We start from the raw sequence: 115,343 nt of genomic DNA, 5'->3' as shown, positions 1-115,343 counted from the left end.
CTCAAATAAAATACTTAAGGCTTGATTGTGGAAAAAATTTTTCGTTTTTCCGGAAGATAATGCCTGAATCAGCTCATCAGAAGTGATATCCAACTTATTATCTAGCTCGTTATTTACGATAGCTGCCAATAAAACCAAATTGGATACGACATTCCGACACGCGGCTTTATTTACTTCTAAATGGTGCCCCGAGCTCGTTAAAACATTAAACAGGTCCATGGGATTGATTAGGCCTTTTTGCATTAATATTAAAGAATTTTTATCAGCGAAAATTATTTTAAAATCCGGGTTTTTTAATAATCCTTCCATAATATGTGCATGATAAAAGGCCAATTCAAAAAGAGGGTGCGCATTATTTAGACCTGAATCCGTTTCAAAAGGATGCTTTTTTTCTATTTGTAAGGCGCTAAGCAGCATTTCGTGAACTAGCGGATAGCGCTCTTTGTAACATATATTAATAAGCTCTTCGGCATTAAAAATCGCCCCCGATTCGAGTGCTGTAACAGTTATTCCGGCATGATGCGCAGCAAGATATCTTATTGCTTTATTACGGATTTTACCCAGATTGGCACCTGGCTGTGATACAGGGTACAAGGTTTCTTGTAAACGCTGAGAAAATTGGGAGCTGGCAAGCACAGAGCTATCCAGTTCTAGGCCCGTTCCTTCTTTTTGCTTCACATCGCGAACATAATTAAATAGTGTATTAACACTTTGTGAATAGACCATATACATGGGAGATAATTCAGACCAGTCAAGATAGGTTACCGGATCCTTTGAGAGCTTCGCTGTTCCTTCCAATAATGAAAGAAGCTCATCATCTTTTGCGGTAAGTAATAAATGTTGTAACGAAAATACGGGACAGTGGACGCTATCTGCCTGGTAAGTAGCGCCTCCGACTACAAAAAATTGCACGCCAAGTGTTTTTGCAATAGTTGCAAATTCAGCATAGTAGCCACGATGACCACGGTAATGATCGGCAACGAAAGCTAATGGCCTCTCGTCAGCACGGATAAAAAAATCCACTGCACAATAGTGAATAGTCTCAGGACTGTGTCGTGTTAATTTACTCCGCTCCCCCACTTCCACAATAAATTGATAATGACCTGGAGTTTTCAATAAGGCACTGTCATGAAGAAACTTAGGGAGTTGTTCCTTATGTATTAATTGTATATCAAGTTCCATCTTCTTGTTATACAAAGCCTTCATGACCTGTATCGCTTCTTCGCTAGCGATATAGTCGGACTCGTGATTGGCCAGTTCAGCCAAATCATCACTTATTAATTCAGATAAAGAACGTCGCATATTGATTCTCGATTTAACCTTTTGAGAATTTAATGCTAACAAAAACTTATTAAGGGAATATTAATAACCAAATAATAAATTCTTTGCTCAGAGCAAATGGTGTTAGAGCAGAAAACAGGGTATCTAGTTTTAGTGTTAGAGCGGTCTGTTATTAGTTTAATAGGTTCTAATTTAAATTTTTTAATTAAGAATGCCAGAGGGAGAATCCAAAAGTCGATTAACTTAAAACCTTTTCATCTGGCACGAAAAAGAGCATAATAGCCATCATTTTTTTGATGGAAAATAAGTCGCATGAAACAAACTGTAGAGCATCTTTTAAGACAGGCTTTAGCCGCTTTGCAACAATCAGGAGAAGTCCCTGCTGATTTGGACGTAGATATTAAAGTGGATCGTTCTAAAGATTCAGCTCATGGTGATTTTGCTAGTAATTTAGCCTTGATATTAGCTAAGCCTTGCCGCCAGGCTCCTCGTAAAATTGCTGAGCTTTTAGCTCAAGCGTTACCTGAAGATGCTTCTATAGAGAAGGTGGAAATTGCTGGCGCCGGCTTCATTAACTTCTTTATCCGCAATGATGCGCGCTCACAAATTATTACCGAAGTTTTAACGAAAGCGGGTGAGTTTGGGCGTAGTGCTATTGGCCAAAACCAAAAGGTTCTAGTCGAGTTTGTTTCCGCAAATCCTACGGGCCCTTTACATGTAGGCCATGGACGTAGTGCTGCTTTCGGTGCAACTTTATGCAATGTGTTAAGTGCAGCAGGTTATGATGTTAATGCGGAATATTACGTTAATGATGCAGGGCGGCAAATGAATATTTTGGCGGCTAGCGTCTGGTTGAGATACTTGGAATTAGCTGCTGAACCTGTTGTTTTCCCTGCCAATGCTTACAAAGGTGAGTATGTTATTGAAATCGCTGAAATCCTCTGGTCAAAGCACGGTAAGCAATTTGTGCGCCCATGGGCTGAAGTGCTTGACGGTATGCCTGCAGATGAACCACAAGGTGGTGATAAAGAAATTTATATTGACGCAATGATCGAACGAGCAGCATCTTTAATCGGAAAAGAAGCATTTACCTTGTTTCATCAGCACGCATTGAATACGGTTTTAGATGATATTAAAGATGATTTGACTGAATTTGGCGTTCATTATACCCATTGGTTTTCCGAACAGTCTTTATTTGAAGATGGTTCTATTGAAAAAGGAATCCAGGCGCTAAAAGATGCTGGGCATACCTTTGAACAGGAAGGAGCTTTGTGGTTTAAGGCGACTGACTTTGGTGATGAAAAAGACCGTGTACTTGTACGTGCTAATGGGCAAAAAACTTATTTTGCTTCGGATGTTGCTTATCATTGGAATAAATATGATCGTGGTTATGACCGAGTAATTAATATCTTTGGCGCTGATCACCATGGTTATGTCACTCGTTTACGTTCTGCAGTGAAAGCCTTGGGGCATGACGAAAACGCTTTGACGGTATTATTAGTTCAGTTTGCGATTCTTTATCGAGGCGGGGATCGGGTACAAATGTCTACTCGTAGCGGTTCCTTTGTTACCCTAAGAGAGCTGCGTGACGAAGTGGGCAATGATGCAGCACGTTTCTTTTATGTCGCGCGAAAATCAGAACAACATATGGATTTTGATTTGGATTTAGCGAAGTCAGAGTCTAGTGATAATCCGGTTTACTATATTCAGTACGCCCATGCACGTATTTGCTCGGTACTAAGACAATTGAATGAGCGTGGTTTATCTTGGGATAAAGCAATTGGACTGGAACATATTAATTTATTAGACCAACCTCACGAAGCCGCATTAATTGCGTTAATTGCTCGTTATACTGAAATTGTTGAACAATCGGCTATTCAATGTGAACCCCACCAAATTGCTTATTACTTACGTGAATTGGCTAATGGATTACATAGCTATTATAATGCGGTACAACTTTTATGCGAACATGAGCAATTACGTTATGCACGTTTATGTTTGTTAGAGGCTGTACGTCAGGTATTAAATAATGGCTTGAATTTATTGGGCGTATCTGCTCCTGAGAGTATGTGATGGGAAGAGAATATAACACTAAGCGGTCTGGACGTGCGCACACGAGTGCGCCGCAACAGATTTTAGTAATGGCAGTGTGTTTTTTGCTAGGTTACTTTACTGCGACTGTTTTTGATGTTGATGCAATTAGTCACTGGGTTAATTCTCAGGTGTTGGCTCATCATGAGGCACGGAAAGAAGCACCAAAGCCTCAGGCTGAACGCCAGGCAGCCATTCCTCCCAAGCCAAAGTTTGAGTTTTATACTCTATTGACGAATGAAAAAACACCGAACTCACAACCAGCAGCAAACAATGCCTCTCGTCCTGTGACTACTACGGCAGCAGCTTCCACCGCTACGGTAGCGGCCCCTAATATTACTACGGCCACAGCACAAACTGCTGTAGCTGCTACGACCGTCACTGCATCAGCAGCAAAGCCTGCTCCAGCGATAGCCAAAATGCAGGTGCCTGCACCAGTACGCGTTGGGGAAGTACGGTCTGTAGCCCCGATGGTCAGCCGAGGTGCTTTTTCCGTGCAGGTTGCCGCCTTCAAGGCGCGCCGTGATGCAGAGCAAATGAAAGGCAGCCTAACGCTTAAAGGGTTTAATGTGAGCATAATTCCAATTAATCATGCGACCAAAGGCATTTGGTATCGGGTTGTGGTTGGGCCTTATGCGAATCGCACTTTAGCACAACGAGCGCAAGGGGATTTAGCGCGCAACTCCCGTTTACATGGAATGGTTACTGCTGGTTAATGGCCTGTAAACCTGATGTAGCCCGTTTTAGCGTAGTGTAGAGACGGAGCAGTACACCACAATCAGGCCTCGATCCGTATTCCGCTGCGCTAATAAGACTACACTTAATTTATAGTTCCAGTCATTTTCAAACCGATAATTGTTCCAACTTCTCTAATAATTCTGTCGCTGTTTTGCGTTTCTCGGGCTTGGGTGTAATACATGATTTAATGAGTGGGCCAAAAAATCCACATTGAGAGTACGTTGGCTTAGTTGTTTGGCTAACCGAACCAAAGAACGATTTTTTAGGCTGGGGGGGGCGATTTTGTTGTAGTTCCTTTGCAAACTCATCAAATCGACCTTCAATGATTTCTTCTACTGTTCTTTGAGGCTTACGTCCAGTGGCGAGCTCCCATAAGATAATACCTATACTAAAAATATCACACTTGGGACCAGCACTTCCTTTGCCTTTCATTAAGGCTTTTGCTGTTTCGGGAGCCGCATAGATCATGGTTCCTCCTTCCACACCTCTTACGACACCTGAAGCAATGGTGCCTATTATTGGTAGACTAATAGCATAAACCTCTTTTGCAATACCAAAATCAGCAATTTTAGCTTTAATTTTAGGTGTGTCTTCAAAGCGGTCCACAAGTATGTTATCTGGTTTTAAATCTTGATGAACTATCATTTCTTTTTGAAATACCCCGTTGGATACAGTATGCAAATGCATCACTCCTTTGACAATTTGAATGGCGATGGATAATTTGGTTTTCCAGGATAGATTGGGAAGATTATCCAATAAACCGCGCAGAGATCCGTGCATGAATTCGGTAACGATCCACGTTGTGTAATTTACTTGGGCTTCACCGAGCAAATTGAGAATTTGAGGATGAGGATTTGCTTTTTTTAATAAGGCAAGTTCATGTTGTTGTAGTTTATCGTATTGACGCTCTTTGGGCATTTTAACGGCTACGGGTTTATTCTCAAGCTGATATTGGTGTACGGCGCCAAATGCCCCTTCGCCGAGGATTTTGTCAGGGCCCTCCATGACTCGCCCATCGGTAAGTGAAATTTTTTGTCTGGGAGGTAATTGATTGGCAAAAATAGCATGGGCAATCAGGGCTACGATGGCCAGAGAGATTCCTGCAAGGGCTAAGCCTAATAATATTTTGCCTAAAACGATAATACCGCTAACAATAAGTGAAAACACTATGATTCTCTGTAAGCAAATAAGGGGGCGATGGTATCATTATTAGGCATTAATGTGTATTTTTTTACTTTATGAGCGCGATTTAATGCGCTTAACGGCGCACAATGACTTGAATATTATCCGCATTTTTTATGGCATGAGGTTTACTAACACCGACAGTAAGCTGAGTTACCTTAAAATTTTCTTGGATGAACAGAGCTACTTCATTCGCTACTGTTTCAATAAGTTGAAATGCCTTCGATTCCACATAGTGGGTCACTGTTTCGCAAAGAGCCGCATAATCAATGGTTCTATGGATGTCTTCTTGGCATGCGCTTAAATCAGTATCAATGCTAATGTCGATAAGTAATTGTTGGTTAATGTGCTGTTCCCAGGTATACACGCCAATGCGGGTACTCGCCTTTAAGCCTTTAATATGTAAGGTATCCACTATTTTTCCTACTCATTTGGTTTGAGCCTATTTTACCTAAATTTTCTTTCTTAATTAAGTCCGATTTGTATGGCTTATGGTAAGATAGGCGCATTTTTTAATAATGCTGGGGTTGCCCTATGTATGATCTAAACCAATCTTTATTTCTTCGTGCGTTAAGACGCCAACCTGTTGAACGAACCCCCTTATGGATGATGCGCCAAGCAGGCCGTTATTTACCCGAATACCGACAGACACGAGCACAGGCTGGGGATTTTTTAAGCCTTTGCAAGAACCCCGAACTGGCTTGCGAAGTAACTCTACAACCATTGCGACGCTATGCGATGGACGCCGCGATTTTATTCTCTGATATTTTAACTATTCCGGATGCCATGGGGTTGGGGTTGTATTTTGCTGAAGGAGAGGGGCCTTGTTTTCAGCATCCACTACGTGATCTGGAGGCGATTAAAAAGTTGCACGTTCCTGAGACCACCGATTCTTTGGCTTATGTGATGAATGCGGTGCGTTTAATCCGCAAGGAAATGCCTCAAGAGCTTCCTCTGATTGGTTTTGCGGGTAGCCCTTGGACTTTAGCCTGTTATATGGTTGAAGGACAGAGCACGAGAGATTTTAAGCGTATTTTAAAGCTGATTTACACTGAAAGTGAAGCCGCCCATCTTTTATTACAGAAACTGACGTTATCTGTAGCGGATTATCTGGGCGAGCAAATCAAGGCAGGTGTGAATGCGGTGATGCTTTTTGACACTTGGGGTGGAATACTCACGCCAGAAAATTACCAATCATTTTCCTTAGCTTACATGCAGCAAATCATTCAACAGTTGAAAGCGAATCATCCTGACATCCCCGTGATTTTATTTACGAAAGGTGGTGGGCAATGGTTAGAGTACATGACGGCTACAGGTTGTGATGCTCTGGGAGTGGATTGGACCTGTGATTTGGGGCAGGCACGTCGTAGAGTGGGCGATAAAGTAGCGTTGCAAGGGAATTTAGATCCTTCGGTACTGTTAAGCTCTGAGAAATGTATTCGTGAACAGGTGCAAAAAGTATTGGCCTCTTATGGACATGGTACGGGGCATGTATTTAATTTAGGGCATGGTATTACCCCTGATGTGCCTCCAGAGCACGTCGCGGCGATGGTTGAGGCGGTGCATGAGTTTAGTCCATTTTATCATCGCTGAGTGTGGCAAGGTCATCCTGAAAGAACTTCTCAGGATGACGTTGTTTAAACGTTGCTAAAGGGCATTAAACTCTAAACTGACGACTTAATTGCAATGCCATTTCAATCGATTGCTCATAGTTTAAGCGAGGATCCACCAAACTATGATAAGCGGTCTTTAGATCATCAGCCGCTAAACCGCGAGCGCCACCAATACACTCAGTGACGTTATCTCCAGTGAGCTCAAAATGAACCCCACCCAGATAACTACCCATTTCCCGGTGAATTTCCAGAGCCTTTTGTAACTCTAAAAGGATGTTATCAAAATGACGTGTTTTAATGCCATCTGCAGTACTTTCGGTATTACCATGCATCGGATCACAAGACCAGGTCACCGGAATGTTCATTTTTTTCACCGCTTCAATCAGGGGCGGTAATAGACGATCGATCTCCTGCGCACCTAAACGTGTGTATAATAATAGACGTCCTTCTTCACGATTTGGGTTCGCAATTTCAAGCACTTCTTGCAACCATTCAGGCGTGGCACTAGGGCCAATTTTTATACCTAAAGGATTTTGTACACCGCGTAAGAACTCTAAGTGAGCGCTATCCGCTTGGGCGGTTCTCATGCCAATCCAAGGAAGATGCGTGGATAAGTTATACCACAAACCATCTTCTAATTGTCGAGTCAGGGCTTGCTCATAATGCAGATGCAGGGCTTCATGAGAGGTATAAAAATCAACCTTCGATAGGTTGCTGGATTGAATGCCATCAATAGTTTCCAGAAAATCTAAAGCATCGCTAATTGAATTAACTAATGTCTTATATTCTTCTTTTTGCTGAGAATGTTCTACAAAACCTAAATCCCAACGCTGAGGGTGATTCAAATCTGCGAAACCACTATCCAATAAAGCACGAATAAAATTCAGGGTAATACCTGAGTAACTGTATGCTTGAAGCAATAAATTAGGATTCGGTTCTCTAGCTTCTGCAGTAAATTCGGGTGAGTTAACCAAGTCACCACGATAACTGGGTAAAGTAATCCCATCAATAGTTTCAAAATCAGAAGAACGTGGTTTGGCGTATTGTCCGGCAATGCGGCCAACGCGAATAATGGGTTTGCGTAGGCCATGTAATAAGATCAAACTCATTTGCAGCATGATTTTCAGTTTATTGCTGATAATCTCTGAGCGACAATCATTAAATGATTCGGCACAATCACCACCTTGAAGAATAAAGGCTTCACCGCGTCCTGCGCGGGCAATTTCTCTTTTTAAATGTTTTACTTCACTACTGGTAACCAGTGGTGGCAGCAGGCTCAATTGATTCACAGCTTTTTTTAGCTGTGTTTCATCAGCATAGTTTGCAGCTTGCAAATAGGAGCGCTGGAGCCAGGAAGTTGGCGACCATTTTTGCATAATAAATCCAAGTGACTTTTTCGGTGTCTAAGTATGGAATAAATGGACACATACTGCAACAGGACCTATTTACATTTCTACTCTCTTGGCCCCAATGCTCCTCGACTTAAACGAAGAAACTTATTTTAAAAACAACCCTTGAAATTTATTGCTACTGTCCCCATGTGCATAGTTCAGGTTAGTCAGGAGTTATTTGGATGAGCAAACACGATAAAAAAGATTGGAATAAATTTAAAGAAGAACACGAAGCTCACGAGGAGCAACCTACTGAAGAACATAATGATGTTGACGAGCCGGTTCATCATGAGGAAGGCTTGGAGCATGTGAATTATAAAGAATTAAGCGAGCAATTAACTCTTGCTGAGCAAAAAGCCCATGAAAACTGGGAAAAGTCTGTACGTGCTATGGCTGAGTTGGATAACGTGCGCCGCCGTGCTGAACGTGAAATTGCTAATGCGCATCGATATGGTACTGAAAAACTGATCAGCGCTTTATTACCGATTATGGATAGCTTAGAACAAGCTTTACAATTGGCTGCTAAAGCAGAGGATACGGCAATGCGTGAAGGCCTCGAATTAACGATGAAATTATTTGTCGATGTATTGCAGAAATTTGATGTACAGCAACTGGATCCGATGGGGTTGCCTTTTGATCCTCAAGAACATGAAGCAATGACGATGCAAGATGCACCTGATGTTGCACCGAATACCGTTATTGCCGTATTCCAGAAAGGGTACAAGCTCAATGATCGCGTCATAAGACCAGCACGCGTTATTGTAGCAAAAAAATAATTCAGGAAATGGGTTGAAATCAGGGGGATATCCCCCATATGAATTTCATCACATAGTGAAAAATATTAATTTGGAGTAAGAAAAGAATGGCAAAGATTATTGGAATAGACTTAGGTACAACTAACTCATGTGTCGCGGTAATGGAAGGTGATAAGCCTCGGGTTATTGATAACGGTGAAGGTCATCGTACAACGCCTTCAATTGTTGCATACACTGATGACGGTGAAATCCTAGTGGGTCAATCTGCAAAACGCCAATCAGTAACAAACCCTGAAAAAACCTTATTCGCGATTAAGCGTTTAATTGGTCGTCGTTTTGAAGATGGCGTAGTACAAAAAGACATTAAGATGGTTCCATACAAAATCATCAAAGCAGACAATGGTGATGCTTGGGTTAAAGTACAAGGTCAGGATAAAGCGCCACCACAAATTTCTGCTGAAGTGTTACGTAAAATGAAAAAGACTGCAGAAGATTATTTAGGTGAAGAGGTAAAAGAGGCAGTTATTACCGTACCTGCATACTTCAACGATTCACAACGTCAAGCAACTAAAGATGCCGGACGTATTGCTGGTCTTGAAGTAAAACGTATTATTAACGAGCCTACTGCAGCTGCTCTTGCATACGGTATGGACAAAAAACGTGGCGATTCCATCATTGCTGTATACGACCTTGGTGGTGGTACGTTTGATATTTCCATCATTGAAATTGCTGAGGTTGATGGCGAACACCAATTCGAAGTATTAGCTACAAATGGCGATACCTTCCTCGGTGGTGAAGATTTTGACTTGGCATTGATTGAATATTTAGCTGCAGAATTCAAAAAAGATTCTGGCATTGATTTACATAATGATCCATTAGCATTACAACGTTTGAAAGAAGCAGCTGAAAAGGCAAAAATTGAATTGTCTTCTGCACAACAAACAGACGTTAACTTGCCTTACATCACTGCAGATGCAACTGGACCAAAACACTTAAATATTAAGTTAACTCGTGCAAAATTAGAGTCTTTAGTTGAGAAATTGGTTGAGCGTACTATTGAACCTTGTAAAACAGCATTGAAAGATGCGGGCTTATCTGTATCACAAATCAATGAAGTTATTTTGGTTGGTGGTCAGACTCGCATGCCTTTAGTTCAAAAAACTGTGGAAGAGTTCTTCGGTAAAGAACCACGTAAAGACGTGAACCCGGATGAAGCAGTAGCTGTAGGGGCTGCAATTCAAGCAGCAGTATTGTCTGGTGAAGTGAAAGATATTCTCTTGCTTGACGTAACTCCATTGTCATTAGGTATTGAAACAATGGGCGGTATTATGACCAAGCTCATCGAGAAAAACACGACAATTCCAACTAAGGCAAACCAAGTGTTCTCGACTGCGGATGACAACCAAACTGCAGTAACGGTACACGTATTACAAGGTGAGCGTGAGCAAGCATCTGCAAACAAATCTTTAGGTCGATTTGATTTAGGTGATATTCCTCCTGCACCACGTGGCGTACCCCAAATTGAAGTAACTTTTGATATTGACGCGAATGGTATACTGAACGTTTCTGCTAAAGATAAAGCAACCGGCAAGGCACAATCTATTGTCATTAAAGCCTCTAGTGGTTTAAGCGATGAAGAAGTGGATGCAATGGTTAAAGATGCGCAATCTCATGTTGAAGAAGATAAGAAGTTCAAAGAGTTAGCTGAGCTTCGTAATCAGGCAGATAGTTTGATTCACAGCTGTGAAAAATCAGTGAAAGATTTAGCTGAAGAACTTTCTGAAGATGAGAAAAAAGGCATTGAAACTGCAGTGGCTGAATTAAAAGAAGCAGTTCAAGGTACTGATAAAGCAGAAATTGAAGCGAAATTAAAAACGTTAACCGATGCTTCTGCGAAAATGGCAGAGCGCGTTTACGCGAAAAAATCAGCAGAAGGCCAAGCTCAACCAGGTGGCGCGCAGGAAGAACCCGCTCATGAGTCTGCAAAAGCAGATGACGGTGTTGTGGATGCTGAATTCGAAGAAGTTAAGGACGATAAGAAGTAATCGTTTATTCAAAGGGTTTAGTAAAACCTTGATTGGGCCGAAAGGCCCAGCAATAATCCCTATTCATGGCTATAATGCAATGAATAGGGATTATTGTTGGTGCCGTCGGCCCAAACTGCGTTTTTACGAGACGGTATTTAAACTAATTTTATCTATATATGTGAGTAGTTATGGAACAGCGGGATTATTATGAGCTTTTAGAAGTAAGTCGAACGGCGAGTGATGCAGAAATTAAAAAAGCATACCGCAAGCTGGCGATGAAGTACCATCCAGATCGCAATCCCGGTGATTCCTCCGCAGAAGAAAAATTCAAAGAAATTCAAAATGCGTACAGCATCCTTTCTGATCAACAAAAACGTGCGGCTTATGATCAATATGGTCATGCAGGCGTTGATCCATCACGCGGTGGCTTCGGCGGGGGTGGTTTTGGTGGCTTTGGCGATGTCTTTGAAGATATTTTTGAAAACATATTTTCTGGGGGCCGTGGTGCCGGACGTCAATCACGTGGCCAACGTGGCGCGGACTTACAATTTAACATCACTCTGACGCTCGAAGAGGCGGCTACAGGCAAAGACGTTGAGATCACTGTGCCAAGACAAGGCGCGTGTAACACCTGTGATGGTTCGGGAGCTAAACCCGGTACGCAGCCAAAAACTTGCGAAACTTGTAATGGCATGGGACAAGTACGCATTCAGCAAGGTTTCTTTTCAATTCAACAAACCTGTCCAAGTTGCCATGGAGAGGGTAGGGTAGTTACTGACCCATGCACCAGCTGTCATGGGCAAGGTCGTATCCGTGAAAGTAAGAAACTAACGGTTAAAATTCCTGCCGGTGTTGATAATGGCGATCGCGTTCGCTTGAGCGGTGAAGGCGAGGCTGGGATATACGGTGGTGGACCTGGCGACCTGTACGTACAAATCAATGTTAAAAAACACACAATCTTCGAGCGTCAAGATAATGACTTACATTGTGAAGTACCCATTAGCTTTATCACGGCTGCATTAGGGGGAGCTATTGAGGTTCCTACTCTTGAAGGCCGAGTTACCTTAAAGATTCCTGAAGAAACGCAAACAGGTAAAGTGTTCCGCTTAAGAAGCAAAGGCATGAAGTCGGTACGTGGGCATGGTCAAGGCGATTTATTATGTAAAGTTGTTGTTGAAACTCCGGTTAATCTTTCTCGCGAGCAGAAGGACTTATTGAACCAATTACAAGAATCTTTGGAAAATGCTAAGGCAAATCATTCACCACGTACCAGCTCATGGTTTGCGGGAGTGAAAAAGTTTTTTGAAGACATGAAATTTTGAGCTAATTAAGTTACAATGACGCATTATTTTTATGTGTAATTTCTGCACATTTTTGTGCATGCCAGCATAGGTTGATTCAGGATTTCAAACCATGCTGGCAGATTACACACAACAAAGAGTGTGCTCATGATGAATCAACCAGCAATTTTAGTGTTAGCCGAGGGATCGGTGTATGAAGGCATTTCTGTAGGCGCTAGTGGTGACTGTGTTGGTGAATTGGTTTTTAATACCTCCTTAACTGGCTATCAGGAAATGCTTAGTGATCCCTCCTATGCTCGCCAGATTATTACCCTGACTTCGGCTCATGTGGGCAACACTGGTTGCACTTATGAGGACATGGAATCGAATTCGGTTTGGGCTGCCGGTTTAGTGATGAGGAATTATTCGGCCACCTACAGTAATTATCGTGCAGAACAATCGCTTGCTGAATGGCTTAAGAAGCACGGAGTAGTTGCTATCGCAGAAATCGATACCCGCGATTTGACGTTAAGGCTGCGTGAACATGGAGCCATCGGGGCTTGTATTAGTACTGATGTCAGTAACCCCGAGCACGCTCTGGCTAAGGCAAAATCATTCGCCGGCTTACAAGGTATGGATTTGGCCTTGGAGGTTTCTCGAAAAACGACTGAGCGTTGGCATGAAGGACGGGGAGAATGGGGACCTGCTTCTCGCCCACAGCAGTATCACGTGGTCGCCTATGATTTTGGGGTAAAGCACAATATTTTACGTATTTTATATGATAAAGGATGCCATCTCACCATCGTTCCTGCCCAAACCTCTGCTGAAGAAGTATTGGCAATGGAGCCAGATGGTATATTGTTATCAAATGGTCCTGGGGACCCAGAAGCTTGTGACTACGCAATTAAAGCGACGCAAGCGTTTTTAAAGCAGGGTATTCCTGTGTTTGGTATTTGCCTTGGCTTTCAGATTTTAGCGTTAGCCTGTGGTGGTGAGACCAAAAAAATGAAATTTGGTCATCATGGAGCAAATCACCCAGTTATTGAAACTGAGGGTAGCCAACGCGTATTTATTACCAGTCAAAATCATGGATTTACCGTGGATGAAAACAGTTTGCCAGAGTGTTTGGCTGTGACGCATCGTTCTTTGTTTGATGGGACCTTACAAGGTATTCGCCATAAAGAAAAACCAGCACTCGGTTTCCAAGGACATCCTGAGGCAAGCCCTGGACCGCATGATATAGAAGTAATATTTAATGAGTTTATTAAGTTAATGGGATAACCCCCTTTAAAGAGGATTTACAATGAATGAGAGCTTTGTCTTCACTTCCGAATCGGTTTCTGAAGGACATCCAGATAAGATAGCAGATCAGATTTCTGATGCAATCTTAGATGCTATTCTTGAACAAGACCCTAAAGCTCGTGTGGCTTGTGAGGTTTATGTTAAAACAGGGATGGTTTTAGTTGGTGGAGAAATTACTACTAAAGCTTGGGTTGATGTTGAGGCTGTAACGCGAAATGTAGTTAAGGACATTGGATATAACAGTTCCCAAATGGGTTTTGACTGGGAGTCTTGCGCGGTATTGTCGGCTATTGGTAAGCAATCACCAGATATTGCCCAAGGCGTGGATAATACAACAACTAAACTTCAAGGTGCTGGTGACCAAGGTATTATGTTTGGTTATGCAAGTCGTGAAACCGATGTTTATATGCCTGCACCCATTGCTTATGCCCATCGTTTGATGGAAAAACAAGCGCAATTACGCAAATCAGGTGATTTATCTTGGTTACGTCCCGATGCAAAAAGCCAAGTAACCTTACGCTATGAGCATGGCATGCCTGTTGAAGTGGATACTGTAGTCGTTTCCACACAGCATTCTGAAGAAGTTAGCCACCAAGATTTAGTGGAAGCGGTACGTGAAGAAATTATTAAAACAACCCTGCCTGCAGAATGGTTAACTAACAAGACTCGTTATTTTATTAACCCTACTGGCCGTTTTGTTATTGGTGGTCCACTAGGAGATTGTGGTTTAACTGGCCGTAAAATCATTGTGGATACCTATGGTGGTACTGCCAGACACGGGGGCGGATGCTTCTCGGGTAAGGATCCATCAAAAGTAGATCGTTCAGCGGCTTATGCGGCGCGGCACGTTGCTAAAAATATTGTGGCTGCTGGTTTAGCTGATAAGTGTGAACTCCAGGTGTCTTACGCGATTGGGGTTGCGGAACCTACTTCTATTTTTGTGGAAACTTTTGGTACTGGTCGTTTAGCTAATCATGAAATTATTGAGTTAATTCAGGAGCATTTTGACTTAACTCCGCAAGGTATTATTGAACATCATAATTTACTGCGCCCAATTTATAGAGAAACAGCAACGTACGGGCATTACGGACGTGAGCAATTTCCTTGGGAACGTTTAGATAAGGTCGCTTTATTACAGAAAGCACTATAAGGAAATCACCATGGATTTAGTAAATAAGGGAACTATGAATCAAGATTATAAAATAGCTGATCTGTCCTTAGCGTCTTGGGGACGTAAAGAAATTGCCATTGCAGAAACGGAAATGCCAGGTTTGATGGCTTTACGTGAAGAGTTTGGCGCAACGAAGCCGTTAAAAGGCGCGCGTATTGCGGGTTGCTTGCATATGACTATTCAAACTGCAGTGTTGATTGAAACTTTAGTCGCCTTAGGTGCTGAAGTTCGTTGGTCTTCATGTAATATTTTTTCTACTCAAGATCATGCGGCTGCCGCAATTGCTGCGGAAGAAATTCCGGTTTTTGCCTGGAAAGGGGAAACTGAGGAGGAGTATTGGTGGTGTGTAGAACAAACCTTAAGAGGTCCAGATAACTGGACCCCTAATTTACTTTTAGATGATGGCGGCGATTTAACGCAAGTCATCCATGAAAAGCATCCAGAGCTTTTGGACGCAATCAAAGGGGTTTCGGAAGAAACAACTACTGGGGTTGCTCGCCTTTATGACATGGCCAAAAAGGGCGATTTAAAAATGCCTGCGATCAATGTGAACGATGCAGTTACCAAATCTAAATTTGATAACCTTTATGGCTGTCGTGAATCCTTATTGGATGGATTAAAGCGTGCAACGGATGTAATGATTGCGGGTAAAGTAGCAGTGATTTTAGGTTATGGTGATGTGGGTAAAGGGTGTGCTCAAGCGCTACGTGGACAAGGTGCTACGGTCTTTATCGCTGAAATCGATCCTATTTGTGCATTACAAGCAGCGATGGAAGGGTATCGAGTGGTTACCTTAGATGATGTAGCTGAGCAAGTTGACATCGTGGTAACGGCAACCGGTAACTATCATGTAGTGACTCATGAGCATATGAGGCGTATGCGTAACCAAGCCATCTTATGCAATATTGGCCATTTTGATTCTGAAATTGATGTGCACAGTTTAAAACAGTACCCATGGGAAAACATTAAACCTCAGGTTGATCATGTTATTTTCCCTGACGGTAAACGTATTATTCTCTTGGCTGAAGGGCGTTTAGTTAATTTAGGGTGCGCAACCGGACACCCAAGTTTTGTGATGTCAGCATCCTTTACTAACCAGGTTCTTGCGCAAATGGAATTATTCCAACATGCCGCGAATTACGAACGACAGGTTTATGTTTTACCTAAAGTTTTAGATGAAAAAGTAGCGCATTTGCATTTGGAGCGTATCGGTGCAAAATTAACGCAATTAACTCAAGAGCAAGCGCGGTATTTGGGTGTTGACGTTAAAGGACCATACAAGCCTGAACATTATCGTTATTAATCTCCTCTCCTAAATTCCAAATCATGCTGGGCTGCTATAAAGCCCAGCAAATACTATGTTATGTACTCCCATGCTAGGCTTAGCGCTCGGCCTGCTCCATTTCAATTAGAATTGAATCCCAGGTTGTAAAATACAACATAGAGACTAAACTTAAACCAGGATAACAAAATATGAGCTTACGCCTATGTCTCTAAAAAAGGATCATATTTTAAATGATAAAGTTAATCCCTCGAAATATACTTCGGTACGGGAGGGGTTGGATTATCTGCAAAAACTTAAAGATCTCGATGATTTAAGCCGGGCCAAAGAACATTGCCAAGAATATATTGATGAATTTGTCGTTCTTAATTTTTCATATAACAACCAATCGGTTAATAAGTTAGTCCAAGAAACCTATGAACAAATTAGTGCCGCCCGTAACGAATCTGAACTTGATGAAATTCAGGTAAGCCTGGAGTCTGTTTTAAATAAGATCGTGAGTAATCATGTAATTGATCAAGCTAAAAAAGTATGCGAAACCTTCTTGCATGACATTGAGAAATGCGCAAAAAATGATGTGAGCATGGGCCAATTTCTCATTGAGAAACGGCAAGTTATTGCACAAACTCACAATGAAGTTGAAATAACCACCATTACTAAAGATTTGTACCAAGTATTAGAACGCATGCAAGTCACGACGTTGTCTAATAATCAACGTTTTAAGGCTGAATTCCACAGCATAAAGTCCTCACAAGAGGGGTTAGGGCATGAGCTTGATGGCGCTTCGTTTGAACCCTAACCCTACAAATTAAAGCCCCTATTCTTGTTTTGATATTTATCTTATACTGGATTGCGCTTTATCCATTTTATAAGGAGATTGGGGTATGCACACTAAAGCAGGGATTATCGGTTTAGGGCTTTTGTCCATGGCTCAAGGAGCGTTTGCTCTTCCTAATCAAGACAGCATTCACATCATTATTAAATACAAACAACAAATAAAAAATACAATTTCATTAAAATCGCAAATTACCCAATTTTCACAATTACCCGTTCAAGAATTAAAGCCCATGGCGAATGGGGCCTACTCACTGATCATGGATGTTCCGGCTAATTTCGCGCAAGAAAAAACAGATCCTACGACTATGATTCTCGAGCGTCTGCGTAAAAATCCTGAGGTATTATATGCGGTAAAAGACCGAATCGGTCATTTTACCCCAGTACCCGATCCCAAAATGTATAACCTGGTTGATTTACTCACCCATGAAAGCCAATGGGATGAGTTTGAGCGTCCTGCCGGGGTGATGTTGGAGTCGAAGCCTGGTTCGCGTGATGGCGCATGGGCTTATACGACCGGGTTAGCAAAAAAGCCAATTGTGGTCGCGGTATTGGATACCGGAATTTCCTTACATGAGAGTTTAATCAATAATCTGGTCAAAGACAGTGAGGGCAAGGTTTGGGGATGGAATTTTGCGGCAAATAATAATAATTTGAATGATGAAACTAAGTCATTTCATGGAACTCATGTTGCGGGAACGATTGCCGGATATGGTAATGTGATGAATGGAATGGGCGAAGATTTAAAAATCTTACCCCTAAAAATTCCAGCAGCTTCCGGCATGTTTTATGAAAGTGCGGTAGTGAATGCAATTTATTGGGCTGTTGGTGGTGAGGTGCCTGGCATTCCCAATAATATGCACCCGGCAAAAGTACTTAATATGAGTTTTGGGGTTGATAGAGGACCTAAGGATGAAATCGATTTTTGTGATCAAGCCCTACAAGAAGCGGTCTTTTTTGCGCGTAATCAAGGGGCGGTACTGATTGCTGCCGCAGGAAATGATAATCGTTGGGAACATTATAATGCGCCTGCAGTGTGCAACGGGGTAGTTAAAGTGGCTTCTACGGGTCCTGAAGGACTACGTTCTTATTTCTCAAACTATGGCCCAGGCATTACTTTGGCGGCACCTGGCGGGGATAAGCGTTATGGGCTATGGGGTGGCATCTTATCTACAGTAAAACCCGGTGGTGGCTATAATGGCTCAGGATTTGATTATTATCAGGGTACCAGTATGGCTACACCGCATGTGGCAGGGGTTGCTGGTTTAATCTTCTCCGCAAGCGATAAAGTTTTAAGTCCAGAGCAAATAGAACAAATTCTATTTACTACCACTCATGGTTTTGGTGTCAGTGCCGATCCGAATAAATCTTGTGTAGGTAAAAAACCTTGTGGACATGGAATTTTAGACGCTGAAAATGCAGTAAAAACTGCAATAGCAGCTTATGATGTACTCTTTTCTTCCCCCAAGATAAAGCAGTTAGCCACCCAAGGCTGTGCTACAAAAGGTTTATCAGCAAATGCCAAACGTATTCAAACTGGGGATGCAGTTTGGGTACAGGTTCAGGCTGGATGTGAACCAATATTAACTTATCAAAAACCACAACTTGTACAGCATAAAGACGGGAATATAATCGCATCATATGGTTCTGTTAGTTACCGACTAGAACAAAGCAATTACAAATCCTGTCAAATCATTGGTTATGATGGCATAGGCTGTTATTTGTAAAAAAACTGGTTTACGAATCCTTCTTTACCCCTCTTTCTGCTTCTAGGAGAGGGGATTTTCCTTGTAATTAATGGGGAATGTCTTAAAATTCACTCTATGTTAAATACACTTTATATATAGAGAGTTTCATGTCTGATTTTTATCAGGAGTTCAATACCCGACGCACTTTTGCGATCATTTCTCACCCTGATGCCGGTAAAACCACCGTGACTGAAAAGTTATTACTCTTCGGAGGCGCCATTCAGATGGCGGGGACGGTTAAAGGCCGTAAAGCAGATCGACACGCCACATCCGACTGGATGGAAATGGAAAAAGAGCGGGGGATTTCGATTACTACCTCCGTGATGCAGTTTGTGCATAACCAGCACGTGATGAACTTGTTGGATACTCCAGGACACGAAGATTTCTCCGAAGATACTTATCGTACCTTAACCGCGGTGGATTCAGCGCTGATGGTTATCGACGTAGCAAAAGGGGTGGAGGATAGAACGGTTAAATTAATGGAAGTTTGTCGTTTACGCGATACGCCTATTATGACGTTCATTAACAAATTAGACCGCGAGGGCCGTGAGCCGATTGATTTGTTGGATGAAGTGGAATCGGTTCTAGGTATTAAATGCGCCCCAGTAACTTGGCCCGTGGGTATGGGGAAGCGTTTTAAAGGTATTTATCACCGTTATCAAGATATTGTTTATCTTTATGAACCGGGTAAAAATGCACAAAAGCAAGAGGCCTTACAAATCAAAGGCTTGAATAACCCACAATTGGATGAGCTACTTGGTGATAGTGCCCAAGAGTTGCGTGACGAAATTGAGTTGGTTAAGGGCGCATCGCATGAGTTTGATGTAGACGAGTATTTGGCCGGTAAAATGACGCCAGTTTATTTTGGTTCGGCAATCAACAATTTTGGTATTAAAGAGCTTTTGGACGACTATGTGAGTTATGCTCCAGGCCCTCAACCACGAGCGACTCAAGAACGAATGGTTGCTGCAGATGAAGAACCTTTTTCTGGCTTTGTATTTAAAATCCAAGCCAATATGGATCCGAAACATCGTGACCGTATTGCCTTTTTAAGAGTGTGCTCAGGAATCTACAAGAAGGGGATGAAGTTATCTCATTTACGTATTGGTAAGGAAGTGCAGATATCTAATGCGTTAACCTTTATGGCGGGTGACCGCTCTCATACCGAAATGGCCTTAGCGGGAGACATTATTGGTTTACACAACCACGGTACAATTCGTATTGGTGACACCTTTACTCAAGGCGAACAATTAAAGTTCACCGGTATTCCAAACTTTGCTCCTGAGCTATTTCGTTTAGTGCGTTTACGCGATCCTTTGAAAAGTAAGGCTTTATTAAAAGGATTAATTGAATTATCCGAAGAGGGGGCAACCCAGGTATTTAGACCCTTAAACAGTAACCAATTGATTTTAGGAGCAGTAGGGGTGTTGCAGTTTGATGTAGTTGCGCATCGTTTAAAGCATGAATATAAAGTGGATTGCGTCTATGAAGCGGCTAATATCACTTGTGCACGCTGGGTCTATGCTGAAGATGATAAAGCGATGACTGAGTTTCGCACGAAGGCTTATGATTATTTGGCTTTAGATGGCGGTGATGCGCTGATGTATCTTGCTCCAACGCGGGTTAATTTAACTATGGCTGAAGAGCGTTATCCGAAGATTAAATTCCAGGCGACGCGGGAGCATTAAGTTTATCAATGTAATACGGGGCTCTGTGTCACACACCCCCGGTATTACGACTTTGTCGTCTACGGAGCTATTTGACCCTACCCCCTTCCTATTTTTCCCTTTCAGTACGTCTCAACAACGACTACAATTATTAGGCGTATCTTAATAATTAATGGCTATGGGGGAAAAATGCCACTTTTTAGCGAAATTCAAAACGAGAATGAATTAATAGAGGGTATTAATTATTATTTCTACTCCAGACCTATGTCGGTTGTTAATTTCAAACGTTTGCAGATTCCGCTTCCTCAGCCTTTAAGAGAATTGATTTCAGACGATAAACGTTATGTGTTTCGTATTCGCTCTTCCCATGGATTGCTGCATGTGCTTGCTGCGGCTGAGCTGATTAGCCAGATTGATGAAATTTACATTCAATATGTTCAGGGGTATACAACGGCATTAGATGAAATTGCGCAAACGTTTCGTATTGGCCAGGACTATTTGCTGGACTTAATTCGTATCGCGGTTTTATTACATGATTCCGGACGAGAAGGGGATGGCATTGATTTATGGGATGATAAAAGTGCCGATAATTGCCGTAATTTTATCCTGCAAATGAACATTCGTGCTGATTTAGCGACGCTTATTGCAGATACCATTCGCCATAAAGATGAGTCTAAAGAATTTCAACGCAAATACCTGCATATTCACCCCAAAATCGACTTTTTAAGGCACTTGGTGAATATGGCCGATACGCTCGAAGTGATTCGTACACGCGATGTTTTTAAGCCCGAATACATGCCCATTGCTCGATTGGTTAATGAAAAAGTAATGGTGCAACAAGTTATTCCTCGACTGGTGGTGCCACATCGGCAATTGATCATTGAACAAGGGCGTTTAGCTAAGCGGGGAGACATTGAGTTTGAAGGGAGCCAATATCAATTTGATGATTCCGCATACTCTGTGCAGGCAGGTACTGATTCCTCATTAATGTTTGCGGCGTACTTGGAAAAAGTGCAGCGCTTTAATTTATCGGTACTGGAAATTAATCAACGAAATTTACCTAACGTATTGCAAAGAGCGATTCGCGGGATGGAAACCTATCTTGATGACCATAAAAATCCTGGGGTACAGTTTTTCCATAATGGCAGCTTCAGTCCCCGTTATCATAGCACGGTAGAGCTAAGTCGAGCTCGTTTTTATCGCTCTATTTTAAAAAGCACAGAGCAACCTAATACCGAAAAGATTAAGGCTTTATGCGCTTTGTTTGTCAGTAAAGAGGGAAGTACGCTTAAAGAGGCGGTATCGCGTAGTTTTAATCAGGGAAATGAGGAAACAATACGTGCTGAATTGTATGATTTGATTCAGCCGGACAGAGATGAGCTGGATGTTATCAATGGGGTAAATCAGGATATTGAACGATATATCTGTCGAGCTAATGGGATTCGGTAGGTATAATCATTGAGCTTGGGCATTTGCTAGCCAGGTAGGTCGGGCCATAGACCTAACCTACAGATAATTGCCCAGCTTCAAGTTTACGCTGTTGTACAACTTGCTTTAACCGTCAGTTGCTCTAAATTAGTAATTTCAACACGAGCACCAGAATCAGCACTTAATCTCAACGTTTCACCATTAAATACAGGAACCTGTATTGACTCGCCTGCAGCTAAAGGTATGTCATTAATTTTACCTTTTTTAGCGATGGCTACGACCTTTAGTGTTGCACTGGGGTTTTCTGTAGTAATTACGCAATTAGCGTTGATAGTCCAAAACATGTAATTTGCGAGTATTAGTGGTTGATTCGGTAAAAACTCATAATCAACAGTGATGGCACGTGCTTGCATTTCTGGGGTTTCTAAAGAATAAGCGTGAGTATTTAACGAGGCAGCCATACATAATAAACCGAAGCCTATTTTTCTTAGCATAAATAACTCCAAAGTAAAAAATAACTGGCAAAGATACAGTTTTTTTGTCTATTTGGCAAACTTGGAGGCTATTTATGAAAGATCAAGCGGATAATTAAATCAATTTGTAACCCGTATTGCGAGCTGCATTGAATACGGGTTAGCTTTTATTATAATTCTTCTAGTGCTTTTGAAATCGATTCGGTCATTATTTTGGCATCACCGAAAAGCATATAGGTATTATCATGGTAGAACAATTCATTTTCTACGCCAGCATAACCAGGCGACATACTACGTTTTACGAATAGTACGGTTTTTGCTTTTTCTACTTCTAAAACAGGCATTCCATAGATAGGTGAGCTGGGATCTGTTTTCGCCGCGGGGTTGGTTATATCATTAGCCCCAATAACAAAGGCTACATCACAGGTGGCAAAATCACGGTTGATTTCGCTTTGCTCGAACACCCGATCATAGGGAATATTCGCCTCAGCAAGCAATACGTTCATATGGCCAGGCATACGACCGGCTACGGGGTGAATCGCAAAACGTACGCGGATTGAACGCTTTTCTAAGGCATCAACCAACTCTTTTACTGCGTGTTGTGCGTGAGCTACTGCCATACCATAACCCGGTATAATAATCACATCTTTGGCATTGCTGAGCAGGAATGCTGCATCTTCACCATTTGCTTGACGAACGTTGCGCGACTCTGTTCCTGCAATCGCTTGAGATGATGCTCCAGAAGATTGGATACCACCGAAAATCACATTGAATATAGAGCGGTTCATGCCCACACACATAATGTAACTCAGGATAGCCCCGCTGGCGCCTACTAATGCTCCAGTAATTACTAATAGGTTATTATTTAATGTAAAACCAATACCTGCTGCAGCCCATCCTGAATAGGAGTTCAGCATGGAAATGACTACCGGCATGTCTGCCCCACCAATGGGGATAATTAGCAGTACCCCAATTAAAAAGGATAAACCGGCCATGATGCAAAAGAAGGTCAGTGTTTGGTTCATAAAAAATACAACTAAGGCTGCTAAAATCCCGAGAGCAATAAGCAGGTTCACCGCATTTTGACCGGGAAATTTTACTGGAACACCTGACATGATGCCTTGTAATTTTAAAAACGCGATGACGGAGCCTGAGAAGGTAATCGCTCCAATAATCAAGCCTAAACTCATTTCGACCAGGCTTGCTCTGGCAATATCACCAGCAGAACCAATGTGAAACGACTCTGGAGCGAGGAAAGCACAGAAGGCGACCAGAACGGCAGCCATCCCCACTAAGGAATGGAAAGCAGCTACCAACTGCGGGATCGCAGTCATATTAATTTTTAAGGCAATAAAGGTACCAATAATACCGCCGGCTATGATTAAACCTATGAGTATTAGATGATGATGGGTGGTGGGCATCATCAGTGTAGAACCTACAGCCAAAATCATCCCGGTGATTCCCAGTAGATTTCCTTTGCGTGCACTGACGGGGCTGGCTAAGCCCTTAAGTGCTAGGATAAAGCATATGGCCGCCAATAAATAAAATAGGGGAACCAGGTTTGTCATAAGAATCCATCCTTTATTTTTATTTTTATAAAAGGTCACTCCCAATACCTACGTACAGAGAGACGTAGGTATTGGGGGACGTACTACCTATTTTTTATACATGCTTAACATGCGTTGGGTAACCACGAAGCCACCAAAAATATTAATTGAGGTAATGAATATAGCAAAACCACCAATCCACGTTATTTGGCCTATAAATTGACTTCCTGCAGCGATAAGGGCGCCTAAAATGATAATACTGGAAATCGCATTAGTAACGGACATTAATGGTGTATGTAAGGCAGGAGTTACTTTCCATACGACGTAATATCCTACAAAGCATGCCAGAACGAAAATGGTGAGTACGGTAACGTAGTTCTCATGCATTGTGTGTCTCCTTAGTTGCCTGGAACGGTAAATATTGGCCTTCATGACAAAGCAGCGCTTGCTGAATGATCTCATCTTCTGGTTTAAATTGTACTTCAGCGGATTTATCTGTTAATAAATTCATGAGATGAACCAGGTTATTCGCATAGAGCTCACTGGCTGTTGCAGGTACAAGTCCTGCCATATTACTAATACCCACAATAGTAATGTTTCCGTGTTTAATGGTTTCATCCATTACGCTAAGCTCACAATTTCCGCCTCGAGCTGTAGCTAAATCAACAATTATGGAACCGGGTTTCATTCCCTCTACCGTCTCTTTGTGCACGAGAATCGGGGCTTTTCTGCCAGGGATTAAGGCTGTAGAAATTACAATGTCAGCCATTTTTGCGTATTGATCAATAAGTTCTGCTTGCTGCTTTTTATATTCATCGCTGGTTTCCGACGCATAACCACCTTTGGTTTCGCTGTCTTGTTCTTGACTGACCTCTACGAATTCTGCACCAAGACTTTCAACCTGTTCCTTAGCGGCGCGTCGTACGTCAAAGGCATACACTACGGCACCTAGACGTTTGGCTGTAGCAATCGCTTGTAATCCGGCAACCCCTGCCCCGAGAATGAGTACTTTAGCGGGTTGAATCATTCCAGCTGCGGTCATCATCATTGGAATGGCACGCTGAAATTGGTTGGTAGCTTCTAAAACTGCCCGATATCCTGCCAGATTCGCCTGGGACGATAGACTATCCATGCTTTGAGCTCGGCTAATCCGTGGAATTAAATTCATTGATAATAAGCTAACTTTGTTTTGTAAACACCAGGTGAGGAGTTCTGCCTGGGGTTCATTATCAATATGACCAATGATTAGGGCTCCTGCGGGTAAGCCTGCTAAATCTTTGGGCTTGGGTTCATTAATACACAGAAGAACGTTGGTTTTTCCCAAGATTGATTTTCGGTCTTTGCCGATTTGTACACCGACCTGTTCGTAGTCTTTATCTGCAAAACCAGAAGATTGGCCTGCATTTGCTTCAATGACTACTTCAAATCCTGATTTGATATAGTGCTTTGCTGAGTTAGGCGTAATCGCTACTCGTGTTTCGTGTCCTTTTTCCAATAGGGCTGCGATAATCATGGCAAATCCTTTACCTAAATTAAGTTTTTATCTTATTGTAATTTAATCAGTTTAGCCAGTGTCCCAAATAAAGAAAGGGCGTATCACTACGCCCTTTATTCGAATTGGTATAGACAGTAAGATTGAGTACAGTCCTTATTCACTAAGGTGGACTCCTCCGGAGTATTTTAGGCTTCTTACACGTTCTAAGCATGCGCACCATACTCTCAATCTGGCTCCCAATATCGTGCTGTTGGCTGAACAATGTGTACCGTCTATGCTTCAATCATAGGTCAGTCTCTGCGGGAATGCCAATAAATTTACGCTTTTTATTGCAAAGATTATGTAAGGGCTTTTATTGAGCTACGCACTCCTTCGGAATGAAATCCCGCCAAAGGAAACACCGAAAGGTGGTCTGCGGGTTGCATGAGTAGGTTTAGGAGTGTTTCCTTTACTGGTACGAAGGAATAGTTGCGTGTAATACAGTTTACCTTGTTTGTCGCGAATCACGCCAATACCGGTTAGATCATAATTTCCGACGATATTTCTTTTATGGCCTGAACTTCGTACCCATTGTTGTACTACGATCTGGGCGTTTTTGTAATTATAAGCAACATTTTCTGCGCCGGCGCCGGTGTTTTTAAGTTGTTTGTGCAGGCGAGTAATGCGCTTGGCGAAATCTTGATGGCCAAAGGGCATTCTATGCGTAGCCATATCGAGAGAATGCTGTCTGGCTTCTCGTACCATGTCGTTATCCATTTTCAATGGGGATAAACCATGTTGTTTGCGATAGGCATTAATATGAACTAACACCGCATTTTGGATGGCGGTTTCACTTTCTACGACTTGAGGTTGGACATTTGCATAGGCGTTAGATATGAATGCTAATGCGATGAAGCCTAAAATGAAGCTTATATATTTTTTAAAATGCATGCGAACTCACCTGTCTTGATTTATGTTTGGACTGCATGGTGACTAAAAAGCTACCATTTGTCTAGGGTTAGAGTGGTTTATTTTTGATCAATTATTGAGTTGTGTTCACTTGTGGGGTAAAAACAAGCTAATAGTTTATTGTATGTTCAGTTCGGACTATGGTTAAAAGATTTTTGCGCAACAGCATACGCGCACATTACGGCGAAAGGTAACATCGATCGCTTAATGTTTTAAGCGCATTATCGTTTCTTGCAAGTTTTCAACCTCACCTGAAAAATGATAATAGATGCGGTTATTCGTACAATCGACAATGCATAATTGTTCTTGGGGATTATTATTAAATTGTTTAAATACCCAAAACAATCCATCGTAGTGTTGTTTTTCTATTTCAGAAAGTAAATCTACCATCTTTTCTTTTTGTAGCTCGAAATGAGGATAAAGAAAGCCACAAGAGCCACGAGTTACTTTATAGGCAAAATGATTTTCTTTCATGATGACACCCGTTTGGTCAAAAATGTACCACATATTAAAATTATAGACTTTTATGCTGAGAAAACGGGGAATAAGGGGCATTATTTATGGGCATGTGCTTTAATATTTCCGTCATTGTGAACCATGAGGAACACAATGACGTGATGAACTGATTACAAATTAACGGAAAGTCCTACTAAGACGGAATGCAGAGTAGGGATATTAGCTAAATTCGTTCTTTTAGAATATGGGTCTAACTGATAATTGGGTTTATTTCCGTAGATCCCTTGGTACAACAAGCTCAAACTGGCTAAGGCAGTAATGGGGTAACCAAAGCCTGCTTGTACTTCGCCAGCCAGTTGAGAGATTTCATTAACCGGAATACGATTAATTTTCCAATGCCGGTAAGCAATACCACCTTTTACCTGTGCGAAAAAGGCACTGTTAAACAACGGATCGGTTTTTGTTGTAATTAACAGATCGAGAACTGGAGATAAAGTCGTATGCACTGGAGTCCAGCGGAGAAGGCTTAGTGATTTTTTAGGAATAGTGAGGCAGATTTTATTACCTGTTTGCAGCCCTAATTCGAGGCCTAAGGCGATATCGCCGGCAAGCAGCAATTCGTTGCCAAGAGCTAGTCTGCCTAAAGCAGAGTTTTTATCATTCGCAACAACTTGGTAATTCGCACTGCCAACACTAGCCGTAATTGACCATGGCTGGTCCTGAGACGTGAGTGTCGGTATGTAGCTTACTGCATGAGTAGCGAATGAGAACAAAATTCCTACTGCAGTAGATAGTTGTGCAAAGCATCTCTTCATTGTTTTATCCCTAAATGCATTAGTTTATATCTGCTGGGAATAGGGGCAGTGACCCTGGTTTTGGCGGAGAGAGAGGGATTCGAACCCTCGATACGTTTCCGTATACACACTTTCCAGGCGTGCGCCTTCGACCGCTCGGCCATCTCTCCAATGCGGCAAGCTTATACAGGTCAGCTAATAAAATCAACCCTTATCCACTCAGAATGCATGTTTTTATTGCATTGAATGTTTATATTTGGATATCGTGTATACTAAAATGAAAATGATCAATGGTTTTAAAGGAATTAAATTATGTTCATGCGACTTCTTATTTTGTCATTGACGTATTTATTCGCAAGTCCGTTGTGGGCCATTACCTGCTATTATACGTTGGCAAAAGATAATTGTTGGCTGAAATATGATGTGACGGTTGAAGTGCTGGATGCGATAAGTGCGAAGGAGTTAACTACTATTACGGTACCTGCTGGTCAAGCTTGGGGACGCGTTACTTTCCCCTGTGAAACCAATGGACAGAAGTTGATGTATCGTGCCCGCTATTCCCCTTATTTTTGGGAAAGTGAAAAAGGGAAGGTTTATTCAGCGAAAAATTATTGGTCTTTGCCTAATGAGGTAAAACCTGGAGACTCAGCATGGAATGTTTCCGTATGTTACCCGTCTGACTTTGCTGCAGTGCCATTACCTCCTGAAGCAACAAATAATTGCCAATGCGATTTTTCCAATATCCCTGTTATTCCGCCAAAACAATTATAATCTCCAAACTCCTTTTCCTGTGTTGGGAAAGGGACATGCCATAAGTTATTAAGGATTGGTCATTTCTGTAACGGCAGGAATGACCCTTATTATTATGAGGAGGCAAAAAATTGATTACCTTGAGAAGTAAAATTGGTCAAATGTTGATTATGGGATTTGCCGGCAGTGAAATTCACGATCGCAGTCCTGTTGCCGAATGGTTATCACAGGATGGCTTAGGCGGCGTTATATTATTTGATCGCGATGTAGCTAGCGGGGATTATGGCAAGAATTTAAAGGACCCGCAGCAAATAAAGCAATTAATTCATCAGCTGAATCATTATGCGGCACAATACTCTGATGAAGATAATCATCAGGTGCCTCTATTTACGGCAATTGATTACGAGGGTGGGGCAATTGATCAATTAACTCATGTCGAAGATTCTATGCCTACCATGTCTGCTTTAAGCATGGCTCATTTAAGTGAGGATGCTTTGCATGCAGAGCTTAGCCAAATGGCAGAAACTATCAGCGCTTTGGGCTTTAACCTCGATTTCGCTCCAGTAGTTGATTTACACATGCATGACGCACGAGGTATTATTGGCGCGATGCAACGTAGTTTTTCAGATAATCCTGAGGTTGTAACGCGTCTTGCTCGTCAGTTTGTGCGCGTATTTCGCCGTTATGGTATTGCTACCTGTTATAAACATTTTCCTGGCCATGGCAGTGCTGTAGGTGATTCTCATGAGGGCTTTGTTGACGTAACCGAGACCTTTTCAGATGCCGAGTTAGCCCCTTATTATGAACTAGTTAGGGATGTGGATCAGCCAACCATGATTATGACGGCCCATGTCATCAATAGAAATTTGGATCCGCAAGGATTCCCTGCTACTTTATCTCATGCCATGTTGACTGATTTACTGCGTAAAGAAATGGGTTACGATGGCGTCATTATTAGCGATGACCTACAAATGCAAGCAATTACGGATCACTATTCGATGAATGAAGCTTTGCAGCTCACTATTAATGCAGGCTCAGATATGATTATTTTTTCCAATCAATGGGGTACAATCACAGCACCAGAGGTCATTGAGCGAATTGAACAGTTAGTGTTATCGCAAAAAATTCATCTCCAACGCATCGAGGATGCTTATCGACGGATTATTCGTCTGAAACAGTGTCTAATATATTGATGATCCGCATTAAATTCTCTTGACGTTGACGCCAAATATGTTAGAATGAGCACTTGTTGTACATATTTTAATCAGATACTAAAGGTTTATATGCATTTACACATCCCATACATTAATTCTCATTCTATAAACTTAAACACTAAGTTCCTTTCCTGTTGTTGCTGCTGTTAATCATTCTTAGTTCTCCGTTTTTACCTGTTTATTTTAAGGATTTACTATGTGTGCAGCACATCATCAAAAGAAAAACTTCATCTTAAGTACCCCAATTATCTATGCATTGATGATTGGCTTGGGAATTCTAAGTGGAATGTCGGGTATCGCTTTTTTAAAGGATATAGGGTTACTGGTTTCTGATTTATTTATTAAACTTTTTAAGTGCATTAGCTTACCGATTATTTCATTATCCATTATTGTGACCTTAGCGAATTATACAACTGATGGATTAATGAAAAAGATTTGGCAACGCACGATTAAATATACCTTTTCAACGACTATTATTGCCGCAACGATTAGTTGCCTTTTGTATATCTTAATTCAACCGAGTTCCGTACAGGTAAATATCAATGCGCAACACCTCACTCAATCAGCGAATAGTTTGGGTTATTTTGGGCATTTGGCAAATATTATCCCTACGAACTTATTAGCTCCATTTCTTGAGCAACAGGTGATGGGTGTTTTATTTTTGAGCATTATTATAGGCATTGCGGTTCGTCAAATTCCTGAAGACGGTGCGCGTGAGACGCTGACCTCGTTTTTCCGTGGCGCTCACGGGATGTTTTTAGTCATGACTCGCTGGATTATTGCGATTATTCCCATCGGTTTATTTGGATTTATCACCTCTACGGTAGTTCAGCTGCAGTCAGGTAAGGAACTTAAGGGAATTTGGCAATATTTATTAATCATTGTTTTGGCAAACCTGATTCAAGGTTTTGTCGTTCTTCCTTTGTGGCTTAAGAAAAATAAAATTAAGCCTTTTGCGGCAATGCGCGCAATGTTACCTGCTTTATCTGTAGCCTTCTTTTCTAAGTCTTCAGTAGGAACTTTACCTGTGACGATGAACACCATAGAAAATAATCTCGAGGTAAAGCCAGGTGTGAGTCGTTTCGTTCTCCCTTTATGCACGAGCATCAATATGAATGGTTGTGCGGCCTTTATTTTTGCTACGGTAATTTACTTGATGCAAAATCATGGTATGCCGATTACTTATGGCACGATGGCACTCTGGGTGGTGGTTGCTACTGTTGCGGCAATTGGTAATGCGGGTGTTCCTATGGGATGTTTTTTCCTCAGCGTTAGCTTGTTGTCCAGTATGAACGTTCCTTTTGAGTTAATGGGCATCATTTTACCTTTCTATGGCTTAATTGATATGTTGGAAACGGCGCTGAATGTTTGGTCTGATGCCTGTGTCACGAAAATCGTTAATGATAAGGCTTTGGCGGAGGAGCAAATGGAAAAGCAACCCAAACGCCGTTCTTCTTTTGCCGCAGAATTAGGCTAATATGCATAGGCTGGGCTTAACAGCCCAGTCTACTCTGACGCCCTGGTCTGAACGCTTACTATGTTGCTGAATCTTGCTAAACTTAACATCTACAGCAACCTATTGTTTGCACCGATGGAGGCATCTCTTCCGGTGCAGATAGAGGAAATTTTTCAGTAAACAAACGGTAGGTTCGGGCTGCCTGGTTGGTATTAAACTCCCCGGATTTATTTACCGGATTTTCTCTGAATGGATGACGATGAGAAGCTAATTCGCGCAGTACCATGTTGCCTAGGGCCGATTTTTGCTGCGCAATATTAAATCGTTCTAAAAGGGGAACTTTAGCCATAGCATCTTCAATTCGTTGGGCCTTTGCATTCATACCTATTGTATAGAAACGGTGTTCATTACGAAATTTAGCGATAATATCATGCATCTCTTTAATTACCGGATGCTTAGCCATTTGCTTTACCAGTTTTTCTAATTCTGATTTTATCTGCTTAAGTTCTTCTTTTGTTTGGGCATTGTCAATTTGGAGCAGATTCTTTGCTCTAAATTGCGCCATTTCTAAATCCACGCTCCCAAATCGGAATTTTTTTATTTCTTTTAATAGGGAAGCACAAGCCTTTTTAAGCTCGCCAATTTGCATATTTTCGTAAATAGTGTCTTTTATTGCATTTAGTTTGTGTTCTAAAAGAGGGAGCTCAGTGTCGTTTGTTATTTTGGCAAGATATTCACCGGTACCAAGAATAGCTTTCTCAATCTCTAGATCATTGAAACCCCGCTTATACTGTCTAAATTGAGTAATATAAGCTTGCACCAATTTTATTTTGGTTAGTTCACTAATTACTTCACTCATTGATGGGCGGAGTTTGCTGTCTTCCTGGGTTAATTTTATTATAAGTTCTTTTAATAAAACCCCTGATGGTGTGAGAAAGATGGGAGCAGAGAAATCGGTTTTTTCTCCGATGACATCGTCTAGATCCGGAACTTTGGTTAAAAATTGATAGAGATTCTTCCCCAGCATGAACGTGTGTGCTTTATCAGCAGAGCTTGGAGGAGGCAGGCGACAATTTAATTCAGGTGGGATTAGATCTATTGTTCCGGTGACGCCATAAAACCAATAATTTTCCGGGATGCTCATATTGAGGAGGCCTGATTCATCAATAAATAAAAATGATTTGGTATCCGCTAGTTTTAATACCCCATTATTGAGCAGCCAATTAGAATTTTTCATATCGGTGAAGGCGCAGCCATCGAGAACAATATTTCTTAAGAGGCTTGCCATTTGGAGATAAATATTTAACGCCAAAGTGATTAGCTCACTAAGGGGGCGTGAAAACTGGGCGTAGCTTTCCAAATCAGAACCTTGACAATAATCGGTAACCAGAAGCGTACGAGTAATGCATTGGCCTTTCTGATTAAGAAAGCTTGCATCACGCTCAGCCCATATGGGAGTGCATACATTTTCTAATGAACGCTTTCTTAAATGGATGTCTGCATGGCGAGGATATTTTTCACGAAAATCTATTTTGAGAACTAAGTTGTGTCCAGTATACGTATTGGTTATTTTAAAGTTATGAGAGTTCCTGCCACCTAAACTCATTATGGTGTGGGTGTGTAAAAATACTTGAAACTCTTTATATCCATCCTCCTGGGACGAATATAACTGAATAAGTTCGAGCCGATTGAAACCTGCACCTTCAAATAGAATTTTTAACAAGCTATCTACTTTTTCGGGAGGCATATTGGCTATAAGCTCAGGCAATGATGTGGGGTCGATAGGGAGCTGTTTTGCAGCGAGCTGAGACTCTAACGCTTGTTCTTGTAAGGAGCTAATGTCCAAATAAAGAAACTCTTCTTTAATTTCTTTAAATAACTTATGATGAATTTTTTGCTGATATTCAGGGCAAGACGCGATGATTTGCTGCGGGAATCGACTACTTAATTCTTTTTGCATTTGGTAGATTTGATAGAGAAATAAGCGCTTATTATGAAAATTTTCTTCACCATTATATTTTTCTATTAACGCATTCAATTCCATAAATCCGAGGGCCACATCAGTATAAAACTGTTTGTGCTTCTCATCAATTATAGAAGTTGGTTCTTTAATAGAACAAATGGTGCTTATTTTTCCCATTATTAAGAAAAAAAGTGAACGAAAAACAGTATCATATAACCTTTGCCAATGAACATCCAGTGTGTATTCTCAATGTTCTTCTTGAACGTTTCATTTTCATGGCCACCACCGACTTTACTGTAGGCGGTGGGAATGGGGGAGTCTACGCCGCAATCCAGTTTTTCCTTCACCTAATGGCTAAGAATTATCGGCTCACGGTCTGGGATTGGGTTGCAAGCATCGATGGTTATCATATTTTTCACAGTGGTTCGTAAAGTATTGTTTTAACCCAGAAACAAATATAGTTTCGCCATTGTCCATAAGAAAAACACGCTCAGGTTGCAATTCAGCATAGTTGGAGTCTCTTAATATACCCCTGTATAAAGAACCTGCATTAGCAAATAACCATCTATCGAGGAAGGGAAGAACTTTATCCGCATTATTTGAGTAAAAGTTTTCATACACATCGGTAAATAATTTATTTTTCATTTCATAATTGCTTTTGAAATAGAAATTGCTGCGATCGCGTCGGTATTCAGTAAAGGGGGGCTTGATGGGATTTTTTTTCATTCCTGCTGCAAAGCTTAAAGAAATAATCAGCCCCTTAGCTGGTTCAATCGTGAATTGGTTGCCAAATAGGTTTGAGCCATTATATTCATTGAGGTAGTTTTCTAAATAGCTTATCGCTTCATCACTCACGGGATCAAAATAACTATTAATGATGAATTGGGTGGCGAGAAATGTTTGCGGGTCATAATGACAGCTTATGTAAATAGCATGGATAAAGTGCTCATTAGCTATATTGTTAACCAAGAGTTTATTGATTTTGTTATGAACCTCTTTACAGGTTATTTTCTGGTCTTTTATCTCACTGTCCATACGAATAATCTGGGTGGGGTAATCGATGCTACGAGTGAGTAACTTCAGCTGACTCGGGGCTGCCGACTCATTAGAATAACTCATCGTTTGGGTATCTTTTTCTGAGGTTTGGGTTAATGACATGAGTTGGGGGTTATCATTCGGCTGGCTAAATGCGAAAAGCGGCACCAAAACAAGCGCGGCAATTAAGTAATTAAATTTCATAACAAACTCCTTTTTCTGTAGCCCTATATCGCATCCTTGGCGGATAACATTGTGATGGCTCACATTTTGAGTATAGATGAGGTGTTTTAGAATTAGCCACCTTGTTTATTAATAAAAAAATGATTAATTCACAAGAAATATCTTGGTGTGGTTTTGTTTTGAACAGTTCTTGAGTGGCTTCGACCTGAATGCGTATCTCGAACTGTATACGCAGTTCCTGAAGAGGGCACTAAACTCTTCAGGATGAAAGGGAGTAGAGGGTATGTTTATAACTTCTCTGGTAAAAAGCCGCCTGCCTGCATTTCCCACATGCGGCAGTAATAGCTTGGTTTCTGAATCAATTCTTGATGAGAACCATCTTCAATAATGCGTCCTTTTTCAAAAACCAAAATTCGGTCCATTTCGGATAAGGTTGATAGGCGATGTGCAATAACAATGGTTGTTCGTTCTTGCATTACCCAATGCAAACCATCCTGGATTAATTTTTCTGTAATTGAATCTAAAGCCGAAGTTGCTTCATCCAAGATGAGAATCGGAGCATCTTTTAAGATGGCTCTGGCAATAGCAATTCGTTGTCGTTGTCCACCGGAGAGTTTTATCCCACGTTCACCCACTAAGGTGTTATAGCCTTCAGAAAGCTGAGTAATGAATTCATGACAATGAGCTTTTTTAGAAGCACTAATCACTTCAGCATCAGCAGCTTCAATTCGCCCATAACGGATATTGTCCATTAAGCTGCGATGGAATAAGGTGACGTCTTGAGGAATCATGGCGATGTGTTCGCGTAATGAATCTTGGGTTATTGCCTTGATATTTTGTCCATCGATTAAAATACGTCCCGACTCCACATCAAATAACCGCAGAATTAAATTAACAAAGGAACTTTTACCGGAACCAGATAATCCAACTAAACCAATTTTTTGCCCAGGTTCAATCACGATGGATTTATTTTTAAATAAATGAGCGGATTCATCATAATGAAAACTTACATTCTTAAATTCTATACGCCCTTGCGTGACCACCAAAGGTTTGGCATTAGGCTTATCGGCAATTTCATGAGGTTCAGTAATTAAGGTTAATGCTTGACGGCATTTACCTAACTCCTCTGCAAAGAGTACAAATTGGCTCGCTAGATACCAGAGGTTATAAAAAATACTGATGGATAGGGAGATGATAAAACTAAAGTCACCGACTGAGACCTGATTTTTACTGTACATAACCACGAGCATGTATAGATTGACAGCAATTAAAATAATGATGCTTACATCCCAGTAGATACGCATTTTAAGAATAACCCATTGCATGGTTTGGTCCGTAACCACGGTGTCTTGGGTTGCGTTTTGGATTAATTTATTTTCATAACCTGCTCTAGAGAACAGACGCAGGTTGGTGACATTACTGATGCTATCCACTATTTTTCCTACGAGCGTGGTTTTGCTAGTGGCAAATATATTCGACATATCACGAACGGGCTTAAAGTAAACTGCCGCAATCGTGAGGAAGGATATAGTCCATAACAAGAGGATAAGAGCAAAGATAGGATGCACCAGCAACATACTGATAATTGCAATCAGCACCCCGATGATTTGGGCTAATGCATCATCCATGGTGGTGAAAATGGTAATGGTGCCTGTAGTCATATCGGAAATCTTATTGGAGAGACTGCCAGCAAAGTTATTTTGAAAATAGCGATGCGAATGCCGATTCAAATAGGAATACATAGTATCGACAATGTCATAGCGTAGCCTGGGAAATAGCTGTAAACGAATCCAGTCTACTAAGCGCATATCAATGGCAATTACTATCCATAAGACCACATAAAGAATGACCTCTGGGAGGATGGCATTGAATACAGCAGCTCTATTTCCCTCAAAGGCGGTTACTTTATCAATAATCAGTTTAAGTACATACGGAGAGAGCGTATTATTAATTCCCCAATATGAAGCCACCAAAAGTAATGAAATAACATAGAATTTATGTGGTTTTAATAATTTAATAAAAAATTGATAAAGCGAAATGTGTGTATTCATATTAATAATCCGTCCCTAATCTCATAGCTTGTGGTGATACCAATCTTGGCTAAAAAATCAGAGTCATGTGAAATAACGATCAATGCTCCGAGATAGGCGTTAAGAACCTGAATGATGTGGGCGCGTGTTTCTCTATCTAAATTGTTGGTTATTTCATCTAAAATAAGCAACTTAGGACTAATGGCGGCAATCTGTGCCAGAGAGAGCCGGGCTTTTTCACCTCCAGAAAGAGTGGTGACTAATGCGTCTACCTCTTCATTTTTACGAAACAGGAAATTATTCAGATGCCTCCTGATTTCAGTATAGGATCGATTAGGTAACACACAACTCAAGGTTTGCCATACAGTGTGCTCCGGGCTTAAATTATGATAATGCTGATCCAGATACCCTATTTCCTTGGCCTGAGGTAACAGCCACTCTCCAGTTCGCTCTATATCGGATGCGGTTAACAGCGCTTTGATTAGGGTTGATTTTCCAGAGCCATTATTGCCTTGAATGGCTATGCGATCCTGGCCTTTTATGACTATGCTAATGTTCTGCAGAATGAGAGGGCTGGTTGCATAACCAACACTTCCTTCGCTAATTGTTACTACGGCGTGATTGAATGGCTGGCTGTTTAACATAAACTTGGGGCTAATAATTTCCTCAACATGCAATTCTGCTAAACGTTCTGTGAGCTCTTGTCTTTTATGGTTTAATACCTGTTTTTTTCGACCCGCAGTTTCTTGTGCATTTCTTATTTTGGTTCCTGAGACTAGAGTAGGCCATTTTTTTTGTTCCAATTGTTTTTCACCAACTTGGCGACTGCTTTTAGCACGTGCCTGTTCTTTCATTAGATTGGCATGCATTTGCTTTTTTTCTCGGTTGATAAGATTTATTTCGTTTTCTAAGGTACTTCGTCGTTGGGTTTGCTCTCGCATGTAGTCGTTATAACATCCGGTAAAGACTTGTATTTGCTTGTGTTCAATATGCCAAATTGTATCTACGGTGTTTTGTAATAATTCCAGGTCATGGGTAACCATAATTAAGCTGCCTGAAAAATTAGAGAGCATACGCATCAACGAGCGTCGATTGTGGCTGTCTAAGTGATTCGTTGGTTCATCAAGCAGTAGCAGTTCGGGCATATCAGCTAAAGCTTGCGTTAATAATTTATTAAAGCATTGTCCTCCGCTTAGGGAGTCAAACACATCAACGATTTGTGGGATGTATCCGCAGAGCAGATCTTGGGGAAGGCGTAGTGAGCCTTCAACTGCAGTTTCTAGGCTGGCGAATAGTTTCAGTAAGCTGGATTTTCCTGAGCCATTACGTCCAATGATCGCAATACGACTTCCGTAGGGAATCTGGCCAGAAAAATCGGCAAAACAGGTTTTGTGGGGAAACGAAAGGCTAAGGCTTTCAAATTGAATTGGCTTATGCATCACAAACTCTCTTAAGTGTTCTAAAGGGCGATTAATTAACGTGCCCGGATTAGGGCGTACTTAAGATACTTTGTTCATGATGTGTTCGAGCCTCATTGATAAAAATTTGACTGTTATTATGTTAATCAAAGGAATAAGCTTTGTCAATTGCTTACCCGTAGGCTGCGCTACCGAAGGGTGGACCAGCGTTACAATGATGAGTTTAAATGCGGAACCAACTCTTTACAATGACGCATGACTCGCTGATTCTCGGGGGGGAGGGTCAGGTAGTCGCCAAATTGTTGGCTTAATAGTTCTGCTGCGTTATGGGGGATATTAAAACTTCCCGTTTCAAACACTGCTCGTTTTAAAGGATAAATGTCTTCCTTTTTTAAGAAATTTTTTCCTACACAGTTATAACCGCGGCCCCAGTAAGGGCTATTGCTATTATTTGCCTTTTGAATGATGTTATTTAAGCTTGATTCCAATAGGGCTTTAGGCAGAAGCTTTCCTAGCGCTTTATAGACTCCAGCATGATGGCCAATGCTAACCGCACCATATTTAGCACTTAGAAAACGAGAGATCTTTTTTGCTAGAAACTTATAACGTTTCCGTTGCTTTTGATCTTCTGGCATACGGTCATAAACAAAAACATCGATGAAGATCCCTTGCACATAGGGCTCATTACCTTGCTCATGTTTTTCAATGTAACGGCTTGAGCGATCTCTAATTTTTAATGGGGTTGCCATATTAAAATAGCCTGGATCAGTATGGATGGTTTGTAGCCAGATGTGATCGGGAAGTTCTTGGGGGGCGATACGTAAAAACTCTTCATAGCTTGCTCGAGGCATTGCGATGTCCATATCATCATCCCAAGGAATAAATCCTTGATGACGAATCGCCCCTAAAAGAGTGCCTGCATCAAGCCAGTAATCCAGACTATGCTTTTGACAAATCGCATCGACAACTTCCAGCATGGCCAGCATTTTTAATTGAGCTTGTCTTAAGCGACCATCACTTAATGCTGTATCCGCTGAATGTGGATTGATTTGTTTCTCTAAGGCCATCTCATAGGTTCCGCTATTTTGCTTGCGCGCAGTATAAAATAAATTGTTCTGTAGGGCTACTTAAGCGCTTCATTCAGCTTAGGTAGTCTTGATTAGGTAGCGTTCAGAAAAATAGGTCTGTTTTTCGTCCTCTAGATAAATCTTGCTTGCTGGCTTTTTTTCTTATAGTGTATCGCCGTGTTTTTGTGATGTAACGAGTGTTTCATGTCCGATGTTCAAACCTATGCCGAGTCTTCTTGTGAAGCACTTTTATCTGCGTTAGCAAATGAGGTTGCTGGATGTACTCGTTGTCCTCTTCATCAGACCCGTAAACAAACCGTCTTTTATCGTGGCAGCCCGCAAGCCAAGCTGATGATCATTGGTGAAGCTCCTGGTTTTTATGAGGATCAGCAAGGGAAACCTTTTGTTGGAAAAGCGGGTGGTTTATTGAACCAAATGATGCACAGTGTGGATTTATGCGAGAATGATTTTTATATTGCCAACGTATTGAAATGCCGCCCTCCAAATAATCGTGATCCTCAAGTGGAGGAAATTCGGCAATGCAGTACTTATTTGGAGCAACAAATCGAGCTTATCCAACCGGATCTTATCTTGGCTTTGGGGCGTTTTGCTGGTCAGTTTTTACTTAAGCAACCTGTGGCATTGAATCAATTACGTAATCGGATTCATTATTATAAAAAGATACCCTTTATGGTTAGTTATCATCCGGCATATTTGTTGCGAAGACCAGTAGATAAGAAAAAAACGTATGCTGATTTGCAGGCGGTGAAAAGGTTTTTGGATGAAAGAAGGTAACTTTGGGGGAAACCTCTATGAGAGCGGGGTTCCGCGAACACGTCGCGGAACTTAGGTAGACTATTCTTTAGGCATCGCTGCTTCAACATCATTAGTAATGTCAATCCAGGAGCTGTCAGCAAAAACCACAGAATTAGAATTTAACACGGCATTCAGTTGTTTCTCTTTCGCAACCTTGTCAACGGTTGATTTTACCAAGTCAGTGAATTTTTTCAGTCCAGCTGCTTGCTCTTCTTGAATTTTTTTCTGATACGCTTGGCTCATTTTATTTAATTGCGTTTGTGCAGCAGTAATTTCTTGAGCTACGGATTTCTTTTTATCATCACTGGTTTTTTCATAAGAACCCATTAAAGCCTGAATCTTGGCTTTCTGAGCCTGTAATTTTTCTTCCATACCCTTTACGTCTTCTTGCAGGGCTTTGCTGGTGTTTTGGATGAATGCTGATTTACTATACAACTCGGTAACATTGACTACACCGATCTTCAATTGGTCTGCAGCAAGAGCAAGTGGGGCACAACAGGCTAATAAGATAAATCCTAATATTTTTTTCATAAAACAATTCCCTAATAAGTTAAATTACGGAGGTCATCATAGGGGGAATTATTGCAGAGTTCAAGCCTCGTTTTTGATGTTTTTTATTTTAAAATAAATTAGTTAGGTGCAGGTATATTGACCTCTTTTGGTTCTCTTTTGGGCGAATGGGATTCGTCGCATTTGGGCAAAGCCTGTTGCCAGAGAAAATATCTGTTTTGAACTTCATGAGTAATTGAGTAGGTAAGATGCGCGATTGTTGTCGAGGTTATCATGACTCCTGTATTGGCTGCTGCCTTACAAAATAGACTAAACATAAATCATTATCCCTGTATTGATAAGGTTTGTATTATATCTTTAAAGTGATAAAAATCACACTTTTTCTATTCCTCAGTGCAGTTTCAGGGCAACACTGAGGAGTCAGAAATTATTTAGATGCTGGTTTTGGGGAGGATTCAGGGGCAAGCTTCGGCTCTTCAGTTTTCTCTTTACGGGTAAAAAAGCTATACGAGTTTATTGCTTCCGCATCGGGTTGATATTCCTGTGGAACCACTTTAGCTAAGGGATAGGGGCCTAGTTTTTCGCCAACACCTGCTATAAGCGAGAAGATCACTGCTGAAAGAGTCATTCTTAATGGGATCTGCTTTCCGGAATATGTAATAAACGTTTTCGCCGCTTCTTTAGGGTTTTGATAAAAATCATGGTAAAGGTTTTTTACCACATTATATGTTGTCTCATTAATTAATTGCCCACTTGGAGAAATCTTGGTTCGCGCTAAAGTTAAATCCTTAAGGGATGCGAAAGGATATGCTGCTAAAGCGCCAACTGCACCGCTAATTGCTCCAGCAGTCGCATGCTTTGATGTTGAATTCTGTATGTTTAATTGATTCGCCATCCAGCCTTCAAATTGCAACATGGCGGTGAAATTAATAATCCCGGAAATATACCGTGTTGAAAAACCATTTAATAAAAGTGCCTGGGTATTATGGAGGGTATACCATTTAAAATTAGTAGGCAAAAGGCCGGGGGTTTTTTTCATTTGTGATAATGAATCGGGTATTTGCGTTATTGCCAGATCCCAAAAAGCGGCATGCATTGTATAGATGAAGGGGATTTTTTGCGTGGGTCTGAATGATTCTTCACGCGCGGTTTCTTCGCGTAGTACAGACTCGCCTACAAAACTCTCATGAGGTCTATTATTTTTAGTAGTAGTAACATAAGTGGTCCGCGCTGCAGAACCATAAAGACTGGCTTTAGTTCCTGCATAGAGCGCTCTAAAAAAGCCAAAGGTTCCACCGGATACCGGGGGTATGATTGGCGCTTGGGCCGCCATGCGTGCCAGTAGGGTTTTTATCGGACTTTGTACCCCAAGGATGGCAATATTGGTCGCTCCTGCAACGGTCAAAAAGTTACTGGTATGCCAAACAGCGGGAGTCATCTTTATTAGAGATAAGCCAGATGGTGGTACTTGTTTTTGTTGTTCTTCAGTATTGGCTGTTGATATTGGAGGATCGCCAGGCATGATATACCTCTACAGTAGCGTTAAAATCGGCATTATTGTATGAAGAAAAAATTAACAAAATATTAACAACAGGATCTTTTTGAACTATTTTTTGATTATTGAGCATTTAATGGTCATGTCTATAGCGAACCCGATAATGGGTTATATATTGCATAAGTAATAGTGTCCATAAATAATTCAAATTTTTTAATACATATTCTTAAGTTTCTTTTAAAGTGAGCCCAGACTTTCTCAATGGGGAGAAGGGAATGTCAATTCACAAACATGAAAAATCCTGACAGCGATGCTTTGGAATGAAGTTCTTGTTTAAAGGTACTTTACAGCACCACTCGTTACTTATTCGCTTAGGTCATTCATCGCTAATAGATAGGATTCTTTTTTATGAGCCTCAGAAGGTTTGAGTAAATTAGTTAAATTTTTGACGCACCAACGTGTTGCGCAAATTAAGGCAAGAGGATCTTTATTCGTGTGCAAAGCCCATTCAGCATATTCCAACAGCAGGCTCGCTATATAGGTTTGTGTTAAGGCAAAAGCAAAATGACGAGCGCCTATTTGCTGTTCCTCACTATTCATTAGCGACATAGAGCCCATATAGCTTTGAATTGTGTGTACGGCTTCTACTGTAGTGTTTTTGGCTGACTGAAGTTTAGCGTTGTTGATTTGGTCTAGGCGTTGGGCTACGTCCTCGAAAAAAGAGGCAGCTGCATTTTCTTTTTCAATGGCGCGTAAGACATCAAGACTGAGAATATTAGTGGTTCCTTCCCAAATAGATAAGACTTGTACGTTACGCAATAATTGTGGAAGTCCGGTGTCCTCAATATATCCTGCACCGCCAAAGGCCTCAAGGGCTTCACTGACTACCGCAATCGCTTGTTTGGCAGTGTACAATTTAGCCAATGGGGTCAACAGTCTTAATAGAGCGCGCTCACGTTCTGTAGCTGCACCAACCTCATCTTTACCAAGCAACTCAATCGCATGAAAAACCAGATGGAAGGCACCAGTAAATTCCAGGTGCATATGGGCTAAAGTTTCCAGATGCAGGCCATGTTGGGATAGGGGACGACCAAAGGCAATACGCTTATTGGCATAATCACGTGCAAGGGCAAGTGCACGCCGCATGTAACCCACAGCACAGCAGGCATTGTAAATGCGGGTGATGTTAAACAGAGAGGATATTTTTTTCACACCATCCCCTGCGTCGCCAACCAGTGTTGCTTGGGCATTAGCCAGCGTTAATTCTGCGGTAGGAAGAGCACGAGTTCCTAGTTTGTCTTTTAAACGGTTGATGCGTATACCATTGAGTGTGCCTTGAGCATCGCGTAGTTCTAAATAAAATAAACTTAGTCCCCGACTCCCTGCAGGTGCTCCTTCAATACGCGCCAGGGTCATGGCCATTTGTGAGGTGGTTGCTGACGTAAACCACTTAACACCACTTAAACGAAACTGAGTTCCATCCGCTTTAGCAATGGTTGAGGTGCCACTGACGTCAGAGCCGCCAGTACGCTCCGTCATCCATTGTCCTGAGGTCCAGAATTGGGAAGGATCTGCTGAGGTTAAATGTGAAAAGGCACGTTGTTTAAGGGAGGCATCTGCGTACAGTTCTAAAGCGCGCGCCGCACCATCGGTCATTGCCAGGGGGCAAGTGTAAATTGCGGAGGAGGGGTGAAATAAATAAAGTTTGGCAAATTGGTGTATACGCGATAGTGCACCGTGCTTACGTTCATAACCAATGGCAATGAGTTTCTCTTCGGCCGAAATGCGATCCAAGGCGTTCCAGGCCGCGTGGACCTCAATATGATCAATGCGTTTTCCCCATGGATCATAAGGTACATGCTTGGGCGGGTAAGCTTCCGCTTCTTGGCCTAAGTGGCAGATTTCTTCAATAACCCGTTGCCCCAAGCTTTGTAATTCAGGTTGAATTTCACTAAGCATAATGGCGGGTAGTTTCCACTCAAGGTAATATTTGAGAACTAAATCATCATCGTATTGATTATTTAAGCTTGGGGGCGTTTGAAAAAAATCACTCATTTGGAATCCTTTCTTATGATTTTTAAAGATATCTTATATTAGCTGGATTTTAATGAATTTAAAAATAGGCTAATTTTTGATTTTTCTCATTTATTTTCCCGTGCTACTAATAAGGAAATTGTATGTTAGGCAAAATAGTAGGCAGGGGGAAAGCAGTTTTTTGTTTGACTCATTTATGAATCCGTAGTGAGCTGCTGTGCAAAAGACACATGGAGTTAAAATACTCTATTTTGCTCCCTATACTGCGGCCAAAGGCGATAATTTGGTTTTTTTGTAATTGGGATCGTAAGAGCGTATTAATTATTTGTTTAGATAATAAAGGATTTTATTGTTGGAAGTATCATCTGCTATGTTTTATGTAATGGTATAATCAGTTGTTTTTACTAGGGGAGCTTTATTGAAACTAAAATCATATAATTTATTAACTTGGGTGCCTCATCTTTTTTTATTTTATAAAGAAAAGGTATTTCGAAAATTATTGCCGATTACGGCAATTGTTACTATTTATGCGATTCTGATCCTGTGTTTTTTTGAAAATGCCAAGAAATACAATATAGGACAATTCCATCTGATTTTTAGTTTTATCTTAGCAATCGTTATTAGCTTTAGAGTGAATACCAGTTATGCCCGCTGGTGGGAAGGCCGTATATTGTGGGGAGGTATTAATAATAACTGTCGTAATTTAGCCTTGAAATTTGATGCATTCATTGGCTTAAATAAACATCAGGGTTTTTACGAGTTACTCACTAAATTACCCATTGTTATCAAAGCTCATTTGCGTAAAGAAACTAATGAGTTAGAAACAGAATTGCTGTCATTATGTATTCATGAGTTGGAGTCAAAGAATCCCGTACTTTTGTTAACGCAGAGGATGTATCTCATTCTCAATCAATTGCGCCAAGAAAATAAATTACAATTGGAACAGTATCTGGCGCTAGATACGCATGTGGCTAATTTAATCGATCTTGTTGGTGGTTGTGAACGCATTTCTAATACTCATGTGCCCCCACCCTTTGCTTTTTTTGTGAAACAAGCGTTACTCTTTTATGCGTTAATTTTTCCGTTTGGCTGGGTTAATACCTTTGGTTTCTTAGTAATCCCGATGATGGTAATGATTGTCTATATCTTACTTGGTTTGGAAATTTTATCTGAAGAATTGGAAGAGCCTTTTGGAAAAGGGGATAATGATTTACCTCTGGCTAATATTGCGAAAAATATTGTGCGCAATATAGAACAAATAGCCGCCGAATCAACGCATAGAGGCTTATAAAGTAGGTAGATCAGGCTCCTGTTGCTCTTCATTTGCGCGCATTTTCAGACGACTTTGCTCAATATACTGGGATAAAGATTGGGTTTGTTCCGCATGAGTTCCTCGGAAATTACGCTCAAAATCTTCTAGGATATTGATTAATTTCCTAGGATTAACGTGCTGCGTTTTGTACCGGGATGAGTTGGGGTGTTCGTTTATATGCTTAATTATTACATCAAGATCGGCAGGGATCCTGACAGGTACTATTGGGGCCGCAATAAATAAAGCATCATAAATTTTTTTCTTATCTTGAGTACAGGTGTCGGCATCAATTAATTGAATCACTTGGTTTAAATGTTCAGTTAGGTTTGTTTTGGATGAACGATGATCCTTAAGCCAGGCACTAAGTGAGAATGAGTTATCCTCCATCCCTTCCGCTATATTCGATTGATAAATATACCCAAAAACCTCTTTATTCGTCTTTTCGCAAGCGAGCATGACATAGGAATGTCCTGGGATATCGATGCGAATTAATTGAGGTAAATTTTTCCCTAGTTCTTTAGTTAAAGAGGGGAGTTGTGGTGGTTTTTCCGTCAGGGGAGTAAATAGTGTGCTGTTAGTTAGCAGTGTGCAGAAGGCATTGGCAATGTCACCACAGCCCACGGGGTAAAATAGTGATTGTTCAATGGGTTTTTCCAATACCCCCACTCGTTCAAACACGAGAAGCATGTTTACCATAGTTTGCAAATCACATCCTTGGAGTGCCAGATGAAATTTAGCATCTGCTACACTATCAAATCGTTTTTCATAGGAGTCAAGTATGAGTTTTCTAAAATATTGATCAAAATCATCCACGCTAAGTTGTTGGCTGTCTTTTTGAAAAAAAGAGAATTCAGTTTTAAAATTCATGAAATTTTTGACCAAATTAATATATAATTGTATCAGATTAATATTTTTTTTCCTTTCTGCAAAGAAAAAATAGAAGATTCTTATGACAAATACAAAAATGGATAATTATAAATTTTTTACTGAAATCAATTCGGTTGAGAATTTGCTCGTGGTGTTATTCAACCAAATAAAAAAAAGCAATCATTCTTATGTTGAGGTGATTAGCGCGGTGCAAGCGATAATAGATGGTGCGAACGTTGTTGCTAATTTACCCAAGGAATTGGAGACTATAGCTATTTTTTTAAATAAGCCCGAATTAATTCTCCCAGACTCAAGTGCTGAGGATAAAGCGTGTTTTAATACTGCGGTGAGAAATAAATTATCTAGTTTTCTTAATGAATTAAAAGAGCACTTGAATTCAGAAGTGTCTGATCTGGCACAAAATCAATTCCGCAATTAGTAATTTTTGTTTTAACATGCAACAAATAGAAAACGTCCGTGGAAAAGCCCCCGGACGCTATTCAAAAGCATTTTAATTAACGATCATTGGATTTTGTCTCTTTATTTTCGTTCTACGATGATTCCGAATTAGTGTCTGATGCAGATATAAATCCAGAGATTACTCCAATTTCATCAAGAATCGAGTACAATTTTTGGTCTATTCTTAATTTTAATATCAGTTTAAATAATTGGCATAGAAGTGCCTATACGAATTGCCTCAATAGGCTTGTCACTCTCAATAAGGATGATATTCATGACAACAAAATTAATGAAAGCAGCCGTCGTCAAAGAATTTCAAAAACCCCTCGTTATTGAAGAAGTACCCATTCCAGAACCTCAAGCCGGGCAAATTCAGGTAAAAATCGTCGCCTCTGGGGTTTGCCACACAGATTTACATGCTGCTGACGGTGATTGGCCAATAAAGCCAACTCTACCTTTTATACCCGGACATGAAGGCGTTGGTTTTGTTTCTGCCGTTGGCGCAGGTGTCACCAATGTTAAAGAAGGAGACCGGGTCGGCATACCCTGGCTTCACCACAGCTGTGGACATTGTTCCTTTTGTTTAGGGGGTTGGGAAACATTGTGTGAAAGCCAATTGAATACCGGCTATTCGGTTAATGGCAGCTTTGCTGAGTATCTTATTGCGGATCCTAACTTTGTCGGCCATATCCCCGCAGCGGTTGATTCTCTTGAAATTGCACCGGTTTTATGTGCTGGAGTGACGGTATATAAAGGTTTAAAAATGACTGATACCCAACCTGGAAATTGGGTAGTTATTTCTGGAATAGGTGGGCTAGGTCATATGGCAGTTCAATATGCAAACGCCATGGGATTAAATGTAGTTGCGGTGGATATTGATGATAAAAAACTAGTATTGGCGAAGCAATTAGGTGCATCCCTCACGGTTAATGCGCTTCATGTTGATCCCGTATCTTTTCTTAAAAAAGAAATTGGCGGTGCGCATGGAGTATTAGTTACGGCTGTTTCTATAAAAGCGTTTGAGCAGGCGCAAGGGATGCTTCGACGAGGAGGAACGGTTGTGCTTAATGGCTTACCTCCAGGTTTTTTCCCGGTATCCATTTTTGATATGGTTTTGGAAGGAATTACCCTAAGAGGTTCTATTGTTGGTACACGTCTGGATTTACAAGAATCGCTTGCCTTTGCCGCGGAAGGAAAAGTTAAGGCAACCATAATGACGGAAAAGTTAGAACATATTAATACCGTGTTTGAACAACTGAAACAAGGCAAGATTAATGGACGTATAGTGCTTGATATGGGTTGTTCATAAGCCCTGCTAATTGCGAGCATTTGCGAAGCAATCTTGCTTCGCTGAGCTCGTACTTGATAGAGTTACTTTTAGATATTCAAAGACTTTCCATTAATCTGAATTTTTTGATTTTCTAATGTAAAATCAACGATATAATTATCGCCTTCTCTCTTTAAATATCCTTTGTGAGTTAAATCAGTGAGCAATTGCTCGGCTTGCTTTTCTGCTTCTACCTCGGGACTTACTGCAGCAGGGGCGGGGAAGGTGTCCATCGGATTGGTTACTGATGCCGGTTGTTGCTGTTGCTGTGCTTTCTTCACCAGGTCACTTTTAATTGAGGCTGTGACTAAAGATTTAACTAAGCGAACGGGCGCTTTAAAATGACCTTCACCCCGTACTTTTTGCATTACTTGAGACGAGTTTTTAGCTTCATTTTCAGGTAACCATATTTTAAAGTTACCGTTAATTTGGCCTTCCGGTAAGATTAGATTCATTTCAGAAAGTTCGATAACTGGGCCTTTAGTAAGGAGGTTGGGTAATTCGGTAGCTATAGCCAGCATCGCAAGATTAGGATCCACATTATTTTCAACCATATTGGCCTCTTGCTGATTGAGTTTGGCCATTACATTCGGATCTAAATTTTTAATACTGAGCTTAAAAACACCGGGGCCATAGTTTTGGTTATCGACAATCAGTTTTTCTAGAGATAATTTGCAATCAATTCCCATTTTATTATCGGTTACATCTGAATTAAAGCGCAGGTCGAGTCCTTGCAGGTTAAAATTCTCTGAATCTGGTGCATTAATTGTTACAGCAGCGAGACCCAAATGAGATTGACCGAGCCATAACCACTCCTGATGACGCCATAGCTGGACATCATATTCTAATTTTCCAAAGTTAAAATCAGCAGTGCTGGCAGAGCCATTGAGACCATAGACGTCCAAATTAGCATTAATTTTGTCAAGATTTGATGAAACCCTCAGTTCGGTGTTTAAACCCTCCCAATTGATTTGCACTGCCCCATCTGGTGCACCATCAGTACCTTTGAAGTCTAAAGAGGGAAGAGAATATTTAATTACCGTTTCCCTTAAATAATTGATTAAAGCTTTATAGTGCGTATCTGGACGGGTGGCAATTTCGGCAAGACCAAAACGAAAGCCATTATCTGTTTTAATGAATGGTCCATGTTTGATGCGGAGAGGAATACTTATATCCATATCAAGAGGAGTATCCATTTTAACAACACCACTTTGATCGGTAATTTTTTGGGCAGGTATATGCATTTTTACATCTAATCGAGCTTTAGATGAAAACCAGCCTTGTTGGTACTGATCTAAATGCAGGTTTATTACGGAGGATTTAGGAAATGAATCGATATTTTGGGTGAATGTGGTTCTTGCCATAGCCCCCATAATGTAATAAGCAATTAGCACAATGACAACGAGAGAGAATAACCCAATCCATTTTTTCATGATTATTTTTATAGTAGTCCTTATAGTTATTAATTATGTAGCTTATAAAGTGTTGTTTGTAAAATAAATCAGATTGAGCGGATGAGTTGCGGACCAGTAATTGCCTGTTTCAGAGTTTTAGAATCAACGCTTAAATACTTTCACCAATCTTTCCAGCGTCTGTTAACAGACTTATCCACAGATTTTGTGGATAATTTTTAAGGAGAAATAAGGACGAAACTCCATATAAATAAAGGCCTGGAAGATAGTTTTTGATTTTTTCTTAAAGAAGAAGATTGAGTCAATTTTGAAGTTATACACAGAGATTGTGTACGGATTAGGGTAACTGCGTACGCATAATAACAAAAAAAAAAATGAAAGAACAGCTTGAAAAAATTCTTTTTTGTACTACGCGATTTTTTTTAAAATTTGTCCTATAAGGTAGGCCGTATTAGCGCTTAATATGGGTACTGTCTCTTTAATTTTTTGCATTGGTATTTTTTCTTGACCCAATTTTATATTTTGATTAATTTTAATGATGTTTTAAATAAAACACCCCAAAAGGACTAGCAGGAAATGGAGTTATTAGAGGAACCGTGTACAAATTCCAAGACATCAATAGGCATTCTCATGTTAGTGACTATTGGTGTAGGCATTGGTTCAGGTTTAATTGGAATGACATTAGCCTTATTACTCCATTATTTACAACATATTGCCTATGGTTATAGTAGCTTGCATATCATTAGTCCGGAAAGTTTTTTAGAAGGGGTGAGCGCTTCAAGCCCTACACGTAGACTTTTGGTTTTAGGAACTTGTGGTTTAGTCGCAGGAGGAGGCTGGTTTATTATTCAGCGCTTTGGTAAGCCCTTAGTAAGTATTGCCCAAGCCATCAAAACGGGCGAAATAATGCCTCCGTTAACCACGACATGTCATGCACTGATACAGATCATTACGATTGCACTAGGCTCTCCTTTAGGTCGTGAGGTCGCTCCACGAGAAGCCGCGGCTGTGTTTGCTACCTGGCTTTCTCACAAGGCGGGCCTCACTGTGGATGAAACGAAAGTGATGCTTGCTTGTGGTGCAGGGGCAGGTTTAGCTGCCGTTTATAATCTGCCTCTGGGCGGTGCGGTTTTTGTAATGGAAGTACTTCTGTTTAATTTCCATTGGTCTATTTTGTTACCGGCATTTGCTACCTCTGCTATTGCCACGGTGGTGTCTTGGTGGGGATTGGGACAGGAGGCGACGTATCATATTTCGGAGTTAACCTCGATTAATGCGTCTTTAACGATTTGGTCTGTAGTCGTTGGCCCTATTTTAGGCTTTTTGGCCTTTTGGTTTATTAACATTGCAAATAGGCAACGCACTGAGGCATTTCGTGGTTGGCCTATGTTTTTTGCTTGTTTGGCAAATTTCATCATGATTGGTTTTCTCGCTATTTATTTTCCTTCCTTGCTCGGGAATGGAAAGAGTGCCGCACAGTTGGAATTTAGCCAGTTATTATCCATAGGCATGAGTTTGGTGATCTTAATACTAAGAAGTTTTGTGGTATGGACTAGCTTACGCTCTGGCGCTTGGGGTGGGCTCTTAACTCCATCTCTTGCTAATGGTGCCTTATTAGGTGTGTTTCTAGGTGGAATTTGGAATTTCATTTGGCCAGGTACTCCATTGGTGGCGTATGCAGTGATTGGAGCTGCGGCTTTTCTTGCGGCAGCTCAGAAAATGCCATTAACCGCGACCATTATAATTTTTGAGTTTACTCGGGTTGATTTTGTCTTTTTAGCTCCCGTGATGTTTGCCGTTTGTGGGGCGGTTGGAGGGGCGTCTCTAGTAGAGAAGTGGCTTGAAGGGGAGGGGGAAGGAACGCTTTAGATGTTCACGTAAATGAATTGTTGCAAACATCCCCATGCTTTGTGTAGGATTAGTTTTTACTTCCATCCATCAGCGTCATGAACTATTTAAAATCCTATTTTCTTCACGGAACAACCTTTAAACAAGAACTTCTGGCCGGTATTACTACCTTTTTAACCATGGTTTATATTGTCTTTGTAAACCCAACGATTTTACATGATGCAGGTATGGAGCAAGGAGCGGTGTTTACTGCGACTTGTTTGGTCACCGCCTTTGCTTGCGCTTTAACCGGTATTATTGCCAATACACCAATAGGCATCGCTCCGGGGATGGCTTTAAATATTTATTTCTCCTACAGCGTGGTTCAGGGAATGGGAATTGATTGGCAACATGCCTTGGCCATGGTATTTATTTCTGGAGTATTGTTTTTTTTAGTGACCTTAACCGGGGTCCGGCGCTTATTAATTGAGGCAATTCCCTATAATTTACAAATAGCAATTTTGATTGGCATCAGTTTACTGATTGCTTTGATTGCTCTTCAAGCCAATCACATTATTGTAGATGATGTGCATAATTTGATGCGCCTAGGCGATATTCGTAAGCCAGAAACAGGTTTGTTCTTTTTGGGTTTTCTTATCATTCTGGTGTTGGATTATTATCGTATTGCCGGAGCCATTATTATAGGCATCCTCAGTATTAGTATTTTAAGCCTGATATTGGGAATGACCCATTGGCAAGGAGTATTCGATTTACCTCCTTCTATTGAACCGACCTTCTTAAAACTTGATTTTTCCGGGATGACGAGTGCTGTTGCTTTAAAAGCTATTTTCACTTTTTTCTTAATTGCTATTTTTGATGCGACTGGAACTTTAATTGGTTTACTTAACCCCACCATTTTTAAACATAAAGAGGATTATAAACGTCGTATTAGTTACACCTTAACTGCCGATGCAGCGGCTTCAACCTTAGCAGGGCTTTTAGGCTCGGCGAGCACCTCTCCTTATATTGAATCGGCGATGGGCATTGAAGCAGGGGGACGTTCTGGACTAACGTCTTTAGTGATTGCTTTCGGATTTCTTCTGATGCTGTTTTTCTTTCCTTTAGCAAAAATGATTCCTGCTTATGCGGTAGGTCCAGCATTACTTTATGTGGCCTGTTGTATGATGAAACATTTAACGGATATGAAATTAACTGATATTAGTGAAACTGCTCCAAGCATGACTACTATCATGATGATTCCTTTTACCTCATCGATTGCCAATGGTATTGGTGGCGGAATTATTCTTTATAGTGTTTTGAAGCTTTTAACCCGGCAAAAATTAAATCCTTTAGTGATTATTTTAAGTTTGATTTTTGTACTCTTTTTCTTAATTAGTTAAAGTGTTTCTCCCTAAGTAATAAGCCTGTCAAAACGTAGTTTTTGCTGGGGCAATAAAGTACACTGTGTTTTTATTTTCTCTTGTTTTGGGGCTTGTTATGACCTTTGATGACAAAAATAACATTGTTGAAGTTTGTATTTTTGAAAGTTTCTTGGCGAAATATTTTCTTGAGCATTCTGAAGTTTTTAGCGAGCTTTATAATAAAATATACGAGGCAATAGAAAATTTACGTAAGATTAATGAAAAAAATGAGGACTTTGAGCGAAAACTATATATGTCGCTCAGCCCACTAATACGAGATTATCCCGCTATTACTGATTTAACTGCTTTGAAGGAATCAGGTGGAGTGCTTGTATGGGATACATTTTTAAAGTATTTCACCGAAATCATCATGAGTATGGAGGGCTTACTTTATCCTGAGTTACAATTAGAAAATCCTGTAACCCCTCATAATGCATTGGCGCAGTATGGTTTATTTAGCAGTAACCCCGTTCAGGTTCAGAAACTAATATTGGAAAAAATACGCCCTGACTATTTGTTTACTGATGCTGAGAGGGGATGTATGGAGGTGAAAAAGGCTTTAGCCAAGCCTAGTTTTAATCTAGGGATTTTATTCGAAAATAAAATGACAGTGATACCCGAGAGCCTCGTAAATTATTTAAAGTTTGCCAATTACCCGAGTAAGCAAATTTATGCGCCCAAGGAAGATAGTGAGATGGCCGACTGGCTTCGTGAGCATTATTTGCCGGTGATTAGTGGTGCCTCAGGTTCTATTGGTAAGATAGTCAGTGCTCTAAGCACCTTGTGCATTTTCTCTTCCGAAGAATATAAACTTTTAGGATTATTAGTTGCGTCAGCGACAGTTGCTTTAGGGCATCATTCTTTTTTCGAAGTATTGAGACCATTGAGTTTTATGACCGGTTTTATCGAAGAGCAAAGTACTCTCTTAGAGTTTTATGAACAAGCAATTCCGCCAGAGATTAAAGCACTTGCATCCTATAAAGAACATATAAACGGCCCTGAAGGTGCTTTGTTGATTCAGGATATGGGGTTTGATGAAACCGATGAAGAGCAAGATGAAGAGGCATTAGTGCCCAGCAGTTTCTAGTAATGACAGGAGCAGCCTGTTTGATAAAACAGGCTACGCTTAATAAAAATCAATTGTAGTTTTCGTTATATCAACGGGACTTCTATATGGATATCTTATTAGCGGTTCAATCACCGTAGCAGAAGCTCGTTCTCTACAGATAATTTCAGAGCGAAAACAGCATCCCTGAAGCGATAAAATCGTTAATGCTAAAATGGTCCATTTCATTCTCAATCTCTATATTTATCAGCGTGTAGAATAAACAATAAAAAATTTATCTATATCAAGTATATACCATAAATCAGAGAAGTCAGAGGCGCAATTAGATCCTACCTCGAAAGAGCTCGGTGAAATACATAAGTAGTCTAAGTGAATAAGAGTTTGGTGAAGCAGTAGCGACAATGAGAAGAATAAGGTGTAAGCACTGAGATAAAAGTAGGATAAATACAGCAGCATATCTATGATTTATTTTTATTTTTTATCTTTTTTCCATATTATTCTCATGGGTATTGTCATAAATAAACTCCGACCCTACCGGAGTATGGTTAAAAAAGGAGAGTTCTCTTCCTTTCAGTTGAGGTTTAACCTGAGACATACGGCCAGTAAATGCAGGATAGTTTTCTGCAAGCCAAGGCGCTCTAGTTTCAAAGGTGTCCAAAGACATCACTTTATCCGGGGCAAGCCCATTTTCCAGGGTAAATTCTAACAGCATGGAAATGGCTATTTCATTGTTCCATTCAAATGCAATATCTAAAGCAGTCTGTTCCTCTTCGTTTTGCATCGTTAAGCTGGCTCCCCTGTTTAATAATAGTTGAATCATGAGTGGATTTTCTGGCGAATCAGGGGAGGCACATGCATAGTGAAAGGGGGTATTTCCAGAGTATGAAGGATGGTTAATATTTGCTTTTTGTAGTAACGTTTCTGCAATATCAACCCGACCTACAAATGATATAAGACATAAGGGGGTTACACCGTCCATGTTGCCTTGGTCAACAAGAATATCTTCGCGCGCGATTAGCAGCAGCACAATATCATGACATTCATATTCACAAGCGATGTACAAGGGAGTTTCTCCGATAACATTAGGTTCATTAACCAAGGTATCTCGACGTTCTAAAAGTGCTTGCGCGATTTTCGTATATTTTTTTGCACAAGCAAAGGATAAAGGTGACTGTTTCTTTAGATTGCTTTCATTAACGAGGGTATTGCGGTGAGCTATTAATGTTTGGGCAATCTCAAGATATCCTTTGGCACAGGCAATTAATAAAGGCGTTTCGCCATTGGGCGTTTTCGTGTTAATCAATGCATCTGGTTGTTGGAATAGCTCTTGCACGACACCAAGATTGCCGTGGCGGCAGGCTAAAAAAAGTAATCCTGTGTGGAGATGGTCATGCATTTTAGCTTGTTCGGCAGTAATAGGGTGTTGTGCATGCAAATGTTCCAGTGCGGATTGCAGTAGGTAGTTTTCCTTGGTGGTAAGTACTTCTACATTCATGACAACATGAGGGTATGGTGCTGGTCCAAATGACTTAAAAATGTTGTCGGCTAGTTCCTCTCTATTGAGGTTGCGAAAGTAGGTTGTATTTTCCTGCTGACCAAAGTCATTGATATCTATATAAAGCCAGGTATCGCTTTTATCGTATTTGAGGCAAATCGAATGATCGATATTTCTCAAGAGAATAGGGGGAAACATAGTTGTATCGTCAAATATATTTGCTAATTCATTTAAATAATCTTTCAGGTTGGTTTTATCAAAAGCGAATGGTCTATTAAATAAATGGGTTAATTTCGTGCCTTTAAGCTTTTCCGAGCTGATGAGTGGGTAAATTGTGGTTATGTCTTCTTGGGAAATGACGCCATCAAATAAATCGGCGTGTTTTTGAGGAACTAGATATAATTCTATCCCATCAAAAAAGGCCAGTATGTCGAGCAATTTTTGAGTTGCCTCCTCAATAGGGGGAATAGTGGATAGAGCTTTCTTTTTAGCCTCTTCTATCTCTTCTTTTAATCGAGCAAAGTTAGAGCGATAAGAAGCAATGAAATCAAGCCGCTTAAAAAAACTTTTTTCATCCACTGCGAGAAGTGCTTGGATTGCCATGAGTGCAACACCGTGGCATAAGCCCCTGTCTGATAATGGGTAGTCAAGTAAAGTTCCTAGCTTATATAAGTCTAAATGGGTTAATGTGGCCATAAGCCCTTCTTTTTAACAGAGGATGTTATTTTTGGTTCTTTTGTTTTATTTTAAATCATTGCTGGGGGCGCAACAAGACTTCATTTTGGCCCGTCATCCTCAATTCCTTGAGGATGACGGTTGTTTTGAGGGAATTTATTGGGTTAAAGGATTGTTATAATGGTTTAAATAGCGGGTTGCTAAGTGATACGAAGCATAATCGCTCAGGTGTCCTCCATCACGGAACAATGGCATACCATTTATATCGGCTCTGCACCGACCATGAGGGCATTGTACTTTTACTGGATCGATAATAATTAACTGAGCATATTTATGTTGCAGATGTGAAAATAGTTTATCTTGCCACTGCGACTTTTTCGTATTGATATCAAACTCACATTGCTTCGGATCATAATTCGCGCGTGTTTTTAGATGATGCAGAAAACAATGATATGAATTATTAGTTACAATGGATTTCATTAAAATTGGCTTTGCTCCTGAATTAATAATAATTTGCACTGCCGCATCTAATGCTTCTTCAATACGTTTTTTTACCCTTGCTTCAGATTCACGGGGAATTAACCGGTTGCCTAAATAACCATCCCAATTTTGGCCTAAGATAACAAAATCGTAATGATTTTTCTCGATCAGCGAATAGTAGCGTTGTGTTTGTTCATAGCATGCGGCGTAATCTTGGGCATTCCAATCATATTGACGTATTCCCGGTAATGAAAGACAGGCTGAAGTTGCATGGGAGGTGACTGAGATATTTGCTTTTTGGGCTAGTGTATCGATAAATCCCCAAAAATGATTGGCGTGAGAATCCCCAAATAAAAAGGCAGTTTTACTGTTGGTCTGATGTGCTCCCAGAACACAATTGTTACTGATGGCTACATTTTTTTCACCAAGACATAATGGTCTTTGGGGGTTATCGTATCGTTTAAGCCTGCTTGCGATTCGAGCTGTTTCCTCAAAACGCTGAGGATAGCCCTCATGATGTTTGACTAAAGAACTCCCCATATAAACGAGTGCTAGTGGGGTTAAGAATAAAAGAGCCAGGCTGTAACCGAATTTAAGGGTGTTAAACTTTTGGGCCGGCTTCTCAATAAATTTCCAGGATAAAAAGGAAATAATAAAAATAAAGCCAAAAGTAAACACGAAGTAGGAGGGGGTTTTGGCAATTTCCAAATAATGCATTAGTACAAATACTGGCCAATGCCAAATATATAAAGAATAAGAAATTAGGCCAATGAATACTAAAGGCTTTATGGATAGCATACGGGTAAACAAGGAGGGGGCGTTATTTTTACCAGCGGCGATGAGGATGCTTACCGCGATACATAAAATAAAGGCGTAAGCATTGGGAAAACCCCAGCTAATGTTACTGCGGGTTGCTATATAAAATATCGTCAAAAGGGCTGCGGCATTAAGCGCTTCGGAAATATATTTATTTAAGATAATCCGAGGTGAGCCAAAGACAACGCATGCGCCGATTAAAAACTCAAAAATCCGACTGGATAAGTAGTAATAGGTTTTACTGGGCTGCGTGGCAGAATAATATAACGCCAGTGCAAAAAAGCAGAGTGTGAGTGCGTAGATGAGCTTGCTCAACAAGCGCTGAGGACAAATACGATGTAATGCATACATGATGATGGGCAAGAGCAAATAGCATTGCCATTCTATGGATAATGACCAGGTATGTAACAAAGGTAATTCATTCGCTTTTGCTGAAAAATAGCCTTTGGTTGCTTTTTCAAAAAAGGAATTGGAAGTAAAAAGCGTAGTTTTACGAGCACTCTTGAAATAATTTACGAAATCTTCAGGTAAATAAAAAAGATAGGTGATGCAAATGGTGGTAAGAATTAAACAAATAAAGACAGGTTGTAATCGCCATAACCTACGCCTATAAAATTCGATGAATGAAAAACGATTTTTTTGCAAAGAATGGTGCAGAATGCTGGTAATTAAAAATCCTGAAATGACAAAAAATATATCAACCCCAATAAAGCCTGAGGGAACTAATCTAAGGCCGCTATGGAACAATAAAACAAACAGAATCGCAATTGCTCTTAATCCATCAATATCAGGACGATAGGTCAAATTAATCTACCTTAAAATGCTTATGGGCGCATTTTATAGCATAATTTTATTCGTTTATAGTGGGGGAATTGGTAGGGGTTCTGTTCGATTTATAAGAAGTGTTTTACAATCCACTACCAGCTTACCTACATCAAATCAAACTATTTATAGAGGGAATTATGAAGGAATTAATACAGGCTCTAACCACTAATCCAGATGAGTTTATCCGTATACTTTCAGAAAACCCGCAAGGTTTTTCTCTTGAGTATGCTGCTTATTTGGATGAAATTGATCCACTAAAAAGCACACACGAATTATTTGCTTATGATGATTTGATTCCTTTTGCAGGTCACTCTTTAGGACCTGTCTTCAAACCTGCGGTGGCCGAGCTCGAGCGCATCAATCAATTACAAGCAATGCAGCTACACGAAGGACATTTTTCTGAAACTAAAGATGCGAGTGGAAATTGGTTTGATTGTGATATTGAGCAGGATGCGATTTCCGCCATGCAAGCCATGCTGGGTTTTTCGGAGCCCTATGAATTTCTCTTCACTCAAGAGGGGTTGTCCGCTAATCTTGGTCGTTTGCTGGATACCTTTTACCGACCCACTTTAACGGATTGGCAGTCAGGTAGAACCGCCATTTGCCATTTAGGAAAGGAGTTTTTTTCTGACCAGGCGATTATTGAGTCTGTTTTGAAACGAGGGGTACAACAGGCAAAAAATTTGGGGGTATTTGCTAATTCAATCTCTCCTCCTAAACCTGAGCAGCTTAGCTTAAAAATTCTTCCGGATGAAAAAGGGCTTTATTCTGAAGAGGCAATTATCGCCTTCATCAAAAAAAATGTAGACCAAATTCAAATTATTCATTTATCTGACGTGGTATTTAGTACCGGACAGCGGCTGGATCTACAGCACATTTTCACTGAACTAAAAGACCTTATCGCGCACCATCAGATTATTGTGGGGTTGGATTTAGCACACACTGTGGGAAATAGGACATTAATGCTGTGCAACCTTCCGGTTACTTATGCGGTAGGGTGTAGCTACAAACACCTCTGTGGTTCTGCAGGTAGCGGTTTTGGTATTTATGTGAATAAAGAAACTGATTTAGAAAAGTACCCACCGCTGCAAGGATGGAAAGCGGCTGTCTCAGAAAAGGTTTTTGCGGTTATTGATGGTTATGATGCACAAATTATGATGTCGAAGGGTGCTTGGGCCTTTCGTTGCAGTAATCCTTCCCCGGTCGCTCTTGCTCCAGTAAAAACCTATGCGAAAGCGATGGGGCAGCTCGGTTGGGATAAGCTTCAGACCAAATCAGAATGTCTTACACGTTATATGCGTTGGGTATTGCAACAGCAGATGGGAAAGCACATTGAATGGATTACTCCAGAAGAACCTGCACAGCGTGGCGCGATGTTAGTTTTTCGGTTGCATGGTATTGATGATGTCAGTGAGGTTGAAACTTTGTTGAAACAAAAAAGTGAGCTAGGGCGATTTGAAATTGACGTACGCCCACCCAATAATATCCGGGTCACAGCACACTATGGCTATACCCGTTTTGCAGATATATACAAAATGATTCTAAGCTTAAAGCATGTAATATGTTTATTGTTTGATCAAAAAGAGCGGGCGACATCCAGACAGGGAAATGGTTTTTTTGATAAGCCTATTAGCCCGGAACGAATAAACCAAGCAGATGTGCCGGCGCAAGATTCAAGTTTGGCGATGTCTAGCTGTTTATAGGGATATTATGGGAGTTGGTTCAATGCTAATTAAAAACATCTATGTTTATAATACGATTGGAGTTAAGGAATTAAAGCATGTACTGATTACTAATCGGGGAGAGCAAATAGTTTTTGAGCTCGATACGGATCTATCTCAGCTGCAAGACCTTGATGTTATTGACTCAAAAGGTAGTTATTTCTTAATGCCAGGAATGTTGGACTCTCATGTTCATGGGCAGGGAGGCATTGATTTTGCTGATTTAGGCGATGAGGTTGATGATGCTCGTTTAGAGCACATCGTGAAGTCCCTAGGAGCAACAGGTCTTGCGTATGCCTTGGCAACATTAGTATCTATGCCTATTGCTTCCATAAAAAAATCATTGATAAAAATTAATGAATTTATGCAAAAACAAGAGCAAAATCCTGTCCCCGGTCAAACCCAAATTCTTGGGGTGCATTTGGAGGGTCCATTTATCTCCAAACAATGTAAAGGAGCTCATGCGGAAGGTGTGCTGCAAGAAAGCATTTCTATGAGCCAGTTTAGAGATATTATTGATGTAGCCCCGAATATTAAACATTGGAAAATAACCATGGCGCCTGATTTGTTCGGCGCTGAAGAGTTTATTAAACAATGCAAAACACTGGAGCAAGACGGCCTTTTCGTAAAGGTTTTCATTGGTCATTGTAATCCGGAAAGCATGGAGTCTATTGAACGTGCTATTGATGCAGGAGCCTGCGGGTTTACTCATCTGGGTAATGCATGTCAAGAAACATGCAGTCGGAGTACGCGGGAGCTAAGTATTCATGATGCTAAAAGCCGTCTCGTACAGTGGGTACTTAGCAATCCTGAACGCTGTCCGCCAGGAGTTGAGTTAATTACTGATGGGGTGCATTTATCCGCTTCCTTTATTTCACTTGTGCACCGTACGATTAAAAATAAAATTATTCTTGTAACCGATGCTTTAGGCCCTACAGGGTGTAAGAATGGGTTATATAAACTGGGTTCGATGGATATTTGCCAAGATCAGGCTAGTTTTTATTTGACCAATGGGATTGGTGATTTTCTGATGAAAGAAGGAATATTGCCTACTGGTGAAAAGGGTTTAGTAAAAATACTTGCTGGGAGTGCGGCTCCATTGTCCCTTTGCGTACAAAAATATTTTGAAGCGATGCCCTTGGAAACCGTTGAACAGAAGATGGATTTCGTGCATGCAGCACTGGTCACTAATACGAGAATGGGTTCTTTATCCAATGGGGCAATAAAAACCTTATCAGACATTAATAATTTTGCTGTCTTTAATAGTAAAGGCCAGCTTATTTTAAGCTCATGTCACGGAAAAATCATGGAACATCAATCATTGCATCCCAAGCAAGGGTTGCATCAGTATGGATTTTTACCCCCCTTACTTGCAAATGGGGATAACAAAGACCATGGACACAGTAGCTCGTATACCTTGAGATAGACAATGAATGTTTTGATCTATACTCAATAGTAATTGATTGCACACAGGAAAAAAAATGAGCCTAAATAAATTGGATGATCAACAGTTAATATTTTTTCAAAACTTGGTTCCAGGAGCCCAGAATTCTCCTTTTATAGACCGTTATAAGGATGCTTATTTAAAGGATGAAGCACCTAATAGTGAACGCAAATTATTTTTAAATGCCTTCCCGCCAGTCCTATCGTTTTTCGAAAAGCAGAAAAAAGAATTTTATGCTCAAGAGGCACAAAATTGTTCGCAGTTTTGTTGTGGGGGCATGGGGGTATCCTATGGCATAGAAGGGGATGTGAATTTTAAAGCGATGGATAATTATATGTTTTCTGCCGGTTCTGGTACTCTTTATGAAGGAAGTGCAAATAACATTAAGTCACAAATCCAGAATGATATTCAACAAAGTGGATTTGGCAGTAAACAGCAGAATGATTTAATTAGTGGCTTAAAACAGTTTAATTCTGCCACTACAGATAGAACACAACGTATGGCTATGGAATCGCCGCAGATGAGTGAAATGACAGGCCCAGAAGATAGCTCATTTAATCCGTTTAAAACAGCACCTACTCCACCCAAGGAGTAGATGTAGGCGCTGTCACAAATGGGAGCAGGCCTTATCACAGCCTGCGATAAATTCAGATTAATTCAAAGCCTTCGCCTGATGGTTATTTTCTTGCTGATCATCATCACCACAGGCGTGAACCCAAGTAGATAATAGTCGACTAAAAAAGCTTAAACTTTCAACTAAAGCATTAATTGGTGTCATAACAGCCAGACCTACCGCTAAGCTAAAGTGTACGCCTAGATTACGAACATCTTGCAGGGCATGTCTTGGTTTGCAAATAGCTATGTTGGTGAGTAAATTAATTGCATTAGTAACCGCTTCAGCTGCCTGTGCTAATGAATAAAATCCGCTTTGGAACCCAATCCCCAGCGGAGCAAAACCTTGACTTATAAGTTCCACTGCATCGTTATAGGGAGCGAAAAATCGAGTGCTTTTGAAATAAGCTGATGAGGGTAGTGTTGTAGTGTGTTTATTAATTTCTTTAGAAAACTTTTCGACTAATCCGCGTTGGCTTAAATCTTCACGAGGTTCTTCACCTACAAACCATGAAGCAATGAGTCGAGTCAGTACGGTAACTGAATTGGTCAATGCATGGATAGGCGCCATCACGCCAATACAAATACTTAGAGTAATATTACTCGCAACATCATTAAGTGCTTCAGCAGTATAACGAGGCTTTAAGATTAATAAATTACCTACGGCTCGCATTGCTGCCCATACCGCACGAGCTGTGTAATAACAAGTGGCTAAAGCATTCATAATAGGTAATCCAGCCGTGAGAGCAAGGCTACCCCAAAACTCCCCACTATTAGAAAAGTGAGTGGTAAATCGTTGAGGCGAAAGATAATTACTGTCCGGTAATATGCCACTTTTAGTTAATGTAGTAAATTCATCATGATAGTTCATAAGTTCTCTTTTATGAGTATTTTCGAAACCGGAAGTATAACAAAATTCCATCAATGGTCAATATTGACTCATTTTGTGCTGGTGGAGTATTCATACCGCATATGTGGTTTAGAAAACCGAATTACTGCGGCGATTCTCTTCACGGTATAAAGTTTGGAGAAACAAGCTAATCCTGAATTACCGCGGTCAATCCGCGGTAATTCATCGCGGCAGAGGAACGTACAGCTCAGGTGAACATACTTACACATGTTGGTTTCCTGCAAATGAGTTATTTCTGTTGTGTAAGTCCCGTGGTATTTCTAAATAGAATTCCCATCATTACCATGGCCATAGGTAGGGTCCAAAAAAGGCCAATGCCTAATGGTATGGAACTAATCGCTAGGATTACTCCCATCAGCAGCGAACAAATAATTAGAAGAAGTGCATTATGATATAAAATAGAGCCGGTTTGTTTTAATGCTGCTAAGAGACCATCTCCTTTGGTAATCATTAAGGGAATAGTGAATCCCTGCATCGCAAAACACAGCACTGAGTAAACAATGTTTCCAAGTATCGGCATGGGTGCTTTCATCCCCGGGTAAAGGAGTTTAAGGAGTTCGCCACTGTATCCAATGAGCAATAAAATGAGAAAAATCAAAAAAATAATTCCTGAACGACGCAGGTATTGTGGAAATAGTTTACTTAGGTTCGGAGCTAGACCAATGGCACGTCGGATTCCTAGTAGGACCATTAAGTTACCTATAGTAAACAGTGAGTAATTTAATAAAATGAATGCAACGAGAAGACTCAGTAGGGTCGAAAGGCTAGCAGTAGCTACATCAGCGAGGGAAAATAAGGTATTGGAAAGAAATATAATAGGAAGAAAGTAGATAAGGGCCATTCCTATAGGCAGTAAAATGCCCAATACAAAAATAAGTAATTTAATCCCATAAGTAAGTTGCCATGCTTCTTTGAATATAGAAGCTACTTGGGAGAGGGTATTCTTCTCATTAGAGTTATTCTGCAGTTTAGGTTGTTGCATAGCGCACTATTGAAGTCATAAATAAATAGTATAAACCAGAATCGGGAAAAATATTTGCTTGTTGGTAAGATAAAAAATCTCGTCATTGCGAATGGAGTGAGCCAAGCAGTACAGTGTTTCGCAATGACGAAAAGTATCTACATTAATGTACTAATTTAATAGCAAAAGGTTGTAGATGGTCGTTGGTTTTTAAGAAATCTCGAAGCTCTTCTGCTCCTTTAACTGTTGCCGATGAATGGATCCCTGTAGTGCAAGTTTTGTCATTATAAGCATCAGTCACAATAACATAGTCCCCTTTATTTTGCACAAGTGAGCACCGGCAAGCTGCTTTGCTTGGATCTTTTTTATCAATTGTACAAGGGCTATCTAGGCACCAAGCCCAGGGCCGCTCATTTTTACAAATAGCATAGGATTTAATGGGGTAATAGCGTGATTTAATTTCTGCATCTTTAGTGCCTTTTTTTAGGCTTGAACAGGATTCTTTGCCAGCCGAATATCCTTGTTGAACGCTACAATGACAAGAAACCCAACCCTTTTTTCCTGGTATTGGCTCACACAAGGCAGTAGTACATAAAGCGAATTTACCTTTACATACAGTAAAATTAGTGTTTTTTGCGCTGACATGGTAACTAATGAGCACTAATAGGATAGAAAGTAGACTTTTTTTCATGGCAAATATCCTTATTCGTCTGTTATAGGCTGTGATGTCATCCGAACACGGTGAGATAGCCTCGAATGAGATTTCGTTAATTTCAGATGTAAAAAATATCTTTTACATGGTATTAAATGTGGGTATTTCTTTGGATTTTGTCAAGCAGATAAATGGGGGATTCTTTGTGATAAGGAGAAGATATATATGCCACGTCCTTGTGGCGCCACCTCTCATCCCTGAGGCGTTGATACTCCCTGTGTCGACATCCATTGTCTCATCTCACTCTTTAAGTTTAGAACACGCAGATTAAAAAAGCATCATATAAAATGATTAAATTTTTGTAAGATATTTCTCAATTCTTACAAAAAGTCCTCATTTTTATATTGGTCGGTATTCTGTGGTGAGCTGAGCCTCTGGATTCTTTTCATTTTTAGTCCGAGCAAACAAATAACTATAGATTGAGCTGAAATAGGATTGTTCTTCTTTGGGTTGAGCTGCAGGCATCATCCTGTTCATAATGGCAGGGCTGTCGACCAGTTCCTCTGCCTCTACTTCTTGTGGATGTTCCACGAGTTGTGGTGGGTTTGGCGCGCTAAAACATCCTTTATAAATGCTACGGCATGCATAGGTAATTAATGCTGCTTCGGCAATTAAAATACTGACACAGGCAAGGGGCGGCAGTTTGAATGCAACAAGGGTCAATGCAATAAGCGCTGCCGTTCCTAACAAAGCAAGTAGGCCGTAATATACAACGGCTGATTTTAATAATTTACCAATACCACTTTCTCCGCGAAGACTGGGAAAAAAGCTTTTAATTGATGGGGTGATTAATTGGCCAATAAAATGTACGCTACTGGAGAGGATATGCCCGACTTTGTAAGCGGATTGGAGAAAATAATTCGATTTACTTTGGTTTTTTCCAATATAGCAGTACTCTTCGGCAAGCCCAGGTAGTAGCTCGGTAATGAGTTTCGCCGTACTGCTTGGTAAAACTAAGAGAGCTATAGAAAGATGGAAAATGATTCGCGGTATTGCTAAAGGGACTGTGGTCCACCCCAGTTGTTTATTTTTTTCATCTTCAACATCCCAATGGATTGTGTTTTTTAATACATCGAAGAATGAGAGCTCATTTGAATGTCGCGGCTGATTGGGTAAATTAAAAAAAGAGGTCACTGCAACCAAGGGTTGAGAAACATATTGGTAATCCTCTTCTGTTAAGCGTTTAGCACCTGATTCATTGTATAAAGGATATGTTTCGGTATAAACGGTAATAAATGATTTTTTGGTGAAGCTTTTTTCATTCGAGGTATTGTTCAGCACTGTAAATCGTTCCAAAAGGAAAAATCGTATTATACCAGTGTTCCAAAATTACTCAAGAAGAGGGTAATTTGGATTATTGAGTTACCTTCGATGCAGAATGGTATTTGATTGATAAAAAAATAAAATCCTAAGAAGCATTCTCTGAGAGCAATTCCAGGGAATAAAGGCGGCCATGCAATTTTTTGTTATGGTTATCCCTGAACTTGGGTCAATCGTTGCATAAACCGCTCCTTGTTAACACACCTAAGACAAATTATTACTAGGACGCAATAAAACCACCTTATATAACTATCATACTACGCCCCTTTGCAATTGAGGTTAAAGTATCGTACACGACTTAGCACAGGAGATAGGATGAGCAATAGTAGGTGATTTATTATTAAAAAAACGCTGCTGAGACATATTGCTTTCCCATGCGATCCGCACTGGGGGTGGCTTTGTACCGGGAGAGTCGAGGCTAAACGAATATCTTAACACGGGGGAAGAGGCCTTGGGGGCCGCTATTGGCGGGGCCTGATATATGGGGCGCGGGGGCTCTTGGGTCAAGGGTAAAACTCTATTTGGGTTGTGATAATTGAGAAGAGAAGGGGAGGAGGGCGCTGCACAGGCAGATGGCAAGTTTCTTATCGAGCGTTTTCTTATTTCCTCTTGCACCTCTTCTACCTCAACAGCAGAATGATAGGCCGCTTGCCCTTTAGGCCCAAAAATAGTGCTAATTGAGGCGAGTGCCTCTGCTTCACTTTTAGGAAAACTGCCTGATTTTCGATTAATTAGTAGGAACTCGCCATTGAGATAATAAAGTTCACCACCAACAATTTTATCTTCTTCAGCGTATTTTTTATAAGGGGCGATTAAAAAATCATGCCCGGATTTGGAAGTATCTTTTCTCAATAGTAAGAGGGGTTTTGCAACCGCATTAGCATTTTCTAATGTTTTATGAGGGCAAATAACATAAATGTAATCATTTGTTATTATTTTACTAAATCCCTTAATGTTAGGTATTTGCGCCTCATCAAAACAAAGCTTGGATTGGGTATCTGATAATAACGATTTCGCCTGGTATTGATAATATTGAGCATCTTTTATAAATAAGAAAGAAGCAGTTTTCAAGGCACTCCATGGTTCTTCCTTATCTGGCAAACTGCCCACTAAGTGGTAACCTTGATTTTGCAACATAGTTATTCGCGCTTGCGCACTTTGATAGCTGTAGGTTTCTTTTCGAGGATGAGGAGTACTTTTATTCTGGAACATTTTCACTCTCAGCAAAATATTAAGTGTAGCGTATCTTGGTAGGTCTGAATATGTTGGAGCAATTCTTTGCATAATGTGGCAAGAAATTCATCATGAGTATGGGGCTTGGCGTTGTATTCGTTATTGTTTTAAAATGCCACCATATTGTTTGTATCATTCCCAAAAGTGGGCTGTGCAGCCCAGCTTACAGGTTATCTGTGTTTATTATTTAAAATCTAATTGTCTCCATGCTTCATATAAAGCCACAGCAACGGTATTGGATAGATTTAAACTGCGATTATTTTCTCGCATGGGTATGTAAAGCGACTGGTATTGATTTACTATTTCCCGAGGTAGGCCCCGAGATTCAGGCCCGAATAAAAGTATATCTTCCGGAGCATATTGAATGCTGCTATAGCTCGTGTGTGCATGGGTGCTAAAAGGATAAATAGTTTTGTTCTGATGCTGTTGGATAAACGCCTCCCAACTATCATATTCAATAATTGAAGCCCATTCATGATAGTCCAAACCTGCACGTCTTAAGGATTTTTCTTCCAGGGAAAATCCAAGAGGATGGATTAAATGTAATTTTGCCCCGGTATTGGCGCATAAGCGAATAATATTTCCCGTATTGGGCGGAATTTCAGGTTCGTAAAGAGCAATATGAAACATAAGTTTTATTCTGTTGGTGATAATTAATAGATAATGTGAATAATAAAGGTTGGAGCGGGGATTAAGCAAATAGATTTATATTCGCAGGTGTTCTCCATGCATGTTATTGCGATTAAGTTCCTGACTCTAACATGCTCCCTATATCGACATGCCCTCGCTTTAAATAAACTTGTGGCTCACTAAAAAATCATGGGCTACTTTTTGTGGTGGGATTTTTTTTACATCGATGAGGTAATTTAAATGCTGCATCGTTTTATTATCTAGAGTTCCCAATAGTGGCGCTAATACTAAGGATATTTGAGGATAGTTTTTAAGCGTTGCCTTGCGAATTATGGGGGCTGCCTCATAGGGGGGATAAAAATGCTTATCGTCATATAAGATGCTTAGATTAAATTCGGGTATCTTGCCATCGGTAGTAAAGGCTTCGATTGCTTGTACGACATCATTTTTTATCGCTTGATAAACCAGATTAGGCTGCATTTGGATGATTTTCTGAAAATGAAAATCATAGGTTCGAGTAAGGCCAGGCAATCCATCGGAACGTTTTAAAAACTCAGCAGGAACAGCAAGCTTCAGTTTATTAGCTATCTGGCTTAAGTCACTTAAATTGTTCAAATGATGTTTTTGAGCAAATTCTTTTTTGACGGCTAAGGTTTCGGCATTTTCAAATCCAAAAGGGGATAGCCAAATCAGGTCGTAATTTTTTTTGTAGAGGTTGCTAACGTAATCATAGAGTTGCTGGGGATTTTGCCGATCTTCTTTTTTTAGCACCACCCGATACGCAGTGCCCGTATATTCTGGATAGAGGTCAATTTGCCCTGTTAATAAAGCATTATGTAAAATGGTCGTGCTTCCCAGATTAAATTTTTTCACCACCTGCAAATCTGTTTTTGCCTCTAGTAATTCTGCCATTAAATGGGCTAATAGGTATTGTTCAGTAAAGTCTTTAGAACCAATAACTATAATCTGTTTGGGGATGCATGAAGAAACTAGCGGTTGGGCGACAAGGACAAACAAGGTCCCGGTAATGAGACCCACTAAAATCAGTTTCATTTTTTTAAAGCGTAGGCTTAAACGATGTCGACCTGATAGTAAAATGGTCGAAGTTGCGAGGACATAGTCGACACTTAAGGCAAGTAAAGCAACGGGAATCGCACCTAATAAAATGAGCAGAGGATCATTTAAGGATAAACCCTGGGTAATAAAATCACCCAAGCCCCCTGCACCAATAAAGGCGGCAATCGTCGTAATTCCTATGACCATTACCATGGCGGTGCGAATACCGGTCATGATTACGGGAAGGGCTAGAGGCAGCTCAACAAGGCATAAGCGTTGCCAGCGCGTAAAACCTAAACTCTTTGCTACGAGCAGGTAGTGGTTGGGAATTTCTTTTAATCCGGTATAGGTGGTACTGGTAATCGGTAATAAGGCGTAAACAATCAAGACAATTAATGTAGGGGCTAAGCCAATTCCGACTAGGGGAATCAAAAAGCCGAGTAAGGCAATGCTGGGAATGGTTTGAAAGATATTGGTTAGCGTAAGAATGGGAATTCTTAATTTAGAGGAGTGGTTAATAAGCAAGCCTAAACTGACACCAATCAAAACCGCGATAAGCATCGCAGAAAGTGATATGGAGATATGCTCAATTAATTTAGTATATAGCTCCGGTAAATGTGTTTTGATTACATCCCACGAATTATCCATAATTTGTTTTATTCAGTAATTGTTTTACAAAATCGGTGGCAGGTTGGCGGAACACCTCTTCTTTTGAGCCGACTTGCTCAAGGCTACCGTGATGCATAATGGCAACTCGGTCCGCTAAGCGAAAGGCTTCATTTATATCATGAGTAACAAAAATAATGGTTTTATTAATTTTTTTCTTTAACTCAATGATTTCATTTTGCAAGGAATCGCGAGTAATTGCATCCAGGGCGGCAAAAGGCTCATCCATAAATAGGTAATTAGGATCTGTTGCTAAAGCACGAGCAACACCAACTCGTTGTTGTTCGCCGCCTGATAGCTCATCAGGATAACGATTAAGGTAGTGCTCCGGATTCAAATTAACTAATTCTAATACTTGATGGACACGACTGATGCGTTTTCTCTTTTTAATACCCATTAAGCGCATGAGAATAGCTACATTTTGACCCACGGTCATATGTGGAAATAAGCCGGCATGTTGAAATACAAATCCTATTGAGCGTCGCAATTGAACTTGAGGATAATCATCGATTAATTGGCCATCAATTTCTATCCTACCGGAGCTAGGCGTTAGGGTATTATTTATTAGTTGCAGCAGGGTGGATTTGCCACTTCCTGAAGACCCTAAAAGTACAAATGTTTCTCCATTCGCAACTCTAAGGTTAACGTTTTTAACCGCGTAAGATACATTGCCATCAAATGATTTGTGCACATCATGTAGTGTGATCATCGCCAGTTAATAGTTCTTCCAAGAGATCTACATAATAATACCTATATAAATGAGTTGTAAATGATATGTAAATTTAATATGCAGAGTACCAAGCTTGGGTTTTCTTTAAATGATTATGGACTCTTAGATGTAAGAATAGGTGCTCTTTTGCCGCGTTTAGATGTTGATGCTCGATTAAAAAAGGCCCTGAGTGAATTTTTAGAACATTATCGTGAATTTTATCAAAGAATTAATATTATTGTGGATGCGATGGGAGCTGAAGACATTCTCATCGCGGACAAGCCCCGGGAGGTCGAGCAAGAAAGGATTTCTCCGTACCGCTCGTAAACGTTACGGATTTAAGATGTCTGGATATTCAGCCAGATTGCATTTGAGAGCTTATCTATGCCAAGTGCTGCCGTGTCGTACTGCTTTGCAACTACCATTGTAGCAAGCCTTATGAACAGATGTTTTGTGGCATGTATTGCCTACACAATTCACATGATTTCTGTTGCTGACCCACGCTGCAAAGCTGGTAGAGGTAAAACTGATGATTACTAAGCCTAATACAACTTTTTTCATATGGGACATGAACATAGAATTGCTCCTTGATTAAATTTTATATCCTCAAGAAGAGTATAGTTGAACGTCCATAATTTGCATATTTAATGCTCGATACGGGTTATTTTTGTCCTTTTGCCTATTCCGAATTATCCTGGCTTGACCATTAAAGACTGAAACCCAAGAAATAGGACAACTCAATTAAAAGAATAAAATGAAATTGATGACGCAGTCAGTGGATACCGTGGTTAAGCCACGGTAATCGGGAGTGGTGGTATTCTATGGTGAGCTCTCAGAGTTAAGCCCGCGTAATGCGAAGGGATTATTGGTCAAGCTAAATTGGCTAATTGAAGGCAGAGCTTGCTATTAAAACAAGCTCTCCTCCACAGGTGCCATTTGTCCTTGATCATTACTCGCATTATAAACCAGAGCCGGATCTTCCTCAGCAGGAATTTCCTTCTGACGGAAATACTCAATAATGCCATTAGGCTGATTGGGTCTAGCCAGTAGACCACTGCTGGGGTCAATGCGTACGGCAACTACTTCTTCAGGTTGCTTCATATCATGCTCAGGTTTACCTTTAAGCGCTACTTTCATGAAGTCAATCCACAAGGGTAGGGCAAGACTCGCTGCGTATTCATGTAATGATTTGGGATTATCGAAACCTATCCATGAGGTAACAACTAAATCACCATTAAATCCAGCAAACCAGGCATCTACTTGATCGTTGGTGGTACCGGTTTTACCGGCAATATCTTGGCGATTAAGTGCTCTTGCTGCTCTTGCTGTACCGTGTTGAATTACATCTTTTAGGGCAGAGGTCATGAGATAAGCAATATCTGCAGGAATTACTCTGGGCGCTAAGGCTGAATGATCCACACTGGTATCACACTGCGAACAGGCAACAGAAGGTTTTGCTTGCAACAGAACTTTACCGTCTTTATCGGTAATGTGATCGATAAGATAAGGCTCTACTTTGTAACCACCGTTGGCAAATACAGCATAGGCAGCAGTTAAGTCCATAGGGCTAATTGACAAACTTCCTAAGGCAAGAGACAAGCCTCTGGGTAATGTTTTCTTGTTAAAGCCAAAACGCGCGAGGAAGTCGATGGAGTAATTAATCCCAATATCATCCAGAATACGAATAGATACCAGGTTTTTCGACTGAACCAAGGCTTGTTTTAAGCGAGTTGGTCCATTGAATTTTAAATTAACATTATGTGGACGCCATAAGTTAGGCTGGCTTGGATCATCCACAACAATTGGCGCATCGTTAATCAGGGTTGCCAAGCTGTAACCATTATTTAATGCTGCTGCATAAACAAAGGGTTTGAAGCTAGAGCCAGGCTGTCTGCTTGATTGAGTGGCACGGTTAAATTTGCTTTTCTGGAAGTTAAATCCACCGACTAATACTTCGATTGCACCATTGTTAGGATTTAAGGCGACCATAGCTGATTCGGCTTCAGGTATTTGGGCTAATTCCCAGTGCTCTTTGGTTGAATGCACATAGACGATGTCGCCTACCCTAACCACGTGCATGGCCTTAGTTGGTGCTTTACCCATCCAGCCACTTTTCAGTGCGGGTCTTGCCCAAGATAAACCTGACCAAGGAATAATTACAGTATGCCCATTTTGTAGGGTTACCGTTGCTGCACGGTCATGAACTTCAGTAACTACAGCTGGAACCAAATGGTTCAGCGCAGGGTATTTTTCCAGGTTCTTTTGAATTGCACGTAAGGATTTGCTGTCTTGCTCACCAATCGTAGCAATCGGACCGCGATAACCATGACGGTGATCATAGGCAATTAGATTTTTCTCTACAACTTGGTTTGCGGTATTTTGTAGATTACCGTCAATGCTGGTGTACACCTTATAGCCTTTAGTGTAGGCATCGGGACCGAAGTTGTCATATAAAGATTGACGAATCATTTCAGCAACATAAGGTGCGCTTACTTTAATGTCGGTGCCATGATATTTGGCCGTGATTGGTTGGTTAATCGCCTCTTGGTATTGCTCTTCAGTGATATACTTTTCTTCCAGAAGACGTTCTAATACGTGGTCGCGACGTTTTTTAGCTGCGAGTGGATTGGCAATAGGATTTTGGGTTGATGGTGCCTGAGGAAGTCCCGCAAGCATTGCCAATTCTGCTAAATTAAGTTCTTTTAGAGTTTTGCCATAATAAACCATAGCAGCCGCTCCAACTCCATAAGCGCGGTTACCTAAATAAATACGATTTAGATAGAGCTCTAGGATTTTCTCTTTGCTGAGTTCGCGGTCTATTTTTATAGCCAACATGATTTCATTGAATTTACGTAAAAAAGTTTTTTTACGTGACAGGAAAAAGTTTCGTGCTACCTGCATGGTGATGGTACTACCACCTTGAGACTTGGTTCCAGTACGAACCATACGTACTGCGGCACGTCCCAACCCCATGATGTCAACGCCGGGATGTTCAAAAAAGCGTTGATCTTCTGTAGCAACCAAGGCATGGATTAGGGTTTGGGGTATTTCTTCATATGTTACAGGAATACGTTTTTTCTCGCCGTATTCTTGGATCAATAAACCTTCTTTACTGAAAATCTGTAACGGAACTTGGAGTTGGACTGTTTTTAATGAGTCTACATTAGGTAGTTGGCTTTCTAGGTAAAGGTACACGAAGCTACCTGCAACTAGTAAAAGGAAACACAGGCTCATTAGCGCCCATAGACCTTTACGCCAGAAATATGCCATTTTTTTCATAGAGTCATGTTGTTTAAAATGAAATTAGGGGCGTATTATACCGTGATTCCTCATAAGATTGCGAGTTTTGTACAAAAAAGAGCAGAATTTTGCAATTAGATTAGATTTATTTAGGAATGCAGCCCGTATTCGCATAGCGTAATACGGGTTTGGGAGCCTCAAAACCCCGTATGGGGAATTCGTTTAAAGGTCAAATGTTGCTGAAGTTTCCGGGTCCTCTGATGTTGAGTTGCTTTGAGGTCTTCCCATCGTTCTATTGAGATTATTAAGACCATACATTAGTTGTGGGTAGGGATATTGGCCGGTGAGGAATGGAGATAAAACGCCAGTAGGAGCGCGTCTCGTTTTTTCCTCTTTGAGGGTTTTCAATTCTTGCTGCATTTTTTCCATCGTGAGGTTTTGCTCAGCAATTTTGGCTTCGGCTTCTTTCAATGCCTCTTCGGTTTTGTTCAGTTGGGCTTCGGTCTCTTTTAAACCCTCTTCTGTTTTGCTAAGCTTTGCTTCTAGGATTTTACGTTCTTGAGCTTCAGCCTCTCTGGTTTTTTGCAGTTCATTAAGCGTGTTTTGCAACTCGAGCAACTTTTCTTCTTTCGTTTTTAGTTTTACTTCCAAATCCTGAAGCTCACTACTCAAAGCGCTATATTCTTCACCATATTGTTTTTTCATTCCCTCGATAATTGCTTTATGTTGGGCCGCCATCAGTGCATGTTGATGACTTTCGCAGATGTGTTCTGCAACAATCCTGATTTCACTCGTGGTGGATAGCTCTGTAAGATTAAATCGATCTAATAGCTCCACTTTAACGAGATCGCCAGAATTACATAAAGGGGAACTTTTTAGCATCCCAAAGATATTACCCATCCTTTTCGAGTCAATCATGCCATGTAGACCTAATTTAATTGGCGTTGGCTCATTGAGTCTTTTAATGCGCGCTTCGTAAATGTTTTCTTTCTGAGTGATTAATAGACCTTTAAAGTCTATAAGCAACATCGTGATTTTATTTTTATAGTCATCAAACTCGCTATGTGTTGACTCATCATCGGACTCTAAAAAAGGAGTTGTTCGTAGAGATAATTCTCTAAGTATTTTAATTTCATCTTTGATAAACGTAAGTAAATCAATGCGCTTAAAGTCTGCGTATTTTGTAGTACACTCTACATTTAATCTTGCGAATTCTTGGTCAGACTCGTCTAATTGCAACAGTTTCATTGCATAGTCGCGAGCAGCTTTCTTCACTGCAGTGGGTTCGGTTTCCTTAATACAAACATTGATTCCTTGGCTGTCGTGATAACGAACTAAAATCGTTGCCAGCGATGTAATTAAATCATTTAATGAATGTGCCATATAACTCTTCCTCCATAAAACAAATGTGAAATTCCATGACAGATTGGTTCTTCACTATATTAAATGTTTTCTTGGAGTGCAAGACGTTGAGAACGTAAAAAAAAATATTCAATTTGTTATAAAGTTACGTTAATATCGTGCCAAGATTTATGGAGTTTTTGTGATGCATAGGCTACTCAATGGAATACGAGGCCTGCATGACATGGTTCAACCTAAGCGCAATTCAATTATAGGACTGGATATAACCTCTACAGCGATAACTATGTTGGTGCTGTCCGAGGAGGATGGGGTCGTGTGCGTCGAAATTTACGGACGCGAACTCTTATCGCCTAATGCTTTGGAAGCCATAGATGCAGTCCCCAATACAATTAAAAAACTGATTCATCAGTTGCAACCTAATTGCAAGCAGGTCGCTCTGGCGCTTCCTGATGCGGCTGTTATTAGTAAAATAATTCAGCTTGATGCTTATTTAAATGAAAGTGAACTCGAGGAATTCGTTTATCTCGAAGCAGATAAATACATTCCTTATCCTCTAAGTGAAATCTATCTTGATTTCGCAATTATAGGACCCTCAAGGCACAATCCCTCTGTGGTTGATGTGCTTATTGTTGCCTCACGTGCTGAACAGGTAATAAACCAGGTTGCCTTGGTAAATAAGGCAGGTTTGCAAGTACAAAGTGTTGATGTTGCTTCTTATGCGGTCGCACGAGCAACTCGGCAATTGAGTCGTGATTTACCTGCCGGTACGCTCGATAAAACAATTGCGGTGATTCAACTGAATGCACAATGCATACACTTGTTTGTGTTACAGAATATGGAACTGATTTATTCCCGAGAAACACCATTGGCTTGTGCGCGATTGTCAACAGATCTAGTTGCTCTTAAAGAATATCTGGCACTTCAAATAAAGCATACGTTGCATCTTTTTTATTCAGTGAGTCAAGGAGTACAGGTAGTGCATTGTGTGTTAGCCGGAGGTTTGGCTAATACGCCTGGATTAATAGGAGTGATGCAGGAACATATAGGGATCACGCTAACCCGGGCAAATCCATTTTCTCACATGACTCTAAGAAACGGAGTGGATGGGAGTAAGCTTTATCAAGATGCACCTGAATTATTGGTTGCCTGCGGATTAGCATTAAGGAATAGAGGCTAACATTATGATCCAGATTAACTTATTACCTTGGCGTGAACATCAGCGTCAGCAAGAAAAGAAAGCGTTTATCAGACTATTAATTCTTTGCAGCCTACTTGCATTAATAACAACCGTCTCAATGAACGCTTACATAGTGAACTTAACAACGAATCAGCAAATTAGAAACGCAATGTTGCAACAGGAGCTTAGAGTTTGCGAAGGCAATATAAATGAATTGCAAATTTTACAAAAGACACGAGCTCGATTCTTATCGCAAATTTCTGCGGTACATCAGTTACTCTCTAGGCGGGTGCTGGTTGTACATTTATTTGATGAGCTAACTTGGGTTGTTCCTACTGGTGTTTATCTGCGTAAAGTAGAAGAAAAGGAGAATGTGATTTCTCTATTTGGCTATGCGAAGTCCAATCTCGATGTGTCTTGGGTCTTGCAAAATATGGAGCATAATGAGTGGATTCAACGTCCCATTCTCCAGGTTGTTAAACAAGTTGAAGACAAGCCAAAGTCATTAAGCAATCGTTTTAAATTAACCTTCATTCTTGGACGTCAGCACGCTGTTGGAACTGCATCATGAGTCGTATTTCTTTGCCTGAGTTAACTTTAGAAACAATGGGGCAGTGGCCAAAATCAGTAAAAACAGGCTTGCTGTTAGGCTTGAGTGCTTTAATTATCGTTTTGGGATATAGCTTGGTGCTTCATGACAATCTAGCGAGCTTCACTGATTTAAAAGCCCAAGAAGTTGAGTTGAAAGCAGAATTTGCAAGCAAGCAACGCCAGGTGGTTAATTTAGAGGCTTATCGCCACCAGCTCCTGAAGCTAAAAGAACAGTTTACTGCCTTGATTAAGTACTTACCTGCAGAAAATGAATTTTATGGTTTATTAGAGGAGATTTCGAAAATTGGGATGGCTTCTGGTCTTAAGTTTCTCTTATTTGCACCGCAAGCTGAAGAGGTGCATGGATTTTATACCCTATTACCAATAAAAATGTCTATTGAAGGGGATTATTTTCAATTAGCGTCATTTCTAAGTCGAATAGCAAGCATGGAGCGTATTGTTACCTTCCATGACTTTAGTATTAAAGGGAGGCTGTCACCGTGTAATCAACCCCTTTGTGAAGAGGTGTTGGTGATGAATGTTACAGCTAAAATATACCGCTACCGTACGCAATAAATGACACATAAATCGCAAATTCTACTCTGTATCTGTCCTTTATTATTGGCTGCTTGCTCCAATGATAATCGTGATTTAGCACGCTATATTCAGCAGGTGAAAGCGCAAAAGCATGGTGTAGTCCCAGCCAATCCGTCCTTCAAAAAAGAGCCGCTATTTAAATTTCCTAATGTGATGATGCAGCGCAGTCCATTTAAACCAACTGATAGGCAAAAGCCAGCCGTGCAATCCGGGACAAAGTACTTTGAGGAACATCCTGTGCATTCGCTAAAATTAGTTGGGGTTTTAATGCAGGGATCGCGACGCTTAGGGTTAATTGCAGGTCCTGATGCAGCGCTTACGCAAGTGCATGTTGGTGATTATCTGGGAAAAGAGGGGGGGCGTATTGTCGCAATTAGTATCGATGCAATCAGCTTGGAGAAATCCATCAAGAGTAGTTCTGGCGTCAGGGAGAAACATACAACTTCTTTGAAAGTGTATAGAGAAAAACAGGAGTAAGGGTGCAAAAGATTATCGTGTTCATCAGTTTAATAGTTGCAAGCTTTTCGGCAGTATTTGCGCAGCATGGTTTGCATCCGCCAAAGTTTACGGGCCGACCGGTGGTACTACCGCAACTGCAGGAAGATCAAAAGAAGCTGATTGCCGGCAAAACTATCTCACTTAATTTTCAAAACATTAGCGTGCGTGCTGTGCTGCAGATCATTGCTGAGTTCACTCATTTAAATATCGTGGTGAGTAAGCGAGTGCACGGGAATATTACGTTGAGCTTAAACGATGTTCCTTGGGAACAAGCCTTGGATATCATTTTAACAACGCAGAGTTTGGTGATGCGCAGAGCGAATAATGTGATCTTGGTTGATACTAAAGAACCACGAGTCAAACTTGCATCTTCACCGATTAACACGCCTCACCCCTTGGCGTTAGTCCGCTCTGAATTAATGCAAATTAATTATGCTAAAGCAGTTGATATTGCGGCCTTGATAAAGGACAGCCAAAATTCTGTACTTTCTGAACAAGGCAAAATTAGTGCTGATGTGCGCACTAACTCCATTTGGATTCAGGATCGCTTTGATAAAATTGCCGCGGTGCGAAGACTTGTGAAGCAATTGGATGTGCCGGTTAAACAGGTTTTAATTGAGGCACGTATCGTTGAAGTATCTAAGGATTTTTCTCGTGATTTAGGAATACGTTGGGGTGTTTCCAAGCCGGGGAGGTTGAGTGGTACTTTGGCTGGGGTGAATCAAATGGGGCAAGGTATTCCCCCTGCCGACATAAATCCTTATTCGCAACGATTAAATTTAGACTTGGTTGCTCTACCCATTGCGGGGATGAATCCGGCTTCTGTTGGCATGGCACTGGCTAAACTTAGCGACAACATCTTACTTGATTTGGAGCTTTCTGCTTTAGAAAGTGAGGGGCGTGCGGAATTAATTTCCAGTCCCAGATTGATTGCGACGAATCAGCAACCGGCCGTAATTAATTCAGGCCAAGAAATTCCTTATCAGGAAGCGATGGCTAGTGGTGCCACCTCAGTCTCTTTTAAAAAAGCAGTCTTGAGTTTAAAAGTGACGCCACAGATTACTCCAGACAGTAAAATTCTGATGGAATTAAAAATTAATCAAGATACTGCATCAACTCAACTATTTAATGGGGTTCCTGCTATACTTACAAAGGAAATTAAGACCAATGTGCTAGTAAGTAATGGCCAGACTGTTGTCCTTGGGGGGATTTATCAGCAGGACAAGAGCAAGACAATCACGAGAATACCTTTTTTAGGGCAGCTGCCTGTTGTCGGGAATTTATTTCGAAATACGCAAGTCTCATTGAAAAATGATGAGTTGCTTATTTTTATTACACCGAAAATAATAAATTCCTTGGTTAACACGCCCTCAGGAAAGTAAGATTTGGATGAGTAGGGGCGTCTGGTTTGTAAATTTAGGCGTAAAATCGATATAAAAAATAGTATTATTTGTTATATCCAACTCATATTAAATAATTTTATGGGTTTTTGTCCTGTATTTGTGTAGAATATTGAACGTAGTTTTGGGAGTAGTTGATAATTCTCCTACAAATAGCACAGTAAATGACTGCGGATAGTGGGATTTATTGTTATAATAACATGTTTAATTTATGACATCACAGTAGAAAGAGGTATGTAATAAAAAATGAGCATAGTTAAAGTACGAAATATTTTTCTGATTGGGCCTATGGGTGCTGGAAAGAGCACAATTGGTCGTGCTTTGGCAAAGGAGCTCAAATTAGAATTTTTTGATTCGGACGAGGTCATTGAAGAGCGCGCTGGCGCAGATATATCTTGGATCTTTGATATTGAAGGCGAGGAAGGATTTAGACGCCGTGAACAAAAAGTTATTGATGAGTTAACGCAAAAGACCAATATCGTTTTAGCCACAGGTGGTGGAGTTGTTATTACACCTGAAAATAGAAACGCACTTGCGGGACGAGGAACTGTTATTTACCTCAAAACATCATTACAGCAACAATTTGAGCGAACTAAGCGTGATACCAAACGTCCTTTGTTGCAGACGAATGACCTTGAAGGACGCTTGGAATCATTAAGAGATGAGCGTGAGCCATTCTATGATGAGTTAGCCGACGTAAGTTTTGAAACAGATAAATTAACCGTTAAAGCCGTAGCAAATAATATAATCAAATATATTTATGGCGAACTTTAAGGTTTATGAGCAGGTTGATGTTTCATTAACCGGGCATTGTTATTCTATTAGTATCTGTCGCGATGGTTTGGACTGCACTGATTGGTTACGGACCTTCGTGAAGTCCCCGCAAGCGCTTATTGTCACGAACCGCACGGTTGCCCCCCTTTATTTAAACTACATACAATCTGCATTGCGCGATGTTCAATGCGATGTAGTGGTTTTGGAAGATGGAGAAGAGCATAAAAATCAACACAGTTTGTTTGCCATTTATGATGCATTAATTCAAAATAAGCATCATCGTGATACTACCATTATCGCCCTAGGGGGGGGAGTTATTGGTGATATGGCTGGTTTTGCTGCCGCAACCTATCAACGTGGAGTTGGCTTTATTCAAATACCAACCACTTTATTAGCCCAGGTTGATGCTTCGGTTGGCGGAAAAACAGCAATTAATCATCCTCAAGGCAAAAATTTAATTGGCAGCTTTTATCAGCCGCAGGCGGTATTAATCGATACAGCCACCTTAGATACTTTACCTGAACGGGAGTTTCGCGCGGGTGTTGCTGAGATAATCAAATATGGTCTGTTGGCTGGCGGGGATTTTTTAGCCCAATTAAGTCAGGCCTTAAAACAGGGTTTAACGGCGGAGAGTCCCGAGTTACCAAAGCTTATTGCTGCATGTTGTCAGATTAAAGCCCGTTTTGTGGAAACGGATGAAAAAGAAAGAGGGGTGCGCGCTTTATTAAATCTTGGTCATACCTTTGCTCATGCCTTGGAGGCTTACACTCAGTATAAGCAATGGTTGCATGGCGAAGCAGTCGCTATAGGTTTGTATTGTGCTGCGGTGTTATCCCATAAAGTCGGTTTAACTAATGAGCAGCTAGTTAATTCTGTTGCACAGATGTTAAATGATGCGGGACTGCCTCATAAAATTCCAGCGACTGTTGATTTGCAAAAACTAAGAGAGCTGATGAGTTTAGATAAAAAAATAAAGAATAATTGTTTACGTTTTGTATTGATTAGAAATCCAGGAGATTGTTACCTGGAAGAGCAGGTAACAGAAGATAGTTTATATGATGCGCTGAGTGTTGCAGTTGAAGGAGAGTAAAAATGAGGGATGGATTGTTTCAGTCTGAGTTAGCAGCTGTGATACAACCTAGAACATTGTTAAAGCCAGACTCTTGGTTGTCAAAGATTGAGTTCATTAATCATTTGATTCTTTTTAACAATACGCTGATTACCGTATTGTCTGAAAAAGCAGGAGGCAAAACTTCATTTGCTTCTATACTGCAAGAGCATTTAGATCCGCAAATAAATCCACTATTAATCACCATAAAAGCTCCTTGCAATCGCGAAGACATCATCAGCAGTATTGCTGAGCAATTTCATTTGAAGCAAGATGAGCATACCGATATGTCTTCTTTGGTCGCGCAAATTAATGAGCGTAGAGCACATGTTTTGCTGTTGATTGACGATGCGCAACATTTGCCAGAAGTCTTTATTAAAGAAGTAATGCTTGCGATTAAAAACCAGGAAGATTTTAATTTCTTTCATCTGTGTTTACTCTCTGATTATTCGATTGTCGCTGCATTAAACGGTTTCTCAGCATCCTTTTTTAATGGTCTAGTGCATACGATTGAGTTGGGTGCTTTAACCGAAGCTGAGACACGAGCCTATGTACTGGAACGGGCAACTGCCTCTCGTTTGATTACCAAACCACTTTCAGAAGCTCAGCTGAAAAAAATTTATCAGCAGACCAAGGGAAATGTGGCTAAGATTAATTCAAGTTTAGAATCGTTCATTTTTAGCTTTGCTAATAAAAAAGAACTCTCCACTCTTGATAGAGTAAAGAAATTCGGTATACCGGTGGGGAGTGCTGTACTTTCGACGCTTTGTTGTTTATTTATTGCTAAGGCTTTTAATCAAGAGCCATCCACCCATCAAGTAACCGCCGCAGTGACTAAGCCCATAGTACAGCAAACGGTCTTAGCCAGTCACATTCCTGCATGGCAAGATTCAGCTACGCGAGAATTGATTGAGCATACTTTAGCCGTAAAACAAAATCTGGATTTGATTAGTAAACAAACTCAGGACACTACACTCGCTTTGGTAGAGCAATCACAAAGAGAGGCGGCTACGGTGGAGAAGAATAAGGCTCTAATCGCTCAAGCTTTGCAAGAAAAATTATATACGGTGCAACTGGTTGCCAGCACTGATAAAATTGATATGAAACGCTACATTAAAAGCAATAAATTACTCTATTCAACAGCAAAGTTAAATCATTACACCGAGCACAATGTGATTTGGTATGTACTTACAATAGGGGAATACAGCAATATGACTGATGCGCAGGAATCTATTAAGAAATTGCCTCCATCCTTGAAGCGGCTCAACCCTTGGGTACGACCTCTTGCTACCTTGGGGTAGGTTGAATTAATAAGCTAATAGTGAAGCTTTAAACTAAATCTCCCTCGATATCTACGTTCCGCGCACCAGCCCTTAACGCTTTTTATAAGGCGTATCCGGTCGCTGTTTGCTGGATGAGGGGCCACTACTCTCGTTAGCTTCAGGGGCATCAAAGAATCCCAGAAAAGGAGCCGGTCTTTTTATCGCTACAGAGGGGGCTTGTGCAGCCCCCCGAGTATTTTCTATTTCACCCTTCGTTCTTTTTGGCCTATTTGGAGGATTTTCAACATAGTCCTCATCTACATTCATTGGTTCTGATGCTTCGTATACTGCGGTACCGTTTAATTGCTGTACTAAATCCTGTTGCTGATTTTCATTCAATAATTGCTCAAGTCTCTTACCTGGCTCTAATTGCATCGAAAGATGAGCTTCTGTCAGCACACCTTGGGCAGCCAGTTTTTGCAATAAATTATATTTTTGATATCGCACAATAAATTTGAGGACAGATTTAGTAGTTCTTGCTGTTTTAACTTCTTCATTCAGATCTTCTGCGGTGATCAATTGGCGATCGATTAGTTTCTCTAGTGTGGAAAACTCTTTTTGCTCGGCAATTTTTAGTACGCTAATCGCTTTTTGTTCAAGCAATGATTTAATTAACTCATGTTCCTCTTTTAGAAGCAGTATAGCTAAAGCGGAGTGTCCTTTATAAAAACCACTTCCTGCTTTAGCAACGAATTGCTCGGGTTTTAGTAGTTGGTGTTTGAGTAAACTCAGGAGAAAATCTTTTTGATTATTAATGGCTAAAATGAGAATGGTGTTTTGTAGGTAATAATTCCCAGCATCTCTTTTATGGTTCAGGTCTTCTGGGCGAATTGCGTTTTCTGCCAATAAGGAATTAAGAATTTCCCATTGATTATCTATAGCAAGTTGTAGGGTAGTTAAGGAACCATTGCGAAAAAGTTGCCCAATTAAGGTTACTTGTCTCTGGGCATACAACATCCTTAAGGTGGAATTTCTAAAAGCAGATGACCAGTTTAAAAGCATCGATTCAGAAATTAGGCCTTTATCTGATAGTTTACCAATCAAGTCAAATTGCTGCCGTGCTGCTAATATGCTAATAGTTTCGTTTCTTCTTAAAGAACCATGGACATATGGAGCTTCCTGATGGAAACGAGCTTGGGTTAATACATCGTTCTGGAGTAGATAATCTAGCAGCTCATATTCGTTATTTTCTGCCAGCGTATAAGCATTAATTATTCCACACTTGCCTAATTGCTGCAAAATATCAAATTTCCGAGCCTTATATAATGAGCGTATAACATTTAAACTTACTTCAAATGAAAATTTTTCTTGAGGTTGAAGCTGATTGCGAATGATTTCTTCTATGAGTTCTACATTAGTTCCTGATAACAAATAACCAACATCAATACCAACATCCTGAAGACAGTGCACCAACTCGTTTTTATAGTTGGGATAATGGAGCCATAATTCGTTAAGCAGTCCGATTCCTTGGCGCTTTACACTGGGATTTTTTTGAACGTTTACGGGAGTAAACGGCATAGTGTTTCTAAGAAATAACGTAAAAAATTGTTGTGGTGTGCCATTTTTAATTTCTGAACCTTCTTCAGTCCAAATAAACGACTCAGAGTAGCATACGAGAGTACCAGGCCTATCTTCAAATTTTATTACGGGATACACGACCCCCCCTTTACAAAATAATTGGTAGAATTGTTTTACGGCCTCAACTTGGAGCGCAGTTTCATTAAGTGCTTTAGAAGTCAGTGTTAAACCATCTTCGTCACTTTGCATAATTGAGTGCAAATCCAGAGTGATTAAAGGGCTGTAACTGTCATTAAATGATTTAATGAGTTTTTCTGCTTCATTAATGAAACCAGCAGACCATTCTACCGACTCTTGTCCTTTGAATAAGGTTTGCTGGATATTCATATTCCTGAGAGCGAGCAGCATTTGCTCTGTTAAAAAGCGAATGGCACTCTGTGCGGTTAGATGGGCATCTAGATATTTTGTAAGGTCGGCTGAATATTTTTCTGTGCCGGGTATTTTAATATTATCATTTCTTTTAGGTACTCCATAACTATCTGCAACAAGATCATATAAGGCATTCACAAGATGTATTTCATTGCCGGGTTTTATTTTGAAGCGTTTCAATTGGATAAAATGTAATATTTCTTGTTGCAGCAGTTTTCTTTTTGTAGTCGCTATGGCTTGGTCAAGGCCGGTTGCTGCTTTTAAATCATCTGTAACATCAATAATATTGGTTAATGAGCCATCTCCACATACCACAATTCCTTCTTGAAAGTTGGCTAATACATTCTTCTTACTATCCAATGGAATTCGTTCATCCTGCAGTAAAATACATAACTCTTCTAAGGATTTTTTACCCTCCCCAAAAAGTAGAGCTGCACGAATACTAAAAAAATCCTCAGGACCAAACAAGCGGGTATAAAATAATCTCAGTGCGGAAATTCCCTGAGGTTCATCACTTCGAAGTCGAATTAGGGGAACATTATTGTCCCTACACCATTTTTTAATGTGGGCTAGTAGATATTCATATTGAGATTGAAATAGCTGGAAAGATATATTTGCTCTGAATGCCGTTAATTGAGCATGGGTATCGGGAGCATCTGAAGCCTCAAAATACACCGGAGCTTGTCCGTTATATATTGCTAATAATTGTTGTTGATTAACTGGCGCTATAGTGTAGTTGTTTTGTAGAAATCGAGTATCGAATGTAGGGTTAGGCATAGTGAACATTCTTGGATGTGATTGATTTAATTTTACACCAAAAGATCAAAAATAAAAACCTGTGCTTATATTTTGGTTTTCAGGGCTATATAGAGCAAAGGACAGAGCATCTAGGTGAGGCAATGAAGGAGCGCTGGCATAAGGCAGGGCTCCTTTACTGTGTTAGGATGGGACTTTTAGGCTTACTTCGATTTAATTTGCTCAATACGTTCATTTGCTGCTTGATATATTTCCTTAAAGCGGGTAAAAAAATCCTCCATATCTAAGGCTTTTAATGAATGTTCAGTAATGCCATGAGGAGTCGTCACACCGGCTCTTAATTCAGCAAAAGAATAGTTCGATTGTTTGGCTAAGACTGCAGCACCACTGACTACCTCAATAGCTATTTTTTCGGCTAATTCTTCAGGAATATTTTGACTCGCGGCCGCTTTTTGCAGCGCCTCCATGAACATAAATACATAAGCTGGTGCACTGCCAATGGCTGCAGTAAGGGGGTCTAAAAGCTGTTCTTTATCAACCCAGAATGCAGAGCCTACTGCGTTAAAAAGTGCCTCAGTTATTTGCTTATGAGTATCGGTGGCACATGCGTTGGCAAAAAGGGCAGAGGTTCCCTTGCCAAACTCCATGGGAGTATTGGTCATAACACGAATGATGCTTAAATCAGAGGCTCCAAGCCATTGGGCAATTTGTTCTAGTTCCGTTACTCCAGCCAATGAAATGATCAGTGGTTTTTTCTTCTGTACTTTTTTGGCAATTTCTTGACATACATCCTGCATAAATTGCGGTTTTACCGCCAAGATAAGTAGTTCAGCGGCATCGATCGCATCGTTATTGCTTGCTGCGGATACCACGTTTAATTCGTTCACCAAGCGGTTTAATTTATCTTGGCTACGATTACTGACGGTAATTGATTGAGCTGGCTGGCCACTTTTGATGAGTCCGCATAGCAACGCGCGGCCAAGATGGCCTGCGCCGATAAGGGAAATAGAGTGTTGTTTGTTCATGTTTCTCCCTAGGCGTATCGCTTAAATATTTTCTTCGCGCTTTCTACACCAGGCTGATCAAATGAATTGATGTTCCAGATTACTCCTTGCACAAAAATCTTATGCTCATACAAGGCGATAAGCGCTCCAAGTGTTTTAGGAGTGGAGTCTGCCAGAGAAATATGATTAACGGGAACTTCTCCATGCACATAGTTGTAAGGATTATCCTCTATTGCCACTCCTTCAGTAAGTACTTTACGATGGCCAAGACACATTTTGTTAATCGGCTCTTGATCAAAGGTTTTAACACTGATTAAATCAGCGGCAATTTTACGGGTTCCCTGACACAGTAATTGATAATAACTATGTTGAGCATGATTGCCGGGACCACCCCAAATAATAGGGCCAGTATCGTAACTCACTCGTTGCCCTTGCTTATTTACTGATTTGCCGTTGCTTTCCATATCCAACTGTTGCAGATAGGGAACCAGGTATTTTAAATCTTCAGAATAGGTCAACATTAATAAATTATTATTATTTAAAAAGTTGATATTCCAAATACCTAATAAAGCTAAAAGCACAGGTAGGTTTTGGGAAAATTCGGTGCTTCTGAAATGCTGATCCATACTGTTTGCGCCATCAAGCAAAGCAGAAAAATGCTCATAACCTATAGCAATGCAAGTAATTAAATTAATCGATGAGCACACCGAGTAACGGCCACCCACCCAATCCCAAATGGGAAGGACTTGCTTAAAACCCAGCTCGGAGGCTTTTTCTACATTGGCGGTGACGGCGATAAAATGTTTATCAATATGTTGTTCTTGCCCCATCCACGCTAAAGCTTTTTCCATGTTATACAAGGTTTCAGGGGTGGTGAATGATTTTGAGGAAACAATGAATAAAGTGGTTTCTGGATTTAATTTAGCGCTGACACGCGTAAAAGCATTCGGATCAACTTCCGCAACAAAGTGAAAATTTAATTGATTCGTGACGTAATCGCTAAGGGCATCAATGCAAAAGAAGGGACCCAGCATGGAGCCGCCAATTCCTAAATTAACCACATCAGTAATTGCTTTACCGGTATAACCTAACCATTTTCCTTCTCGAATCTGTGCGGAAATTGCCTTCATGGTGTGACGTACGTTTGTGACATCCACAACCACGTTATGACCATTAACATAAATGGCATCTTGCTCTTGAGCACGTAAGGCGGTATGTAAGGCAGGGCGGTTTTCTGTATTATTGATGCATTCGCCTTCAAGGAGAGCATTCATGTGCTCAGACAAGTTGCTTTCGTGCGCAAGTTCAAGTAATTGGTTTAATATTGATTCATTAATGGGCTGGCCACTGAAATCCAGAGAAAGGTGTTCACTTGAGACGTAGGCGTTTTCCAGCAAGGATGATTTAAGTAAGTTAGTGGTACATCCTTTAAGCTTTTTCCATGAGTTTAGTTCAGTTGGGCGATTCATTCTTTCTCTCTCGTTGTTATATGTTGCCGAAGGCTAAGGGTAACAGCCCCTAGTTTCCACCTAGGTTTCGATGTTAATCTATCCAGGTTAACTGCAAATGTCATAGATTTTACGGATTATTTTTAAACTATGCACTTTAAATTTGTTAGTTCAGAGGGTTTTTCCGATATTTTTTAGATAGGTGGTTGTAATCATGTATTCTTTGGATTGGGCACGGGTTTATGGTTTACCACAATCTACAGCGCATTTTAAATACGTACCTGAAGATTTTCAGGTTAATGAGTTCTTTGATACGCCCTTTAGTGGCCAGGGTGAACACATTCTTTTAAGAATAGAGAAAAGTGGTTTGAATACTGAAGAGGTAGTGAAATCGCTTGCTTCTTTAATTAATAAGCCCGTTAAAATGATTAGTTATGCCGGATTAAAAGATCGACACGCATTAACCACTCAATGGTTAAGCGTGCATGCCCCTGGCGAGGAAATCCCGGGAATTGAACAGCTTTCAGCACCAGGGTGGCGTGTTTTAGAATGCATTCGTCATCATAAAAAACTTAAGCCAGGATTTTTAACGGGCAACCAGTTTATTATACGCTTACGGGAGCTGACTGACGAAGTAGCCTTTTTACAGCGAGTAGAAGATATTAAAAAAACAGGTGTACCTAATTATTTTGGTGAACAACGCTTTGGCCATGATGCAGGTAATCTTAATCGGGCCGAAGAGATGTTGGTGCACGGGCGTAAAGTAAAAGACCGTTTTCGTAAAGGAATGTATTGTTCGGCCGCACGCTCCTGGATTTTCAATTTAATTTTGGCTCATCGCGTTCGAGAGCAAAATTGGAACATGCCATTGAGCGGGGATGTCATGCAGCTGAGTGGCTCCAAGAGTATTTTTGTGACGGATGAGGTACAAGAGGAATTAAGGCAACGCATCAGGGATAAGGATATTTCTCCGGCTAGCCCCTTACCTGGAAAGAGTAAGCGAAAGCCTCAAGGAGAGGCGGCAGCCTTCATCGATAGAATCTATGCCGATTGGCAGCCTTGGGTGGCGGGATTAGAACGCCTAGGTTTAGAAGAAGCTTGGCGGGCAAATATTTTGCATGTGGAGCAATTTGATTGTGTGGTCGAAAACCAGGTCGCGGAGTTGTCATTTATTTTACCAGCCGGCTCTTATGCAACAGCGGTGTTAAGAGAGCTGGTTTTATATTAGTGACGAGGTTACACCATCCGAAGGCAGCAGTAGGCACTAATAACTATAGGGAAATTATGGTTCATCCTTTTAAAATTAGCATACGCATTAGTATCATGACTTTATTTTTGTTTTTATTAGGTGCGATAGGTTTTACCATTATTGGTATTAATTATGTCGCCTTCAATAAGATTCTTAATAATAGTGCAAGGGATTTAATTGCAAAAACCTCTTTGCTCGTTAATGAGCGATTTAAAGTCTATTTAGAGCCCCTAAGCCATAACATAATGGAAATAAGAAATGCGATTGGTAATGATACTATCAGCTCCAATAATCCTAAAATATTTGAACGATTTCTTTTCGATATAATTCAAGATAACCCAGACATATTTATGATTCACTATGGGACAGCAAACGGACATTTCTTTAATATAAACAGAGATGAAAAAAACGGATTACAATTAATTCACACCACCAATTCGAAACCACCTTTTGTTAACATTGGCTATAAGTTAGATAAACAGGGAAAAATAATCAAAACAGAATTGATTACTATTCCCTATGATCCCAGAACGCGTCCTTGGTATCAAGAGGCCGTACATAATAAAAAACCAATATGGACTGACATATATAAATTTTATTTATTTGGCCAAAGACCTGGAATTGCTGTTGCGGCGCCGATCTATGATAGGAATAATAATCTAAAAGGAGTTGTTGCCATTGCTTTGGCCATTAATCACCTTCAAAACTTTATAAGAGAGCTGGAACTCACAAAAAACACGATGATTTTTGTAGTGAATAATAAATCAAATATCATTGCTTTTCGTGCTCCGCATAGTTCAGAAAATATTCTGGGAAAAAAATTAGAGCCGGACTTATTAAAAAAATTTAATATTCCATCAACCCTTGTTAGTACCCATTTTCATTCAAAAATAGAATCCTATATGTACGAAGATGAAAAATATTTTTTTTCATACCGCCCCATATTTAATAAATTAAAGATAGACCCTTGGCATGTTTTAATTATTACTCCGAAAAATGATGTAATAGCGCCACTAAAAAATTTAAGTAGAGGCTTTATCTTGTTAACTATTTTAATTTTATTGATTGGTGCAATCTTAGTTCGTATTATTTCTCAAAAAATATCCAATCCCATAATTCAATTAGCTGAAGAAGCACAACAAATTACGCTCTTTAATTTTAAAGAAAAACGTCCATTAAAAACTATGATCAAGGAAATTGGTTACTTGGATAAAGCATTATCAACCCTAGAGTCAAGTTTAACTTCTTTTCAACGATATGTTCCTCGTTCTGTAGTTAAAAAATTAGTACATACTGGAAAAATAGCTCAGGTTGGTGGTCAAAATGAAACGATTACACTTTTGTTTTCTGACATTAAGAGTTTTACAACTATTTCGGAATCAAAATCACCTCAAAAAATAATGACTTACTTATCTGATTATTTTCAGTTAATGACAGAAACTATAATTCAATACAAAGGCACACTGGATAAATACATAGGGGATGGAATTATGTCTCTATGGAATGCTCCGGAAAAAGATGTAGATCATGCATTTAATGCGTGTGAAACTGCTCGAGTGATGCTGGAGCGTCTTAAAATATTAAATCAAAAACATAGGAGTGAAGGGTTTCCTGAATTTAATGTTAGAATTGGTATTCATACAGGTGAAGCTATTGTGGGTAATGTGGGTTCCGAAGACAGACTGAGTTACACCGCATTGGGAGATACGGTTAATTTAGGAAGTCGTTTGGAATCAATCAATAAGCATTATAACACGCAAGTTATTGTTAGCCACGCGACATTCAGTCAAGTATCAGAGAAATTTCTTTTTCGCTTTTTGGATGAGGTTGCCGTGCGTGGCAAACAAGAAAGCATTGCTATTTATGAGCTAATCACTGCTCAAAATATTAAAAATATCGAACAACATAAACAAGAGTTTACAGAGGCATTTTCGCTCTATCAAAAGGGTTTATGGAAACAAAGTATAGAGGCTTTTATGACCCTTCACCCCGCTTATCCGGGCGATCAATTAGCCTCAATATATATTGCGCGTTGTAAAATTTTAGAGCAAGAATCACCTGTTAATTGGCGAGGAGTATGGCGTTGGGAAGGGGAGTAATCTACCCGTTATCCAAGTTTCTTTTAGCCGAGGCTGGGTGAGCAAATATTCTGCACGTTGAGCCATTTAATTGTGTAATTACAGACCCATTTGCTGAGGTGTCATTTATTTTATCAGCCGGCTTTTATGCTACCGCGGGATTAAGGGAGCTGGTTTTATATTAGTGAACGATGCGATGAACATCGTTCATTCGTATTTTAAGCTAAATATTTATAGATCATTTCCGCTGTATACGCTAGCTGCTCTTCTGTATGCAGGTAATTAATAAACAGTCTAATTCGCGCCATATCTCTTTCTACTGCAGGATAAATAATTGGATGTGTATAAATGCCTTGCTGACGCAAGTTTAGGCAGAGTTGCACGGTTTGTTGCTCATCACTGATGATAATAGGAATAATTGGGGTATTCTCACTAGTACCAGTATTGATTCCATGTTTTTTTAGATCAAGCAGTAGTTTTTGCGCATTTTTTTGTAATAGTTGAGGTCTATGTGGTTCCTTACTTAATAGTTGAATACTCGCCAGTGCGGCAGTGGTGTTTGCCGGTGATATTCCGGCGGAAAAGACAAAACCGGCACAACTGTAACGAATATAATCCATTAATTCTTTTTTACCGGAAATATACCCCCCGCAACTCGCAAAAGCCTTACTAAGAGTACCCATCCACAGTTCAATATCATTGGCCTGCAAGTTAAAATATTCACGAATGCCTGCACCATGTTCTCCAAGCACCCCAATGGAATGTGCTTCATCAATCATTAGATGCGCATTGTATTGGTTTTTTACTTTGATAAATTCAGGCACATTCGGAATATCCCCATCCATGCTATAAATGCCTTCGATTAATACTAGAGCTCGCCGGTAATGAGCACGCTCGGCAGCCATTAATTTAGCCAGAGTATTAAAATCGTTATGAGGGAACGGGATACGCTTTGCTTTAGAGAATATGGCACCTTGTAAGGAACTATTATGTATTAAGGCGTCATGGAAGATAGCATCCTCAAGGCCGAATAAATGGGTAATTACCGACACGTTTGTTGCGTGTCCTGCAGAAAATACGACGGTGTCTTCAGTACCAATCAACTCTGAAATGGCTTGCTCTAATTGCATATGAATGGGTTTTTGTCCGGAAATTAAGCGGCTAGCTGATACTGAGGTGCCGAAATTGTTAATCGCATCGCTTGTCATTTTGATGACACGCTCATCCCCAGAATAACCCAAATAATTGTATCCAGAAAAATTAATGAGATTTTTTTGTTCTAACTGAACACAATTATCAGAAATGCCGCTGACCGTATTAAAATACAATTGCTGCGCCAGCTCTTCTCCCAGTCTAGTGCGTGTTTGCTGTACTTTTTGGTATTCAGGTAAGTGCTTTAATTCCATCCATTGTTGTTGCTCTTCGGAAGAATAAGTTCTGGCTGGCAGCACTTGGTTTATTGATTTTCCTGGGATATTAGCTCCTTTCAGTTGTTTTTGGATGAGATCAATTAAAGAGCCTACGTCAGAAAGGACCAAGATGTCTTGAATTGGGAGCTCAATCTGCTCTGGTAATTCTAATTTCAAGCGGCTAATTAGTTCAGCAATGAGCAAGGAGTCAAAACCCAGTTCCGCAAAGGAGCTGTTTTCGGAAATGCATTCTGCTGGTGTATTGCGTAACAATTGGTGAATCGAGTTAATCGTGAGTGACGTGACATTCTGGATGCTCTCTTTTTCCAATGACTTAGAAGGAATGGCTTTGGATTCTTCTTGATTAAGTAGCGAATGGTGCTGATAAATAAATAAAGCAGCCAGCTCTTTATTGAGAAATAATTGTTTCATTTCTCGACGTCTGACTTTGCCACTAGTTGTTTTTTTCAGGGTTCTTGGTTCTAATAAAACAATTACATCAGGAGCTATGCGTTGATATTGAATTAAGTGAGCCTTTATTAGCTCGCAAATGTCCGCATAATTATTTTTATTTTTTACTTCAACTAATACAATTAATTGTTCTTGTTGCCCATTATCAACAGAAAAAACATTAATACAGCCTATACGGATATCGGCATGTACTTGTTCAATAATATGCTCAAGGTCTTGGGGATAGAAATTTTTCCCGCGAATAATAATTAAATCTTTTATTCTCCCCGTTACGTAGAGCTGATTATCTTTAATAAAACCTAAGTCTCCAGTTTTCAGATAAGCATTATCTTGACCATTAAGTTTTGCCTGAAAAATCTCATCGGTATCTTGATTCCAGTATCCTGGATTAACACTAAGGCTTGAAATCCATATTTCACCAATGAGTTGTTCTTTTAGAACTGCATTATTTTGTGGGTCTACAATAAGCACTTGATGTTGATGAATGCTGGAATCAATATCGCCGCTGCTTACGAGTTCCTGGCCATTTTCATCGAGTGTTTCCTTAATTTTAACTCGGCCTGCTTGTAGCTCATATTTATCAATAATCACAGACTTAAATAGGGGTTGGATATTTTTGGTGGTCACAAATAAAGTGGATTCCGCCAAACCATAACTTGGATAAAAACTTTCCATTTTAAATCCACATTCTTTAAAAGAATTATAAAACTGACGTAAGGTTGATATTCGTATTGGTTCTGCTGAATTAACCGCAATCCGCCAATGGCTCAAATCTAATTTTGCTTTTTCCAACTCAGTGATTTTGGATACACACAGGCTGTAAGCAAAATTGGGGGCAGCCGAAATGGTGCAACGATATTTTGACATACCTTGAAGCCAGCTTAATGGCTCGGTCAAAAAGTGAAAGGGGGAATCAATAATAGTATAAAGACCCGTATAAATAGGCGTTAAAATGCAGCCTATCAGCCCCATGTCATGATATTGAGGTAACCAACTATATAAAACATCAGTATCCTCCTGGATTTGCAGAACGTATTGGATCAATTGAATGTTATGTAACACACATTGATGCGTAACGATTACCCCTTTTGGTGTACCTGTTGAACCCGAAGTATATTGTAAAAATAAAGGGGCCTGGAGATCGTCAATAGGCGCTAAAGAAAAATTATCTACTGAATGAGTAAGGTTATCTGTAATTAGCCATGGCAGCGAAAAAAAACGCGACTCCCAAAGGGGAGTAAATTTTGATATTAAATTTTTGCCAAATTTATTCACTAAGGAACCAACAATTGGTTTTTTGCTCAATTGCTCAACTAGTTTTAGTTTATTGAGCTGATTATAGAGTTCTTTTGTGGTAAGGCATGCGATTGGATTTGCATTGTCGATAATGAGTTTTAACTTATGTGCTGCTTCTAAATTAACAGGAGGAATGACGGGTACAATAATCATACCGGCATAAGCACAGCCAAGAAACGCCGCAATAAACTCTAAGCCAGGAGGATAAACTAATAAAACAGTGTCTCCCGGATTACCGATAGTGCGTAGCAAAATTGCTATTTGCCTGGCTTGATAATCGAGTTCCCCGTAAGTAATTGATTGCTCCGACTTATTAGGATGCAAATAAGTGAAGATTTTTTTATGGGGTTGCTCCATAGCTTTTTTGTAAAATAAGCTAATTAAATCAGTACTCATAATTCTTTATCCTTACTTACTTTCGAGGGGCGTCGTACTAACATATCGAAATAAAAATTAAATAACGGAAATAAAGGGCTGTGAAACATTCTCAGCAAACGAATAGAAAATCCGGGGGTAATATGAAATTTGTTTTTCTTGATGCCCTGAACGATATAGGCGGCAACTGCATCTGCTGACCATGGTTTTACGATTCCGGTTATCTTTTTGGTTTCAGCGGGTTTGGTTTTTTCCTCGCATATTAATTGAGGGGTGTCAGTATCGGGTGGGTAGGCAATAGAAACATTAATACCGTATTTTTTAAACTCAGGCCTTAAGGCTTCAGCCAGACCACGAATAGCAAACTTTGATGGGCTATAGGCGCTATACCCCCAAATCCCTATCAACCCTGCCCCAGATGAAATTAAAACAATATGTCCCGCTTTTTGTTTTTTCATCTGTGGGAATACCGCTTTAATGGCATATAAGGAACCTAAATAATTTATCGAAATATTTCTTTCAAATAGTTCTGAACTGAGATTGTCAAAATAATCACAGTGGGCGATACCCGCTGAGGTGATTAACAAGTCTGGAACTCCCTGTTTCAAAATAGCATCTTCAATTGCAGACTGAATTTCTGACTCTTTAGAAACATCTGCGCTAAAAGTCAGTATGGAGAGCGGATTGGAGCAGTGAGCAATAATTTCTTGTTTCGCCACACTTAATTTATGTTCCTCTCGTGCAATAATACTGAGTGAATAACCTTGTTGCGCCAGTTTTATGGCGAGGGCTTTGCCAATACCACTCGAGCCGCCTGTGATAATCGCATGCTTGTTTATGCTCATAGTTTATGTCCCCCTAGGGATGTTCATTAACCTAAAAGCTGATTTAAATAGTCATTTGAGAACATCCCTTGTGGGTCGATTTGTTTACGAATTTCTTTAAACTTAGTTAAGCAAGGATATAAATTTTGAATTTCTTGATGGGATAGCCAATGCATTTTTCCCCAATGGGGCCTGCCTTCATTAGCTAGAAAAATCTTTTCAGCTTCTTTAAAAACAGATTCATAAATATCTTTGGTATAGGCATGAACAGCAATCCATACGGTTTTTCGCTGATAGTTAGGGCTTAGATAAATATCGTCTGCTGCAACACTACGGACTTCAATGGGAAAGGAAACATGAACATCATGGTGATTTAATAATTGGCGAATCTGTTGAATAGCTCTCATTGCATGCTCAATGGGGATCGAATATTCTATTTCTCGATGATTAACTAAGCGTGTGGTGGCGTAGCATTCGGTGCTCGGGGCCGTATTTTTTAAATTAGAATTTAGATTTTTAAGTATGGAATTAGCATGTTTTCGATAAAAATCGGGAAAATTACGTGATAATTCACACAATAACCACAAAGCGCCGTTTTCTAAGACATAATCGTTAAATATTTTTTTATATCTTTTAGCTTCAGTTTGTTCACCCACCACATTATGTTTTTTCTCAAAAACAAAATCGGTGTAAGGAAACCAGAAGAATTCATAATTACGATTATTTGAAAAGGAGGCAATTAAATTAACCAGGGCATTATCAAAATCAACGAGATTACGTTCTTGTTGCATGTAATATTTAGGTAATACTTTAATTTTTACCTTACTAATTATTCCTAAAGTTCCTAGCGAAACCTGGGCTGCTTTAAAAAGTTCGGGGTGTTGCAGGGGAGAGCATTCTACTATTTTGCCATCGGCGGTAATTAGTTGAATCCAGGTTATTTGCGTGGAGGCAATCCCAAAAGATAAACCGGTGCCATGTGAGCCTGTTGCAATTAAACCGGCAATAGTTTGTTGATTAATATCACCCAGGTTGTATAAAGATAAATTATTAGCAAATAACTGATTTTCCAGATCTGCAATCTTAGTTCCGCCTTTTACTGTAACGGTCATCTCATCATAATTAATCTCTTCTATACCCTGGTAGTTATCTAAGGAAATAATTGTATCATTGCTGCAAATTAAGGGAGTATAGGAATAACGAGACCCCATAGGTCTTAATTTTTTGCCTTCTTTGGAGCAATTTTTCAGGGCTTGGCAAATACTTTCTTCGGAGTCAGGAACGTATAGTTTATTGGGTAAGCATTCAAAAGTTTTTCCCCAATTTCTAATCGGATTCTGATGATTCATATTATCCTCTCAATTGTTCCTGTTGTTTTTGTACTAAGTGAACAAGCTCTAAAGCAAAACGATAACAATCGCCTGGCCAGCGCGCTGATAAATAATTTCCGTCTTGTACGGTAAATTGGCTGTATAAAAAGTTATTGGTGAATTGCATAGGAAATACGCGTGCCTTTCCTGTAAAAAATTGGTTTGTTTTTTTCAGTAGTTGTTGAATTTCATCTTGAGCAGTTATTGGATAAATCCGATAATAATCATTAAAAAAATGATGGGTTAGATACCAGCCGGATAACTCCATCCACCGGGTTACGGCAGTTGTCTTTCTATCAAAAAGAACCGATTTTTGTGTTTTAGGATCGATGCTTCGGGCCACTGTAAGTACTCCAGTACATAACGCTGCAATTACTTTATTTTGATCAAAACATTCAACTATTTTTTGATAGAGCACAGTAGACTCCAACATGGATTTTATTCCTTCTCCATGCCCGCCTGGAAAAACCATTCCCCAAATGGAGTTGGTGTCGATTTCCTGGTAAGAATGAGGATGCTGGAATTCTTTGGTGCAGGTCATTTCCTTATATTTTTGCAGCACGTTTTTTCGTGTCATTAAGAAGGGAGACAACAAACCAAGACCTTGACAGGTCATCCGCTCATCTGCATATGCAGGTTGCCCATTTGGAGTAGCAAAAGTTACTGGGATGTTGGCTTTTGATAAAAAATACCACGGTATTGCAGTTTCCGTAGGATCAAATCCTCGGAGAGGCAAATTAATGATGACCATTACTTCTCAAAAAAAGAGCTCATGAAATTAAGTATAGGCCAATCTATAGATATGTTCTTTTTTTTATCATGAAGGTCTGTATTTATTCTATCTTAGTGTTTGAAAATAAATAATATTATGCTTTTTTTGGCACTTTTATTTCTGTTAACTATACTCAATTTAAAGTTGTGGTGATAAAGGAGTATCGTTCCATGAGACAAAAGGGTTCTATTACAAAAGCTGTATTTCCAGTAGCGGGGTTTGGTACACGTTTTCTCCCTATCACTAAAACAATTCCAAAAGAAATGTTGCCGGTTATTGATACCCCATTAATTCAATATGCCGTGCAAGAAGCCATTGACGCAGGGATTAATGAACTTATCTTCGTGACCAGTCAAAATAAAGTCGATATTGAAGATTATTTTGATAAAAATACGGATTTGGAAAATAAATTGAGTCAGGATGGAAAGTCCCAATTACTTTCATTAATCCATCATATTTTGCCCCCAAACGTAACCAATGTTTACCTGCGACAAGTCGATTTATTAGGACTTGGACATGCAATTTTATGTGCCAAAAAATTAATTGGTAACGAACCCTTTGCCGTGATTCTACCTGATGATTTAATGGAAGAGCCAAATAGTTCCTGTTTAAGGAATATGATCTCATTGTATGAATCGAATGAGGATATTTCTTGTGTTTTAGCAACTAAAGAGGTTGACCCAAGCATGCGCCAACATTATGGAATTGTTGCTTTGCGCAGCAATGATCCCGATGAAACGCAGGTGGAGGCCTTGATTGAAAAACCTAAGGATAATGAAATTGATTCTAATTTGGCAATACTAGGCCGCTATATTTTGCCGCCAGAAATTTTTAGTGTATTGGAAAAAAATACCATAACTAAGAATAATGAATTGCAGCTTACCGACGCGATTCACGGCTTACTCTCAAAAGAAAATGTCCATATTTATCGCTTTAATGGCTCGCATTTTGATTGTGGTTCGAAGATAGGTTATATCAAAGCGAATGTGACTTATGCTTTGAAACGTGCTGAATTGGAACAACCATTCAAAGAGTTTATTAAACAAGTGGCTCAAGATTTAGATTAGTTGATTCCCCAGAGTTGCCGGGTTGCAAGCAACCGGCAACATCTATTATTACAAAACCACCGTTAGCTGAGCATCCGCGGCTTCTAATCTATCCAGCAACTCTCGAGTTCGAGTACTTACATATCCTGCTTTCGACAGCCCAAACACCGTATGCCCAGATAATGCCGTTGGATAATCATTTTTAACTTTCTCCACGGCCTTAGCAACACTCATCGTATATGAGTTAGTTATCAGCGCATGCAGTGCATTCACTTTCGTCTGTTTTAATGCCTTATTCGGATAAGGCCAGCAACTATGAATTTCTTTAAACAAACTATCAATTGCTTCATTAACTTCATTCAGTTGCTTAGGGCTTAAGGATGAGTCTTGAGCTGAGGAATTAGATGATTTGGATTCTTCAATAATCGGAGGAAACATTCCAATAGAACCTGAAGAAGATTTTCTTTGTGGTGGAAGAGGCTCTGCCACGGAAGCATCAACTGATGAGGAAGACTGCGCATTAGTGACCGGGTTTTCATGGTGTTCTTCTGACTCCATAGAATTTTCCAGCTCTACAGGAGAGGTATCCGTATTGACTGGCACAGGGGAAGGGATTTGCTCCACTTCAGCTGATTTTTTTGTACTGGTGCTTGGAGCAGTACTTATTGGAGTGCGCTCATTTTGTGTTGCTGCTGCAAGTTGAGCTAAGTTGCGTTCCACAATATTCGCAAAAGCCCCTGGATTAATACCATAACTGTTTAGTGGGGCTGTTGTTACCGTACCAATATAGGCTTGTAATGTCTTCCCAGGATTAGTTCCTATTGTAATCGGCGCCGCTTGCCAATGTTCTCCTACATCGCTTAGTCCATAGACGACATTGCTGCTGGAAGGGTTATAAATTGCGCAAGATTTCCCTTCCACGCTCAGCAAATAGTCAGCAACAGCAATAAGGTCTTTGGATGTGCGGGCGACGTTAGCAGGATTATTTGCGTTTTTTAATGCGCTATCAAAAGCGTTTTTATGAATATCCGCATTATAAATAATATTTAGTGTGGGGTATTCTTGAGCTACAGCCATTAGCGCACTAAAATGCATCTCAGGACTGCCTCCGTGATTGCTGAGTCCTGCTGCAGGCATCACGAGGTACTCACGCTGTTCAGAAACGGCTGCATTGCAGAGGTTACGATACATGCTGGTAAGAAATTTTAACTGTTCGCCTTTTTCTTTCAACGCTTTGCTGTGGTCCTTATTGAGATTTAGTTTAGGGCTAGAAAGGAGAAGAAGCGCCGGAGCATTTGAATGAATACTGGCGCTGGGGCGAGCACTAGTATGAGCTCTTCCATGGCTACTGGCATGAGTGGTTATGAGTAATTCAATCTCTTGCGCATGACAGATGGCAACAGCAAGGTTTTCCCAATCTATTTTGTTATTTTCTTCAGGTAACTTTTTTTGCAGGGTTAATTTTTCTGCGAGTGTTTTTTGATAGTGACCAGCAGGAAAGATACTGGTATCTACATAAATTTTAGCGCTGCTGAATAAGCGGTCCATGCGGTTTCCACTGAAGGTTAGAGTACTTTCCGGGGCATCCGGAACAAAATTACTGACTCTGACTTTGGAGTTACCGCTTGTCTTTATATCTTTTTTCGCAGTAAGCAAGACATGTTTATCATCATAAGCTTCAGGGCCGCCAAGAGCTGCGATAATTTGTTGTGAGGGTTTCAATGCAAAGGGAATTCTATAGGTGTGGCTGCCACCTACAGTTTTATGCGATTTTGAAAAGCTACCAATCTCCTCATTCTCATTAATCGTTTTAACTAAATCTTTTAAGCTTGTCATGAACCCATCTCCTTAGGTTGTGGGGTAGAGGTAGGGTGATATCCACTTCTACATTAGCGTCATCCTGAACGAAGTAAGGGTCTCTGAATAGCGCAAGACAGCATAGTTTATTATCACGCTGCATTCAGAAGAGCTTGCGTCGTAATTTCCTTAGGATCAGTGATTGAGCCCTTGGATGACGTGCTTATCAGCAAGATTTAGAATATCGTAAGGTATTAGGCGGTGCAATTACCTCTACTCGTGAAATTCTTTAAGCGCTTGAAGAAAATCACTACCATAATGAGCTAGCTTATGTTGCCCCACGCCAGATACGGCAAGTAGTTGCTCTGTGGTTTGTGGTTTCGCTTCAGCCATGGCTTGCAAGGTCGCGTCGCTGAAGATCATAAATGGTGGTTTATTTTCCTCATCAGCAAGTCTTCGCCTTAAGGTGCGTAATACTTCAAATAAAGGGCTGTTGCTGGATTGGAATGGCAGACGTTCTTTCTTTTTCTTTTTCGTGCCTTGCAGATCATTATTAGGAATGGTTAATGAAATTTTTTCCTGACCTTTGAGTAGGGGGATGGCTTTCTGGGTTAAGCGCAATACATTAAAATGGCCAATGTCCTGGAAACAATAATCTTTATGAATCAGTTGCCATGCCAATTGTTTCCAATAATGAGCAGATTTATCTTTGCCAATGCCAAAGGTGCTTACTTGCTCATGGCCAAATTGTTTGATTTTCTCTGTGCTGCTGCCTCGTAAGACTTCAATAGTATAAGTCAGCCCATAATTTTGACGCAGTCGGTACACACAGGATAAAAACTTTTGTGCATCTTCTGTTGCATCGGCAGTTATCGGTGGGCTATCGCAAACATCGCAGTATTTGCACTGATTATCCCAAGGTTCATCAAAATAGCGTAATAAGATTTGCCGGCGGCAATGCGACGCTTCAGCAAAAGCAAGCATGTGATTTAATTTGTTACTTTCCACCCGGCGCTGTTCTTCACCAGGAGTGTTCATGATCCAAGAGCGTAAGCGAGCGCTGTCTGCTGCATCGTATAAGAGTAAGGCTTTCGCTGGCAAGCCATCACGTCCTGCGCGCCCGGTTTCTTGATAATAGCCTTCGATGTTTTTCGGTAAATCATGGTGAATGACAAAGCGAACGTTGGGCTTATCAATACCCATACCAAAGGCAATCGTTGCCACCACGAGATCAATGCGATCATAGCGGAATAAGTTTTGTACCTCTTTGCGCTCTTTATGGGAGAGTCCTGCATGATAGGCACGGGCTTTGAATCCTAAGTCTTGTAGTTTTTCCGCCACGTTTTCTACGCTATTGCGCGTGCCACAATAGATGATGCCAGATTGTTGTTCTACCGATTCTAAAAACTGGCTTAATTGTTTTATAACACTGGTTTTGGGAACAACTTTATAGTGGATGTTTGGGCGGTTAAATGAGGCAATGTATTTTTTCGGGGCGTAATTTAATTTAACTACAATGTCTTGACGGGTTTGTTTATCCGCCGTGGCGGTTAAGGCAATCACCGGAATTTCTGGAAAATGGCTTTTTAATAAACCTAAAGCCGCGTATTCAGGACGAAAATCATGCCCCCATTGGGAAATACAATGCGCTTCATCAATGGCAAATAAGGAAATATGGCATTCTTGCAAGCGCTCAATGAAGGCAGAACTGATAATTCGTTCTGGGGCAATATAGAGTAAATCGAGTTCATTATTATGTAGTTGCGCTAAGACTTGCTTAGCTTCTTCACTGCTTAACGAAGAATTATAATAAGCTGCACGAATACCTTGTAATTTAAGAGCGGTGACCTGATCTTCCATTAAAGCAATAAGAGGGGATACTACAATACCAACACCAGAGCGAACCAGAGAAGGGATTTGATAACAGAGCGATTTTCCACCACCCGTCGGCATTAATACGAGTACGTCATGTCCTGCAATAACATCGTTAATAATATCTTCTTGTGGGGTTCTGAATGAGTCAAAACCAAAGTACTCTTTGAGCACGGCCAGTGCTTTTTTATTGACAGTCTTGGTTGGAGCTAATGTTTCCATATACTTATTCTTGTTGTTCACAGGCCTTTGAAGCCTGCAATCATATCATCATGGCTTGGAAATAAAAGCATTATCTTTGATGTAAAAGCGTAATAATTTTTCTGCCCATTCTTGGGCGTAGTGCACCCCGATTCGTGGTTTTTCAACGACAGTAAAGGGCTCTTGGTTCTCCTGGCTGGCAATATAAAAATTATCACTTGTCAGATCATGGGCATTGAGTCGCTTATCAATACGCATGGCTTTGGAGAGTAAGCCTGGCCCTTGAGTTCGTTCGTGTATATTTTGTATTGGTTCTAAAGCACGTAAGAGTACTCCGGAACCAATGCCTTCCGTCTCCGTGACTACATTGGTGCAATAATACATTCCATAAATAAGATAGATATAGGCATGTCCTGCAGCACCATAGAGTACTTTAGTTCTTGGGGTGAGGCCTTTAGACGAATGCGCGGCCAGATCATGTTGGCCTATATACGCTTCAACCTCGACAATTTTTCCTATGCGCTCTTCATGAATTAAGTATTTGCCTAAAAGTTCCTTGGCCACTGTGACTGTGTCACGTTCATAAAACGCACGTGGTAATTTGTTCATGTACCAACCTTTATAGAGATGTTGCTCATCAAAATGTTGCATTAAGCATATGCTATTCTTTAATGGTATTGATAATAAAAAAATTTTAAATGATTAGGGCTGGGTCATGATTTGTGTAATGCTAAGAGCATGATGCGGTGGGTAACTTCGAGTTCATAATCCTGACCTATGACTTCGTTCAGTCAATAATTAGGGTTATTGTAAGAAAGTTTTTGCAATATAGCTCTTTCCCCTCTTGAAAAAATTGGAAATAATAGAGGTTATCTATAAGTCTACACAGTGGAGTTCTTACGCTGTTTGTTACTACGCTGCAATTAGATATTTTTCAGTGCACTCGCTATTAGTGTTGTGGGGCAACTGCTTTTTTTTGTAAGATAAAAATGTACCTATAACAAAATTTCTAAGGATGGTTTATGGACTTTAATTTCACAGAGGAACATCTCGAAATCAAAGAGATGGCCGCGGACTTTGCTCGTGACAAATTGGCTCCTATGGCGGGACATTGGGATGAGCATGGCGAGTTTCCCATTGAAATTTTACGTGAAGCAGCCGCATTAGGAATGGCTGGTATGATGGCCCGGGAAGACATTGGCGGCTCTCAATTAACTCGACTTGACTGTGCATTATTATTTGAGCAGCTGGCAACTGGTTGCATTAGTACGAGTGCTTATCTTTCTATTCATAACATGGTTACTACCCTGGTCGATCGCTATGCGGGACAAGAGTTAAGGACTAAATGGGGTCCTAAATTAACCGCAATGGAAGTACTCTCCAGTTATTGTTTAACTGAGCCTGAATCAGGCTCCGATGCCGCCTCTTTAAAAACTAAAGCAATTAAAGATGGGGATCATTATGTGCTCAATGGGTCAAAATCATTTATTTCAGGTGGTTCGGTAAGTGATGTGTATTTATGTATGGTACGAACCGGTGATGAAAGTCATTATGGAATCACTTGTTTATTAATCGAAAAAGATACCCCAGGTTTAAGTTTTGGTAAATTAGAGAAAAAAATGGGATGGCATAGCCAGCCTACTTCAATGGTCTTTTTTGAAAATTGCCGCGTTCCAATAAGTAATCGCGTAGGTGATGAGGGGATGGGGTTTAAAATAGCCTTAAATGCCTTAAATGGCGGGCGTATTAACATTGCCTCTTGTTCTCTAGGGGGGGCTCTTACGTGTTTACGTTTATCTCAGCAATATATGCATGAGCGTAAACAATTTGGTAAAAAACTAAGTGACATGCAAGCCTTACGTTTTTATTTTGCTGATATGCTTACGGATTTTGAAGCGGCTCGCTTAATGGTTTATCGAGCAGCTGCTGCGATGGATAAAGATGATCCACATGCACCTATCTATTGTGCTATGGCAAAGCGCATGGCTACAGATAGTGCTTTTAATATTAGTGACAAAGCGATGCAATTACATGGTGGTTACGGTTATTTACGTGATTATCAAATCGAACGTATTTTTAGAGATTTAAGAGTTCATCAAATTCTTGAGGGAACTAACGAAATCATGCGCGAAATTATCGCGAAGGCGAGTTTGGACGACGGCTTTGTTTTGCGTTAATTAACAGGATTAAACAGGAGTAATACAATGAATGTAGTGGAACAAGAATTAGATAGTCAGGGAATTTTACTGTTAACATTAAACAGACCTGATAAGCTGAATGCATTAAGTACAGATGTACTGAATGAATTAGCGGAAATCTTTCATGCAGCCAAAGAAAATCCTCAAGTTAAAGCGCTAATGATTACCGGTAATGGCAAAGCCTTTTGTGCTGGTGCTGATATTAACCGTTTGGCAGAATGCACCGCACAAACAGGTTATGAATTTGCTTGTCACGGACAAGAGGTATTTCGTCTGTTAGAAACCATGGGCAAACCTTCTTTGGCCGCGGTTAATGGTTTTGCTTTTGGTGGCGGTTGTGAATTAGCGATTTCAGCAACTTTAAGAATTGCTTCAACCATGGCGCAATTTGGTCAACCGGAAGTAAAACTAGGCGTTATACCTGGTTATGGTGGCACGCAACGCTTGGCACGCTTAATTGGTAAAGGCCGTGCTTTAGATTTATGTTTGACAGGTCGTTTTATTAAAGCAGAAACGGCATTGAATTGGGGCTTGGTAAGCGAGGTTGTTGAGCCTGAGGCTTTAATCGAACACGGTAAAAAACTACTGCAAGGTATTTTAAGCATGGCGCCACTAGCCATTGCTGGAGTCATGGAAGTTATTGATCATGGTTATGATTTATCCCTGACTGATGCCTTACATTTAGAAGCGATTCATTTTGCTAAGAGCTGTGCCTCAGAGGATAAGCAAGAAGGCGTTTCTGCTTTTTTGAGTAAGAGACCTGCCCAATTTAAAGGAAGATAATAATGACTGAAGAAGTGCTTTTTACACAGGAAGGTCAGTTAGGGTTCATTACATTAAATCGCCCAGCTGCGTTGAACGCGCTTACCTTAACCATGATTCTTGCCATGCAACGGCAATTAAGTTTATGGAAAGAAGATGACAGTGTTCGTGCGGTGGTAGTTCAAGCAGCCTCTGGAAATGCTTTTTGTGCTGGAGGAGACATCCGTGCGCTTTATTTTTCTGGTCGCTTAAATGATTCAGAGCAAATGCAGTTTTTCTGGCACGAGTATCGTTTAAATCATTTTATTCATCATCTTGGCAAACCCTATATTTCTTTAATTGACGGTATGGTTATGGGAGGTGGGGTCGGTATTTCAATGCATGGGAGTCATCCAGTCGCTTGTGATCGGTTTGTGTTTGCAATGCCAGAAACCAGTATTGGCTTTTTCCCCGATATTGGTGCTAGTTATTTATTAACTCGTTGCCCTGGGCATTTAGGTACTTATTTGGGTTTAACCGGTAATCGGCTTGGTCCTCAGGATGCGTTGAAAGCAGGGTTGGTGAAGAAGGTAATTTCTTCAGAACATATTTCTGCGCTACTTAAGGCATTGCAGCACGCTGATTTATCAGCAGATGCGTCTAAAGCGGTTGACCAATGTTTGCATGAATACGCTGCATCCGCTTCTGATTCTGAGCCTAGCCAAATAAAACCAGCGATTAATGTATGTTTCGCCCATCCCAGTGTGGAAATGATTAAAGCCTCATTACAGGATCAAGAAGGGGTGTGGCCTGTTAGTATCGAGAATGCTTTATCACAAAAATCACCATTAAGCCTTAAGGTTACTTTAGAGCAATTGAACCGCGCTAAGGGCTTAACTCTGGCTGAATGTTTGCAAATGGATTACACCCTGGTGAGCCATTTTATGCACGGTAAGGATTTTTATGAAGGCGTACGTGCTTTATTGATTGATAAAGACAAGAACCCGCATTGGAATCCTGACAGTTTGGATATGGTAAGCGAGACTATGGTGGCAAATTACTTTGAACGCCGTCATACGGGTTTAGAGTGGGTGAGTTAATCTCGTTGTCTTCTGTAGGCTGGGCTGTAAAGCCCAGCATCCAAATCATTTTAACCAGTCACTAAGAATATCAACAATCTTTTGCGCTTGGTCCGCACTAGAAATATTAAACTTAGATTTTTGCCAATACTGATTATTGCGTTTTTGATAACGGCGAATTGAGTATTTCACTGGTCCAAAATCGTTTTTGCCATTATCCCAATCCTGATACTTAAATATAATAGTGGTCCAGGCTCCTTTGCTTAATACCTGTTTATCCAGTTCTTTAGTTACTTCTGTCCCGTTTTCGCTAAAGGCAATGGTAAGATCGTCAACTGTTTCCGTCATTCAAGTGTACCTTATGTTAATTAGTTGATGGATTGTAATTTGCCATTAACAAAAGTCAAGGTTACCGTTGGTTGATATTGGCCGGGTTGATAAATCCATACTTTAGGTTTTTCTGCCGTGGGCACCACTTCATTGATATAAGTATTATTGGTTAGTGAGGGACTTCCACAGGAATAATAAACCTTTTCTACTGGATCACCAATTTGAATGCTATTACCGCCGCATATAGAAATGGAGTTACTGTCTGAACTGTTTAGTTTAATGCTTCGTACTTTTTGATCGGCGATATCCACTTCCAGCTGAGCACCACCATTACCTGTGGGGACGTTCCATACACCATAAAATGCAGTATCAGCACCTTTGTTATTATAAATAAGCTGTTGTACGGGGATTTTTCTTAAAACTGGCTGGTTTGAATCTTGTTGGCTGATGGGTTGCCCACAGGCAGCAATAACCTGGTCTGGAGACATGCCAATATTAATGTAGGCATGATTCTCCGGGCAATAAAATTGGTCATCAGCAAAGAGACTAAAAGGTAAAATAGCTAATGCTAAACCAGTATAACGCGACAATTTCATGATTTCATCCTTGTAGCCCTTGTCTACAAATAAGTATAGTTTGTTTTAGAGTATTCTCCAGGGAAGGTTCGCATTAATGAATAAGGTAATAACTTTCAAAATCATAAGCATAATAAAAGGGGAGAAATCAAAACCCGAAATATCAGGAATAATTTTGCGTCCTAATTTCAGTAAGGGGTCGGTTAATGTACGTAAAAAAGACTCAATCGGGCCATTCCAGGCAGGATTAACAAAGCTCATAATCACGCGAATCAAGATAGCAAAGAAGAGCAGGTCACAGGGCTGAATAATTAAATCAGCAAGAACATAGATGATAAAATAGCCCATAGGCATTAGGGCGTGAAATGCGATCATACTTAGGATAAAAATCTTTAGTATTTCCACCAGCACGAGCACGATGATTGACGCTGTCTCGTATTTTTGTCCAGGCTTGGGAGTTAATTTTAGTAAGCGTTGTATTGGAATTACCAGGGGATCCGTGATGGTATGGACCAATTGGCTTAGTGGGTTAATTGCACTGACCCGGAAGTAGCGAAGCGCCATACGTAACCAAATACTGAAAATAAGTACTGAAAAAGCTAAAGAAACAACAAATAATCCTACAGCGGTTAAACCTGACATATTTACCCCAATCCTATTATTTTTGTTGGTATACACCTGCTAGTATATACCTAAATAGGGAAATGCAAAAACCGTAGCATTTATTAGCCTGGGGTAAGACAGGGCGGAATCTGATTTGTTGCTTAAAACCCCTATTACCCGGTGCTCATAGGGCCTACATTATTGATAAGTATTGGATTTTACTTGGCAAGTTTATTATTTCTTGGCTCGTTCACCAAAAATAGCTCGTCCAATACGAACAATAGTTGCTCCCGCCTTAATTGCCGGCACTAAATCATCACTCATTCCCATCGATAAAGTATCCATGTTTAAGCCCAGTTTCTGGTTTAGGGTTTTTAAGAGTTGGTTCATTTGCATATAAAGTTCATATTGCTTTTGTGGGGCCTGTTCTGGGGGCGGGATAGTCATTAAACCTTTAAGTTTGAGATGAGGTAATTGACTGACTGCCAAAGCCAATTCCGTTACTTCCTCAGGGTTAATACCCGATTTAGTTTCTTCAGGGATTAAGTTAACCTGCAAGCATAGGTTTAAAGGAGGTAAATTTGAGGGACGATTCTCGCTCAGTATTTGAGCTATTTTTAGCCTGTTCACACTATGTACCCAATTAAAAGCACGAGCAATATTTTTCGCTTTATTACTCTGAATTGGACCAATAAAGTGCCAGCATAGGGGTAAATCTTTTAGTGCATTAATTTTTTCTTGCGCTTCTTGAAAATAGTTTTCGCCAAAATCACGTACCCCAAGTTCATACAATTGAGCAATTGATTCCGCACTTTGTTGTTTACTGGCAGCCAGTAATAAGACTTCATGAGCATTACGCCCACTTTCTAATTCTGCCTGCCTGATAAGCTGTTGTATTTGATTTAGATTATGTTGAAGATTCATTTGCGTGTACGGTCTTTAAAATATTAACAATACCAAAAGATAGAGCGTTTGCCGAGTAGATCCTTCTATGGTAACCTGCTGCCCGTACCCAACGCTCGCAGCAATTTGGATGCATTACCCAATGGATATAATCGAATTATTGGCTTCTGCCGTTAACAACCAAGCATCAGATTTACATTTGTCCTCTGGTGTGGAACCTTGGATGCGTGTCGACGGCGAATTACGCAAAATGGACGCAGTGGTTATAGAACATTCCACCGTATCATCGATGATTGATGCACTTCTCAACATACAGCAAAAGGAGGCGCTGGCAACGCATTGGGAGCTCGATTTTGCTTTAGAGATTCGTACACTTGGTCGTTTCCGGGTTAATGTATTTCATCATCTGCGGGGGATTAGTGCGGTCTTTCGGCTTATTTCGGCCACTATTCCCAGTGTTCTGGATTTGCATTTACCTCCTGTTTTTACGGAGGTAACCGATTACCCCAATGGATTAGTATTAGTGACCGGACCCACAGGTTCTGGTAAAAGTACAACTTTAGCGGCGCTGATTGATTGCATTAACGCGTCACGCCATGGGCATATTCTTACTATCGAAGATCCGATTGAGTTTGTGCATTCCAGTAATCAATGTTTAGTGAGCCAACGGGAAGTACATCACAGTACCCATAATTTCCACACTGCACTTCGTTCTGCTTTGCGTGAGGATCCTGATGTCTTGCTGGTGGGCGAGCTACGCGATTTAGAAACAGCTCGCTTGGCTATGAGGGCGGCAGAAACGGGACATTTGGTATTAGCGACCTTACATACAAATTCGGCAGTTCATGCAGTTAATCGTCTTATCGAGCTATTTCCTGCGGAGGAAAAAATAATGGCTCGCTCTATTTTAGCGGAATCATTAAGGGCGGTCATTGCTCAAAGATTGCTAAGACGAAAAGAGGGAAGGGGGCGCATTGCTGCTCTAGAAATTATGATTTGTACTGGTGCGATACGTAATTTAATTCGGGAAGATAAAGTAGCGCAAATGGTTTCTTTCTTGCAAACAGGGAAGGCGGTTGGGATGCAGACTCTAGATCAGCATTTGTTAGAGTTGGTCAGGAGTGACCTTATAGCGAGGGATACAGCTCGTGATATTGCAGTGGATAAAACTCTGTTCGATTAATGAATTTTATTCCCCGAATTACCGCGGCTTGACCGCGGTATCCATATGGGTTCGAGGTGAGCAACAAACTTAGTACCGAGGCCAAGCGCGTTAATTCGAGTCTTTTATTAAATACCCAAATACTGAAAGGCTACTTCATTTAGTTTATCGCTCAATAATCAAGCTTTTTTCTGTAACTCAATCAGCTGAGGAATGCCAATTTCAGCCAAAGCAAGCATGCTGTTTAATTCATCGCGATTGAAGTTTTTATCTTCTGCTGTTCCTTGCACTTCAATAAAATGACCTGCTTCAGTCATGACCACGTTCATATCCGTTTCAGCAAGTACGTCTTCAGCATAATCTAAATCAAGAACTGGCTGGCCCCTGTAGATACCGACGGAAACGGCAGCAATATAATTAAAGGTAGGCATTCTACGGATTTTTTCCCGCTCAACCATCCAAGTAACAGCGTCTCTCATTGCGACACAGGCACCAGTAATAGCCGCAGTACGCGTTCCACCGTCAGCTTGGATCACATCACAATCCAGAGTAATGGTATTTTCACCTAAGAATTTTAAATCCACACAGGCTCTTAGAGAACGACCAATAAGGCGTTGGATTTCCATAGTGCGGCCACCTTGTTTTCCTTTGGCAGCTTCACGCTCTGTACGACTGTGAGTGGCACGAGGAAGCATGCCGTATTCCGCAGTTACCCAACCTTGGTTTTTACCTTTAATAAAACGAGGTACACCATCAATCACTGATGCAGTACAAAGAACCTTAGTTTCTCCAAACTCAACAAGCACTGAACCTTCTGCATGTTTTGTAAAGTTACGAGTTAATTTTATAGGACGAAGTTGATTGGCTTCACGATTACTGGGACGCATGGGGATAATCCTCGCAAAAAGGAATAATTATACTCCTTAACGCGTAGAGTTGCACCCATCATCTACTGATCTAGTTAAATCTACTTTTGGGATCTATAATTTTATCTACCGAAGTTTCTGGATATTTCACCCGTTTTGCCTGTGGAATATCCTGTGAAAATATTGATTTCCTTTTTAAGGGCGAATCATTTGCCGGATGAAGAGCGGTTACTAAATTTTTTAATTGAGTATTGATGCTATTTAAGGCCTCGATATACTGTGGTTCTTGGCGTTGTGCGAGAAGAAATTGCATTCCTTTGGTATAGCGCTTATTCCATTCTTCTAATCCTGAAGCGTGGGGTGCCAAATAAATTGAGCTGATGTATTCATTGGTGAAGTCTACTAAGCCTTGAGCAGCATTAATTAAATTCGGTGCTTGCGTGGATTCACAATTTTTTGCAAAGGTGGTTACTGTTTGATACAGGGAATTAATTCTGTGAGCATGCCTAAATAACATTACCATGTGTTCTTGTCCGTCAATGAAAGCCATTTCTTGAGGAGAGAGCAAAATCTCATCATTCACCTTCAGTTTTTCTTTTACTAAGGTATTAAAACGTGCCTTAGTTAGTGCATCCTGCGATTTAAAATTTTTAAGAGGGTAAGCTAGCGCGATACTGGCATCAGCTCCAAATTTTATTAACTCAGCAACAGCCTCCACATTTCTGTGACTGACAGCAAGTAAGAGCGGGGTATACCCATTATTAGTTCGAACATTAAGATTCGCATGATGTTGGGCAAGGCGAGTAACTACTTTAGTATATTGCTCATCTACCGCATAATGAAGCGGAGTCCAACCATTAAGTTGCTCCCTTACATCTAAACTAGCGTTATGTTTTGCCAGTACATCGACAACCTCATCATAGCCATGCATAGCTGCTGCCATAATGGGAGTAATGCCATCTTTGTCAGTAAATTCTACGTTTGCTCCTTGTTTTACAGTCTCTGCAACAATTTGTGCATCGCCTTGCTCCGAGGCTAGATAGCACAAGTTAATTTGTTCTGTACGTCGAGCGATGTTACGTGTTACTGGATGTTTGGCTCTGAGCTTGCCAAGTTCTTCCGTTAATTGGTTTAGGAACGGATCTTTTTTTACTGTAATCACGCTTGAAGCAAAAGCAATATAAGGGCTCTCATGCTCCTTTAAACTTTCAACAATATGTTTAGCCAATTTTTTTGTGTTTTCTTTGGGGAAGTATTCTGGTGGATATTCATTAATATCCATAAAACGCCATCCTCCTCCTCCCGTGGTGTAGGTTAGGGCAGTGGTGTGTGTAGGGCTGGACAAAAGAATGCCAACCTTTTTCCCCCGGAGTGGACAGTGATTTTCTATGGCCTGTGCTAAATCATTTAAATAGAGTGCAATTTCTTGTTGGTCATAGATTAAAGGCTGAGAGTAAACTTTATTAAGTCCACCTAAATGTTCTATTGCATCAGATGAGCCTAATCTAGAGGCCTCATCCATGTCCTCTTGGAGTACTGGAGTCCTTTTATGAAATAAGCTTTTTTGTTCATAAGGTGCTTGAAAAATATATAAGTGATCCATAAAGGCATGTATTTCAAGCAAATACTTATCTTCTTTAGTTAGCTTTTCCCCGCGTTTTGCTTTGACTTTTTCAATGGCTGGTTTTAAATATTGACCATAGGCTACAATTTTGAGAAGACGTTTATGAAACACAGACTCTTCATCTAAAAAAGAAGCTTCTAACCAGCGCAGAGAAGCCCCATGACAACAGCCCTGATCATCAATGGAGTAACCTAGGGATACGTAAGCGTTAACAAGAGCATCATGTGGATTCATTATTGGTTATTCAATGGGCAGTATGTATTGATAAGTATAGGGTTTGGTCTTGTCTTATTCAATCATCAATAGCACAAATTGATCTATTTTTATCTTAATACGGGCATGTTAGCTCTCTTTATTAGTTTATTCGATAATTAAGTCTGCCAGGAATGCATCAAAGGAATTCCCCATATGAGTAATTTGTTTACTGGTATCATTCCATAAACATACCTTGGCTTGCTCTTGTTCCCATTTTAAAAAATAAATTGAATGAGCGTCATGTTCCGCAAAAGGAAGCGTTTCTGGTCCTAATTGTTCGCCATATTTATTAATGGCGCACCAAATATTCAAGCTATTTTTTTTATCTTTCCCCACAATATAGAAGTGATTCAGCTGATGCGACTTAAGGTTTGCACCATTATAGTTTTTAAAGATTTCTTTTAGATTAAAAGGTAGAGGATGATCAAAATAATTTTCTAATTCAATTATCTGTGCTTTATTTGCGGGTACAGCTATCTGTTCGAGTTTTAATGCATTTAAGTTAAAAGATAATTCATTCATAGCAAGTGTTCTTCAAGTTTATTTGGTCGCTATTGTGCATAAAAATAAAAAACAATCAATTCTGCTGAAGAACAACAGAACTAGGCTGGACTGACACATTACCTCGTTCTTTTACGCTGATTTTGATCTGTTCTGTCCAATTTTCTGAAATTGCGGTATAGTCGCGCGACGTATTTTCAGTGGTATTTTTATGATTCAAAGTATGACTGCCTTTGCTCGGGCACAAAAACAGATGAATGCCGGGAGTCTTTGTTGGGAGATTCGCTCAGTAAACCATCGGTATTTAGATATTTCATTTCGTTTGCCGGAGCCATTTCGTTTTATTGAACCTCATTTACGTAATGCGCTGCGTGATAAAATAAGCCGTGGTAAATTAGAGTGTCAGCTGAAATATCAGGATGTGGGTTCTGAAAGTCAGTCTATGCTTGTAAATACAGCAATGGTGAATACGTTGGTGGATTTAAGCAATCAATTGTCTGCGTCTCATCACTTAGCAAATGATTTTGGGGTAAGCCGTATTCTTGCCTGGCCTGGGGTCGTGCAGGTCAGCGCTCCTGATGTTGAAGAATTAGGTCAGCAAGCAATTTCTTTGTTTGAAGATGCCATCGAACAGCTTAAACAAGTGCGGGCGACAGAAGGAAATGCATTACAGGCTCATGTGCATAGCCGTTTGCAGGAGTTAGGTAAAGAAGTAACGCGCTCACGAGAGTTAGTAGCCAATCAAGCGGAACAAATTAAAGATAAATTGTTTTCTCGTTTGCAGGCTGTACGGATTGAAGTACCGGAAAATCGAGTAGAGCAGGAAATCGCCTTAATTCTTACCCGTTTGGATGTCAGTGAAGAATTAGATCGCCTACAAACTCATATTAATGAAGTGAGTAGAACTATAAATTGCGATAAAATAGCAGGTAGACGCCTTGATTTCTTAATGCAAGAGTTGAATCGAGAGGCGAACACCTTAAGTTCGAAGTCAGACTCTGTGGAATTGACCCAGAGCGCTGTGGAAATGAAAGTACTAATTGAACAAATGCGTGAGCAAATTCAAAATATTGAGTGAGTCATATCGTGGGTAATTATTCAGGTAATTTATTTATTGTTGCCGCACCTTCTGGAGGAGGCAAAACGAGTTTAGTGAGAAATTTAATCGGGACTCTTGAGCACATCGAGGTTTCTATTTCTCATACTACTCGGGTCATGCGGCCAGGAGAGGCTCATGGAGTAGATTATTTTTTTGTGAATGAAGAGCAATTCACGAGCATGGTCCACGAGGGTGCTTTTATTGAGCATGCGCAAGTTTTTAGTCATTTATATGGCACTTCCAAGGCACAAATTCGTGAACGTTTGGAATGTGGCATTGATGTGGTTTTAGATATTGACTGGCAAGGCGCTGCGCAAATTAAGAAAGATTTCCCGGAGGCGGTAAGTATTTTTATTATTCCTCCATCAATCGAAGCCTTGAAGGAACGTTTAACTAGTCGAGGTCAAGATAATGACGAAATAATTCGCGACCGCATGAAAAAAGCCCAAGATGAACTCAGGCATTATGCAGAGTTTGATTATCTTATTGTTAATGATACTTTTGAACATGCAGCAGCTGATTTATGCACTATTGTGCTGGCTAATCGCCTGCGAATTGAGCGGCAGGTAAATAAACAAGCAAAATTACTTTCATTCCTGATGTCATCGCAGTAAAATAAGAAGTTTTGGTTACCGGAGAATGCAATTATGGCACGAGTTACAGTTGAAGATTGTTTAGAGCATGTAGCAAACCGTTTTGAATTAGTTATGGTGGCTACAAAACGTGCACGACAAATTGCCGTGCGCGGTGATCAACCCATGGTTGAGTGGGAAAATGATAAGCCAACAGTTGTTGCACTACGTGAAATTGCTGAGGGTTTAGTTACAGCAGCTATTCTGGACAAAGAATAGAATTTACTTACATGCTTACTATCTTGGCCAAAATGGTTTGATTTTCTGTGTTCCGAGGCCTATGTACAGTGATGTATGTTGGCGCTTCGGTACCCCTCAATCAAGTCATTTGACTTAAGCTAGCGAAATGTAAACAACCCGCAGAATCTTGTAGCTGTATTCGCACAGCAAAATGAGGGGCATTGTGCACCGGGTTGTGTTTTGAACAAAATAAAACCCTCCGTCATGGCGAGCACAGCAATAACTTCCAGTTGTTCGAAGCACTGAACCTTGGGTGTTTCGCTGTGCCTACAATGACGAAATAATTTACCTGACGTGAACGTTTACACTACGAGTTACTTGTTTTTAAGCAATTTAAATGGTCTATTGTGCAGGTGCACCATTTTTTATGGTTTGGGCTATTATTTTAGTATAGGGTTCAATTTTTTGCTTGGATGTGAGGGGCTGTTTCCGTTATCTTAGCCAAAATGAGGTATGACCATGTTGGATATCAGGGAGTGCTGCGTGAGCTATTTTAAAGAGCTTGATGAAGAGCTGAAATGCTATCTCGAGCAAGCTCAAATAGAAAAATGTTACCAAGCTTATTTGGTTGCTGAAAAGGCACACCATGGTCAAATGCGTCGTTCAGGGGAGCCTTATATTACTCATCCTGTTGCCGCTGCCTTGATTCTGGCCCGAATGCGGCTCGATTATCAAACCATTATGGCGACACTACTTCATGATGTCGTGGAAGATACCACGGTAAGCAAAGAAGATTTAACCCGCCAATTTGGTGAAGACATCACCGCCCTAGTCGATGGGGTAACCAAACTTACCAAAATCAAATTTGAATCCAAAGCCGAAGCCCAAGCGGAAAACTTCCGTAAAATGGTTTTGGCTATGGTCAAAGACATCCGTGTAATTATCGTAAAATTAGCGGATCGACTGCATAATATGCGTACCTTAGGTTCTATGCCTGCTGCAAAACGACGCCGTATTGCGATTGAAACCTTAGAAATTTATGCCCCCATTGCTAACCGCCTGGGTATGCACTCTATCTATGTTGGCCTAGAGGACCTGGGATTTCAAGCCCTGTATCCTATGCGTTATCGCGCCATTAAATCTGCCGTGGAAAAATCACGCGGTAATCGACGCGAATTAAC

General features: G+C 40.4%; 95 protein-coding genes, 1 tRNA gene and 1 pseudogene (2 of these 97 cut by a window edge). 46 read left to right on the top strand and 51 right to left on the bottom strand.

Translation table 11 applies throughout. From position 1 onward, the window contains the following. Positions 1–1,302, bottom strand: partial view of a hypothetical protein gene (locus ACD661_RS07020; protein WP_400187115.1) — the 5' portion only. 399 nt of this gene lie to the left of the window's left edge; the window shows 1,302 of its 1,701 coding nt (coding positions 1–1,302); its start codon is at positions 1,300–1,302; the stop codon falls past the left edge of the window. A gap of 291 nt (positions 1,303–1,593) precedes the next feature. On the opposite strand from ACD661_RS07020, the gene argS reads away from it, so the two are divergent. Then, a complete protein-coding gene (gene argS, locus ACD661_RS07015; protein WP_400187114.1) occupies positions 1,594–3,354 on the top strand; it encodes an arginine--tRNA ligase in 1,761 nt (586 codons plus the stop codon). After that, a complete protein-coding gene (locus ACD661_RS07010; RefSeq protein ID WP_400187113.1) occupies positions 3,354–4,088 on the top strand; it encodes an SPOR domain-containing protein in 735 nt (244 codons plus the stop codon). The genes argS and ACD661_RS07010 overlap by 1 nt, the downstream gene beginning before the upstream one ends. 127 nt (positions 4,089–4,215) lie before the next feature. Here ACD661_RS07010 and ACD661_RS07005 read toward each other — a convergent pair whose 3' ends face one another. Further along, a complete protein-coding gene (locus tag ACD661_RS07005; RefSeq protein WP_400187112.1) occupies positions 4,216–5,277 on the bottom strand; it encodes a protein kinase domain-containing protein in 1,062 nt (353 codons plus the stop codon). Between the two features lie 91 nt (positions 5,278–5,368). Continuing rightward, on the bottom strand, positions 5,369–5,707 hold the full coding sequence (gene folB / locus ACD661_RS07000) for a dihydroneopterin aldolase (protein ID WP_400187111.1): 339 nt from the start codon (positions 5,705–5,707) through the stop codon (positions 5,369–5,371). Positions 5,708–5,826: 119 nt separating this feature from the next. Between folB and hemE the strand changes: the two genes are divergently transcribed. Next, the gene (gene hemE / locus ACD661_RS06995) at positions 5,827–6,885 is read left to right on the top strand and encodes a uroporphyrinogen decarboxylase (RefSeq protein ID WP_400187110.1); all 1,059 of its coding nucleotides are present in this window, start codon (positions 5,827–5,829) and stop codon (positions 6,883–6,885) included. 64 nt (positions 6,886–6,949) lie between these two features. On the opposite strand, the gene ACD661_RS06990 is transcribed toward hemE, so the two are convergent. Then, positions 6,950–8,281, bottom strand: a complete 1,332-nt coding sequence (locus tag ACD661_RS06990; protein ID WP_400187109.1) for a 3-deoxy-7-phosphoheptulonate synthase class II — start codon at positions 8,279–8,281, stop codon at positions 6,950–6,952. Between the two features lie 197 nt (positions 8,282–8,478). Here ACD661_RS06990 and grpE point away from each other — a divergent pair, with 197 nt between their 5' ends. The 10 genes from grpE to ACD661_RS06940 all read left to right on the top strand — a co-directional run bounded on the left by grpE (position 8,479) and on the right by ACD661_RS06940 (position 21,811). Continuing rightward, positions 8,479–9,072: a nucleotide exchange factor GrpE gene (gene grpE / locus ACD661_RS06985; RefSeq protein ID WP_400187108.1), complete on the top strand. Its 594-nt coding sequence runs from the start codon at positions 8,479–8,481 to the stop codon at positions 9,070–9,072. Between the two features lie 86 nt (positions 9,073–9,158). Then, positions 9,159–11,096, top strand: a complete 1,938-nt coding sequence (gene dnaK / locus ACD661_RS06980) for a molecular chaperone DnaK (RefSeq protein ID WP_400187107.1) — start codon at positions 9,159–9,161, stop codon at positions 11,094–11,096. Positions 11,097–11,266: 170 nt separating this feature from the next. Further along, entirely contained in the window at positions 11,267–12,400 is a 1,134-nt protein-coding gene (gene dnaJ, locus ACD661_RS06975) for a molecular chaperone DnaJ (RefSeq protein ID WP_400187106.1), read from the top strand. A 126-nt stretch (positions 12,401–12,526) separates the two neighbouring features. After that, positions 12,527–13,639, top strand: coding sequence for a glutamine-hydrolyzing carbamoyl-phosphate synthase small subunit (gene carA / locus ACD661_RS06970; RefSeq protein ID WP_400187105.1), 1,113 nt, complete (start codon positions 12,527–12,529; stop codon positions 13,637–13,639). Between the two features lie 22 nt (positions 13,640–13,661). After that, positions 13,662–14,810, top strand: a complete 1,149-nt coding sequence (gene metK, locus ACD661_RS06965; RefSeq protein WP_400187104.1) for a methionine adenosyltransferase — start codon at positions 13,662–13,664, stop codon at positions 14,808–14,810. Between the two features lie 10 nt (positions 14,811–14,820). Continuing rightward, a complete protein-coding gene (gene ahcY, locus ACD661_RS06960) occupies positions 14,821–16,134 on the top strand; it encodes an adenosylhomocysteinase (RefSeq protein ID WP_400187103.1) in 1,314 nt (437 codons plus the stop codon). Positions 16,135–16,318: 184 nt separating this feature from the next. Beyond that, complete coding sequence (locus ACD661_RS06955; RefSeq protein WP_400187102.1) at positions 16,319–16,912, top strand: hypothetical protein; 594 nt, start codon at positions 16,319–16,321, stop codon at positions 16,910–16,912. Positions 16,913–16,997: 85 nt separating this feature from the next. Continuing rightward, complete coding sequence (locus ACD661_RS06950; RefSeq protein ID WP_400187101.1) at positions 16,998–18,674, top strand: S8 family serine peptidase; 1,677 nt, start codon at positions 16,998–17,000, stop codon at positions 18,672–18,674. A 128-nt stretch (positions 18,675–18,802) separates the two neighbouring features. Further along, complete coding sequence (locus ACD661_RS06945; protein ID WP_400187100.1) at positions 18,803–20,383, top strand: peptide chain release factor 3; 1,581 nt, start codon at positions 18,803–18,805, stop codon at positions 20,381–20,383. Positions 20,384–20,551: 168 nt separating this feature from the next. Beyond that, on the top strand, positions 20,552–21,811 hold the full coding sequence (locus ACD661_RS06940; RefSeq protein ID WP_400187099.1) for a hypothetical protein: 1,260 nt from the start codon (positions 20,552–20,554) through the stop codon (positions 21,809–21,811). 83 nt (positions 21,812–21,894) lie between these two features. On the opposite strand, the gene ACD661_RS06935 is transcribed toward ACD661_RS06940, so the two are convergent. From ACD661_RS06935 to ACD661_RS06900, 8 genes are all read right to left on the bottom strand, one after another. Further along, positions 21,895–22,284, bottom strand: a complete 390-nt coding sequence (locus ACD661_RS06935; protein WP_400187098.1) for a hypothetical protein — start codon at positions 22,282–22,284, stop codon at positions 21,895–21,897. A 149-nt stretch (positions 22,285–22,433) separates the two neighbouring features. Continuing rightward, on the bottom strand, positions 22,434–23,831 hold the full coding sequence (locus ACD661_RS06930; RefSeq protein WP_400187097.1) for an NAD(P)(+) transhydrogenase (Re/Si-specific) subunit beta: 1,398 nt from the start codon (positions 23,829–23,831) through the stop codon (positions 22,434–22,436). Between the two features lie 87 nt (positions 23,832–23,918). Next, positions 23,919–24,197: a proton-translocating transhydrogenase family protein gene (locus ACD661_RS06925; RefSeq protein WP_400187096.1), complete on the bottom strand. Its 279-nt coding sequence runs from the start codon at positions 24,195–24,197 to the stop codon at positions 23,919–23,921. Beyond that, positions 24,190–25,323 (bottom strand): Re/Si-specific NAD(P)(+) transhydrogenase subunit alpha, encoded by a 1,134-nt coding sequence (locus ACD661_RS06920; protein ID WP_400187095.1) that lies wholly within the window; start codon positions 25,321–25,323, stop codon positions 24,190–24,192. Before ACD661_RS06920 ends, ACD661_RS06925 begins: the two co-directional genes overlap by 8 nt. A gap of 342 nt (positions 25,324–25,665) precedes the next feature. After that, positions 25,666–26,235: a CAP domain-containing protein gene (locus tag ACD661_RS06915; protein ID WP_400187094.1), complete on the bottom strand. Its 570-nt coding sequence runs from the start codon at positions 26,233–26,235 to the stop codon at positions 25,666–25,668. Between the two features lie 222 nt (positions 26,236–26,457). Beyond that, entirely contained in the window at positions 26,458–26,727 is a 270-nt protein-coding gene (locus ACD661_RS06910) for a hypothetical protein (protein WP_400187093.1), read from the bottom strand. Positions 26,728–26,879: 152 nt separating this feature from the next. Next, positions 26,880–27,524, bottom strand: a complete 645-nt coding sequence (locus ACD661_RS06905; RefSeq protein ID WP_400187092.1) for a hypothetical protein — start codon at positions 27,522–27,524, stop codon at positions 26,880–26,882. A 61-nt stretch (positions 27,525–27,585) separates the two neighbouring features. Further along, positions 27,586–27,673, bottom strand: a tRNA-Ser gene (locus tag ACD661_RS06900). Positions 27,674–27,815: 142 nt separating this feature from the next. On the opposite strand from ACD661_RS06900, the gene ACD661_RS06895 reads away from it, so the two are divergent. The 3 genes from ACD661_RS06895 to ACD661_RS06885 all read left to right on the top strand — a co-directional run bounded on the left by ACD661_RS06895 (position 27,816) and on the right by ACD661_RS06885 (position 30,944). After that, entirely contained in the window at positions 27,816–28,274 is a 459-nt protein-coding gene (locus ACD661_RS06895; protein ID WP_400187091.1) for a hypothetical protein, read from the top strand. Between the two features lie 110 nt (positions 28,275–28,384). Next, a complete protein-coding gene (locus tag ACD661_RS06890; protein WP_400187090.1) occupies positions 28,385–29,446 on the top strand; it encodes a glycoside hydrolase family 3 N-terminal domain-containing protein in 1,062 nt (353 codons plus the stop codon). A gap of 217 nt (positions 29,447–29,663) precedes the next feature. Next, positions 29,664–30,944, top strand: a complete 1,281-nt coding sequence (locus ACD661_RS06885) for a dicarboxylate/amino acid:cation symporter (RefSeq protein ID WP_400187089.1) — start codon at positions 29,664–29,666, stop codon at positions 30,942–30,944. Positions 30,945–31,026: 82 nt separating this feature from the next. Here ACD661_RS06885 and ACD661_RS06880 read toward each other — a convergent pair whose 3' ends face one another. The 5 genes from ACD661_RS06880 to ACD661_RS06860 form a co-directional block, all read right to left on the bottom strand. After that, positions 31,027–33,063, bottom strand: a complete 2,037-nt coding sequence (locus ACD661_RS06880; protein ID WP_400187088.1) for a protein kinase family protein — start codon at positions 33,061–33,063, stop codon at positions 31,027–31,029. A gap of 192 nt (positions 33,064–33,255) precedes the next feature. Next, a complete protein-coding gene (locus ACD661_RS06875; protein ID WP_400187087.1) occupies positions 33,256–34,125 on the bottom strand; it encodes an Lpg0189 family type II secretion system effector in 870 nt (289 codons plus the stop codon). A gap of 266 nt (positions 34,126–34,391) precedes the next feature. Further along, on the bottom strand, positions 34,392–36,155 hold the full coding sequence (locus ACD661_RS06870; protein WP_400187086.1) for an ABC transporter ATP-binding protein: 1,764 nt from the start codon (positions 36,153–36,155) through the stop codon (positions 34,392–34,394). After that, complete coding sequence (locus ACD661_RS06865; RefSeq protein ID WP_400187085.1) at positions 36,152–37,573, bottom strand: ATP-binding cassette domain-containing protein; 1,422 nt, start codon at positions 37,571–37,573, stop codon at positions 36,152–36,154. Before ACD661_RS06865 ends, ACD661_RS06870 begins: the two co-directional genes overlap by 4 nt. 188 nt (positions 37,574–37,761) lie before the next feature. Beyond that, entirely contained in the window at positions 37,762–38,619 is an 858-nt protein-coding gene (locus ACD661_RS06860; protein WP_400187084.1) for a LicD family protein, read from the bottom strand. A gap of 204 nt (positions 38,620–38,823) precedes the next feature. On the opposite strand from ACD661_RS06860, the gene ACD661_RS06855 reads away from it, so the two are divergent. Beyond that, a complete protein-coding gene (locus ACD661_RS06855) occupies positions 38,824–39,414 on the top strand; it encodes a uracil-DNA glycosylase (protein WP_400187083.1) in 591 nt (196 codons plus the stop codon). 60 nt (positions 39,415–39,474) lie between these two features. On the opposite strand, the gene ACD661_RS06850 is transcribed toward ACD661_RS06855, so the two are convergent. From ACD661_RS06850 to ACD661_RS06840, 3 genes are all read right to left on the bottom strand, one after another. After that, complete coding sequence (locus ACD661_RS06850) at positions 39,475–39,966, bottom strand: OmpH/Skp family outer membrane protein (RefSeq protein WP_400187082.1); 492 nt, start codon at positions 39,964–39,966, stop codon at positions 39,475–39,477. 406 nt (positions 39,967–40,372) lie between these two features. Continuing rightward, positions 40,373–41,467: a hypothetical protein gene (locus tag ACD661_RS06845; protein WP_400187081.1), complete on the bottom strand. Its 1,095-nt coding sequence runs from the start codon at positions 41,465–41,467 to the stop codon at positions 40,373–40,375. 336 nt (positions 41,468–41,803) lie between these two features. Beyond that, positions 41,804–43,495: an acyl-CoA dehydrogenase family protein gene (locus ACD661_RS06840; protein WP_400187080.1), complete on the bottom strand. Its 1,692-nt coding sequence runs from the start codon at positions 43,493–43,495 to the stop codon at positions 41,804–41,806. A 397-nt stretch (positions 43,496–43,892) separates the two neighbouring features. Between ACD661_RS06840 and ACD661_RS06835 the strand changes: the two genes are divergently transcribed. Continuing rightward, entirely contained in the window at positions 43,893–44,765 is an 873-nt protein-coding gene (locus tag ACD661_RS06835; RefSeq protein WP_400187079.1) for a bestrophin family protein, read from the top strand. Here ACD661_RS06835 and ACD661_RS06830 read toward each other — a convergent pair. Further along, on the bottom strand, positions 44,760–45,653 hold the full coding sequence (locus ACD661_RS06830) for a hypothetical protein (RefSeq protein WP_400187078.1): 894 nt from the start codon (positions 45,651–45,653) through the stop codon (positions 44,760–44,762). The genes ACD661_RS06835 and ACD661_RS06830 overlap by 6 nt on opposite strands. Before the next feature lie 82 nt (positions 45,654–45,735). Here ACD661_RS06830 and ACD661_RS06825 point away from each other — a divergent pair, with 82 nt between their 5' ends. Together ACD661_RS06825 and adhP are read left to right on the top strand one after the other, a co-directional pair. After that, complete coding sequence (locus ACD661_RS06825; protein ID WP_400187077.1) at positions 45,736–46,092, top strand: hypothetical protein; 357 nt, start codon at positions 45,736–45,738, stop codon at positions 46,090–46,092. Between the two features lie 294 nt (positions 46,093–46,386). Further along, positions 46,387–47,421 carry an alcohol dehydrogenase AdhP gene (adhP, locus tag ACD661_RS06820; protein WP_400187076.1) on the top strand — a complete coding sequence of 345 codons (1,035 nt, stop codon included), beginning with the start codon at positions 46,387–46,389 and terminating at the stop codon, positions 47,419–47,421. A 68-nt stretch (positions 47,422–47,489) separates the two neighbouring features. Here adhP and ACD661_RS06815 read toward each other — a convergent pair whose 3' ends face one another. Further along, positions 47,490–48,872, bottom strand: a complete 1,383-nt coding sequence (locus ACD661_RS06815) for a YdgA family protein (protein WP_400187075.1) — start codon at positions 48,870–48,872, stop codon at positions 47,490–47,492. 555 nt (positions 48,873–49,427) lie between these two features. Here ACD661_RS06815 and ACD661_RS06810 point away from each other — a divergent pair. From ACD661_RS06810 to ACD661_RS06800, 3 genes are all read left to right on the top strand, one after another. Then, positions 49,428–50,720, top strand: a complete 1,293-nt coding sequence (locus ACD661_RS06810; RefSeq protein ID WP_400187074.1) for a chloride channel protein — start codon at positions 49,428–49,430, stop codon at positions 50,718–50,720. 77 nt (positions 50,721–50,797) lie between these two features. Next, on the top strand, positions 50,798–52,078 hold the full coding sequence (locus tag ACD661_RS06805; RefSeq protein ID WP_400187073.1) for an NCS2 family permease: 1,281 nt from the start codon (positions 50,798–50,800) through the stop codon (positions 52,076–52,078). A 97-nt stretch (positions 52,079–52,175) separates the two neighbouring features. Continuing rightward, positions 52,176–53,186, top strand: a complete 1,011-nt coding sequence (locus tag ACD661_RS06800; RefSeq protein WP_400187072.1) for a hypothetical protein — start codon at positions 52,176–52,178, stop codon at positions 53,184–53,186. A 457-nt stretch (positions 53,187–53,643) separates the two neighbouring features. On the opposite strand, the gene ACD661_RS06795 is transcribed toward ACD661_RS06800, so the two are convergent. Then, complete coding sequence (locus tag ACD661_RS06795) at positions 53,644–55,356, bottom strand: ankyrin repeat domain-containing protein (protein ID WP_400187071.1); 1,713 nt, start codon at positions 55,354–55,356, stop codon at positions 53,644–53,646. 135 nt (positions 55,357–55,491) lie between these two features. Then, positions 55,492–57,435, bottom strand: a complete 1,944-nt coding sequence (locus tag ACD661_RS06790) for an acyltransferase family protein (protein WP_400187070.1) — start codon at positions 57,433–57,435, stop codon at positions 55,492–55,494. Between the two features lie 158 nt (positions 57,436–57,593). Between ACD661_RS06790 and ACD661_RS06785 the strand changes: the two genes are divergently transcribed. The 3 genes from ACD661_RS06785 to ACD661_RS06775 are packed head-to-tail and all read left to right on the top strand — an operon-like array spanning position 57,594 to position 61,216. Next, positions 57,594–59,159 carry a kynureninase/PvdN C-terminal domain-containing protein gene (locus ACD661_RS06785; protein ID WP_400187069.1) on the top strand — a complete coding sequence of 522 codons (1,566 nt, stop codon included), beginning with the start codon at positions 57,594–57,596 and terminating at the stop codon, positions 59,157–59,159. Positions 59,160–59,181: 22 nt separating this feature from the next. Further along, positions 59,182–60,603: an N-acetylglucosamine-6-phosphate deacetylase gene (locus ACD661_RS06780; protein ID WP_400187068.1), complete on the top strand. Its 1,422-nt coding sequence runs from the start codon at positions 59,182–59,184 to the stop codon at positions 60,601–60,603. 55 nt (positions 60,604–60,658) lie between these two features. After that, positions 60,659–61,216: a hypothetical protein gene (locus ACD661_RS06775; RefSeq protein WP_400187067.1), complete on the top strand. Its 558-nt coding sequence runs from the start codon at positions 60,659–60,661 to the stop codon at positions 61,214–61,216. 57 nt (positions 61,217–61,273) lie between these two features. On the opposite strand, the gene ACD661_RS06770 is transcribed toward ACD661_RS06775, so the two are convergent. The 8 genes from ACD661_RS06770 to ACD661_RS06735 all read right to left on the bottom strand — a co-directional run bounded on the left by ACD661_RS06770 (position 61,274) and on the right by ACD661_RS06735 (position 69,430). After that, positions 61,274–62,104, bottom strand: coding sequence for a type IV secretion protein Dot (locus ACD661_RS06770; protein WP_400187066.1), 831 nt, complete (start codon positions 62,102–62,104; stop codon positions 61,274–61,276). A gap of 268 nt (positions 62,105–62,372) precedes the next feature. Further along, positions 62,373–63,125: a hypothetical protein gene (locus ACD661_RS06765; protein ID WP_400187065.1), complete on the bottom strand. Its 753-nt coding sequence runs from the start codon at positions 63,123–63,125 to the stop codon at positions 62,373–62,375. 142 nt (positions 63,126–63,267) lie between these two features. Beyond that, positions 63,268–63,795 (bottom strand): hypothetical protein, encoded by a 528-nt coding sequence (locus ACD661_RS06760; protein WP_400187064.1) that lies wholly within the window; start codon positions 63,793–63,795, stop codon positions 63,268–63,270. A gap of 360 nt (positions 63,796–64,155) precedes the next feature. Next, a complete protein-coding gene (locus ACD661_RS06755) occupies positions 64,156–65,097 on the bottom strand; it encodes a hypothetical protein (protein ID WP_400187063.1) in 942 nt (313 codons plus the stop codon). A gap of 318 nt (positions 65,098–65,415) precedes the next feature. After that, on the bottom strand, positions 65,416–66,348 hold the full coding sequence (locus tag ACD661_RS06750) for a hypothetical protein (RefSeq protein WP_400187062.1): 933 nt from the start codon (positions 66,346–66,348) through the stop codon (positions 65,416–65,418). A 204-nt stretch (positions 66,349–66,552) separates the two neighbouring features. Continuing rightward, positions 66,553–66,999 (bottom strand): tRNA (cytidine(34)-2'-O)-methyltransferase, encoded by a 447-nt coding sequence (locus ACD661_RS06745; protein WP_400187061.1) that lies wholly within the window; start codon positions 66,997–66,999, stop codon positions 66,553–66,555. A gap of 159 nt (positions 67,000–67,158) precedes the next feature. Beyond that, a complete protein-coding gene (locus ACD661_RS06740; RefSeq protein WP_400187060.1) occupies positions 67,159–68,703 on the bottom strand; it encodes a glycine betaine ABC transporter substrate-binding protein in 1,545 nt (514 codons plus the stop codon). Continuing rightward, positions 68,696–69,430, bottom strand: coding sequence for an ATP-binding cassette domain-containing protein (locus ACD661_RS06735; protein ID WP_400187059.1), 735 nt, complete (start codon positions 69,428–69,430; stop codon positions 68,696–68,698). The genes ACD661_RS06740 and ACD661_RS06735 overlap by 8 nt, the downstream gene beginning before the upstream one ends. A gap of 60 nt (positions 69,431–69,490) precedes the next feature. On the opposite strand from ACD661_RS06735, the gene ACD661_RS06730 reads away from it, so the two are divergent. Further along, positions 69,491–69,757, top strand: a complete 267-nt coding sequence (locus tag ACD661_RS06730; RefSeq protein ID WP_400187058.1) for a hypothetical protein — start codon at positions 69,491–69,493, stop codon at positions 69,755–69,757. A gap of 579 nt (positions 69,758–70,336) precedes the next feature. Here ACD661_RS06730 and ACD661_RS06725 read toward each other — a convergent pair. Further along, a complete protein-coding gene (locus tag ACD661_RS06725) occupies positions 70,337–72,709 on the bottom strand; it encodes a penicillin-binding protein 1A (RefSeq protein ID WP_400187057.1) in 2,373 nt (790 codons plus the stop codon). A 183-nt stretch (positions 72,710–72,892) separates the two neighbouring features. Further along, positions 72,893–74,053 (bottom strand): hypothetical protein, encoded by a 1,161-nt coding sequence (locus ACD661_RS06720; RefSeq protein WP_400187056.1) that lies wholly within the window; start codon positions 74,051–74,053, stop codon positions 72,893–72,895. A 163-nt stretch (positions 74,054–74,216) separates the two neighbouring features. Here ACD661_RS06720 and pilM point away from each other — a divergent pair, with 163 nt between their 5' ends. From pilM to ACD661_RS06680, 8 genes and pseudogenes are all read left to right on the top strand, one after another. Beyond that, positions 74,217–75,209, top strand: coding sequence for a type IV pilus assembly protein PilM (gene pilM / locus ACD661_RS06715; protein ID WP_400187238.1), 993 nt, complete (start codon positions 74,217–74,219; stop codon positions 75,207–75,209). Positions 75,210–75,213: 4 nt separating this feature from the next. After that, positions 75,214–75,780 (top strand): PilN domain-containing protein, encoded by a 567-nt coding sequence (locus tag ACD661_RS06710; RefSeq protein WP_400187055.1) that lies wholly within the window; start codon positions 75,214–75,216, stop codon positions 75,778–75,780. Next, positions 75,777–76,376, top strand: coding sequence for a type IV pilus inner membrane component PilO (locus ACD661_RS06705; protein ID WP_400187054.1), 600 nt, complete (start codon positions 75,777–75,779; stop codon positions 76,374–76,376). Before ACD661_RS06710 ends, ACD661_RS06705 begins: the two co-directional genes overlap by 4 nt. Beyond that, positions 76,377–76,874, top strand: a complete 498-nt coding sequence (locus tag ACD661_RS06700; protein ID WP_400187053.1) for a pilus assembly protein PilP — start codon at positions 76,377–76,379, stop codon at positions 76,872–76,874. 128 nt (positions 76,875–77,002) lie between these two features. Next, positions 77,003–78,277, top strand: a pseudogene (locus ACD661_RS06695) (type IV pilus secretin PilQ); the annotation flags it as partial. A 264-nt stretch (positions 78,278–78,541) separates the two neighbouring features. Continuing rightward, positions 78,542–79,069, top strand: coding sequence for a shikimate kinase AroK (gene aroK, locus ACD661_RS06690; protein WP_040534720.1), 528 nt, complete (start codon positions 78,542–78,544; stop codon positions 79,067–79,069). Further along, positions 79,056–80,159, top strand: coding sequence for a 3-dehydroquinate synthase (gene aroB, locus ACD661_RS06685; protein WP_400187052.1), 1,104 nt, complete (start codon positions 79,056–79,058; stop codon positions 80,157–80,159). Before aroK ends, aroB begins: the two co-directional genes overlap by 14 nt. Before the next feature lie 2 nt (positions 80,160–80,161). Beyond that, positions 80,162–81,478, top strand: coding sequence for an SPOR domain-containing protein (locus ACD661_RS06680; RefSeq protein WP_400187051.1), 1,317 nt, complete (start codon positions 80,162–80,164; stop codon positions 81,476–81,478). Positions 81,479–81,550: 72 nt separating this feature from the next. Here ACD661_RS06680 and ACD661_RS06675 read toward each other — a convergent pair whose 3' ends face one another. The 3 genes from ACD661_RS06675 to pgi all read right to left on the bottom strand — a co-directional run bounded on the left by ACD661_RS06675 (position 81,551) and on the right by pgi (position 86,675). Beyond that, positions 81,551–84,223 (bottom strand): hypothetical protein, encoded by a 2,673-nt coding sequence (locus ACD661_RS06675; protein WP_400187050.1) that lies wholly within the window; start codon positions 84,221–84,223, stop codon positions 81,551–81,553. A gap of 182 nt (positions 84,224–84,405) precedes the next feature. Next, positions 84,406–85,227 carry a pyrroline-5-carboxylate reductase gene (gene proC / locus ACD661_RS06670; protein WP_400187049.1) on the bottom strand — a complete coding sequence of 274 codons (822 nt, stop codon included), beginning with the start codon at positions 85,225–85,227 and terminating at the stop codon, positions 84,406–84,408. Between the two features lie 8 nt (positions 85,228–85,235). Continuing rightward, a complete protein-coding gene (gene pgi, locus ACD661_RS06665; RefSeq protein WP_400187048.1) occupies positions 85,236–86,675 on the bottom strand; it encodes a glucose-6-phosphate isomerase in 1,440 nt (479 codons plus the stop codon). A 193-nt stretch (positions 86,676–86,868) separates the two neighbouring features. On the opposite strand from pgi, the gene truD reads away from it, so the two are divergent. Next, positions 86,869–87,882, top strand: coding sequence for a tRNA pseudouridine(13) synthase TruD (truD, locus tag ACD661_RS06660; RefSeq protein WP_400187047.1), 1,014 nt, complete (start codon positions 86,869–86,871; stop codon positions 87,880–87,882). 95 nt (positions 87,883–87,977) lie between these two features. After that, the gene (locus tag ACD661_RS06655; protein ID WP_400187046.1) at positions 87,978–90,002 is read left to right on the top strand and encodes an adenylate/guanylate cyclase domain-containing protein; all 2,025 of its coding nucleotides are present in this window, start codon (positions 87,978–87,980) and stop codon (positions 90,000–90,002) included. Between the two features lie 197 nt (positions 90,003–90,199). Here the strand turns inward: ACD661_RS06655 and ACD661_RS06650 are convergent, their stop codons facing one another. Genes ACD661_RS06650 through ACD661_RS06635 form a run of 4 tightly spaced genes read right to left on the bottom strand, consistent with a single transcriptional unit; the run spans position 90,200 to position 96,477 of the window. After that, positions 90,200–93,553: an aminotransferase class I/II-fold pyridoxal phosphate-dependent enzyme gene (locus ACD661_RS06650; RefSeq protein WP_400187045.1), complete on the bottom strand. Its 3,354-nt coding sequence runs from the start codon at positions 93,551–93,553 to the stop codon at positions 90,200–90,202. Continuing rightward, positions 93,550–94,377 (bottom strand): SDR family oxidoreductase, encoded by an 828-nt coding sequence (locus ACD661_RS06645; RefSeq protein WP_400187044.1) that lies wholly within the window; start codon positions 94,375–94,377, stop codon positions 93,550–93,552. Before ACD661_RS06645 ends, ACD661_RS06650 begins: the two co-directional genes overlap by 4 nt. 26 nt (positions 94,378–94,403) lie before the next feature. Further along, complete coding sequence (locus ACD661_RS06640; RefSeq protein ID WP_400187043.1) at positions 94,404–95,705, bottom strand: D-arabinono-1,4-lactone oxidase; 1,302 nt, start codon at positions 95,703–95,705, stop codon at positions 94,404–94,406. A gap of 1 nt (position 95,706) precedes the next feature. Further along, on the bottom strand, positions 95,707–96,477 hold the full coding sequence (locus ACD661_RS06635) for a type 1 glutamine amidotransferase domain-containing protein (protein ID WP_400187042.1): 771 nt from the start codon (positions 96,475–96,477) through the stop codon (positions 95,707–95,709). 191 nt (positions 96,478–96,668) lie between these two features. Between ACD661_RS06635 and ACD661_RS06630 the strand changes: the two genes are divergently transcribed. Continuing rightward, positions 96,669–97,565, top strand: a complete 897-nt coding sequence (locus ACD661_RS06630; protein ID WP_400187041.1) for a UTP--glucose-1-phosphate uridylyltransferase — start codon at positions 96,669–96,671, stop codon at positions 97,563–97,565. A 48-nt stretch (positions 97,566–97,613) separates the two neighbouring features. Here ACD661_RS06630 and ACD661_RS06625 read toward each other — a convergent pair whose 3' ends face one another. From ACD661_RS06625 to ACD661_RS06615, 3 genes are all read right to left on the bottom strand, one after another. Continuing rightward, positions 97,614–99,380 carry a hypothetical protein gene (locus ACD661_RS06625; RefSeq protein WP_400187040.1) on the bottom strand — a complete coding sequence of 589 codons (1,767 nt, stop codon included), beginning with the start codon at positions 99,378–99,380 and terminating at the stop codon, positions 97,614–97,616. Between the two features lie 234 nt (positions 99,381–99,614). Continuing rightward, positions 99,615–101,435 carry a DNA helicase RecQ gene (gene recQ, locus ACD661_RS06620; protein WP_400187039.1) on the bottom strand — a complete coding sequence of 607 codons (1,821 nt, stop codon included), beginning with the start codon at positions 101,433–101,435 and terminating at the stop codon, positions 99,615–99,617. Positions 101,436–101,483: 48 nt separating this feature from the next. Beyond that, on the bottom strand, positions 101,484–102,023 hold the full coding sequence (locus ACD661_RS06615; protein WP_400187038.1) for a DNA-3-methyladenine glycosylase: 540 nt from the start codon (positions 102,021–102,023) through the stop codon (positions 101,484–101,486). A 413-nt stretch (positions 102,024–102,436) separates the two neighbouring features. Between ACD661_RS06615 and ACD661_RS06610 the strand changes: the two genes are divergently transcribed. From ACD661_RS06610 to ACD661_RS06600, 3 genes are read left to right on the top strand one after another with little or no spacing between them, the layout of a single operon-like run. Further along, on the top strand, positions 102,437–103,591 hold the full coding sequence (locus tag ACD661_RS06610; protein WP_400187037.1) for an acyl-CoA dehydrogenase family protein: 1,155 nt from the start codon (positions 102,437–102,439) through the stop codon (positions 103,589–103,591). Positions 103,592–103,618: 27 nt separating this feature from the next. Further along, positions 103,619–104,395 (top strand): enoyl-CoA hydratase/isomerase family protein, encoded by a 777-nt coding sequence (locus ACD661_RS06605; protein WP_400187036.1) that lies wholly within the window; start codon positions 103,619–103,621, stop codon positions 104,393–104,395. Between the two features lie 2 nt (positions 104,396–104,397). After that, the gene (locus tag ACD661_RS06600; RefSeq protein ID WP_400187035.1) at positions 104,398–105,453 is read left to right on the top strand and encodes an enoyl-CoA hydratase/isomerase family protein; all 1,056 of its coding nucleotides are present in this window, start codon (positions 104,398–104,400) and stop codon (positions 105,451–105,453) included. A 45-nt stretch (positions 105,454–105,498) separates the two neighbouring features. On the opposite strand, the gene ACD661_RS06595 is transcribed toward ACD661_RS06600, so the two are convergent. The 4 genes from ACD661_RS06595 to ACD661_RS06580 form a co-directional block, all read right to left on the bottom strand. After that, complete coding sequence (locus tag ACD661_RS06595; protein ID WP_400187034.1) at positions 105,499–105,780, bottom strand: hypothetical protein; 282 nt, start codon at positions 105,778–105,780, stop codon at positions 105,499–105,501. Positions 105,781–105,800: 20 nt separating this feature from the next. Further along, the gene (locus tag ACD661_RS06590; protein WP_400187033.1) at positions 105,801–106,358 is read right to left on the bottom strand and encodes a DUF2845 domain-containing protein; all 558 of its coding nucleotides are present in this window, start codon (positions 106,356–106,358) and stop codon (positions 105,801–105,803) included. Between the two features lie 45 nt (positions 106,359–106,403). Next, the gene (locus ACD661_RS06585; protein ID WP_400187032.1) at positions 106,404–106,979 is read right to left on the bottom strand and encodes a YggT family protein; all 576 of its coding nucleotides are present in this window, start codon (positions 106,977–106,979) and stop codon (positions 106,404–106,406) included. A 195-nt stretch (positions 106,980–107,174) separates the two neighbouring features. Beyond that, on the bottom strand, positions 107,175–107,864 hold the full coding sequence (locus ACD661_RS06580) for a YggS family pyridoxal phosphate-dependent enzyme (RefSeq protein ID WP_400187031.1): 690 nt from the start codon (positions 107,862–107,864) through the stop codon (positions 107,175–107,177). 121 nt (positions 107,865–107,985) lie between these two features. On the opposite strand from ACD661_RS06580, the gene ACD661_RS06575 reads away from it, so the two are divergent. Continuing rightward, on the top strand, positions 107,986–109,026 hold the full coding sequence (locus tag ACD661_RS06575) for a type IV pilus twitching motility protein PilT (RefSeq protein ID WP_400187030.1): 1,041 nt from the start codon (positions 107,986–107,988) through the stop codon (positions 109,024–109,026). Positions 109,027–109,184: 158 nt separating this feature from the next. Here the strand turns inward: ACD661_RS06575 and rph are convergent, their stop codons facing one another. From rph to ACD661_RS06560, 3 genes are all read right to left on the bottom strand, one after another. After that, positions 109,185–109,892, bottom strand: a complete 708-nt coding sequence (gene rph / locus ACD661_RS06570) for a ribonuclease PH (protein WP_400187029.1) — start codon at positions 109,890–109,892, stop codon at positions 109,185–109,187. Positions 109,893–109,962: 70 nt separating this feature from the next. Continuing rightward, positions 109,963–111,729: an ankyrin repeat domain-containing protein gene (locus ACD661_RS06565; RefSeq protein WP_400187028.1), complete on the bottom strand. Its 1,767-nt coding sequence runs from the start codon at positions 111,727–111,729 to the stop codon at positions 109,963–109,965. A gap of 126 nt (positions 111,730–111,855) precedes the next feature. Continuing rightward, positions 111,856–112,272: an SMI1/KNR4 family protein gene (locus tag ACD661_RS06560; protein ID WP_400187027.1), complete on the bottom strand. Its 417-nt coding sequence runs from the start codon at positions 112,270–112,272 to the stop codon at positions 111,856–111,858. A 190-nt stretch (positions 112,273–112,462) separates the two neighbouring features. Between ACD661_RS06560 and ACD661_RS06555 the strand changes: the two genes are divergently transcribed. The 4 genes from ACD661_RS06555 to spoT form a co-directional block, all read left to right on the top strand. Beyond that, positions 112,463–113,329: a YicC/YloC family endoribonuclease gene (locus ACD661_RS06555; RefSeq protein WP_400187026.1), complete on the top strand. Its 867-nt coding sequence runs from the start codon at positions 112,463–112,465 to the stop codon at positions 113,327–113,329. 5 nt (positions 113,330–113,334) lie between these two features. Next, positions 113,335–113,964: a guanylate kinase gene (gene gmk, locus ACD661_RS06550; protein ID WP_400187237.1), complete on the top strand. Its 630-nt coding sequence runs from the start codon at positions 113,335–113,337 to the stop codon at positions 113,962–113,964. A 33-nt stretch (positions 113,965–113,997) separates the two neighbouring features. Beyond that, entirely contained in the window at positions 113,998–114,201 is a 204-nt protein-coding gene (gene rpoZ / locus ACD661_RS06545) for a DNA-directed RNA polymerase subunit omega (RefSeq protein ID WP_400187025.1), read from the top strand. Positions 114,202–114,705: 504 nt separating this feature from the next. Further along, positions 114,706–115,343: the beginning of a bifunctional GTP diphosphokinase/guanosine-3',5'-bis pyrophosphate 3'-pyrophosphohydrolase gene (gene spoT, locus ACD661_RS06540; protein ID WP_472975191.1), read on the top strand. 1,489 nt of this gene lie beyond the right edge of the window; only the first 638 of its 2,127 coding nucleotides appear in the window; the start codon lies at positions 114,706–114,708; its stop codon lies off the right edge, out of view.

Source organism: Legionella lytica (assembly GCF_044626755.1).
Taxonomy (GTDB): Bacteria; Pseudomonadota; Gammaproteobacteria; order Legionellales; family Legionellaceae; genus Legionella; species Legionella lytica_A.
This window is presented reverse-complemented; position numbering and strand designations above follow the sequence as displayed.

Bases quoted from the DNA above. Each gene is read 5' to 3' on its own strand.
- ACD661_RS06845 (WP_400187081.1), bottom strand. From the start codon at position 41,467: ATGCCTGGCGATCCTCCAATATCAACAGCCAATACTGAAGAACAACAA.
- carA (WP_400187105.1), top strand. From the start codon at position 12,527: ATGATGAATCAACCAGCAATTTTAGTGTTAGCCGAGGGATCGGTGTAT.
- ACD661_RS06895 (WP_400187091.1), top strand. From the start codon at position 27,816: ATGTTCATGCGACTTCTTATTTTGTCATTGACGTATTTATTCGCAAGT.
- ACD661_RS06730 (WP_400187058.1), top strand. From the start codon at position 69,491: ATGATATGTAAATTTAATATGCAGAGTACCAAGCTTGGGTTTTCTTTA.
- dnaJ (WP_400187106.1), top strand. From the start codon at position 11,267: ATGGAACAGCGGGATTATTATGAGCTTTTAGAAGTAAGTCGAACGGCG.
- ACD661_RS06870 (WP_400187086.1), bottom strand. From the start codon at position 36,155: ATGAATACACACATTTCGCTTTATCAATTTTTTATTAAATTATTAAAA.
- ACD661_RS06805 (WP_400187073.1), top strand. From the start codon at position 50,798: ATGAACTATTTAAAATCCTATTTTCTTCACGGAACAACCTTTAAACAA.
- truD (WP_400187047.1), top strand. From the start codon at position 86,869: ATGTATTCTTTGGATTGGGCACGGGTTTATGGTTTACCACAATCTACA.
- ACD661_RS06630 (WP_400187041.1), top strand. From the start codon at position 96,669: ATGAGACAAAAGGGTTCTATTACAAAAGCTGTATTTCCAGTAGCGGGG.
- ACD661_RS06680 (WP_400187051.1), top strand. From the start codon at position 80,162: ATGAGGGATGGATTGTTTCAGTCTGAGTTAGCAGCTGTGATACAACCT.
- ACD661_RS06815 (WP_400187075.1), bottom strand. From the start codon at position 48,872: ATGAAAAAATGGATTGGGTTATTCTCTCTCGTTGTCATTGTGCTAATT.
- ACD661_RS06745 (WP_400187061.1), bottom strand. From the start codon at position 66,999: ATGTTTCATATTGCTCTTTACGAACCTGAAATTCCGCCCAATACGGGA.
- rpoZ (WP_400187025.1), top strand. From the start codon at position 113,998: ATGGCACGAGTTACAGTTGAAGATTGTTTAGAGCATGTAGCAAACCGT.
- metK (WP_400187104.1), top strand. From the start codon at position 13,662: ATGAATGAGAGCTTTGTCTTCACTTCCGAATCGGTTTCTGAAGGACAT.
- ACD661_RS06830 (WP_400187078.1), bottom strand. From the start codon at position 45,653: ATGAATTTTAAAACTGAATTCTCTTTTTTTCAAAAAGACAGCCAACAA.
- pgi (WP_400187048.1), bottom strand. From the start codon at position 86,675: ATGAATCGCCCAACTGAACTAAACTCATGGAAAAAGCTTAAAGGATGT.
- proC (WP_400187049.1), bottom strand. From the start codon at position 85,227: ATGAACAAACAACACTCTATTTCCCTTATCGGCGCAGGCCATCTTGGC.
- ACD661_RS06945 (WP_400187100.1), top strand. From the start codon at position 18,803: ATGTCTGATTTTTATCAGGAGTTCAATACCCGACGCACTTTTGCGATC.
- ACD661_RS06885 (WP_400187089.1), top strand. From the start codon at position 29,664: ATGTGTGCAGCACATCATCAAAAGAAAAACTTCATCTTAAGTACCCCA.
- ACD661_RS06605 (WP_400187036.1), top strand. From the start codon at position 103,619: ATGAATGTAGTGGAACAAGAATTAGATAGTCAGGGAATTTTACTGTTA.
- ACD661_RS06615 (WP_400187038.1), bottom strand. From the start codon at position 102,023: ATGAACAAATTACCACGTGCGTTTTATGAACGTGACACAGTCACAGTG.
- ACD661_RS06770 (WP_400187066.1), bottom strand. From the start codon at position 62,104: ATGAACTATCATGATGAATTTACTACATTAACTAAAAGTGGCATATTA.
- ACD661_RS06740 (WP_400187060.1), bottom strand. From the start codon at position 68,703: ATGGATAATTCGTGGGATGTAATCAAAACACATTTACCGGAGCTATAT.
- argS (WP_400187114.1), top strand. From the start codon at position 1,594: ATGAAACAAACTGTAGAGCATCTTTTAAGACAGGCTTTAGCCGCTTTG.
- hemE (WP_400187110.1), top strand. From the start codon at position 5,827: ATGTATGATCTAAACCAATCTTTATTTCTTCGTGCGTTAAGACGCCAA.
- ACD661_RS06930 (WP_400187097.1), bottom strand. From the start codon at position 23,831: ATGACAAACCTGGTTCCCCTATTTTATTTATTGGCGGCCATATGCTTT.
- ACD661_RS06860 (WP_400187084.1), bottom strand. From the start codon at position 38,619: ATGGCCTTAGAGAAACAAATCAATCCACATTCAGCGGATACAGCATTA.
- ACD661_RS06675 (WP_400187050.1), bottom strand. From the start codon at position 84,223: ATGCCTAACCCTACATTCGATACTCGATTTCTACAAAACAACTACACT.
- ACD661_RS06700 (WP_400187053.1), top strand. From the start codon at position 76,377: ATGACACATAAATCGCAAATTCTACTCTGTATCTGTCCTTTATTATTG.
- ACD661_RS06800 (WP_400187072.1), top strand. From the start codon at position 52,176: ATGACCTTTGATGACAAAAATAACATTGTTGAAGTTTGTATTTTTGAA.
- aroB (WP_400187052.1), top strand. From the start codon at position 79,056: ATGGCGAACTTTAAGGTTTATGAGCAGGTTGATGTTTCATTAACCGGG.
- ACD661_RS06780 (WP_400187068.1), top strand. From the start codon at position 59,182: ATGCTAATTAAAAACATCTATGTTTATAATACGATTGGAGTTAAGGAA.
- ACD661_RS06580 (WP_400187031.1), bottom strand. From the start codon at position 107,864: ATGAATCTTCAACATAATCTAAATCAAATACAACAGCTTATCAGGCAG.
- ACD661_RS06935 (WP_400187098.1), bottom strand. From the start codon at position 22,284: ATGCTAAGAAAAATAGGCTTCGGTTTATTATGTATGGCTGCCTCGTTA.
- ACD661_RS06760 (WP_400187064.1), bottom strand. From the start codon at position 63,795: ATGAAAAAAAGTCTACTTTCTATCCTATTAGTGCTCATTAGTTACCAT.
- ahcY (WP_400187103.1), top strand. From the start codon at position 14,821: ATGGATTTAGTAAATAAGGGAACTATGAATCAAGATTATAAAATAGCT.
- ACD661_RS06640 (WP_400187043.1), bottom strand. From the start codon at position 95,705: ATGAATCATCAGAATCCGATTAGAAATTGGGGAAAAACTTTTGAATGC.
- adhP (WP_400187076.1), top strand. From the start codon at position 46,387: ATGACAACAAAATTAATGAAAGCAGCCGTCGTCAAAGAATTTCAAAAA.
- ACD661_RS07010 (WP_400187113.1), top strand. From the start codon at position 3,354: ATGGGAAGAGAATATAACACTAAGCGGTCTGGACGTGCGCACACGAGT.
- ACD661_RS06600 (WP_400187035.1), top strand. From the start codon at position 104,398: ATGACTGAAGAAGTGCTTTTTACACAGGAAGGTCAGTTAGGGTTCATT.
- ACD661_RS06915 (WP_400187094.1), bottom strand. From the start codon at position 26,235: ATGCATTTTAAAAAATATATAAGCTTCATTTTAGGCTTCATCGCATTA.
- ACD661_RS06560 (WP_400187027.1), bottom strand. From the start codon at position 112,272: ATGAATGAATTATCTTTTAACTTAAATGCATTAAAACTCGAACAGATA.
- ACD661_RS06610 (WP_400187037.1), top strand. From the start codon at position 102,437: ATGGACTTTAATTTCACAGAGGAACATCTCGAAATCAAAGAGATGGCC.
- ACD661_RS06785 (WP_400187069.1), top strand. From the start codon at position 57,594: ATGAAGGAATTAATACAGGCTCTAACCACTAATCCAGATGAGTTTATC.
- ACD661_RS06575 (WP_400187030.1), top strand. From the start codon at position 107,986: ATGGATATAATCGAATTATTGGCTTCTGCCGTTAACAACCAAGCATCA.
- ACD661_RS06635 (WP_400187042.1), bottom strand. From the start codon at position 96,477: ATGGTCATCATTAATTTGCCTCTCCGAGGATTTGATCCTACGGAAACT.
- ACD661_RS06650 (WP_400187045.1), bottom strand. From the start codon at position 93,553: ATGAGTACTGATTTAATTAGCTTATTTTACAAAAAAGCTATGGAGCAA.
- ACD661_RS06925 (WP_400187096.1), bottom strand. From the start codon at position 24,197: ATGCATGAGAACTACGTTACCGTACTCACCATTTTCGTTCTGGCATGC.
- ACD661_RS06725 (WP_400187057.1), bottom strand. From the start codon at position 72,709: ATGAAAAAAATGGCATATTTCTGGCGTAAAGGTCTATGGGCGCTAATG.
- ACD661_RS06880 (WP_400187088.1), bottom strand. From the start codon at position 33,063: ATGGGAAAAATAAGCACCATTTGTTCTATTAAAGAACCAACTTCTATA.
- ACD661_RS06905 (WP_400187092.1), bottom strand. From the start codon at position 27,524: ATGAAGAGATGCTTTGCACAACTATCTACTGCAGTAGGAATTTTGTTC.
- ACD661_RS06825 (WP_400187077.1), top strand. From the start codon at position 45,736: ATGACAAATACAAAAATGGATAATTATAAATTTTTTACTGAAATCAAT.
- pilM (WP_400187238.1), top strand. From the start codon at position 74,217: ATGCATAGGCTACTCAATGGAATACGAGGCCTGCATGACATGGTTCAA.
- ACD661_RS06775 (WP_400187067.1), top strand. From the start codon at position 60,659: ATGAGCCTAAATAAATTGGATGATCAACAGTTAATATTTTTTCAAAAC.
- ACD661_RS06595 (WP_400187034.1), bottom strand. From the start codon at position 105,780: ATGACGGAAACAGTTGACGATCTTACCATTGCCTTTAGCGAAAACGGG.
- ACD661_RS06735 (WP_400187059.1), bottom strand. From the start codon at position 69,430: ATGATCACACTACATGATGTGCACAAATCATTTGATGGCAATGTATCT.
- ACD661_RS06955 (WP_400187102.1), top strand. From the start codon at position 16,319: ATGTCTCTAAAAAAGGATCATATTTTAAATGATAAAGTTAATCCCTCG.
- ACD661_RS06810 (WP_400187074.1), top strand. From the start codon at position 49,428: ATGGAGTTATTAGAGGAACCGTGTACAAATTCCAAGACATCAATAGGC.
- aroK (WP_040534720.1), top strand. From the start codon at position 78,542: ATGAGCATAGTTAAAGTACGAAATATTTTTCTGATTGGGCCTATGGGT.
- ACD661_RS06855 (WP_400187083.1), top strand. From the start codon at position 38,824: ATGTCCGATGTTCAAACCTATGCCGAGTCTTCTTGTGAAGCACTTTTA.
- ACD661_RS06840 (WP_400187080.1), bottom strand. From the start codon at position 43,495: ATGAGTGATTTTTTTCAAACGCCCCCAAGCTTAAATAATCAATACGAT.
- grpE (WP_400187108.1), top strand. From the start codon at position 8,479: ATGAGCAAACACGATAAAAAAGATTGGAATAAATTTAAAGAAGAACAC.
- ACD661_RS06765 (WP_400187065.1), bottom strand. From the start codon at position 63,125: ATGCAACAACCTAAACTGCAGAATAACTCTAATGAGAAGAATACCCTC.
- ACD661_RS06875 (WP_400187087.1), bottom strand. From the start codon at position 34,125: ATGAAATTTAATTACTTAATTGCCGCGCTTGTTTTGGTGCCGCTTTTC.
- ACD661_RS06990 (WP_400187109.1), bottom strand. From the start codon at position 8,281: ATGCAAAAATGGTCGCCAACTTCCTGGCTCCAGCGCTCCTATTTGCAA.
- ACD661_RS06645 (WP_400187044.1), bottom strand. From the start codon at position 94,377: ATGAGCATAAACAAGCATGCGATTATCACAGGCGGCTCGAGTGGTATT.
- ACD661_RS06940 (WP_400187099.1), top strand. From the start codon at position 20,552: ATGCCACTTTTTAGCGAAATTCAAAACGAGAATGAATTAATAGAGGGT.
- ACD661_RS06750 (WP_400187062.1), bottom strand. From the start codon at position 66,348: ATGTTCCAGAATAAAAGTACTCCTCATCCTCGAAAAGAAACCTACAGC.
- ACD661_RS06865 (WP_400187085.1), bottom strand. From the start codon at position 37,573: ATGCATAAGCCAATTCAATTTGAAAGCCTTAGCCTTTCGTTTCCCCAC.
- ACD661_RS06590 (WP_400187033.1), bottom strand. From the start codon at position 106,358: ATGAAATTGTCGCGTTATACTGGTTTAGCATTAGCTATTTTACCTTTT.
- ACD661_RS06920 (WP_400187095.1), bottom strand. From the start codon at position 25,323: ATGATTATCGCAGCCCTATTGGAAAAAGGACACGAAACACGAGTAGCG.
- ACD661_RS06910 (WP_400187093.1), bottom strand. From the start codon at position 26,727: ATGAAAGAAAATCATTTTGCCTATAAAGTAACTCGTGGCTCTTGTGGC.
- recQ (WP_400187039.1), bottom strand. From the start codon at position 101,435: ATGGAAACATTAGCTCCAACCAAGACTGTCAATAAAAAAGCACTGGCC.
- ACD661_RS06655 (WP_400187046.1), top strand. From the start codon at position 87,978: ATGACTTTATTTTTGTTTTTATTAGGTGCGATAGGTTTTACCATTATT.
- ACD661_RS06555 (WP_400187026.1), top strand. From the start codon at position 112,463: ATGATTCAAAGTATGACTGCCTTTGCTCGGGCACAAAAACAGATGAAT.
- dnaK (WP_400187107.1), top strand. From the start codon at position 9,159: ATGGCAAAGATTATTGGAATAGACTTAGGTACAACTAACTCATGTGTC.
- ACD661_RS06565 (WP_400187028.1), bottom strand. From the start codon at position 111,729: ATGAATCCACATGATGCTCTTGTTAACGCTTACGTATCCCTAGGTTAC.
- ACD661_RS06720 (WP_400187056.1), bottom strand. From the start codon at position 74,053: ATGGCACATTCATTAAATGATTTAATTACATCGCTGGCAACGATTTTA.
- rph (WP_400187029.1), bottom strand. From the start codon at position 109,892: ATGCGTCCCAGTAATCGTGAAGCCAATCAACTTCGTCCTATAAAATTA.
- ACD661_RS06625 (WP_400187040.1), bottom strand. From the start codon at position 99,380: ATGACAAGCTTAAAAGATTTAGTTAAAACGATTAATGAGAATGAGGAG.
- ACD661_RS06795 (WP_400187071.1), bottom strand. From the start codon at position 55,356: ATGGCCACATTAACCCATTTAGACTTATATAAGCTAGGAACTTTACTT.
- ACD661_RS06950 (WP_400187101.1), top strand. From the start codon at position 16,998: ATGCACACTAAAGCAGGGATTATCGGTTTAGGGCTTTTGTCCATGGCT.
- ACD661_RS06585 (WP_400187032.1), bottom strand. From the start codon at position 106,979: ATGTCAGGTTTAACCGCTGTAGGATTATTTGTTGTTTCTTTAGCTTTT.
- ACD661_RS06850 (WP_400187082.1), bottom strand. From the start codon at position 39,966: ATGAAAAAAATATTAGGATTTATCTTATTAGCCTGTTGTGCCCCACTT.
- ACD661_RS06710 (WP_400187055.1), top strand. From the start codon at position 75,214: ATGATCCAGATTAACTTATTACCTTGGCGTGAACATCAGCGTCAGCAA.
- ACD661_RS06705 (WP_400187054.1), top strand. From the start codon at position 75,777: ATGAGTCGTATTTCTTTGCCTGAGTTAACTTTAGAAACAATGGGGCAG.